General features: G+C 52.6%; 81 protein-coding genes (1 of these 81 running past the window's edge). 65 read left to right on the top strand and 16 right to left on the bottom strand.

The features are described from left to right. Positions 1-76 precede the first annotated feature (76 nt). From IM700_RS23455 to IM700_RS14580, 3 genes are all read right to left on the bottom strand, one after another. Complete coding sequence (locus IM700_RS23455; RefSeq protein ID WP_193417660.1) at positions 77-988, bottom strand: SRPBCC domain-containing protein; 912 nt, start codon at positions 986-988, stop codon at positions 77-79. 4 nt (positions 989-992) lie between these two features. Next, positions 993-1,502: a MerR family transcriptional regulator gene (locus IM700_RS14585; RefSeq protein ID WP_193417661.1), complete on the bottom strand. Its 510-nt coding sequence runs from the start codon at positions 1,500-1,502 to the stop codon at positions 993-995. Between the two features lie 205 nt (positions 1,503-1,707). Further along, a complete protein-coding gene (locus IM700_RS14580; protein ID WP_193417662.1) occupies positions 1,708-2,490 on the bottom strand; it encodes an SDR family NAD(P)-dependent oxidoreductase in 783 nt (260 codons plus the stop codon). A gap of 252 nt (positions 2,491-2,742) precedes the next feature. Between IM700_RS14580 and IM700_RS14575 the strand changes: the two genes are divergently transcribed. Further along, positions 2,743-3,354 carry a TetR/AcrR family transcriptional regulator gene (locus IM700_RS14575; RefSeq protein ID WP_155608445.1) on the top strand — a complete coding sequence of 204 codons (612 nt, stop codon included), beginning with the start codon at positions 2,743-2,745 and terminating at the stop codon, positions 3,352-3,354. 78 nt (positions 3,355-3,432) lie between these two features. Here IM700_RS14575 and IM700_RS14570 read toward each other — a convergent pair whose 3' ends face one another. After that, positions 3,433-3,846: a MerR family transcriptional regulator gene (locus tag IM700_RS14570; protein ID WP_155608444.1), complete on the bottom strand. Its 414-nt coding sequence runs from the start codon at positions 3,844-3,846 to the stop codon at positions 3,433-3,435. 96 nt (positions 3,847-3,942) lie between these two features. Between IM700_RS14570 and IM700_RS14565 the strand changes: the two genes are divergently transcribed. The 6 genes from IM700_RS14565 (at position 3,943) to IM700_RS14540 (ending at position 8,434) form a co-directional block, all read left to right on the top strand. Further along, on the top strand, positions 3,943-4,773 hold the full coding sequence (locus IM700_RS14565) for an SDR family oxidoreductase (RefSeq protein ID WP_193417663.1): 831 nt from the start codon (positions 3,943-3,945) through the stop codon (positions 4,771-4,773). A gap of 194 nt (positions 4,774-4,967) precedes the next feature. Continuing rightward, positions 4,968-5,429 carry a MerR family transcriptional regulator gene (locus IM700_RS14560; RefSeq protein ID WP_193417664.1) on the top strand — a complete coding sequence of 154 codons (462 nt, stop codon included), beginning with the start codon at positions 4,968-4,970 and terminating at the stop codon, positions 5,427-5,429. A 126-nt stretch (positions 5,430-5,555) separates the two neighbouring features. Continuing rightward, complete coding sequence (locus tag IM700_RS14555) at positions 5,556-5,951, top strand: VOC family protein (RefSeq protein WP_193417667.1); 396 nt, start codon at positions 5,556-5,558, stop codon at positions 5,949-5,951. Positions 5,952-6,089: 138 nt separating this feature from the next. Beyond that, positions 6,090-6,719, top strand: a complete 630-nt coding sequence (locus IM700_RS14550) for a TetR/AcrR family transcriptional regulator (protein ID WP_193417668.1) — start codon at positions 6,090-6,092, stop codon at positions 6,717-6,719. Positions 6,720-6,797: 78 nt separating this feature from the next. Then, a complete protein-coding gene (locus tag IM700_RS14545; protein ID WP_193417669.1) occupies positions 6,798-7,727 on the top strand; it encodes an ABC transporter ATP-binding protein in 930 nt (309 codons plus the stop codon). After that, complete coding sequence (locus IM700_RS14540; protein WP_193417670.1) at positions 7,724-8,434, top strand: ABC transporter permease; 711 nt, start codon at positions 7,724-7,726, stop codon at positions 8,432-8,434. Before IM700_RS14545 ends, IM700_RS14540 begins: the two co-directional genes overlap by 4 nt. A 93-nt stretch (positions 8,435-8,527) precedes the next feature. Here IM700_RS14540 and IM700_RS14535 read toward each other — a convergent pair whose 3' ends face one another. Beyond that, complete coding sequence (locus IM700_RS14535; RefSeq protein ID WP_193417672.1) at positions 8,528-10,564, bottom strand: methyl-accepting chemotaxis protein; 2,037 nt, start codon at positions 10,562-10,564, stop codon at positions 8,528-8,530. Positions 10,565-10,811: 247 nt separating this feature from the next. On the opposite strand from IM700_RS14535, the gene IM700_RS14530 reads away from it, so the two are divergent. From IM700_RS14530 to IM700_RS14500, 7 genes are all read left to right on the top strand, one after another. Further along, on the top strand, positions 10,812-13,028 hold the full coding sequence (locus tag IM700_RS14530) for a helix-turn-helix domain-containing protein (protein WP_193417674.1): 2,217 nt from the start codon (positions 10,812-10,814) through the stop codon (positions 13,026-13,028). A gap of 35 nt (positions 13,029-13,063) precedes the next feature. Then, on the top strand, positions 13,064-14,674 hold the full coding sequence (locus tag IM700_RS14525) for an extracellular solute-binding protein (protein WP_193417676.1): 1,611 nt from the start codon (positions 13,064-13,066) through the stop codon (positions 14,672-14,674). Positions 14,675-14,929: 255 nt separating this feature from the next. Continuing rightward, entirely contained in the window at positions 14,930-15,877 is a 948-nt protein-coding gene (locus IM700_RS14520; RefSeq protein WP_193417678.1) for an ABC transporter permease, read from the top strand. A gap of 17 nt (positions 15,878-15,894) precedes the next feature. After that, the gene (locus tag IM700_RS14515; protein WP_193417679.1) at positions 15,895-16,767 is read left to right on the top strand and encodes an ABC transporter permease subunit; all 873 of its coding nucleotides are present in this window, start codon (positions 15,895-15,897) and stop codon (positions 16,765-16,767) included. A 110-nt stretch (positions 16,768-16,877) separates the two neighbouring features. Continuing rightward, a complete protein-coding gene (locus IM700_RS14510; protein WP_193417680.1) occupies positions 16,878-18,500 on the top strand; it encodes an extracellular solute-binding protein in 1,623 nt (540 codons plus the stop codon). A gap of 93 nt (positions 18,501-18,593) precedes the next feature. Further along, positions 18,594-19,745 carry a Gfo/Idh/MocA family protein gene (locus IM700_RS14505; protein ID WP_193417681.1) on the top strand — a complete coding sequence of 384 codons (1,152 nt, stop codon included), beginning with the start codon at positions 18,594-18,596 and terminating at the stop codon, positions 19,743-19,745. A gap of 22 nt (positions 19,746-19,767) precedes the next feature. After that, positions 19,768-20,850, top strand: coding sequence for a Gfo/Idh/MocA family protein (locus tag IM700_RS14500; protein ID WP_193417682.1), 1,083 nt, complete (start codon positions 19,768-19,770; stop codon positions 20,848-20,850). A 66-nt stretch (positions 20,851-20,916) separates the two neighbouring features. On the opposite strand, the gene IM700_RS14495 is transcribed toward IM700_RS14500, so the two are convergent. Then, complete coding sequence (locus IM700_RS14495) at positions 20,917-21,495, bottom strand: TetR/AcrR family transcriptional regulator (protein WP_193417683.1); 579 nt, start codon at positions 21,493-21,495, stop codon at positions 20,917-20,919. Positions 21,496-21,679: 184 nt separating this feature from the next. Between IM700_RS14495 and IM700_RS14490 the strand changes: the two genes are divergently transcribed. Further along, positions 21,680-22,171, top strand: coding sequence for a quercetin 2,3-dioxygenase (locus IM700_RS14490; RefSeq protein WP_193417685.1), 492 nt, complete (start codon positions 21,680-21,682; stop codon positions 22,169-22,171). A 24-nt stretch (positions 22,172-22,195) separates the two neighbouring features. Continuing rightward, on the top strand, positions 22,196-23,065 hold the full coding sequence (locus IM700_RS14485; protein ID WP_193417687.1) for an alpha/beta fold hydrolase: 870 nt from the start codon (positions 22,196-22,198) through the stop codon (positions 23,063-23,065). 75 nt (positions 23,066-23,140) lie between these two features. On the opposite strand, the gene pdxR is transcribed toward IM700_RS14485, so the two are convergent. Further along, on the bottom strand, positions 23,141-24,568 hold the full coding sequence (gene pdxR, locus IM700_RS14480) for a MocR-like pyridoxine biosynthesis transcription factor PdxR (RefSeq protein ID WP_193417689.1): 1,428 nt from the start codon (positions 24,566-24,568) through the stop codon (positions 23,141-23,143). Positions 24,569-24,688: 120 nt separating this feature from the next. On the opposite strand from pdxR, the gene IM700_RS14475 reads away from it, so the two are divergent. Then, positions 24,689-25,675, top strand: coding sequence for an aldo/keto reductase (locus IM700_RS14475; RefSeq protein ID WP_193417690.1), 987 nt, complete (start codon positions 24,689-24,691; stop codon positions 25,673-25,675). Between the two features lie 81 nt (positions 25,676-25,756). Here the strand turns inward: IM700_RS14475 and IM700_RS14470 are convergent, their stop codons facing one another. From IM700_RS14470 to IM700_RS14460, 3 genes are all read right to left on the bottom strand, one after another. Further along, positions 25,757-26,500, bottom strand: coding sequence for an SDR family oxidoreductase (locus IM700_RS14470; protein WP_193417691.1), 744 nt, complete (start codon positions 26,498-26,500; stop codon positions 25,757-25,759). A 157-nt stretch (positions 26,501-26,657) separates the two neighbouring features. Then, positions 26,658-27,770 carry an NADH:flavin oxidoreductase gene (locus tag IM700_RS14465; protein WP_193417692.1) on the bottom strand — a complete coding sequence of 371 codons (1,113 nt, stop codon included), beginning with the start codon at positions 27,768-27,770 and terminating at the stop codon, positions 26,658-26,660. Positions 27,771-27,863: 93 nt separating this feature from the next. Further along, complete coding sequence (locus tag IM700_RS14460; protein WP_193417693.1) at positions 27,864-28,202, bottom strand: ArsR/SmtB family transcription factor; 339 nt, start codon at positions 28,200-28,202, stop codon at positions 27,864-27,866. A 474-nt stretch (positions 28,203-28,676) separates the two neighbouring features. Here IM700_RS14460 and IM700_RS14455 point away from each other — a divergent pair, with 474 nt between their 5' ends. The 9 genes from IM700_RS14455 (at position 28,677) to IM700_RS14415 (ending at position 42,111) form a co-directional block, all read left to right on the top strand. Next, positions 28,677-29,555, top strand: a complete 879-nt coding sequence (locus IM700_RS14455; RefSeq protein WP_193417694.1) for a putative RNA methyltransferase — start codon at positions 28,677-28,679, stop codon at positions 29,553-29,555. A gap of 73 nt (positions 29,556-29,628) precedes the next feature. Beyond that, positions 29,629-30,312, top strand: a complete 684-nt coding sequence (locus tag IM700_RS14450) for a DUF554 domain-containing protein (protein WP_193417695.1) — start codon at positions 29,629-29,631, stop codon at positions 30,310-30,312. 77 nt (positions 30,313-30,389) lie between these two features. Next, a complete protein-coding gene (locus IM700_RS14445; protein WP_193417696.1) occupies positions 30,390-32,114 on the top strand; it encodes a sensor histidine kinase in 1,725 nt (574 codons plus the stop codon). After that, positions 32,107-33,726: a response regulator gene (locus IM700_RS14440; protein WP_193417697.1), complete on the top strand. Its 1,620-nt coding sequence runs from the start codon at positions 32,107-32,109 to the stop codon at positions 33,724-33,726. Before IM700_RS14445 ends, IM700_RS14440 begins: the two co-directional genes overlap by 8 nt. A gap of 136 nt (positions 33,727-33,862) precedes the next feature. Next, positions 33,863-35,494, top strand: coding sequence for an extracellular solute-binding protein (locus IM700_RS14435; RefSeq protein ID WP_204801158.1), 1,632 nt, complete (start codon positions 33,863-33,865; stop codon positions 35,492-35,494). 111 nt (positions 35,495-35,605) lie between these two features. Next, entirely contained in the window at positions 35,606-36,508 is a 903-nt protein-coding gene (locus IM700_RS14430; RefSeq protein ID WP_193417699.1) for an ABC transporter permease, read from the top strand. Positions 36,509-36,521: 13 nt separating this feature from the next. Further along, positions 36,522-37,388 carry a carbohydrate ABC transporter permease gene (locus IM700_RS14425; protein ID WP_193417701.1) on the top strand — a complete coding sequence of 289 codons (867 nt, stop codon included), beginning with the start codon at positions 36,522-36,524 and terminating at the stop codon, positions 37,386-37,388. Between the two features lie 36 nt (positions 37,389-37,424). Then, positions 37,425-40,013 carry a glycoside hydrolase family 97 N-terminal domain-containing protein gene (locus IM700_RS14420; protein WP_193417703.1) on the top strand — a complete coding sequence of 863 codons (2,589 nt, stop codon included), beginning with the start codon at positions 37,425-37,427 and terminating at the stop codon, positions 40,011-40,013. Between the two features lies 1 nt (position 40,014). Further along, positions 40,015-42,111: an alpha-galactosidase gene (locus IM700_RS14415; RefSeq protein ID WP_193417705.1), complete on the top strand. Its 2,097-nt coding sequence runs from the start codon at positions 40,015-40,017 to the stop codon at positions 42,109-42,111. A gap of 222 nt (positions 42,112-42,333) precedes the next feature. Here IM700_RS14415 and IM700_RS14410 read toward each other — a convergent pair whose 3' ends face one another. After that, positions 42,334-48,750 (bottom strand): polysaccharide lyase family 8 super-sandwich domain-containing protein, encoded by a 6,417-nt coding sequence (locus IM700_RS14410; RefSeq protein ID WP_193417707.1) that lies wholly within the window; start codon positions 48,748-48,750, stop codon positions 42,334-42,336. 328 nt (positions 48,751-49,078) lie between these two features. Then, positions 49,079-51,400, bottom strand: a complete 2,322-nt coding sequence (locus IM700_RS14405) for a helix-turn-helix domain-containing protein (RefSeq protein ID WP_193417709.1) — start codon at positions 51,398-51,400, stop codon at positions 49,079-49,081. Between the two features lie 438 nt (positions 51,401-51,838). On the opposite strand from IM700_RS14405, the gene IM700_RS14400 reads away from it, so the two are divergent. From IM700_RS14400 to IM700_RS14385, 4 genes are all read left to right on the top strand, one after another. Beyond that, on the top strand, positions 51,839-52,777 hold the full coding sequence (locus IM700_RS14400; RefSeq protein WP_193417711.1) for an ABC transporter permease: 939 nt from the start codon (positions 51,839-51,841) through the stop codon (positions 52,775-52,777). A 137-nt stretch (positions 52,778-52,914) separates the two neighbouring features. Further along, positions 52,915-53,793, top strand: a complete 879-nt coding sequence (locus IM700_RS14395) for a carbohydrate ABC transporter permease (protein ID WP_193417713.1) — start codon at positions 52,915-52,917, stop codon at positions 53,791-53,793. A 256-nt stretch (positions 53,794-54,049) separates the two neighbouring features. After that, entirely contained in the window at positions 54,050-55,579 is a 1,530-nt protein-coding gene (locus IM700_RS14390) for a DUF3502 domain-containing protein (RefSeq protein ID WP_193417715.1), read from the top strand. A gap of 25 nt (positions 55,580-55,604) precedes the next feature. Continuing rightward, positions 55,605-56,651 carry a glycoside hydrolase family 130 protein gene (locus tag IM700_RS14385; RefSeq protein ID WP_193417717.1) on the top strand — a complete coding sequence of 349 codons (1,047 nt, stop codon included), beginning with the start codon at positions 55,605-55,607 and terminating at the stop codon, positions 56,649-56,651. A 73-nt stretch (positions 56,652-56,724) separates the two neighbouring features. Here IM700_RS14385 and IM700_RS14380 read toward each other — a convergent pair whose 3' ends face one another. Further along, positions 56,725-57,210 carry a DUF6803 family protein gene (locus tag IM700_RS14380; RefSeq protein ID WP_193417719.1) on the bottom strand — a complete coding sequence of 162 codons (486 nt, stop codon included), beginning with the start codon at positions 57,208-57,210 and terminating at the stop codon, positions 56,725-56,727. 237 nt (positions 57,211-57,447) lie between these two features. Between IM700_RS14380 and IM700_RS14375 the strand changes: the two genes are divergently transcribed. The 11 genes from IM700_RS14375 to IM700_RS14325 all read left to right on the top strand — a co-directional run bounded on the left by IM700_RS14375 (position 57,448) and on the right by IM700_RS14325 (position 71,738). Next, entirely contained in the window at positions 57,448-58,542 is a 1,095-nt protein-coding gene (locus IM700_RS14375) for a glycosyltransferase (protein WP_193417721.1), read from the top strand. Continuing rightward, entirely contained in the window at positions 58,539-59,180 is a 642-nt protein-coding gene (locus IM700_RS14370) for a glycerol-3-phosphate acyltransferase (protein ID WP_193417723.1), read from the top strand. The genes IM700_RS14375 and IM700_RS14370 overlap by 4 nt, the downstream gene beginning before the upstream one ends. 104 nt (positions 59,181-59,284) lie before the next feature. Then, entirely contained in the window at positions 59,285-59,458 is a 174-nt protein-coding gene (locus tag IM700_RS14365; protein WP_167521272.1) for a hypothetical protein, read from the top strand. Positions 59,459-59,611: 153 nt separating this feature from the next. After that, complete coding sequence (locus tag IM700_RS14360; RefSeq protein ID WP_193417725.1) at positions 59,612-61,327, top strand: sensor histidine kinase; 1,716 nt, start codon at positions 59,612-59,614, stop codon at positions 61,325-61,327. Positions 61,328-61,463: 136 nt separating this feature from the next. Further along, positions 61,464-63,038, top strand: a complete 1,575-nt coding sequence (locus IM700_RS14355) for a response regulator (protein WP_193417727.1) — start codon at positions 61,464-61,466, stop codon at positions 63,036-63,038. 185 nt (positions 63,039-63,223) lie between these two features. Next, positions 63,224-64,144: an ABC transporter permease gene (locus IM700_RS14350; protein ID WP_193417729.1), complete on the top strand. Its 921-nt coding sequence runs from the start codon at positions 63,224-63,226 to the stop codon at positions 64,142-64,144. A gap of 57 nt (positions 64,145-64,201) precedes the next feature. Continuing rightward, the gene (locus IM700_RS14345; RefSeq protein ID WP_418888786.1) at positions 64,202-65,137 is read left to right on the top strand and encodes a carbohydrate ABC transporter permease; all 936 of its coding nucleotides are present in this window, start codon (positions 64,202-64,204) and stop codon (positions 65,135-65,137) included. Positions 65,138-65,257: 120 nt separating this feature from the next. Continuing rightward, positions 65,258-66,844, top strand: coding sequence for an ABC transporter substrate-binding protein (locus IM700_RS14340; RefSeq protein ID WP_193417731.1), 1,587 nt, complete (start codon positions 65,258-65,260; stop codon positions 66,842-66,844). A 90-nt stretch (positions 66,845-66,934) separates the two neighbouring features. Next, the gene (locus tag IM700_RS14335) at positions 66,935-69,007 is read left to right on the top strand and encodes a beta-galactosidase (RefSeq protein ID WP_193417733.1); all 2,073 of its coding nucleotides are present in this window, start codon (positions 66,935-66,937) and stop codon (positions 69,005-69,007) included. A gap of 4 nt (positions 69,008-69,011) precedes the next feature. After that, on the top strand, positions 69,012-70,052 hold the full coding sequence (locus IM700_RS14330) for a glycoside hydrolase family 53 protein (RefSeq protein ID WP_193417735.1): 1,041 nt from the start codon (positions 69,012-69,014) through the stop codon (positions 70,050-70,052). A 216-nt stretch (positions 70,053-70,268) separates the two neighbouring features. After that, positions 70,269-71,738 (top strand): sensor histidine kinase, encoded by a 1,470-nt coding sequence (locus IM700_RS14325; RefSeq protein WP_193417737.1) that lies wholly within the window; start codon positions 70,269-70,271, stop codon positions 71,736-71,738. On the opposite strand, the gene IM700_RS14320 is transcribed toward IM700_RS14325, so the two are convergent. Next, a complete protein-coding gene (locus IM700_RS14320; RefSeq protein WP_193417739.1) occupies positions 71,725-72,312 on the bottom strand; it encodes a response regulator transcription factor in 588 nt (195 codons plus the stop codon). The two genes, IM700_RS14325 and IM700_RS14320, sit on opposite strands and share 14 nt — an antisense overlap. 255 nt (positions 72,313-72,567) lie before the next feature. On the opposite strand from IM700_RS14320, the gene IM700_RS14315 reads away from it, so the two are divergent. From IM700_RS14315 to IM700_RS14205, 23 genes are all read left to right on the top strand, one after another. Continuing rightward, entirely contained in the window at positions 72,568-73,023 is a 456-nt protein-coding gene (locus IM700_RS14315; RefSeq protein WP_193417741.1) for a hypothetical protein, read from the top strand. A gap of 16 nt (positions 73,024-73,039) precedes the next feature. Further along, a complete protein-coding gene (locus IM700_RS14310) occupies positions 73,040-74,098 on the top strand; it encodes a phage tail sheath subtilisin-like domain-containing protein (protein WP_193417743.1) in 1,059 nt (352 codons plus the stop codon). 39 nt (positions 74,099-74,137) lie between these two features. Beyond that, positions 74,138-74,572: a phage tail tube protein gene (locus tag IM700_RS14305; protein WP_059040798.1), complete on the top strand. Its 435-nt coding sequence runs from the start codon at positions 74,138-74,140 to the stop codon at positions 74,570-74,572. A gap of 112 nt (positions 74,573-74,684) precedes the next feature. Continuing rightward, positions 74,685-75,083, top strand: coding sequence for a phage tail assembly chaperone (locus IM700_RS14300; protein ID WP_193417745.1), 399 nt, complete (start codon positions 74,685-74,687; stop codon positions 75,081-75,083). A gap of 23 nt (positions 75,084-75,106) precedes the next feature. Continuing rightward, complete coding sequence (locus tag IM700_RS14295) at positions 75,107-75,271, top strand: hypothetical protein (protein WP_204801157.1); 165 nt, start codon at positions 75,107-75,109, stop codon at positions 75,269-75,271. Positions 75,272-75,296: 25 nt separating this feature from the next. Then, positions 75,297-77,291 carry a phage tail tape measure protein gene (locus tag IM700_RS14290; RefSeq protein ID WP_193417747.1) on the top strand — a complete coding sequence of 665 codons (1,995 nt, stop codon included), beginning with the start codon at positions 75,297-75,299 and terminating at the stop codon, positions 77,289-77,291. Continuing rightward, positions 77,291-77,950 carry a LysM peptidoglycan-binding domain-containing protein gene (locus IM700_RS14285; RefSeq protein ID WP_193417749.1) on the top strand — a complete coding sequence of 220 codons (660 nt, stop codon included), beginning with the start codon at positions 77,291-77,293 and terminating at the stop codon, positions 77,948-77,950. Before IM700_RS14290 ends, IM700_RS14285 begins: the two co-directional genes overlap by 1 nt. Next, positions 77,947-78,957 (top strand): XkdQ/YqbQ family protein, encoded by a 1,011-nt coding sequence (locus tag IM700_RS14280; RefSeq protein WP_193417751.1) that lies wholly within the window; start codon positions 77,947-77,949, stop codon positions 78,955-78,957. Before IM700_RS14285 ends, IM700_RS14280 begins: the two co-directional genes overlap by 4 nt. Further along, complete coding sequence (locus IM700_RS14275; RefSeq protein ID WP_193417754.1) at positions 78,957-79,409, top strand: DUF2577 family protein; 453 nt, start codon at positions 78,957-78,959, stop codon at positions 79,407-79,409. The genes IM700_RS14280 and IM700_RS14275 overlap by 1 nt, the downstream gene beginning before the upstream one ends. Next, on the top strand, positions 79,409-79,822 hold the full coding sequence (locus tag IM700_RS14270) for a DUF2634 domain-containing protein (RefSeq protein ID WP_193417757.1): 414 nt from the start codon (positions 79,409-79,411) through the stop codon (positions 79,820-79,822). Before IM700_RS14275 ends, IM700_RS14270 begins: the two co-directional genes overlap by 1 nt. Before the next feature lie 2 nt (positions 79,823-79,824). Continuing rightward, a complete protein-coding gene (locus IM700_RS14265) occupies positions 79,825-80,886 on the top strand; it encodes a baseplate J/gp47 family protein (protein ID WP_193417759.1) in 1,062 nt (353 codons plus the stop codon). A gap of 16 nt (positions 80,887-80,902) precedes the next feature. Beyond that, a complete protein-coding gene (locus IM700_RS14260; RefSeq protein ID WP_193417761.1) occupies positions 80,903-81,499 on the top strand; it encodes a putative phage tail protein in 597 nt (198 codons plus the stop codon). A gap of 25 nt (positions 81,500-81,524) precedes the next feature. Next, on the top strand, positions 81,525-82,571 hold the full coding sequence (locus tag IM700_RS14255) for a discoidin domain-containing protein (RefSeq protein ID WP_193417763.1): 1,047 nt from the start codon (positions 81,525-81,527) through the stop codon (positions 82,569-82,571). Next, a complete protein-coding gene (locus IM700_RS14250) occupies positions 82,564-83,004 on the top strand; it encodes a hypothetical protein (RefSeq protein ID WP_193417765.1) in 441 nt (146 codons plus the stop codon). The genes IM700_RS14255 and IM700_RS14250 overlap by 8 nt, the downstream gene beginning before the upstream one ends. Further along, positions 82,994-83,209, top strand: coding sequence for a hypothetical protein (locus IM700_RS14245; RefSeq protein ID WP_193417767.1), 216 nt, complete (start codon positions 82,994-82,996; stop codon positions 83,207-83,209). The genes IM700_RS14250 and IM700_RS14245 overlap by 11 nt, the downstream gene beginning before the upstream one ends. A gap of 182 nt (positions 83,210-83,391) precedes the next feature. Next, complete coding sequence (locus IM700_RS14240) at positions 83,392-84,357, top strand: glycoside hydrolase family 43 protein (RefSeq protein WP_193417768.1); 966 nt, start codon at positions 83,392-83,394, stop codon at positions 84,355-84,357. Positions 84,358-84,644: 287 nt separating this feature from the next. Further along, on the top strand, positions 84,645-86,387 hold the full coding sequence (locus tag IM700_RS14235; RefSeq protein ID WP_193417770.1) for an extracellular solute-binding protein: 1,743 nt from the start codon (positions 84,645-84,647) through the stop codon (positions 86,385-86,387). 113 nt (positions 86,388-86,500) lie between these two features. After that, positions 86,501-87,469, top strand: coding sequence for an ABC transporter permease (locus IM700_RS14230; RefSeq protein WP_193417772.1), 969 nt, complete (start codon positions 86,501-86,503; stop codon positions 87,467-87,469). Between the two features lie 8 nt (positions 87,470-87,477). Next, on the top strand, positions 87,478-88,416 hold the full coding sequence (locus IM700_RS14225) for a carbohydrate ABC transporter permease (protein ID WP_418888787.1): 939 nt from the start codon (positions 87,478-87,480) through the stop codon (positions 88,414-88,416). 2 nt (positions 88,417-88,418) lie between these two features. Next, entirely contained in the window at positions 88,419-89,840 is a 1,422-nt protein-coding gene (locus IM700_RS14220; RefSeq protein ID WP_193417867.1) for a family 43 glycosylhydrolase, read from the top strand. Between the two features lie 91 nt (positions 89,841-89,931). Further along, a complete protein-coding gene (locus IM700_RS14215) occupies positions 89,932-90,870 on the top strand; it encodes an ArsR/SmtB family transcription factor (protein WP_193417774.1) in 939 nt (312 codons plus the stop codon). A gap of 234 nt (positions 90,871-91,104) precedes the next feature. Continuing rightward, the gene (locus tag IM700_RS14210; protein ID WP_193417776.1) at positions 91,105-92,856 is read left to right on the top strand and encodes a glycoside hydrolase family 2 protein; all 1,752 of its coding nucleotides are present in this window, start codon (positions 91,105-91,107) and stop codon (positions 92,854-92,856) included. 23 nt (positions 92,857-92,879) lie between these two features. Beyond that, entirely contained in the window at positions 92,880-93,740 is an 861-nt protein-coding gene (locus IM700_RS14205; protein ID WP_193417778.1) for an MBL fold metallo-hydrolase, read from the top strand. A 164-nt stretch (positions 93,741-93,904) separates the two neighbouring features. Here IM700_RS14205 and IM700_RS14200 read toward each other — a convergent pair whose 3' ends face one another. Beyond that, positions 93,905-94,876 (bottom strand): helix-turn-helix transcriptional regulator, encoded by a 972-nt coding sequence (locus IM700_RS14200; protein ID WP_193417780.1) that lies wholly within the window; start codon positions 94,874-94,876, stop codon positions 93,905-93,907. A gap of 136 nt (positions 94,877-95,012) precedes the next feature. On the opposite strand from IM700_RS14200, the gene IM700_RS14195 reads away from it, so the two are divergent. Beyond that, complete coding sequence (locus IM700_RS14195) at positions 95,013-95,897, top strand: SDR family oxidoreductase (protein WP_193417781.1); 885 nt, start codon at positions 95,013-95,015, stop codon at positions 95,895-95,897. Positions 95,898-95,961: 64 nt separating this feature from the next. Here IM700_RS14195 and IM700_RS14190 read toward each other — a convergent pair whose 3' ends face one another. Then, on the bottom strand, positions 95,962-96,163 hold the 3' portion of the coding sequence (locus IM700_RS14190) for a beta-galactosidase (RefSeq protein WP_193417783.1). It continues 2,141 nt past the right edge of the window; the window shows 202 of its 2,343 coding nt (coding positions 2,142-2,343); its start codon lies beyond the right edge, outside the window; its stop codon occupies positions 95,962-95,964.

Below are 96,163 nucleotides of genomic sequence, written 5' to 3'. Positions count from 1 at the left end.
ATGACCCAAAATCGGCCTAAGAACGCTCCAACGTTCTTAGGCCGATGCTGTTGAAGCAGGTGCTTCTCAATAGCTACTATACGTGCTGTCCCCCTAGAACAGCCTGAAGACGGTCCAGGTTCTGCTCGTTGCTGTCCGGGCAATATGATTTTACTTGCTCAAATAGGTTCTCGTCTTTAAACTGTTGACGGAATGTCACACGCGTTCGCGCCCCCTCATCGGTAAATGTCGCCGTCAATCGGAACTCAGGAGCGCCTTGATGCTCCAGAACGATACGCTTTCCCGCCTCGATCTCGATGAACTTATTCTCGTTCGGATATTCCTTGCCGTCTGGTCCGTGAAAGGTAAAACGCCAGAAGCCACCTTCGCGAAAGTCGAATTCGTGGAACGTGCTCGTGAAGCCGTTAGGACCCCACCACCGCGTCAGAAGCTCCGGTTGCGCCCACGCCCGGTAGACCTCTTCCCTTGGGGAGTCGTATAAACGCGTGTGGGCAAACTCCAAGTCATTGGCAACCAGATCAAAGTTGTCCTTCGCGGCTAAGGACCCTTCGGTTTGAACAAGCGATTTGCCAAGGAGCTCAAGTAGCTCCCTCGACCCGTGTTCCCGATTCTCCATCGCATCAAGCCCATCGAAGAAGGTTCCTTGCTCCGTAAAGGTCAGCTTCGTGCCGCCATCCGTGTCTGTAAGCTCAATCGTCGTGATGGACACCGAGAACCGCACGCCGTTAAAGTCCATTGCGTACGTATAAACAATCCGTTCGAGCGGAACGATGTCCTGATAGATTGCGTCGAATGTGAACAACCCGCCTCCTGGCGCCTCGCCGCTGCTGAATTCCCGTCCGCCTACCCGGAACTCGAACACTTCCGGCTTCGTGAACCAACGCGCTTTGGCTTCAGCGTCAGCCATTGCGTTGTACACTAGCTCCCTGGATGTCGGATACGTCTTTTCTATTACGAATGTGCCATGGTTTACGAATTTTTCTTTCATGATTTTATTCCTCCTCGTCATCTGCTTGTACTGTTTCCTCATCCCCGCTCGCCAAAAACATCCCCAGTAGGCCAAAACGTTTCTCCCAACTTTGTTGACGATTAAGGATCGGCTTCTCATAGTCGTTCTTCATTGCTTGCAGCAGTGTGGTGAAATCTTCTACCGTTACTTGAGCTTTTCCTTTCATCCGCTTTGACACATGCCTCAGTTGATCCAGTAGCTTTTGCTGACGCCGTATTTGCTCTTGTACCCGCTCGATTTGCAGGTTGACGACTTCAAGCGGGTCAATTTCGCGGCCCGTTAGCGCCGCCTTCACTTCGTCGAGCGATAGGCCTAACTCCTTCAGCGAAACAATTCGAAAGAGCCGCGATAAGTCTTCGTCGTCATAGAGCCGATGTCCCGATTCCGTGGCTGCCGACGGCGAGAGTAGCCCAATCTGGTCGTAGAAGCGCAATGTACGCACCGTTAGCCCCGTCAATTTGGCCAGATCCCCGACCTTCCAATATCGTTTCATTGATCATCTCCGTTCTTTGTCGCTAGCTCGATTTCCGGTAGCCTTATTATAAAACCTGACGTTACGTAAGGTGCAAGTGATTTATTAAAATTTTAATTTTCTTTGGACAAAAAGAAGAGCCTAAGAAAAACTTAGGCTCTCTATTTATGATTTGAATGACATCCTTTTTGGGATGAACGACTACCGTCGTGTCGTTTAGCTCCCCTTAAAGTCGGGTTCCCCCAGTGGCGTCAATAAACTGCCCCGTAACCCATCGTGCTTCCTCAGAAGCTAAAAACGCAACGATATCCGCAACATCCTTGGTAGTTCCCACTCTTCCGAAAGCAGACATTGAAGCAGCTTCAGCATGAGATTCCGGGATGGCTAGCCAATCCTTGTTCATATCCGTAGCCGTTACTCCCGGCCTTACTGCATTCACCGTAATACCTTTTGCTGCAAAATGTGGCGCCAAGGCCAAAGTCAGGGTCTCAACGCCGCCTTTAGAAGCCGAATAAATCGTTTGCATTGGACCGGCAACCCGAGTAAAACCTGTAGATATGTTAATGATCCGCCCGCCATTCCGCATAAAGGGGCTGACTGTCTGGGTAAGAAAGTAGGGAGCTTTCAGGTTGACATTAATGACTTCTTCAAACGTTTCAATTGATGTTTCTTCAAAAGGAATGGCCGGCGCAATCCCCGCGTTATTGATTAAAATGTCCAAGTGCACGGTTCCAAGTTCCGAGCGAATCGCATCTTCAAATGCGCTCCAAAGCCGTTTTACACCGGAAAGGCCATCGCTTAATTCCGCCTGTAGAGCTACTGCCTTTGAGCCCAATGCTTGAATTTCATCAACCACTTTTAAAGCCGCATCCCGATTACTAGCATAATGCACGCCGATCCATTCCGCTCCACCCGCAGCTAATTGCTTGGCGATTTCAGCGCCGATCCCACGACTTGCTCCTGTAACCAAGGCTACTTTACCACTGAATTTTCCTGCTTTCGTCGACATCTGATCCTTGCTCCTTTATTGAGAATTTTAGGCCATGTCCTCGTCCCGAGGGGATTGGCGAAATAGCATAACGTTCGTTACGATATTGAATATACCCATTTTGGCGAGAACTGTCAATTATTTAATTACAGAATTTAATATTGATTTTGTCGGCGTACGTTGCACGGGCCCTTGTCCGATCGATCGACTAGCTGCAAACCGTAACGTATGTTATGATAACGTACAGTAAAATAATTGAGGTGATCTGACGGGATGGGACGTCATCGCGAATTCAATGTGGATCAAGCACTGGACGCGGCACTTTGCGTGTTCTGGCAAAAGGGTTATGAGGGCACGTCGTACACCGACCTGACGCAGGCCACGGGTGTCGAACGCCCCGCACTCTATTCGGCATTCGGCAACAAGGAAGCGTTGTTCCGCCGAGTTCTGGAGCGCTATTACGAGCATTACCACGATTTCTTCCCGACGGCGATGGAATTGCCAACCTCGCGAGAGGTGGTTGCCCACATCTTTCGAAGTGCCGCCGATTTACAAACTCGTTACCCAGATCATAAGGGGTGTCTATATGTGCACGGCGACTTGGCAGGCTCGGATGAAGCCGAACCTATTCGCCTTTCTCTGATTGATGCGCGTGCCGAGGGAGAGACGATGCTGCGTGATCGCTTGGAGCGGGCAAAACAGGAGGGAGATCTGCCGGAGACTGCGAATTGTGCTGTGCTAGCTGCATTTGTGATGGCCGTGCTCCACGGGATGGCGGTCCAAGCCAAAGCCGGCTTCAGCCGCGACATGCTGGAAGCTGTTGCGGAGCAGGCGCTCTCCACCTGGCCTACCGGCGGCACCACACTTACGAACAAGTCATCTTAAATCGGTCTCGGTACTTTAGCTCAACACAAAAGCCACTCCTTCATCAGGAGTGGCTTTTGTTTACCGCAATTCCATAGATTAGATGTTTATTTTCTGACGCAGTTCGTCCATCATCGCTTCAGCTTGTGATGGATCCTCATCCAACAGCTTCCTGTAGGTCAACATCCAATTTAGGGTTACAAGCATATGATCGTATTCGTCTTTCTTGCGCTCGATCTCTTGGATCTTCTGAAGAATCCATGAGATTACTTCTTGGTTCGTACGTGCGCTAGTATCTTGTTCCTGCAAGATCGTCTTCAGCTCAGCTAACGTGCAGCCGATGCCTTGGAATTTCTTAATTAGCTTCAGCCGCCCAATAGCTTCGTCTGAGTAGTTGCGGTAATTATTCTGCTCTCGCTGAATATGCCTGCCATCAAGCAAGCCTTCCTTCTCATAAAAACGAATGGTATGCGGTGTTAGTCCCATCAAGTCTGCTAATTCTTGAATTTTCATAGGATCGCCTACCTCCAAACGCTTGCCTTAGAGTGTACTTTATAGTTTAGACTGATGTCAGATCTTCGTCAAATTCAAAGGAGGCGTTAAACGATTATGCGTATCTTCGTTACAGGTGCATCAGGTTATATTGGAACAGCCGTCGTTCGTGAACTCATCGATGCGGGCCATCAGGTGGTTGGGTTGACCCGTTCAGAGAGCGGTGCACACCTATTAGAGAGCTTAGGGGCTGAGGTGGCTCGCGGTGTTGTTGAGGACTTGGAGTTTTTGCGCCAGAAGGCAGCCGCTTCAGACGGTGTGATTCATCTTGCGTTTAACCACGATTTCTCTAATTTCGCAGCATCGCTATCAGAGGATCTTCGCGCTATCGAAGCATTGGGAGGGGGACTTGCGGGCTCCGGTAAACCACTGGTGATCACAGCCCACGCGAATGGCAAAGCATCGGAGGATGCAGCACTTTCGTTTATTGAACAAGGCGTGAGAGCCTCGATTGTCTCGCTTGCTCCTTCCGTTCATGGAGAAGGGGATAAAGGCTTCGTGCCTCAATTCATTCGAATTGCCTGGGAAAGAGGGGCTTCAGCATACGTTGGAGACGGCACCAACCGTTGGCCGGCGATACATCGCTTGGATGCGGCTGTTTTGTTCCGACTCGCCGTCGAATCAGCGCCTGCAGGCTCACGATTGGATGGCGTCGGCGATGAAGGCATTCCGTTCAAAGACATTGCCGGCGTCATCGGTCGTCACTTAGATGTGCCGGTAGTCAGCATTCCGCATGAAGAAGCCCAAGCCGTTTTCGGTTTTTTAGGCATGGTCGCATCGCTTGACTTAGCAAGATCAAGTGAGGGGACGAAGGAGCTGCTCGGTTGGAAGCCTCTCCAACAGGGTCTTCTTGCAGATCTGGAGCAAGGGCATTACTTCCTAAAATAGCTCAGGACTTGCAAGGTATCCTCACCTATGCTTTATCCCAATACAAAAGCCACTCCTTCCCAGGAGTGGCTTTTGTACGCTCGCGCAGAAATGGGGTTTTCGCGGACGGCCGCAATGCCTTACAATATGCTTATGGACTTCGTGTTACACGAAGCTATGCGAGCTTCATCCACTTTTCCCAAGGAGGATCACATATGTATACGGTCAAAGAAGCCGCCCAGATCACGGGGCTCACCGAGCACGCCATACGCTTTTACACGGATAAAGGGTTGGTCCCTAGCTTGCAGCGGAATCAGAACAACATTCGGATGTTCGACGAAGAATCGATCAATTGGCTGCACGGCATCAAATGTCTCAAGCAATCCGGGATGCCGATTGAAGGGATCAAAACGTACGTCGATCTCTGTCTCGAAGGAGATTCGACGATCCCTCAACGTTTTGCTCTTATGATGGAGCATAAAGAAGCGGCGATTGCCAAGCTCGAAGAAGCCAAACGGCATATCGCTCATCTAGAAGAGAAAACCGTTCTTTATCAGGCCATTCTGGAGCATCGCTCTCCGGATACGATGAATCCCGGCAATTGGGACAAAATTCGGCATATGCATCGTGACGTATTTTATTCGCCTTCTGCTGTGCTTACAAATCGACCTCTTTGATAATCCCAAAGTGCTAGTAAATTATATTCGAAAAGATAATAAACCCACCGATGAATTCAACTCCATTCCCACGTCTACATTTACAGAAGGACCAAATCAATTACTGAGAAAGGTTGTTGGTGTAGAATGGGAGCACAAATTTACGCTTATCTGATGTCGGAGGATGCAAGAAGCCAGGCCAGCTTCTACATAGCGGCTTTAGGCGGAGAAATTCAATTTCTGGCTACCTACGGGGAAGCGCCGGGAACACCTGAGGCGATGAAGGAGAAGGTCATGCATCTGGCTTTGACCGTAGCCGGGACGAACACCTTAATGTTTGCGGACTCTCTTGAGCCGGTTTCGTACAATCGCAGCACCAGCATCTCGGTCGTTTATGATGATTTGGCGGAAGCCACGGCGGCCTATGCCAACTTAAGTCAGGGCGGGGAGAGTAAGTATCCGTTCGCCCTTCAACCATGGGGGGCTCATTACGGAGAAGTGATCGATAAATTTGGCGTCACGTGGATGATTACCAAACAGTAAGTTTAAGCTGTCGAGGTCCAGACCTCGACAGCTTTTTTCTTTGCGGCGTTGCTTGAGATTAGCACAACTTGACTCCAATACCTCCAGCGGTTATGATTTACTCAACGATCGTTTAGTGAAAAGAAAGAAGGTCTACGAATGCCAACCGAGCGGAGAACCAACCGAATAACCAGTCGGGATCTGCAAGCGGCTGAACGCAGGCAGCAAATCCTTGATATCGCGAAACGGCTGTTTGCGGAGAAGGGGTATCATGCGACCTCCATGCGCGAATTAAATAAAGAGATCGGCATGGCGGAGGCGTTAACCTATCATTATTTTCCCGGAGGTAAGCTGGAGATTCTGAAATCGGTGCTGCAAACTGCTCAGGAGGAGCGAATCTCCAATTTTGTGGCCTTTTTCAAGGAGCTGTTCCAAGGCGGGGCGGAGTTAGAAAAGGTTCTGCTTCAGCTCACCAACGGAATTGCCCGGCGCATCCAGGAGGATCAACAATACTTTCAGATTTTAATGCGGGAACGTAAATTGCTTGGACAAGAGCAGCAAGATGCTTTGGATGAGCTGACCAAACAACCGTTTGCGGCCCTTGCCGATTTCCTATCGAAGCAATCCGCTCAGGGAAGTGTCCGGGAGATGGATTATGAGATGGCTGCCTCGCAATTTCTATCCCATGTAGTCGTCTTTGTTGTCCGGGAAATCCTGAATGGCCGGGAGCTGTCCCAGAAAGAGATGCAGCGGATCGCCAGTTTTTACGTACAAATGTGGGCGAAGTAAATTTTTTACCTATTTTACTCAACGAACGTTCAATCAAATAAAGACTTGTTTCAAATCATAATGAGGAGGGCATCTACGATGGAAGAAATCATCCGCACCGAGCGTCTGACAAAACGTTATAGCAGCCGAACCGTCGTTAATGAGGTTACGATGACGGTCAAGAGAGGGGAAATCTACGGCTTCCTCGGTCTGAACGGAGCCGGCAAGACGACGACGATCCGCTGCTTACTTGGGATGAACAAGCCAACCTCGGGAGAGGTCTATTTGTTCGGAAGAAAGCTTGCCCAGGGGGGAGAAGCGCTTTGGAAACGAGTTGGTTATCTGGTGGAGACACCGGCAGCCTATCCCGGATTTACGGTAAGGGAGAACTTAAAGTTGTTCGCGAGGCTGCACGGAGTCCGGGAGCGGAGTGCCGTGGAGGCGGTGATGGAGAAGCTGAGCATGAGCGAATATGCCGAGACGCAAGCCAAGCATTTATCGCTGGGCAATGCGCAAAAGCTGGGATTAGCCAAAGCGCTGCTGCATCATCCGGAGATTCTGATTCTTGATGAACCTACCAACGCGCTCGATCCGGCCGGAATCGTTGAAGTCCGTGAATTACTCCGAAATTTAGCTGAACGGCATGGGGTGACCGTGTTTATTTCCAGCCATATTTTAGAGGAGATTTCGAAGATTGCCACCCGAATCGGAATCATTCATCGCGGGGTACTTCTGCAGGAGCTATCGGCGAGCGAATTCGAACAACTCCGGCAAAAGCGGCTCTATATCGGAGTCAACGATCAGGCGGAGGCTGCGCGAACCGTTCTGATCAATGGCGGTTATCATGTCCGGGTTACCGATAACGGGGGGGTAGAGGTATCCGATGAACACGCCATCCGGCAACCGGAGACCGTGGCGAAGCTGCTAACGGACGCGCGTCTCCCGCTTGCTTTATTGAAGGTGGAGGAAGAGGATTTGGAGGCTTATTTTCTGAAAACGATTGGAGCCAAAGGGGGGACGGAAGAATGAGATCTTTGCTTGCAGCCATTCGGACCGAAAATACGAAGCTATACCGTTCCTATGTCTTGTGGGGAACCCTGGTATTCTTCCTGTTTGTTACGGCCATTCGCGTTGGCGAGGGGGATTGGAACACATACCTTACTAATGTCGTGTTTATGTTCGCTAGCGTATTTGGTATTGTCGGTTTTGGCGTGGTAGCGGGTTGGACGTTTGGACGAGAATATGCGGACCGTACCATGAAGGATTTGCTGGCACTTCCCGTATCACGGGGGAGAATCGTTGCCGCGAAATCGATGTCGGCCATTGTCGGGTGCCTGGTGGTCGTGCTAATCACGCTCGGCTTTGCGATATTGCTAGGTTTTGTCGTAGGTGTGCCTGGTTTTTCGATGGATAAGATGCTGCATCTCGTGCTCCAATTGCTGATTATTTCCGGCATTCATCTATTCATGTGCGGTCCGGTCATTTGGATTGCTTGCGTATCACGGGGTTATTTGGCTCCGATGGCTTTCGCCTTTTGTACGCTGATGGTGGCCTTGATTGGGGGACCGACGCGTCTAGGTGCATATCTTCCTTGGTCGATCCCGGCTCTCCAACTGGCGCAGAGCGGCGGGGCCGTGTTTCCGTTGGGGCCGGCAAGCTATATTATCCCTATCGTTGTGGGCTTTGCGGGTTATCTCGGGACATGGGCCTGGTGGCGTTGGGCGGACCAGAAGTAAAGCTTGATAAAGCTGCCTAGAAGTAGTTAACCCGAACCACCCTGCAGCATTGCAGGATGATTCGGGTTCGTTGGGTTTCGAGGCCTTGGTGGACTAAGCTTTCGGTTTCAGTTGGAACTGCTTGATCTGGCTGTTCAATGATACCGAAATGTCGTTGAGTTGACCCGCATGGCTGGAGACTTCCTGGGCGCTTGCCAGCATCTCTTCGGACGAGGCGGAGATTTCTTCCGAAGAGGCGGACATTTCTTGGGCAAAGGCCGAAACGGCCGATACTTTATCGACGACGATGTCTTTGGTTTGAAGCGTGTTTTGGATGTTAAGGTAAGTTTCTTCGATCAATGGAGCAATCGCCGATACCGCTTCAAGAATATCCCGGAAGGAATCGGTCGTGAGCTCAACCGATTGCACCTGGTTACCCATGAGGTCTTCCACCTCGTGAGACGTCTGAAGGACTTCCTTCGTTTCGACGGCAATGGATTCGATCAACGCTTGGATCTGTTCCGTAGCGATTTTGGATTGCTCCGCCAATTTGCGAACCTCTCCGGCGACGACAGCGAAACCTGCCCCTGCCTCCCCGGCTCTGGACGCCTCAATCGCGGCATTTAAGGCTAGCAGATTCGTTTGATTGGAGATTCCGTTAATCGTCTGGGTAATCATGCCGATTTGCGAGACGCTGTCTTCGAGCGCCGTCAGTTTGACGTGGACCTCTTGGACGGCTGTCGTCAAGCTTCCGCTGGAGGACGAGACGAGTTCGATGTTTTCTTTGCCTACGCCGGCTTTGTCCTCTGCTCCGTCTACATGATGTTTCACCATAGCCATCTTATCTTGAATTCCATCGAGATGTTCCGCCAATTCCGACATCAACTCGACGATTTGCGTCAGCTCGTCCGCTTGCGAAGCCGTTCCTTCCGCCACGTGCTGAATTGCGGTCGCGACCTCGCTGGAAGCAGAGCTTAGCTGGGTGGAGGCCGTAGCCAACTGTGCGGACATATCGTCCGTTTGATCGGCTTTGCCCTGAATGCCGGATACGACGTCTCGCAAATGGATGACCATGTCTCTGAAGCTAAAGGCTAAGGCACCCACTTCGTCTTTGCCTTTCGCCGTAATCTCGTGATATAGTTCACCGTCAGCTACTTGCTTGGAGGCTTTGGCCAACTGTTGAATCGGCTTGATCACCCGATTGGTAACAAAGAACAAAATGAGCGAGATCAGAACATAAGCAGCCGCACTGACCACCGTGGTGAGCAGGATAATCTGGTTTATAGTTCGTTCTGTATTTTTCATCGAAAGTCCGATGTCGATTGCGCCAAGAACTTTGCCGTCCATTTTGATAGGGAGAATGATATCGTAGACCTTCGTTTTCTCTTTCTCGTAATAATACGTTGAAGTATACGTCTTGCCTTGTTGTATCGCCGTCTTACTTCCCTCATCATCCAGAGAAATGCCGATTCTTTCCGGATCCGAATGGGCGGCCGCCTTCAGGTTCGGATCGATGAAGAGGGCATATACGATTTCTTCGTTTTTGCTTAGATTATTGATTAAATACTGGTACCCTACACTGTCCGTAAACGTCTGGATTTTATTGGCCAAAATGCCGATCTGGATAACTCCGCCATCGCTTCGTTTCACGTATCCGTATTTATAATAGTCCCCCGTCTCCTTGCTTTTTCTGATGTCTTCCACATAGAAAGCGGCTCCGCCGCCAAGAACCTGCTGGGCCTTATGTTCTTTGCCGAAGACGGTGCCTATGCTGGTGGGCAGATTGGAGTACTCGATCGTACCGGACGCGTCTGCCAAATTGATTTCGTCGACTTCAAATTGCTTGGCGATCGCAGTCAAATATTCATTATTGGTGGCCGACTGAATGTTTGCATTCAGGTAACCGCCTAACGTTCGGATATCGGCTTCTGTAGAGGAATTGATGATTTCGAGTGCTGAGGAGCTCATTTCAAGTTGCGAGACCGCTTGATTTGCGATCAGGAGCCCGTCACTTTTCATTTGGTTTAGTAGACTTCGTTCTGTTATGTTGGTCACGCTAAAGGCAATAACCAGAATCGCAATCAATACGCTTGCGAGGGGAATACCTAACAGTTTCAGCCGAATGGAATGCAGGTTAAGCAATTTCTTCATGTTTTGCGCCGTCCTTTTTGTAGTCATTTTTTGGGTAATAGGGCCCAACCATTATACCTACCTTTGGCATATCAATCTGTGTCATTTGTACTATTTTTTTGGTTTTTGCACCGGTGGCCCTGCAACTGCGCAGTGCAATAAATATCTAAAAACTTAAATAAAAAAGGAGAGTCTCGAATAAATTGTTAATTAACAACACGAATGGGATCATTTATAATGAACGAAACGGTTTGGGAGAGTTGGCTTTATGCGAATGAACTGGTATTACCGTACGATTCTTTCCTATGCTCCGATTCTCTTCGTCATCATTTCCTCGATGATCTTCATGATTTTCCTGGCTCTTAACAATGCTTCCGAGCGTAAATACCTGGAGACCAATAAAGCGATCCTGGATCGAATCGTATTTAATGCAGATGCGAATCTGATGCTGATCGAGCGAAACGTCGTCAGCAAATTGTTGATGGATGGCGAGATCCAGGACTACTTCACGAACGGCCCTAAGGATGCTCTGGATGATTTCCTGCTTCAGAAGAAGATGATCGAATTAAGCTTGACTTTGCCGTTTGCCAACACCATCTACATTTATAATGAAACCGAACAGCGGGTTATCTCGGATTTGGGATCGTATTCGCTAGATGCGTTTGGTGACGCAGACTTTTTGACGGCCAACTACGGGAATAAGGAATCCGCAGGTTGGTTTAATCCGCGATCCTTTGCCTATCTGCCCCGTGAGGAAGAGGAGCAGTCCGTCGTCTCCCTGATGAAATTTGCCTTTATTGGGGACGACATGCATGGAGCCCTCGTCGTAAACGTGTATCAGCGCTCTTTTCTGGAATATCTCAACTCGTTAAGTGAAAGCGGTTACAATCAGGTTCGTCTGATCGATGCGGCGACCAATGTATCCCCGGATTCGGAGCCAGCTGTGAGTCCAATTCAAGTTCAATCCGATTATACCGGCTTTACTTATGTCTCGGAGGGGGTGCATGACCAAGGTTATAATTGGCTCTCCCTCTTCTCGAACGCATGGATGGTCATTTGGGTTGTCCTGATAATGCTAGCCTTGCTGGGGTTCACGATCGTGACGCACATCCATTACAAGCCCATTCAATCGATCATGGAAAAGGTTAGCCAGTTTTCGAATCGAAAAAGCGAGGAGCTTGGCATCAAAGGGGCAAACAATGAGTTCACCTTTATCGAGACGGCGCTGGACCATCTGCTAAAGCGTTCGTTGGATTATGACAACCTGCATAAGGAAGACAGTTTGCTGCGGCAACAGCGGCTTTTTCACGATTTGTTGGCGGGGCATCTCGTGTTGACGGATGCAGAATTCCAGCGACGGCTGGCCGAGTTTAATCTGTCCGCCCCCTATGACCGCTTAGGCGTGATTGTGGCAGAGCTGGACCGGTATGCTTGGTTTACGGACAAATATAGGATCAAAGACCAGTACCTGCTTAAGTTTATTATCGAAAGCGCCTTCCGCGACCTGGGACAGAGCCATCATTCCTTTGTATGGCATGCGTGGATGGAGCCGCATCGCATCGCTTTCGTCGTGCATCATACGGCGTCTGAACCGCGCAGCAATCAAGCAGCGGCGGAATATGCGGAGGAATTTAAGAAGTGGATCCATCAGCATTTGGAGCTGACGATTTCGATCGGAATCGGGGCGGACTCCAAGTCGATCGAAACCATCGCGGATTCCTATCGAAACGCACATGAGAACGTGGAGCTCAAAACCATCTTCGGCATCCATTCGATCATCGATAATCGGAAAAGCGCCGCCATTCTAAATCTGGACCGGTACGCTTACCTGCAAGCTTTGGATTATGCCGCACAGTCTTTCCGCATGAACGAAAGCGAATGGCGAGAGAAATTAACGCAGATTTTCGGCGAACTTGGAAAAATGCGGTTTCGCAAGCGGGACATGGCGGAGTTTGCCCAGGCGTTCCTCAAACGAATGGATCAGGCCGTTCTGGCTTTATCCTCCTCGATCCAGGCCCGTTGGAAGGAAGATTTTCAGGATCGATTCGCGGGGATGACGGAGACGACGGAAACGCTAGGTGAATTTCAGGAACAGTTCATGAGCCTCATGAATCAGTTCGAGGCGAGCGTGGAAGAGGATCGCCAAGCTCGCAGGCATCATAGTTTAGCGTTGCAGGCTAAACATTTCATCGATGCGCATTTCACCGATCCGGGCCTCTCTCTGGTCCAAGTCAGCGACTATCTGAACCTCCAGCCCAGCGCGCTAAGTCTGATTTTCAAAGAAGAAATAGGCGAGAAATTCGTGGATTACGTCTTAAAGGTTCGGATGCAGCACGCCAAACAGCTCCTGGTGGAAACCGAGGATTCGATTCAGTCGGTTGCGGAGAACATCGGTTACCAGAATGTGAACTCGTTTTACCGCGCCTTCAAGAAATTTCAGGACATCCCGCCGGGAGAATACCGCAATATGTACCGTATGATTTAGAGCTTAGTCAATCCAACGTGGGAGGAGGAGTCGCGATGTTGCTTGCGAGGTCGTGGTTATCGAAGCTGGCGGTCATCGTCATCTTGAGCTTATTGGCGGCAGGTTGCGGCGGATTTGAGGACACGGATCGGCTAGGCCTGGCGTCGGACTCGATCCGGTCCTTCGAAGCGGATGGATTCGCGGCGGCCGATGACGGCTGGGCCACACTTCGAATCGAACTGTTTGAACGAAGCAACAAGCCGATTGGCGCGCCGACCATTACCGATAATGCGATGACGCAGTACATTCAGGAGCATTTCGGAGATCCGGAACGGATCAAGATCGAATTTGTTACGGTTCCCCGCGCGGAGGAAGTCAGGCGTTTGCAGGTATTGATGGCGGCGAATCAGGCGCCGGATATCGTGTTCACTTACGACCTGCCTACCGTCTACAATTTCTTCACGCAGGGGAAATTAACCGATCTGTCGCCATTGTTGGATCAATACGGCTCACGGTTGAAGCAGCTTCTGGGGGAGGAAATCTTGAGTTACGGGCGGCTTGAGGGAACCCAGTTTGCGATCCCGGCGAAACGGGTACTGACGGCTCGAAGCACCACTTTGATCCGGGAGGATTGGCTTCGGGAAGCCGGCTTGCCTTTGCCGGAGACAACGGAGGACTTCTACAGGGCGCTTCAGGCATTTAAAGAAAAGCGGCTGCGGAAGGACGGAGAAACCATCTATCCCTTCGGTCAAATCGATTATTATCATACGGCTCCGCTGCAGTACTCGTTTTGGGATTGGGATCGGATCACCATGGAGGACTTGTACGCCGAGCCGGGCTGGACGATGCCCGGAAACAAAGAAGCGTTCCGGTTTCTGAATCGTTTGTATCATGAAGGGCTGATCGATCCGGATTTTCACTTGGACCGGTTCGCCCAGCAATCTCAGAAAGACCTGGTAAACGGCCGAGTCGGAGCTGCAACACCAAATACGAATGAGCCGGTATATATGGGATATCTCGCTGAATTGATAAGGAACGATCCGGACGCCATCTTGACGCCAATCGATCCATTTACGAACGTAAAAGGCAAAAAGCCCAAGCCGATCCTGGAGGATACGGGCATGTACATCATGGTTCCGAAAACGAGTAAAAACGCGGAGGCTGCCATTAAATACTTGAACTGGATGGCGCAGCCGGAGAACATCATCACGCTGCAGAACGGCATACAGGGGGTGACGTACCGGATGGAGGATGGCGTGCCGGTTACCCTGGAGAACGACGATGCGGGCCGTTTACTATTTAATTATTTTGACTATTGCATCATCCTGAATGGGAAATATGTCAGCAGCAAGGACGAACGGTTGAATCTGAAAGCCAATGCGTCCAACGCGCGATTCGAGGAGTTTACGCGTAAGAGCGTAGAATACGGCATGAACGACGGCATCGAGCCCCCGCGCCTACATGCGATCTTATCCTCCGAAATTCGGTATGCCGCCATTTTGAACGAGAAGAATGACGAGATCTTCGTGAAGGTTATTACGGCGTCGCCGGAGGAATTCGATGCCGTTTACGATCAGGAAGTAGCGGAGTATTTATCCATGGGCGGACAGCAGGTCCGTGAGGAAAAGCACCAGGCCTACCAAGCGCAGAGCAGCGAATCACCCTAAATTGAATCAGCCAAATGAACGCGTTGAAATCAGGTCGTCCCAAGGAGGGAGTTATTCCTTCTTGGGGCGATTTTCTTTTGACCGAAACGTCCTTCCAGCCCGCTATCTCAACAAAGGGTAGGCATATAAAAAAGGTGAAACACCCGTTTTAAAAAGAGAAGAGGTCCTCAAAAAAGGAGAATTTCCCATCGATCGCTCATGCGTTATAGTAAGCAGCAACCAAGCCATGGACATACACCCGAAAGGAGGATGCTGATGCAAACTGAAGTCAGGCGGGGGCGTTCGCCGCTTCCCATCAAACGGAATAACGGTATGGCTGCTTTTAAGCGGCAATGGCCTTTGTATCTCCTGATGTTCGCACCGATGACGTTCTTTATCGTATTTAAGTACATTCCCATGGCGGGCGTCGTGGTTGCGTTTAAGGACTACAACATTTTTAAGGGGGTCTGGGCCAGCGAGTGGGTTGGATGGGATGTATTTCGGGAGATCTTTGGAATGCCGCAGTTTTATAAGGCGCTGCGCAACACCTTAATGCTGAATGTCATCTCCTTACTTACGTTCCCGATTCCGATCATTCTGGCGATTATGCTGAACGAGCTGCGCGTCAAATGGTACAAACGCGTAAGCCAAACGCTGCTCTATTTGCCCCACTTTATCTCCTGGGTCATTGTCGGCGGGATGGCCATTCAATTGCTGGCAACCCACACCGGCAGCGTAAATGAGTTCATCAAGAGTGTCGGCGGTCAACCGGTTCCGTTCCTGGAAGATACGGTGCTGTGGATTCTTACTTACACGGGGGCCGGGGTATGGCACTATGCCGGTTGGGGAACGATTCTATACTTGGCAGCGCTTACAGGGATCAACAAGGAGCTGTATGAAGCCGCCGAAGTCGATGGGGCAAGCCGGATGCGAAGAATCTGGCATATTACGCTACCTGGAATCAAGCCGACTATCGTCGTGTTGTTTATTATTCAGATCGGCCATATGGCGGATATCAGCTTCGAACAACCGTATGCCTTGCAGAACGGGTACGTTATGGATGTCGCTCAGGTCATCAGCACCTATGTGTACACGGTTGGGATTCAGTCTGCGCAATTCGCGCTGGCGACGGCCGTTGGATTGTTCCAGTCCGTTATCGGACTGATCTTGCTGCTTACCGCCGAACTCATTTCCAGAAAAGTAAACCAGCAAGGCATCTTCTAGCAAAGGAGGGAGCTCTCGTGATTCGGAATCCGGTTGATAAAGTGATCGATAGCCTCGTCATCGTGTTCATCGGTTTGTTTGCTTTATTTTGCGTCGTGCCGATGATCCATATCTTTGCCTTATCCTTCAGCGGCAACCGGGCCATTATGTCGGGAGAAGTGTTCCTGTGGCCGGTTGAGTGGAACTTCCATGCGTATTCCGCAGTATTTGGGGACGTCTCCATGATGCGTTCCCTGGCGCTGACGGTGATTCTGGTGGTCGTCTATACCGCAGTCGCCTTGGTCATGACCATCATGGCCGCGTATGCGTTAAGCCGCAGAAACTTCAAAGGCCGTAACGTGATGTTCGGCCTGATCGTGGTTACGATGTTTTTTAATCCCGGGATCATCCCCAATTACATGCTCGTTAAAGAGCTGGGTTTGCTAAATACGCCGCTATCGCTCATTTTGCCTCTAATGATTAATGCCTTTCTGCTGATCATTATGAGAACGTCTTTCTCTGGCGTGCCTCATGAACTGGAGGACTCAGCCTGGATGGACGGTTGCGGGCATTTCCGGTTTCTGCTCCAAGTCGTCCTCCCGCTTCAATTGCCGATCCTCGCAACCATTGGGTTGTATTCGGCCGTGGACCGCTGGAATATGTTTCAGGACGCTTTGTTTTACATCAATGATAAAAATTTGTACCCGCTCCAGCTCAAGCTTTATCAGATGGTCATCAACAGCCAGGTGAATGATGCCACGGCGCAAGAGGGCTTTAACGCCGCGACTCCGATTCCTCAGAGCATTCAATCGGCCAGCATCATGTTTGCCACCGTGCCGATATTGCTGGTTTATCCTTGGCTGCAGAAATATTTCATTTCCGGCATGCTGCAGGGAGCCGTCAAAGGGTAGGACGGCGGGTATCACTTCGATAGCTGTCTTTCGGCGGGGCGCAACCTTCCATATCGACGGCAACGCCGAAGGTCACTATATACAAACAAATTGAAAAGGGAGGCAACACCATGCGCAAACCCATTCGTTCCTCGATGTTCGCTCTAGTTGCTTTGGTCCTGGCTGCCAGCTTGACCTTGGCGGGCTGCGGCGGCGGAGGGAACAACGGCAAATCCAGCGGAGAGGGGAACAGCGGCGGGAATACCGCGGCTACGAACAATGCCAAGGAATCCGAACCGAAGGGGGAACGGATTACGTTAAAAGTGGAGCTGTTCGACCGAAACAATACGCCGGCGGGGGAACCGCCAATTACAGACAACTTCATGACCCAGTATGTTCAGAAAAATTTCGGCGACCCGAATAATATCGACGTCGAATTCGTCACGGTGCCGCGCGCCGAAGAGGTAGATAAGCTGAACGTCCTGATGGCCTCCGGTTCCGCTCCGGACATTGTCTTTACGTACAACAAGCCGACCGTACAAAACTACGTAAAAAGCGGAGGTTTGACCGACCTCGGACCGCTCATTGACCAGCATGGGCCGAACTTGAAGAAGGTGCTGGAGCCTTCTCTGCCTTACGGCGTGTTTGATGGGAAACAATACACCCTTCCAGCGCTCCGCGTGATTCAAGCTCAAACCACTACCTTTATCCGCAAGGACTGGCTGGATCAATTAAATCTTCCGCTTCCTGAAACGACAGAGCAATTCGTGGATGCCATGCGCGCCTTTAAAGAGAAGGATCCCGGCAAGACGGGAGGCAAGGTCATCCCTTACAGCTACATCGACGTGTTTCATATGATGCCTTTGGTCAACTCTTTCTGGAAATGGGACGAAATTACGGATAAGGATCTGTATTCGGTTCCCCGCTGGCTGCAGCCGGGAAGCAAAGAAGGCTACCGATTGCTGAATCAGATGTACAATGAAGGACTGATCGACCCGGATTTTGCGTTGAGCGATGACTTTAGCCAAGCGTTCGCCCAGCAGGTCGTGAACAGTGTTGCTGGGGCAGGCACGCCGAACACGAATGAACCGGTGTATAACGGTTACTATGGCAATCTGAAGACGAACAATCCGGACGCGGTCCTGGAGGCCATTGATCCGTTCTCCACTCCGGACGGGAAACATCCGAAGCCGGTCTATGATCCGACCGGCGCGTACATCATGATCCCGGCCACGAGCAAGAACGCGGAGGCCGCGGTGAAATATTTGAACTGGATGGCCGATCCGAACAACATTCTGGTGCTACAGAATGGCGAGGAAGGCGTATCGTACGAGATGAGCGCAGACGGCCTACCATTGCAGCTGAATACGCCGGAAGCCCAGAATTTGCTCTACAACTACTATGATTACTGCATTATTCTGAACGGCAAATACATTTCCACGGAGGATCCGAACAAGAACATTGCGGCCAACGCCTTTGACCCTGACTTCAAGGATTTCACCGTCAAGAGCATTCAGGTGGGGACCAACGATGGGTATACCTTGCCACGGGTGGATATCGCGGTGGACGCCGAGATCAAATACGCGAAGATCCTGGAGGATTTCGAGAAAGAAATGCTGGCCAAGATCGTGACGGCCAAAGCGGATCAGTTCGATAAGGTCTATGACCAGAAGGTCGAGGAATATATGGCCATGGGCGGTACCGCGGTTATGGAAGGAAAGCAGGCGGCCTACGACGAGTTTTACAAGAAGTAACGGGTAGCGGATAGGAGATCGGGCCTTTCGGGAAAGTATCGCCGGAGAAGCCCGATTCACATCCAAGCCCAACGAGCCAAGGAGGGAACCCGAATGATTCATGTAGCGATCATTGGCGCCGGAGCTATATCCCCGGCCCATATTCAAGCGTATCTGCAGTTTCCCGAGCAGTGCCGTATCGTAGCGCTCTGTGATATTTACCCGGAGAAGGCGCGGCAAAAAGCGGATCAATTCCAGTTGGATGCGGAGGTATTCGCCGACTACACGGAACTGCTCCAACGGAGCGACATTGACCTGGTATCCGTGTGTACTCCTCCGTATACCCACGCAGACACGGCGATCGCCTTTTTGGATGCGGGCAAACACGTGATTGTCGAGAAGCCGATGGCTTCCTCGCTGGAGGAATGCGACCGGATGAACGAAGCGGCGGAGCGTAACGGCAAAATTTTGTCTGTCGTAGCCCAAAACCGGTTTACAAGCCCCATGATGAAGCTGAAGCATGTCTTGGATACGAAGCTAATGGGGCCAATCGTGCACGCGCAAATTGATTCTTACTGGTGGAGGGGCCATAGCTACTATGATCTATGGTGGAGAGGAACCTGGGAGAAGGAAGGCGGCGGCTGCACGCTCAACCATGCGGTGCACCATATCGATCTCTTTCAGTGGATGAACGGCATGCCCGCCGAAATCACCGCGGTGATGAGCAACACTTCCCATGACAATGCCGAGGTGGAGGACATCTCCATTGCCATCGCCCGCTACGAGAACGGGGCGCTAGCCCAACTCACCAGCTCCGTCGTGCATCACGGTCAGGAGCAGCAATTAATCTTCCAAGGGAAGCACGCGCGCGTGTCCGCGCCTTGGAAAGTGGCGGCCTCTTCGTCGAAAGCCAACGGATTCCCGGAGCAGGACGAGGAGCTGGAAGCCAAGATCCAGAAAGTCTACGATGAGCAGCCTGAGCTTTCCCATGAAGGCCATCGCGGTCAAATTCAGGACGTCCTGAACGCGATCGAACAGGGCTCGTCCGCACTGGTAGATGGCATTCAAGGACGAAGAACGCTGGAACTCATTACGGCGATTTATCAATCCGCCAGCACCGGTCAATCGGTGAAGCTGCCTCTAGGTCCGGAGAGTCCATTCTATACGCGGCAGGGGATTTTGCAGAACGCGACTTCTTTTTACGAGAAGAAGACCAGCGTGGAGAACTTCAGCGACAATACGATCACCTCGGGAGGCAACAGCTGAGGATGGGAAAGGGGCTGACGTTATGACGAAGAAACAGGACGGCATGAATTACGCGCCAAAAGGGAAACCCCACCCGGTGGTGGGCGAAGGCGAATTTCACTTCGCAGCTATCGGTTTGGACCATGGACATATCTACGGGATGTGTAACGGGTTAATCGAGGCTGGAGCCGAGCTGACGGCGGTGTATGATCCGGATCCGGAGAAAGTGAAGCGATTCGTCGAAACCTTTCCGCAAGCGAAAGTGGCCACGTCCGAGGAGGAGATAATGGGGGATCCGCAGATTAAGCTGATCGCCGCGGCCTGCATTCCTTCCGAGCGCTGTGCGTTGGGGCTTCGGACGATGGAACACGGCAAGCATTATTTTGCGGATAAACCGGCGTTTACCACGTTAGAGCAGGTTGATCAGGCGCGCCAGAAAACGGAAGAGACCGGGCAGAAATGGGGAATCTACTACGGTGAACGCCTGCACGTGGAGAGTGCCGTGTTTGCCGGCCAATTGATCGAGGAGGGGGCTATCGGCCGCGTTGTACAGGTGATCGGTACGGGACCCCATCGCGCCAATCCCAAGTCCCGGCCGGATTGGTTCTTCGACCCCGACTGTTATGGCGGAATCTTATGCGATATCGGGTCCCACCAGATCGAGCAATTCCTGCATTACGCGGGCGCTAAAGACGCGAAGGTGCTGCATAGCAAGGTGGCCAATTACAAGTTCAAGGACTACCCCAGGTTTGAGGACTTTGGCGATGCTACGCTGGTAGCAGACAACGGGGCCACCTTCTACTTCCGGGTGGATTGGCTGACTCCGGACGGATTGGGCACGTGGGGCGACGGCCGAACCCTGATCCTGGGGACGGAAGGATATATCGAAATCCGCAAATATATCGACATCGCCCGGGAGCCGTCCGGCAATCATCTTTATTTGGTCAATCATGAAGGCGAATTCCATTATGACTGCTCCGGGAAAGTGGGATACCCTTATTTCGGCGCATTGATTTTAGATATCCTAAACGGAACGGAAACTGCGATGACGCAGGAGCATGCTTTTAAAGCGGCGGCTTTGTGTATCGAAGCCCAGATGCAAGCGATTCGAATCGAAATGGCCTGATTCGGCCTGCTAATAGCCAAGCCCGCAAGCGATTCGTTTGCGGGCTTAACACTTTGCTTATACGTCTTACTTATCGAGCATGGCCATCGAGACTTCTGCGATTTGATGCAATTTCTTTTTATCGGCGGATGTACGTTTTAGGACTCGGAGACCAATCATTGTCGTATACAAGCTTGATGCAAGCTGGTACGGATCCAGATCAGCCGAAATTTCCCCTTTTTGCCGCCCCTGTTGAAGAAGCTCTACGAGCAATTGCTCTCCCTTGTTAAATCCCTCGCTCGTCAATTCGTTTACAGCCGGATCTCTGTAAGCCAGCTCGGTCGCAGAGTTCACAAAGAAACAACCAAGAGGCTGCTCACCGTTGGTTTCAATTAGATAGTCAAAGATGAGACGGATGGATTCTTTCGCCGTGCGACCGCGTTGGGCTTCGGCCTTTATCGTAGCGTTCGCATACTTTGCATATTGTTCCATCGTTTTGATAAAGAGCGTGTGTTTGTCGCCGAAGGTGTCGTACAAGCTTCTGCGATGTATCCCCATATGCTCAACCAGATCCTGAAGCGAAGTCTTCTCATATCCCTGTTCCCAGAATAGATACATGGCCTTCAGGAGGACTTCACTTTCCTCAAATTCCTTACTACGCGCCATAACATGTCACCCTTTCAAACTCATTTTATCATATGAGAACGAACGGTAAAAGAATCTTTCGGAATTGTAAATTTTACGTTAAAAGTGTTGACAAATGGGAGATTGGTTTTTAATATGAGAACGAACGATCTAAAATACCTGCGCAGGTACTTAGCATTCAATCCAACTAAGAGGTGACTAGCACATGAGGAGTAACCGTAGCAAGGCAGGTATGATGCAGCGGAATATCAACAAGGAGAATACGTTCTTGTTCTTTACCGACATCAATTCCATATTGGTTAGCGGGGAAGACACCAACGGAGAATTTTGCGTGGTGCATTGTGCAGCGAAGGAAAATGAGGGTCCGCCCCTTCATATCCATGGGGATGAGGATGAATCTTTCTACGTGTTGGAGGGAGAGCTGGAGATGATCCTTGGCGATCAAACGCTTCGGGTTCAAAGCGGGGATTATGTTTTTGCTCCTCGCGGGGTTCCTCATACTTTTAAGGCGAAGTCTACCCAAACTCGTTTTCTAGTCACCGCTTATCCTGCGGGATTTGATTCCTTTGTGAAGGAATTGGGCGTTCCTTACGAGGAGGGAATGGAGGTTCGCATAGAACCACCTACTCCCGAGAGTATTCAACAGCTGATCCAGGTTTCGAAGAAATACAATATATCCTTTCCTGGTTTAGGATAAACCCAGAAAAGAGGGATTCTCGCGATGACAATACCTTTAAGCAAGCACAGAATCTTGATCAACGGGGTGGAGCAAAGCTTCCACGTTGCCGGCCGTGGGCCGTTCTGTTTGGTTCATTCCGGAGGACCGGGTTTTCATTGGAGTTATATGCGCATGCCGCAGCTTGAACAAATGATGACCATGGTTTATATCGAGCCGGTAGGCACGGGGAATTCCGGCGCATTGCCGGACGGTGATTACAGCATGCCGCGGTATGCTTATTATGCTCATCAAGTGGCGCAGCACCTTGGAGCCCAGAACCCTTATTTCTTGGGACATTCGCATGGAGGGTTTGTGGGACTTCAATATGCGCTCGATTATCCGAAGGAGCTGGGAGGGTTAATCCTTTATAGCAGTGCTCCGTGTATGGGACCCGAGCTCGGGATGGAGCAGGTTCGGCAAATCGAGCTTTATGCCGAGCGCTGGACGGATCGATCCGAAGCGCAGGAAGCAAAGCGAGCTTGGATGGACCTGATCACTGGAGCTGCCCAAGACAGAGAATCGACGCTGACCGTGCTGCAGCGGTTGTTACCGGCATTCTTCGGCGATTACTGGAACCTTCCGCAAGAAGCAGAGGAGTGGAAGGCGGCTATTGATTTTAGCGTTGATCCAAATCGGAAGCCGTATACGTGGGACGTTAGGAACCTTCTAGATACGGTGCGTATCCCAACGCTGATCCTGGTTGGCGAATACGACTTTAACTGCGGCCCACGCTGGGCAGCGGAACTGGCGGAGAAGATTCCTGGATCACAGCTCTATACGTTTAAGCAGGGTGGGCATATGAACCATGTGGAGACGCCACGGGAGTTTAGCCAGGTAGTGAGCGATTTTGTACAGCTACATCCATGCGACTAAACAATAAACAGGGGATGGGTCGGGCGGCGGATTAAAACCTGCTGTCCGGCCTCTTTGCATGATTATCCCGTATGATCAGGGCGCTCCGGCTGCCGTTTCTTCTATAAACCTTCTTAACCGCGCGATCCCCGGTTCGATATTCTCTTCGGGGAGGTTGCCATAGCCGAGCAGGATATGCCGCGTGTAATTTCCTTTGACCAGGCAGTAGTCCTCGACACTGTAAACGCGTATGCCGTGAGCTTGGGCTTTGGACCAATCGATTCCGGCGGGAAGCCCGGCGATCTGGACTTGCAGATGCATTCCGGCTTCGTCATCTTGGACAAGCACATGATCGCCGAAATGTTGTTTCAAGGTCTCGATCAACAGTTGCCGCCGCTGGCGGTAGAGTTTCTTCATTTTGTGGATATGTCGGTCCAACCGGCCATCCTGCATGAACCTCGCCAAGGCAACTTGGGGAATCGAGGGGGTGCGAAGATTCAGGCTTTCCCGCAAATCGGCCACAGGCTTCACGAGATGACGTGGGAGGACCAGAAAGCCAAGACGCAACCCTGGGGCCAACGTTTTGCTGAATGTTCCCACGTAGATCACGCGATCTGGGCTTAAGGCTTGCAGAGGCGGGATGGGGACACCTTTCAGACGGAAATCCCCGTCATAGTCATCCTCGATGAGATAAGCTCCGGCTTCCTCTGCGAGCCGGACCGCTTGTTGCCGTCGTTGAATCGACAAGATGCCGCCGCCCGGGAACTGGTGGGAGGGCGTCAGCAGCATGAGATGTCCCGGTTCCCATGCGGGAAGTTCGTGCAGCTTCATCCCGGTGCCGTCAACGGCGACCGGCGAGATCCGATAGCCGGCCCTCCGAAAAATATGCTGTGTGAACTCAATTGTCGGATCTTCCAGATACACGCCGTCAAATGAATCCCGCAGCGCTTGGGCGATTAGGGCAAATCCTTCGGAGGAGCCCGATACGATCATGATTTGGGCCGGATGGCAGCGAATGCCTCTCGTTCGGTGAAGGTAGGCGGAAATCTCTAGGCGTAGGGTTTTCTCTCCACGGATATCACCGTAATCGAAGGAAGCGGACGGCATTATTTCCGCCGCTTCCTTCAGATATTTCGCCCAAAGCTGCCGGGGAAACTGGCGTAAATCCGGCGTTCCGATCTCGAAATCGATGAGACCTTCAGGAAGCGGGGGAGTGGAATCCTCCGTCAGCCCTTCCACATCCAACTGTTTTTCATCGGCAGCGCCCGCAGGGCTTTGCTGAATTCCCCCGGCCACATAGGTTCCGGAGCCCGCTTGGCCGATAAGGTATCCCTCTGCGATTAATTGTTCATAAGCATCGATGACCACGTTCCGGGCTATACCGAATTCCGCGGCCAGCTTTCGGGTGGGCGGAAGCCGCAGTCCTTCGCTGAACTCGCCCTTTTCGATGTTTTGCCGGACCTGCTGGCAGAGTTGAGCCGTAATCGACATGTACGAGGCGGGGTCTAACCGAATTCCAAACATGACGTTATTCTCCCTTTTCTAAATTGGTTCCTCAAATTAGATGAGAAATGGCTCTAAAAAGAACCGATTACCTTTATTATACTGAGAATGTAAATAACAAGGAATATGGAGGAATGGAATATGGAGAAGAAAACTTTAGGTTCCACGCCGCTACAAGTCAGTCCGCTAGGTTTTGGGGGTTGGGCGATCGGGGGGCCGTTTTGGCTGGACGGCTTGCCGGATGGTTGGGGTGAGGTTGATGATACGGAGTCGATGCGGGCAATTGAAACGGCATTAGAACTAGGGATTAATTTCCTCGATACGGCGGATGTATACGGAACCGGCCATAGCGAGGAGATCATCGGACAAGTGCTGCGCGGACGGCGCCAGGATGCGGTGATCGCCACGAAATTCGGCTTTACGTATGATTCTGCAAGCGGCAATGTGTATACGAAAATCGACGTATCCCCGGAGTATATCCGTACTGCTTGCCAAGCCTCCTTACAGCGCCTTGCCACCGACTATATCGATCTGTACCAGATTCACCCCGGCGAGTTCTCCACCGAGCAGCTTGACTCGGCCATCGATGCGCTGGAGCGGTTAAAGCAGGAGGGTCTTATTCGCGAATACGGATGGAGTACCGGAAACACGGCATGCGCGGAGCAGTTTGCCTTGCGATCCTCCGGCGCCGCCATTCAGCACCCTTTCAATGTGCTATCCGATGACAGTGCCATGGTAGATTTGTGCGAGCGGCATGGTCTGAGCAGCATCAATAATTCTCCGCTGGCGATGGGGCTACTAAGCGGCAAGTTTACGGCTTCGTCAAGCTTGCCGGCCGAGGATGTGCGCGGCAGCAGCCATGAGTGGGTCCTGTACTTTAAGGACGGCAAACCCAGAGCCGAATACTTGGCAAAGCTGGACGCGGTTCGCGAGATCCTAACGTCCGGCGGTCGAAGTCTCGTGCAGGGGGCACTGGCCTGGATTTGGGGAAAAAGTGCGCGCACGCTCCCGATCCCGGGGCTGAAGAACGTCAAACAGGTTGAGGAAGCGGCGAAGGCAATCTCATTTGGTCCGCTGACCTCGGCGCAAATGAACGAGATCGAGGGGATTTTGCGGGGATCGAAATGAGAATAAGCTGCGCAAGCCAAAAGGCCTTTTCAGAGAAAACCGAAAAGGCCTTGATGCGAAACCCGGAATGGACAATCTCGATTATGACGGTTGTACGGTCGGGCGGATAAGGATCTCGTTGACTCCTGTGTCCTCGGGCTCGTTGACCGCAAAAGCGATTGCTCGTGCAATGCTATCCGGCGAGATGGCTACCTGGTTCATCTGTCCGACCATCGCTTTGATTTCGGGGGTCGTGATGCCTTCTGTCAGCTCCGTATCCGTAAGGCCCGGAGAAATGAGGGTCGAACGGATGCGGGAAGCCGGAGATTCTTCCTGGCGTAGTCCTTCGGCGATGGCTCTTACCGCCATTTTCGTCGCGCTGTAAACGGAAGAAGTCGGCGAAACCTGATATCCGGCGACGGAAGACACATGTACGATATGGCCGGACTGCTGCTGCCGCATCACGGGAAGCACCGCGGCGATGCCATATAGTCCCCCTTTGATGTTGACATCGATCATTTGGTCCCATTCGTCGACCTTCAGCTCATTCAACATCGAGAGCGGCATGATCCCGGCGTTATTTACCAGCACGTCAATTCGTCCGTATCGATTCATCGTGAATCGAGCCAGTTCCTGCATCGAGGCATAAGAGGCGACATCGGTTTTCAAAAAAACGGCTTCTCCTCCGGTTTCGGCAATTTCGGCCGCCAAAGCCTGCAGACGCTCCTCCCGACGGGCGGCTAGCACGATCTTGTTTCCTTGATCAGCCAGTAATTGAGCGGTGGCTTTGCCGATGCCGCTGGAAGCTCCGGTTATGATGACGACTTTTGAATTCAAACTTTGCATGAGTATCTCTCCTCCATGGTTGATCTTGATTGGGTTTGCAGGATCAACTATACGGGAGTGAATATGACAACTAAGTGTCATATTTAATAATAATTAAGCCCTCTTCGAACGTTTCGAAGAGGGCTTCCTATTGTCAAGAAGATTTTATATCAGTCCCTCAGCTCAATGTGGCGAGGGATTCCTTCGTGAACGGCTGCAGTTCTTCCATACGGCCGTCGCGAATCTTAGCTGCCCAAGCCGGGTCGGTTAACAGCGCACGACCGACGGCAACGAGGTCGAACTCGCCGCGTTCAAGGCGCTCGATCAGCTGCTCAATCCCGGTTGTTTCTCCGCCTTTGCCTGACTCGAACAAGCTGGTGAATTCGGAGTTCAAGCCGACGGAACCGACAGTGATGGTAGGTTTACCAGTTAGTTTGCGCGTCCAGCCGGCCAAGTTCAGCTCCGAACCCGCGAACTCCGGTTCCCAGAAACGACGTGTGGAGGCGTGGAAAATATCGACGCCGGCGGCGCTAAGTGGAGCCAAGAAGCGCTCCAGCTCCTCGGAGCTAGCGGCCAGCTTGGCGTTGTAGTCAGCAGGCTTCCATTGCGAGAAACGGAAAATAATCGGGAATTCCGGCCCAACTGCAGCCCGGACCGCTTCGATAACCTCAACACCAAAGCGGGTGCGTCCTACAAGGTCGCCGCCGTACTCATCGGTCCGTTTATTGGTGACCTCCCAGAAGAATTGGTCAATCAAATAGCCGTGGGCTCCGTGGATTTCGACGGCGTCAAAGCCAAGACGTTTCGCGTCTGCAGCGGATTGAGCATAGGCCTGAACCAGCTCGCGGATCTCCTGCTTCGTCAACGGTTCGGAGACCGGCTCGCCAGTCAAGCTGAGACCGGATGGGCCGATGGGATCGACATTCGATTCGGGGAACGTCTCCCGTTGGCGAGCCGTACCGGTATGCCAGATTTGCGGAGCGATTTTGCCACCAGCTTCATGCACTTCGCGGACAACTCGTTCCCATCCGGCTAACGCTTCTTCTCCATAGAAGTGCGGCACGTTCCGATCGGCAGGAGCCGCCGGGTGGTTAATCACTGTGCCTTCTGTAATGATCAGTCCGACGCCGTTCTCCGCTCTGCGGCGGTAATAGCCGGCCACGTCGGGTCCGGGTACACCGTCAGGCGAGAAGGTTCGGGTCATGGGAGCCATGACAACCCGATTGGCAAGCTTTAGTCCGCCGCCTTCAAAGGGTTTAAATAGGGAAGCAGCCGTTTTGGAAATGGACATGGTATTCTCTCCTCTTCACGATTATTTATTTTATACATATATCTAAATATATAGATTAACTTATGAATAAGCAAGGGAGATTGAAAAATTTTCCTAATTCCTTTTTGATTTCAGCTTGCCGGCGAACTGCTCCAAAAAGGCGTCTATTCTCGCATCATTAAGACGATAATACGTATATTGCCCATATCGGCGGGATTCTAACAACCCGCTTTTTTGCATGCTGGCTAGGTACGAAGAAATTACAGATTGCGCTAACCCTGACTTTGCTTGAATGGAGCCTACGCATGCGCTGCCTGGGAACTCCTCTTTGAGGACATCCGGCAGTTCGTATTCCCATTTCTCCGACTCTCGAAGCCAGCATAGGATGTTGAGCCTAGTCTCGTTCGAGAGGGCCTTCAGCACGGCCAGCATATCTTGATCTTGATCGTTCATGGCTAGACCCCCGTTCATCGTTGATTTGTTATCAGTATAACAAAACAATCGCCGATCGATAAAGAGAGGATCTGCCAAGGATGCTTGATCTTTTATTTGAACGGGAGTTCGATTATAATTAGAGTGCATTCACGGACAAACTTTGGGAGGGTTAGGTAAAAATGGTGCATTATATCAGACTGCGTTATTCCGCTTTGAACAAGTAACTTCATATGTTCAAAGACTCTGTTCGCCGGAACAGGGTAAACGGGATCAGTCTGCCCATTTTTCATGACTCTTCATGGGATATATCGCGAAAAGTTGCATGAAGGAAGGTGGCCCTGCCGCCTTTCTTTTTTTACGCTCATTTGGGCTTATTTAGGCATGCTCATCAGACTCTCCATGGTTATGTATGGTGCAACCTTCCCTTTTACTCTGATCCGCGAGGCAGCTGTCTGGCTGTTTCGGTTTTGGTAGAGGAAAGGAAGCGATGAGATGAATCAACCATTTAACAGCGCGAGTTCCGTGCGAAAATATATCTCCATCTTAAAATGCCCGGTATGCGGGGGGCAAATGGATGCGGTTGACCCGCAAAGTCTGGCCTGTTCTCTAGGACACACCTTTGATATGGCGAAACAAGGCTATTTGAATTTGAATCGGACGACGCGTCCAACCCCAGGCCATTACGACAAGAAGCTCTTCGCCGCTAGGCGGAGCATCATTACGGGGAGCCGCTTATACGCGCCTTTGCATGAGGCGATCGTCCGAATCTTGGCTGGCCGCGTGGGTGACCATGCATCTGCCGACCTGATGGTCGACATGGGGTGTGGAGAAGGCTCGCATTTACAGGAAATTTTACGTCGGTTCGAACCATCGAATTGGGTTGGCGTCGGGATCGATTTGTCCAAAGAAGGTATCCGGATGGCTGCCCGGCATTATGCGGATGGACTCTGGCTTGTCTCGGATTTGGCCCAAGCGCCTCTACGGGATCAATCGGCCCAAGTGGTATTAAACCTGCTATCTCCAGCCAATTATCAGGAATTCAGACGAATTCTTGTACCCGAAGGCGTTGTCATGAAAGTCGTTCCGGGCACCGGATACTTGCGTGAACTGCGGGAGGCACTGTACAGCGGCAGCAAAATAACGAACTATTCCAACGCCAAAATCGTGACGTTGTTCCGCCAGCATTTCCCTGAGATGGAGGTGGTGCATCTGCAGTATCGGCAGCGGCTTGAGACCGAGCAACTCCGCGACTTGGTGCGCATGAGTCCACTCGCCTGGTCCGCGGAGCAAGCGCATATCGCGGCGTTCACGAACCGGGACGCACTGGAAATCACCGTGGACGTGGATCTGCTGCTGGGCGTGAACCACTGACTTTGCTAGACGGGTAATCAGCATTGCGCTATCATTACCTTGACTAAGAACATGTACGGATGGGAGCAGAAAAATGATCGGGACATTGGTGAACACCGCGGCGATTTTGGCGGGCAGCGTGCTAGGAAGCATTTTTAAGAAAGGCCTGAAGGAAAAGTACCAGACCGTGCTATTTACTGCGATCGGCTTGGCCGCAACATTGCTGGGGATTAACGCCGCGGTAACCCATATGAAGGACAGCTCATTTCCCGTGCTGTTTATTATCAGCCTGGCGGTGGGGAGCTTGATCGGAACGGCGCTGGATATCGACGGCCGTTTCCAAAGGTTGGTCGGGCGCTTCTCTACGTCAAATCTCGGACAAGGGTTGTCCACGGGCATTCTACTATTCTGCATCGGCACCTTGTCGATCTTAGGTCCGATCGAAAGTGCGATTCACGGGAATCACACCTACCTGTACATGAACGCTACCTTGGATCTTGTGACCTCTATGGTGTTGGCTTCCACTTACGGCATCGGGATCGCGCTGACCGCCGTGGTCCTGTTCGTTTGGCAGGGAGCGATTTACCTGAGTGCGGATTACCTGGCACCCTTCCTGACAGCCCCTCTGCTAACCGAAATTTCGATTGTCGGCGGCGTATTGATTGCGAGCTCGGGATTATCGATTTTGAAGATCATCGAAGCGAAGACCTTAAACATGCTGCCGGCGTTATTGGTGCCGGTGGTGTGGTTTTTGCTGAAGGGGTTATTCGGTTATTGAAATAGCGCTCCTTTCGGGTACATCCGCCTGGATGGAGCGTTTTCATATTGAATAGCAAACCGGGAAAGGGATGGGTTATGAGACGCTTAATAAGGCTTCAAGGCTCGGTGTTTACGCGGTTCGTGGCTGCATTTTTGCTTGCGATCATGCCGATTTGCACAATCGGTGTGACGCTCTACAACTGGCAAATCCGTTTGCTGGACAATACGACGGTAGAGGCTTTTGGAACGGCTGCCAAACACGGCTTCAACAAAGTGGAAAACGAATTGGATAAGGTGAAGACGCTTTCATATGCGGTTTTGGCAGACGAGGATTTGTTGGCACTGGCGAATTCCGGGATGATCATGGACAATTTTCAGAAGACCGTCTCGATGAACCGTTATATCCGCCGCATGGAAAATTTGCAGGACAGCAGCAGTTATATCCTAAGGATCGTTACTTATATTCCGGGCCTGAATCGCGTTTTAGATTCGTCCGGCGATCTGTCCTCGGATGCGGGGATTCCGTTGCAAATTTACGCGGCGTCGCAGAGGCAAAACGGATGGCACTTTACCGTATGGGAGGACCGCTTGTTTTATGTTCTGCCGAATCCCGGCGCCGCGGCGGGAAAACCCAATTTCACCTATCTGTTGATCGTTGAGCTGTCCTCAAGCCGGATCCGGAACGAACTGGCCGGGATTGCGGGTGCCGAGCAGGCGATTGTATACGACGCCTATCATACTTATGCGACTTACGCAAGGGAGTCCGATCCAGACCATCACATCGATTTGAAAAGCCTGGTGCGGCAAAAGGCGAACGCCGATCCGCTCATAGTAAACGCCGGCGGGCGGACGGCCTGGATCGTGAACCAGGATTCGGAATACCAGGGGTTAAGCCTAGCGGCCTATCTGCCCGAGGGAGAAATTAACCCTCAACTGAGGGAACTGCGTCGTTATTTTATTTTTTTCAGCTTGGCGGTGATTTTGACCGTGTTTATTCTGACATACCTGACCGCCAATCTGATCAAGCGGCCGCTGGGCAAGCTGGTGTCGGCCTTCAATGAGGTGGAGCGGGGCAATTTGAGCTTGCGGTTAGAGCATCGGAAAAACGATGAGTTCCGCTATATCTACCGTTCCTTTAACGCGATGGTCGCTAAAATCAAGGGGCTTCTGGAGCAGGTTTACGAGCAGAAGATACTGGCGCAAAGCGCGGAACTGAAGCAGCTGCAGTCGCAGATCAATCCGCATTTCCTGTACAACAGCTTTTTCGTGATCCGCAATATGGCGAGATTAAACGATACCGAAAGCGTTAAACGCTTTACGGAGTATTTGGCCAAATATTATCAATTCATGACCCAGCGGGAGTCCGACGATGTCCGCTTGGCCGAAGAGGTAGGGCATTCCCGCGTGTATGCCGACATCCAAAAAATGCGGTTCGGCGAGAGAATCCGGATCCGTTTTGGCGAAGTTCCGCCTTCCGCCGCGAATAAGCTTGTACCACGCCTGATTCTACAGCCGCTGGTCGAGAACGTGTTTGAGCACGGAATCAGCAGTCTGGCGGAGGAAGGGATTATCCAGGTGGACTTTGCCGACGAGAACGGAAAGTTGACCGTATCCGTAGAGGACAACGGGGATATTTCCGAAGCGGAGATCGAAGCGATCCGGCACAGCTTGAAGCAGCCTTTCGGCGAGGTGAGTGGCATCGTCAACATCCACAAACGGCTGCGGCTTCTCTTCGGCGAAACTAGCGGTATAAGCGTGGAGCGGAGTGGGTTAGGCGGTTTGAAAATCACGTTAACGATAGGTGGGACCGAACATGTATAAATTGCTGGTCGTCGACGACGAACCGTTTATTCTGGACGGCTTAGTTGATCTTTTTCAGGAAAATGAAGAGCTTGATGTCTACAGCGCTGCTTCGGGAGACAAGGCTCTGGATCTGCTAAGCCGGACCCGCATGGACATCGTGTTGAGCGATATACGCATGCCGGGCACAAGCGGCCTGGAACTGCAGAAGGAAATCCAGCGGCAATGGCCTTATTGCAAGCTGGTTTTTCTTACAGCGCACAGCGAATTTACGTATGCTTACCAGGCGATTCAAAACCATGCGGTAGGGTACGTACTCAAAAGCGAAGGCGAGGAGGCAATCGTCGAAGCCGTAAACCGCTGCCTTCGGGAGATCCGACGGGAGCGGCAGGCCCAGGAATTTATCAAGGAGAACGAGGATTACATCGCTTCGGCGCTTCCCATGCTGCAGAGCGCATGCCTGCTGAAGCTGCTGGAGGGCGAGCCGGCGGAAGAGTATCTGCGCGACTTCGGCAAATACCGGATCCACCTGAACCCGGACGAGCAGGCCATACTAGTCGCGCTGCGCCTCGATAGAATATCGTTGCGCGGCACGTCGCACGGCCAGCTTCATCTTTTTTTGCAGATCAAGGCAGTGTTTCAAAAGTATCTTGCGGACGTATTTACCGGCTACGAGGCGACCTTCGAAGGCAAGCACATGATCTGGGTGCTCCAACCGAACGGGGAGGGGCAAAACCTGCTGTATCTGAAAGAAACCTTGGAAATCGTGCAGGCGCATTGCCTGGAGGCATTGGGCGCTTCCGTCTCCGTCATCTACGACGATTATGTCGAATGGCGAGACCTCCCCGGGCGATTCGGCGCCATCAAACTGATCCTGAACCAAATCACCGTTAACGAAGACGAACTCGTTCTGGCAAATTCCCGCTTCTATTTGGAACGGAAAGGCGAAGAGCCCGAGCGGCCGGAGCGGGAGGCGGGGCGGAAGAAACGGTTGTCCTTGCTGCGGAGCTGCCTTGAAGAAGAGGAGGACACGCTGTTTTACCGAACCTTGAGCGAGCTGCTGAACGAGGACGAAGGCCCGAGGGATGCGCTGCTGAACAACCTGGAACTGTACCACGCTCTCACCGGCATGCTGATGTCCTATATCAGCGCCTACAAGCTGTCCAAAGAGCTGCTGGCCGACCAGGACCTGTTCGAGCTGTTTACCCGTTTCCGCGACAAAAGCTCCATGGAGAACAGCATCGTCAAGCTGGCGGGGCGGATCTTCGAACTCCGCCAAAAGAAGCAGGCGACGCACAGCAAAAACTTCGTCGCCAAGGTCAAGCATTATATCTCCGGGCATTTGGCTGAGGACCTTTCGTTGGCAGCGCTCGCCGAACGGTTTTACATCAACCCCGTGTACATGTCGCGGTTATACAAACAGACGACCGGCAGCAATTTAGCCGACGATATCACCCGCCAAAGGATCGAATATGCCGAACGCCTGCTGCGGGATACCGAATTCAAGATCCATCAGATCGCCAAAGAATCGGGATACGATTCGGCGGCTTATTTTACCCGGGTATTCAAAAAGCAAAAAGGGGTAACGCCCAATGAATACCGCGCTCGATTTGCTCCGAATCTTACGGACTAATTCCATGAATGCAAGCGGATTCATTTTGGTTGAGAGAAGACAAGAAAGGTAGAGATCTTATTATATTCAGCGTGCCGCAGGCTGAACTACACTTAAAGCGAAGGATAGGCATAACAAAAAAGGGTGGTGTAGGGCAATGAAAAAGATGAAATCTCTTCTTTCGCTGTTCGCGGCGGCGGCGGTGCTTCTCTCTTTGCTTGCCGGTTGCGCAAAAAGCGAGACGAACAACTCGCCGCAAGCGACGGAAGAAGCGGGACAAAATTCCGATGAAATGATTATGGTTACAGCGGTGAGGCCGGTCCCGGACGATTTGAAGTTCGAGGGCTCCGATACTCTGGACAATAACGTGTGGACCCGGTTATACGAGTCGGATCTCGGCATCAAGCTGAATTACGAGTGGATGGTTCCGATCGCCCAATACGAGCAAAAGCTGAACATTTCGATCGCCTCCAACGATTTGCCGGACATTTTCCAGGTGAACGCCTCGCAGCTTAAGCAGCTTGCGACCGACGGCCAATTGGCCGATCTCACGGCCATTTTCGACGAGCAGGCGAGCGACTACACGAAAGACGTCCTGAGCCAGGATGGCGGGAACGCGTTGGCGTCGGCGAAGTTTGACGGAAAGCTGCTGGCGATTCCGAAGATGGCTTCCGGACTTGGGCAGGCCAACGTGCTGTGGATCCGCACCGATTGGCTTAAGAAGCTGAACCTGGAGGCGCCCAAAACGATCGAGGACGTCAATAAAATCGCCGAAGCATTTACCAAGAACGATCCTGACGGCAACCAAGCCAACGATACGTTCGGGCTTGGCCTGAACAAGGATTTATGGGGGATGTTCGCTTCCCTGGAGGGGTATTTCAACGGATATGGCGCATACCCGAACATTTGGGTCAAAAATGAAGCCGGCCAGTTGGAATCGGGCAATATTCAACCCGAAGTCAAAGAGGGGCTGTTAAATTTACAGAAATTGTTTGCCAGCGGCTACATCGATCCTGAATTCGGCGTGAAGGATTCCTTCAAGGTGAGCGCGGATGCCAGCGCCAATAAAATCGGCATGTTTTATGGCCTGTTCTGGAACATGGGCTGGTTGTCCGAAGCTAAAACGGCCCATCCGGAGATGGAATGGACGCCGTACGCTTTGGTCGGCAAAGAGGACGGCGGCACCTTGGTTCAGGTACCGTTCCCGATTAACACGTATTACGTGGTAAGCAAAAACGCCAAAAACCCCGAAGCGATCATTCAAATGCTTAACCTGCAATTGGAAAAATGCTTCGGCGCGACGGCAGAACCGGAGGTTTACAACGTGGACGCCGCCGGAAATCCGATTTTTGAATACCCGTTGGTTTATTCCGAGCCGCCGATGAAAAATCCGGACGCCCAAGTGAAGGTGACCGCCGCGCTGGAACAGGACGACACGAGCGCATTGAACGCGGAAGAACTCAGTTATTACAACAGCATCAAGGCGTTCCGCGGAGGCGACCTGGCCGGTTGGGGAACGGAGATGATGTACGGTCCCGAGGGATCGCTGGCCGTCATTAACCAATATGCCGAAAACGGCAGAGTGATGGACGACGCTTACTACGGGCCGCCGACGGAGGCGATGACGCAGAAGGGAGCCATCTTGTCCCAAACCCAATTGCAGACGTTCACCGAAATCATCATGGGCGGGGACATCGGCAAATTCGACAAATACGTTGACGATTGGAAGACGCTGGGCGGCGACCAGATTACGCAAGAGGTTAACGCCTGGTACGTCGATCGCCAATAGGCACGCTAACGGTCCAGGCATTCGAACGGAGGGGCTTCGCCGGATGCGGCTCGAAAGTGCCGTATCCGGTAAGAGCCCTTCCCGGATCGCCTGAGGAGAGGAGGATTCATCATGGCGCGTTTCAAAAGGAACATCCCCCTGCATCTCATGATGCTGCCGGGCGTCATTCTCGTGCTGGTGTATGCTTACGGTCCCATGTTCGGGCTTGTGATGGCGTTTCAAAATTTTTCTCCGAGCAAAGGTTTTCTCCATTCCGATTGGGTAGGGCTCGACAATTTCCGTTACATCTTGAGCATCCCGACCATTTCCGAAGTCATCCGCAATACGCTGGTGATCTCGATTCTGAAAATCGTGCTCGGGATCGTGATGCCGGTCGTCGTCACGCTGATGTTGAACGAACTGCGGTTGCGCCGGCTGAAAAGGGGGATTCAAACGATCATTTACTTCCCCCATTTTCTTTCGTGGATCATTCTCGCGGGCATCTTCATCGACATCCTTTCCCCTTCGGAAGGAGTCGTCAACAAACTCATTGCGGCTTTCGGATTTAAACCCGTGTATTTCCTCGGGGACCAAACCTGGTTTCCGGTCAGCATGATCCTGACCGATACGTGGAAGGAATTCGGCTACGGCACCATCGTTTATCTGGCCGCTTTGTCAGGCATCAATCCGACGCTTTACGAGGCTGCCCAAATGGACGGCGCGGGACGCTGGAAGCAAATGTGGAACATTACGCTTCCCGGACTGATGCCGATGATCATGTTGATGTCCGTGCTCGCTCTCGGAAACATCCTCAATGCCGGCACGAACGGATTTGAACAAATTTTCAACCTGTACAGCTCCCAGGTATACAAGACGGGCGATATCCTCGATACGCTGGTGTTCCGGGTCGGCATGCAAAACGCCCAGTTCAGCGTGGCGACCGCAATTGGCCTCTTTAAGGCGGTAATTTCCTTTATCTTTATTACCACGGGATACTTTGTCGCGAACAAGGCGCTGGGCTATAAAATACTGTAGAAGAAGGGATAACGTGGGGAGAAAAATTTTCAATGCCGTCAACGTGCTGATCTTGGCCCTGTTGGCGTTGTCCTGCCTGTTTCCGTTCATCAACGTGCTGGCCGTGTCGCTCAGCTCCAGCGCGGCGGTGTCCACGGGCAAGGTGTTTCTGCTGCCGGTCGACTTTACGCTCGAATCCTACAAATTCGTGATCGAGAAGCCGGAGTTTTTCCGGGCGTTTACGATCTCGGTCCTTAAAGTTCTCATCGGGGTACCGGTCAACATGATTCTGACGATCATGCTGGCTTACCCGCTTTCCAAGACGAAAAACGAATTCAAGTCCCGCAACCTGTATATGTGGTTCTTCGTGGTAACGATGGTGTTCAGCGGCGGGCTCGTCCCTTGGTACATGATCATCAACGCCACTGGTTTGATCAACAGTTTCTGGGCGCTGATCATTCCTTCCGCGGTGCAGGTGTTCAACCTGGTTATTTTGACCAACTTTTTTCAGGCGCTGCCCAAAGGGATCGAAGAGGCGGCCTATATCGACGGAGCGTCCCACTGGAAAATCCTGTGGAAGGTGTTCGTCCCGCTCTCGCTGCCGGCGATGGCTACGCTCATCTTGTTTTGCGTGGTGACGCACTGGAATTCCTGGTTCGAGGGGTTGATTCTGATGAATACCCCTAATAAATATCCGCTGCAAAGCTATTTGCAGACGGTTATCGTCAACCGCGACGTGAAGCTGATGACGATGCAGGACGTGCGCCTGCTGAGCATGGTGTCCGAGCGGACCTCGCGCGCCGCCCAGGTGTTCGTGGCCACGCTGCCGGTGTTGTGCGTCTATCCGTTTTTGCAGAAGTATTTTACGTCCGGCATCGTGCTTGGCGGAGTCAAAGAGTAGACAGACTATCATCTCAATTGGAATGGAGCATGCCATATGTGGAAACTTGCCTCACCTAATAACGCACTTAAACTATCTGTTTACCAGGATAATAAGCGAGGCCTTTTTTATGCTTTGGCGGCGGGCGAGCAGCCGATTGTTGCCGAATCCAGGTTAGGGATCGCCACCGGTTTGGGGGATTGGCTCGAGGGTTTTCAATTCGTAAAAGCGGAAGAAAACGCGATTTCCGAGAGCTACTCCTTACCCGTCGGCAAAAAGGCCGTTTATGATAACCGGGCCCACGAGCTCACGCTGCATTTTAGCATTGACGACTTGGCTTTGTCCGTCATTTTCCGTCTGTTTGACGATGGACTGGCATTCCGGTACGGGCTTGATTTTGAACGGGAGCAGCCGCTTCGCGTTTATCGGGAATATACCGATTTTGTGATGGCCGAAGGCTTTGACGATCTGTGGCTGCAGGATTGGGTGAATACGTATGAAGGCCCCTATAACCGCTGCGATTGGCAGGCGGCCGGGGAGCGGGATTACGGCATGCCCGCGCTGCTTCGCGGCGCAAGCGGGCATTGGGTCATGCTGACCGAAGCGGGCATTTTGAACACGGGCGGCGCCTATTGCTCAAGCCACTTGCAAAGCGCCGCCGGCCGGCGGATGAAGCTGGCGTTTGCTCCCGAGCAAATGGGGCCGCTGGAGCTTGTGCTTCCCGCCGCTACCCCGTGGCGGGTCGTCATGGTTTGCGATACGCTGGACGCTTTGGTGCGCAGCAACCTGAATTATAATCTCAACCCCGCCTGCGATTGGGAGGATCTTTCCTGGATCAAGCCAGGCCGCAGCGTCTGGTCGTGGTGGTCGTTCGAAAACGGCGCCCAATTGTACAGCGAGCAGAAAAAGTACGTGGATTTTGCCGCAGCGATGGGGTTCGAAGCCGTTACGGTGGATGCCGGCTGGGATGACAGCTGGGTGAAGGACTTATGCGACTATGCCCGCGAACGGGGCGTGGACGTCTGGCTGTGGTCGGACATGCAGGCCGTGGATACGCTCGAGAAAGCGATGGAGAAAATCCCCCGTTGGGCCGAGTGGGGCGTCGTGGGCCTCAAGGTCGATTTCTTCATGAACGATTCCCAGCACACGATGTGGCAATACCAAATGATCGCCGACATCATGACCGAACACAAGCTGATGATCAATTTCCACGGCAGCACCAAGCCGGCCGGCGAAGCCCGGACGTATCCGAACCTTATGACGGCGGAGGGCATCATGGGCCTGGAGCATTACAAATGGAGCGGCCTGCCGCATGCCGTCCATAATTGCACCGTTCCGTTTACCCGCAACGTGGTCGGGCCGATGGATTATACCGTCACCGGCTTCTCCAACCCGAACCGAAACACGACGCAAGCCCACCAACTGGCCCTAGCGGTGGTGTTCGAGTCCGGGGTCCAGCATATCGCCGAGTCGATTTACAATCTGGAGCCGTGGATCGGCCTGGAGTTCTTGCGCAGGCTGCCGGCTCGGTTCGACGGGCTCAAGCTGCTCTCCGGATTTCCTGGCGACCACGCGGTGATGATGCGCCATGCGGAAGGGCAATGGTTCATCGGCGGGATCGCGACGTCGTCCCGGGCGATGACAATTCCGCTCGACTTCCTGCCGGAAGGGCACTATGCCGTTGATCTATACAGGGACGGCGCCAACGGCGACATCGTGCATAAAGAAACGCGGATCATGACCAACAAGGACAACGTGCTTGTCCCCCTGCTTGAAAACGGCGGTTTCGCGATGTACATCAGCGACGGCAAAGCCCCGCTTAAAACGGGCGTATGCGGCAGCTATATGGACGACCGTTGCCGGGTCTACTCCTCCCGTGAGGCTTTGCTGCGCGGCAGCGCGGACCGGATCGCCTGCGAGAATGCAGCGGACGGCAGCGTTGTAAGCCTGGGCGGTTCGGGGGAACTGAGCTTTGAGCGTGTCACCGCCGAACGGGATGGGCGGCACACGTTGCGCTTATTCTACTTGTCGGAGCTGCCGAGCCGATTGCAAGTTGCCGTTAACGGGGAAGAGCCGAAGCACCTTGCGCTCGAATCTTCCGGTGGCCATCGAGTGGTGCGGACGGCGGATCTCGCGATAACGCTGAAGCAGGGCGAGAACACGATCGTTCTGCGCAAAGTCGGCGCGCAAGAGGTTGCGCCTGCGATCGACCGCATGAAGGTGATCGATTACGCGCCCAATGAAGAAGCGTATTATCCGGCAGAGGCGGGCGTATTGTCCGGCGGGGCAGTGTTGTCCCGCGCCGATTTGCCGGACGGCCCTATGAAAGCGGTAGGCATCGGCAATGGCGGTGCGATCGCATTCGAGCGCGTGCTGGCAGAGAAGGACGGCGATTATATGTTGAGTATTGATTATTATTCGGGCGAGAACCGTGCCCTGCTCATTGCGGTCAACGGTGCGGCACCGCTGCGGTCGGTGTTGTTCAACAGCGGCGGCTGGGGTCCTTCCCGTTGGGACATCGTCGGCACCAAAGAGGTGAAAATCCGACTCCGGCAGGGTGAAAATACGATCAAGCTGTATCATGACGAAGAGCCGGCTCCCGAAATTGGCCGAATCGGCATCCGTCTTGAAAAGGCAGGCGCGTAACATGATCTCCCACGACCCGGCGACTCGGTTGTTTCATATTCGCACCGCTAGCATGTCTTACGTCTTCCGCGCGGGGGATTACCTGCAAAACCTGTATTGGGGCAAAGCCCTCGCCGCCGAGGATTTGGCCGATCTTCCGGAGGCTTCGTTCCACAGCTCTTTCGATTACGATACGCTGCTGGAACGAGAAGAGTACGGCTGTTGGACCGGCCGAAGCTACAGCGAACCTTGTCTTGCCATCGCTTCGGAGCGCGGCCGCCATCTGGCGATGAGATTCGCCGGCCATGAAATATCCGAGGAGCGAGAGGGCATCCAAACGCTGAAGATCTTCTTGTCCGGTAACGAAGGGGCGATATCAGTCACCCTGGGATATGAAGTCCACGCGGCCTACGACATCGTGTCGCGTTCCGCGACGGTCACGAATCAGGGCGTTCCGGTGACGCTGGAAAACGTGAACTCGGCGGCGCTTCATCTGCCGGAGCTCTCGCATTATTCGCTGCGCTACCTGACCGGCAAGTGGGCGGGAGAGTTTCAGATGACGGATATGCCGGTCGAAACCGGCGCGTTCACGATGCAGTCCAAGCGAGGAATAACGGGGCCGCATTTCAATCCTTGCTTTGCGCTGTCGGAAGCGGCGACCGAACGGGAAGGAGAGGTTTGGTTCGGCCTGCTCGCGTACAGCGGCAATTGGAAAATTACCGTAGAAAAAACGATTTTCAACAACGTGAAAGTCGTCGGCGGCGTGAACGACTTCGACTTTGCTTACCCGCTGGGGCAAGGCGAGAGCTTTACGACGCCCGCCTTCCTGTTCGGGTATGCGGAAGCGGGATTCGGCAGCATGAGTCGCAAGCTTCATCGCTTTGAACGCGATCGCGTCTTGGCCGCCTCCGCGAAGCCGCGGCGGATACTGTACAATTCATGGGAAGCGACCGCTTTTTCCGTGGACGTACGGGAGCAAAAGAAGCTGGCCGACAAGGCGGCGAAAATGGGCGTCGAGCTGTTCGTGGTCGATGACGGCTGGTTTGGCGAACGGCATAGCGACAAGGCGGGGCTTGGCGATTGGCATGCGAACCGGGAGAAGTTTCCGAACGGGCTCGGGGAGCTCATCGCACACGTCAACGGGCTGGGGATGGACTTCGGCATCTGGGTCGAGCCCGAAGCGGTGAACCCGGATAGCGAGCTGTACCGCAAGCACCCGGATTGGATATACCGTTTCGACGGCAGCGAACCGCTGCAATTGAGGAACCAGTATGTGCTGAATATCACGAAACCGCCCGTGCGCCGCTACATCCTTGAGATGCTGCACAGCCTGCTTCGCTCCGGCAACATCCGCTTCCTGAAGTGGGACATGAACCGCTCGATCAGCGATTTGGGAGAAGGCGGCGGTACGAAGGACCGCCGGCTGTGGGTAGAGCACGTCCATGCCTTGTACGAAATTTGGAGCGAACTGCGGCGGGATCACCCGGACGTCGAGCTGGAAACGTGCGCCGGAGGAGGCGGGCGCATCGATTTGGGCATTCTCCGCTATGCGGCGCAATGCTGGCCCAGCGATAATACGGACCCGTTTGACCGTTTGTTCATCCAGCACGGTTTCACGCAGTTTTACGCTCCTCAGATCATGATGTGCTGGGTAACGGACACGCCGTCCGGCGCGGGCAAGGCGAATCGAAGCATCGCCTACAAGTTTCACAGCGCCATGTGCGGAGGACTCGGCATCGGCGCCGACATCAACCGCCTATCTCCGGAGGAAGCGGCAGAATATAAGCGGCATATCCTTCAGTACAAGGAAATCCGCGAAACGATTTTACACGGGGATCTCTTCCGTCTTCGGCCACCGGGCGAGTCCGGTTTGACGGCGGTAGAGTACGTCGGCCCGTCCGGGGACGAGATCGTCGTGTTGGCCTTTTTGCACGCGCAGCAGTACGGGGATTCCTGTCCAAGGCTCAAGCTGCAAGGCCTATCGGAGAACGCCCGGTATGAACTGGCGGGGGACGGCAAGCGGTATCACGGCAGTACGCTGATGCATTACGGATTGCCGATCGAATTGAAGGGCGATTTCGACAGCGCCTTGTTTGTATTGCGGCGTACTGAACGATAGCTTACCCGCGTAAAAGCGGAAGGCCCCCTTTCCGTCAGGGAAGGGAGCCGTACGTCGCAGCTGTTAATGCCTGGCGCTTTATTAGCTCCGATCGGGAAGGCATATCGCCCGAATTGGAGTTCAGCGGCAGGGGATAACGGGTTGGAGATGGCTACAAAAAGCGCAGGCACAGCATGAGGAACAGATCTGTTCCTGTGCTGTGCCTGCTGTTATTTATGTTTATTATTGTTCCAAAATCCGAACCAATAGGCTTACCGCTTCCGCCCGGGTCGCAGTACCGTTCGGAACGAACTCATTATCGCCGCGGCCGCTCACGATGTCCAGCTTGCGAACCGCCTCAATTGCGCCTTTCGCCCAATTCGGGATGTCCTTATCGTCCGCGAAGCCGGTCGTTGCGCCTGCTTCAGCAGACAATTGAAGCGCCCTAGCGATCATTGCTGCCATTTCCGCCCGGGTAATCCGCCCATTCGGTTGGAAGCTACCGTCCGCGTACCCGCTCACAATGCCTGCTTCAACAGCATTCGCGATCTCTTGCTTCGCCCATCCACCGATTTTGGCCTCGTCCGTAAACGCAGTCGCTGAACCTGCTCCTTCCAGCTTAAGTGCCTTGGCCAGCATAACCGTAAACTCGGCGCGTGTAATAGTGGCATTCGGCTTGAACGTTCCGTCCGGATAGCCGCTGACAAGCTTCATCCCCGCCGCGCTCAGGATGGCGTTCTGTGCCCAATGTCCCACGATGTCTGTGAATGATGGTACCGGCGCGTTCGTTTCGCCGTTTTCATCCTTCTTCTCATCTACAGCCATGACCGCAAACTTGGTGAAGTGATCCACCTCGGCCGTAATTCGATCGCCGTTCACGATGCCGCCTATTTCATTCCATGCTTTCTTTGCTTCGTCATAGTAGAAGACAGCGACCCTCTGATTGTCTCCTACGAGAGACGGATCGAACTTCATCGAGATAGTGATCGGCTTCTTGAAGTTGCCGGTTGTATTTTTGGTCAATTCAAAGATGTTGCTGACAAGTGTCTCCTTATCAAAAACGAGATTTGCCGTACTGATCAGCTTCTCGATCTTGATGCGGATCTCTTGCTCTGCCACGCCTACGCCTACCGTAAGGATCACTTCTTTATCGAGGCTGACCTCTCCGGCCCGACCGCTCGGAATAAGAATGATGCCGTTCGTCGATTCGATGACGGAGGTAGTATGGCTTCCATTACCTGTGCCGCTGACTGGCGTTTCCGGTTGGGGATCCCTCGGCGTCTCCGGACCCGGAACCTTCGGTGTCGCCGTCACGACATTGGAGAAGTCACTCTCGCCTCGCGCATCTACGGCTTTCACCGCGAACGCATAGCTCTTTCCGTTCGTCAATCCAGTTACCCCATACGTGGCTGCCGTTACGCTGGCTTGAACTAACTGCCAGTTGCCCGGATCGGCCGGCGCCGCCGTGCCTTCATATTGGTACACGGAATAAGTAACGCTTTCCGCTGAAGCATCCCATCTCAAGGTTGCGGATCGATCTCCGGGCGCTGCCGTCAAATTCCTAGGCGAAGCTGGGACAGATACATCATCCGGCGACGGGATCACCTCATTCGACGGCGCGGACGAGGCCGATTCCCATTTGGCGTTCCTTGCTATCACCGTAAAGGTATATGCCGTACCGTTCATCAGACCGGTGACGGTGATCGGGCTGCCCGAGCCTTCCGCCGTCGAGACAGCTTCTCCGTTTGCCCAGGCGGTTACTTCATAGCCTGTAATTTCGCTTCCGCCGTTACGGTTCGGCTCGGTAAAGCTCACCTCGGCGGACCCGTTATGGCCGACGGCATGCACATCGGCGGGGGCGTCCGGAGCGGTAATTAGGGAAGGATACACCTTGAATTCCCAGAGTGAGTAGCCGTATGTGCTTCCTCTTTTCGTGCCATACATCTGAACGTATCGTGCATTCACCGGCTCGAAGGAGATTTTATCGATTCCGCCGGTGCCGGTAGTGGTGCTGTAAACGGTAGTCCAATTCGATGCGTCGTCGGAAACCCGAATTTGGTACTCCTTGCCGTACGCGCTTTCCCAATGCAGATCGACCTTCTCGATGGTTTGGCTGGACCCTAGATCGACGTAGATCCACTCCGAGTCGGAATAGTTAGATCCCCAACGGGTAGTTAATACGCCATCGACTGCATTGCCGGGAGCCACGTCAGCCGCTCTGTACGAGCTTGCCACTACCGACTTGCCTTCTGCAAGATTGAGGGGCAAATCTTCGTATACTTTAAATTCATAAAGCGAGTAGCCGTTTCCGGTGCCCTGTTGAACGCCCTGCATCCGAACGTACCTGGCACTGACCGGATTGAAAGAAATATCTTCGATTCCGCCGTTACCCATCGTTGTAGAGTAAACATCCATCCAGGTATGGGCATCGTTCGATACTTGAATCTTATAGCTTTTTCCGTACGCTTTTTCCCAATTCAGCCTAACTTTATGGATCACATATTGATCTTGCAAATCTACATAAATCCATTCATTATCCGAATGGTCTGAGCTCCAGTACGATGTTCTGTATATATCCGTAGCATTCGAGGCAGCTCGAATATTTTTACTGGATGAAGCAAATGCGCCTTTATCGTAAGCGAGGTCGAATCCTCTGTCGTCAATGGAGGCTTTCTCATCCGAAGTGATGCTTCGGCCTGTGAACGTATCCTTGCCGAGCTTGTAGCTGGTCGTGGTTTTTTCTCCGTTTCGATCCAGCGTCACGTTCACAGTAATTCCTGGAGTTTCGGGATTGGAGACGGAAATACGGACAGGAGCTGCGGATTCGTCAACGATAACCAATGCGGGTTGATCTACGGTGACGGTCAAGCCGTCTCTCAAATTCACCGTTCCGGGTTTATAAAACAGCAATTCCGCTATTTGCAGAGTGTTATGCCGGACAGCCTGAATAGAAGATGTATTCGAGAGAATCGTTAGCGGGATGTTGCTCGCGTAGTTGCTGACCTCGTCAGAATTTTTGTTTGGCAATACAATGTACTGGTAGGAGGCGTTTGTGGGCTTTACGCCATGATCCAGCCAAATCGAAAAAATCGATTTCGTGATCTGATCCGTGGAACTTCCCGTAACCACGTCACTCCAACTGCCGGTTTTCGTTTCCCGTTTGATTTGAAAATCCGTCGGATTCGGGAATACATAGCCGATGTTATCGTTATAGGCCCAGCGTCCGGTAGTTTGCATCGTTCCGTCCGCTATCGGATTGCCATCTACGAAAACTTCGCCTATCGCTTGGCTTTGGTTCAAGGTCGTGTGGATCGGCGCGGCATTCGTCGAAGCGATTCCTGCGCCAAGCGCTACCATTTCATCATCGAAGAAAAAGTAACCTTTCTTTCCGCTTGTACTCAACTTGTTGAAATCAAACGCGGTGGCTCCATAACGTTCATTTGTTACGCCGCCTACAAAGGTTCTCGGATTATTGAAATTGCCGTCTTTCGTGAGCGCGTACGGAGCCGTCGTGCCGGGAACGTGGGCCCAATCCATCAACGGGTAAACGGGTCTGTATTCGTCTCCGGTTCTTTGAATGGCTGTGGCTCCTTGCGGCGTCCAGTACAACAGGTTATATCCGCTGGGATTAATCGTTCTCCATTCGCCGCCCTTGACCGTGCTTGAAGACATTTTGACCGTAATCCCGTAGTCGGATCGCATATGAGAGGAGACAAGCGTCTGCCATTGCGTCATATTGTTGTTGTCCAGTCCGTTGCTCGTGTTCGTACCGACCTTGCGAATATTATCAAGGAAACTCGCAAACTCCGCGGCCCTCTCCGGATTGGCCGGTTGCATCCACTGTAACGGATCTTCATAGAAGGTCAAAGCCGCGCTCGCATAATCCGGCCAATCGGGTCCATTCATCCCCATGCCCAAATCCGCAACATCGCCTCTTACGAGATACCTGGTGCCGTCCAACAAATAGGACGATAACGAATCAATCGCCGCTTTGCTGTAGTGGAATACGGTATCGGAGGTGATGTACGCCCAGAATGACATATCTCGGGCAAAGCTTCTTCCGTAACCTGTCGTATAGTTCGTTTTGCCATGCATGAAAAAGGACATGTCCGACTGGATTCCCGTCACCGTCGTCGTTACATTCGACAGTACGTTAAACGCATTTACGGCGTTCCGAACGATTTGGGCATCCTCCAGCAATAAACCGCGGTACATATAATTTTGATTGTACCAGGAGGAATTGGCTCCATCGACCGTGTGAGGGCTGCTGTCTAACGTGCCGATAATATTGGAGACTTGCGATTCCGTTAAATAGCCTTCACATAGAAGCGCAATTTTTTCCAGCCTTAATTGTTTGCCGATTCCCGTCTCCCACCAGTTGGTTGAAGTCGGCTTTACCGTAAACCAATAGTCTAGCGCCTTTTGAATACCGTCTAGCAGCGCTTCACTATGATAGTTTGGATCATTCGGGTCAGCGAAAGCCTGCGCCATCGATTGCATCCGATCTAAGGCAAGATAGGGCGACCAACCTCTCCCGTTGGCGGCGGAAGTTGTACTCGCGTAATCGACATCCCCCCAGCTCCCATCCGGGTTTTGACTGGATAAGTAAGTGGCAGCCTTTGATTTGAAGGTCCATTCGACCCGACCGTTCGTTCCGTCGTTTATGATGTCTCTAGAGATGTAGTAATCAACCATACGCTTTTTCATTAATTTCATATCCGCGATCTCTTGAGGAGTACTGGCCTTGTCAACAATTTGGAAATAGAATCGATGAGCATTTTCCGTATAACCGTCATTTAGCAAATAGGCGATGTAATACTCGCCCGGCGCCAAGTCTTTGAGACTTGGATACTCTTTTCGCCCCTCACTTTTGTCTGTAAGTGTTATCGTGCCATTGGGAAGGTCGTTCACATAACCCCATTTCCAGGCATTCGTCCCTTTCTTGGGGGTTTCGCTTTTGAGGTAAATACCGATCCAATCTTTATTGCCTTGCGCCCCTGTGTAATGGATGGTTAACGGCTGCCCGCGCTCTACAACTGTTTGATCCATGCTCAACGTGCTGCTGAATTCGGGCTCGGGAGCTGACGGCAGGCTCAGGTCCGCGTAACTGCGCGGCTTCACATTGAACTTGGATACGACAGCGCGGTGGTCGGACAAATAAGTATCCAACTGGATGTCCGCATAAGATGTCGGCCCGCCTTTCACCGTCTTTTCTCCGATCAATTTGCTTTCCACTGTTGTTGCGGGACCACCGGCATACACGTAATCAATCCGATCATATACTTCCGGATTTCTCCACTCGGTGCCTTCGACCGCCCAAGTGATCCCTGGCGCTGCGGCCGGATCAGGATGCATGGACCGATAGGAATCGACCATGCCCAATTCATCGAGTTTCTTCGATACCGGCCATTCCACCACCTTACCGAAATAACGGTCTTTCGTTGCCTCCGTCCAATCCAGGTGCGACGGCACATTGAAGTCTCCTGTCAGAAAGACGGGCATCCCTTGTCCGGCGAGGGCAGGGAGCTTGCTGAACGGGTTGCGCATCTCGGCCATATGCTTGAGGTTTTCATCGGCAAGGACACTCTCTACTGTCTTGCCATCTGCGATGCTGTAAGGGCCGTAAGGGGTGGATGACAAATGCACATTGCTGATCGCCACAGCTCTGCCCGAATCTACTTCAATCAGGTAGTAATCTTGTTCCTTATCGACATCGAGTATCGGATATTTGCTCATGAGACTAACATTTGGGCTTGCCTTCATGCTGACATAGTATCCTAACGATGCAGCCACCTGAGTTACGATGGTATTGTTGGATTCTTGAATGCCTATCACATCTGGGTCTGCCGTCCGGATCAAGTTCTCGAGGAAGTTGACGACACGATCTATGCCGTTCTTTTTGATCGCATCCCCCGACCAAAGGTTCAAGCTCATCACGGTGAGTTCGATTTCCGGTTTCGGTTCGGGGCCCGGCGTCGTCGAAGTTACCGTGACTTCAATCGTTGTCGATTTCCCTTCGAGCGTAATGTTGATCTCAGCGTTCCCCTCTGACACGGCCTTCACCAGTCCGGTTGAGGTCACCGTTGCCACTTGCGGCATGCTGCTGACATACTGGATGCCATTTGCCGTTGTAACATCTTGGGTTTCATTCGTACTATAGGTAGCTTCAACTTGCAGTTGCTCACTGTCTTCTTGTTGATTCAGCGTTAGCGCCACTGATTCGGGAGTCGCCTTCAATTGTGTGATTTCCTTGCCAACAATCTGGAAGTAAAAGCGGTCAGCGTTCTCCGTATAACCGTCATTAAGTAAATACGCGAGATAATATTCGCCTGGTGCCAAATCCTTTAAGCTTGGATATTCTTTTCGACCCTCACTGTTGTCTGTAAGTGTTATCGTGCCGTCGGGTAGGTCATTCACATAATCCCATCTCCAAGCGTTAGTTCCCTGCTCGGGCGTTTCGTTTTTGAGGTAAATGCCGATCCAATCTTTATTGCTTTGCGCCCCCGTGTAATGGATAGTTAATGGCTGCCCGAGTTCTACTACCGTTTGATCCATACTCAGCGTGCTGCGTTCCGAAGCACGCACAACATTCGTAGACATACTGCCCCATGTTCCTACCAAGAGGATGAATGCCATCAACGATTTCAACAGTTTACTCATGAGCCGCTGCCCCCTTGAGTAGCAAGACAGATTAATCCCTTTAAGCATCTTTGCATTTGGTTAGCCATCCACATGACCTCCTTGGTTTAACTAATCATCGAAAGTTGATGACAGCGCTTTCCAAATTGTTTTGTTCTCCTTTCCTCGAGACCGCCATCGTCAGCGGCGGTGTCCCGTTATTTGTGTCGTAACCTTACCAAACCCCTGCAGCAACGACAATTCCAGCAAGCTCCAATTTTTCCTGCAAGCGCAGATTTACGAACTTCCCAAAAACAACACGATTTCGATAATGAACGATTTTTGTGGATGGACAACCTGTATTTCACGTTTATTTCATGTTCTTATGCGATCTCCGATACTGAGCCGGAGTCATTCCGTACACCTTTTTAAAGACGGAGTAGAAGGTATTCAAAGAGGAAAACCCATAGTTTTGGATGATCGGTTCGATCGGCGAATCGGAAGCCAGTAACTCGCGGCAAATCAAATCCAACCTTCTTTCCGAAATCGTGTCCGTGATCGATCGGTTCGTCTCCGCTTTGTATAAGCTACGCAGATAGTTCACGGACAACCCCAGCTCATCGGCCAGCATTTTAGAGGAAAGGTTAGGATCGTTTAGCCGTTCTCCAATCAGACGCTTCACTTGCTCGATCAGCACCGCGTTCCTGGACAGGCTGCGAGCAGCCGCGATATCCTCCAGCGTCTTGTCCAGCAGCTTTTCCATCCAGAGGGCTACGCTTTCAAGCGTCTCTAGCCGAATGATCTGATTTTCGAGCGAAGTCAATCCCCATGAGCTAGGCAACGGCTGATGCAGCTGATCCTGCATCAATCGGCGCATATCGTTAAACAAAGCGATCAGCGACATTTTACACTCAAAATAAGGCAACTCCCTCAGCGTTTCTACGGCAAAAGCCATAATCTGCAGTACCGTATCCCGGTTTCCTTTCTGGATCGCTTGCGTCATTTGACGCTCCTTTTCCAGCGGAAGATGAAACAGGAGGCCGGGGGCGCCGGACAATTGGCTCACAAGAATCATCGCGCCGTGACCAAACCGGAATCGTTCCTGCGTTAATTCGTAGGTTTCCAAATATACCTCGTGCATGTCGGTCAGGCTATGGAGCGTTCTGCCCCAGGCCACGGTCGTTCCGATCGACAAGTACTGTTGCAGCAATTCCTGTGATCCGCGCAGCTTGTCCGCGAAATCGGGGGATAGTGCTGCTGCAGACAGGACGACGGCGATATGATCGTTCCCCATATCGACCGTTTGCAGCCGGTGATCCGAGGCTTGCAGCGACTCCTGGATAATATTCGCCATCGCGAAGCGGAGCAACCGGCGGTCTTTCTCCGAATAGATCCCCGTAAATTCCGCAAAGCGGTCTATCCGAAAAATCGCAACAGACAAATGGGTTTCCGGCAGATCGATCTCCCACTCTTTGAAATGCCTGCGGATTTCAGCAGGGGAGCCGGCTTCGTCGCCTAAAAATTCGCGTAGAAACCGTTCCTTGCCAAGAATCTTGTTATGTCGCCAATGTTCGGTCAATTCATCGATCTGTTCTTTTTGGGCTGTAAAGACACTAGATAGATAATCCAGCTCAGTTCCCGACTTACGATCCTCTAGCCGCTCGGCCCGATACTGCCGCATGACACTGCTGACCAATTCCTGAATGGGTGAGTATACCCGTTTGGAGATCAGGATGATGACGGTCAGCGAAGCAACGAACAGGCCTAGAAACAAGAATAGGCTGATGTTGCGGAGCACGGCAATCCGGCCCAGAATGACCGCCTTCGGAATGCTCTCAATGAAGGTCCAATCTTGAATGCCTTTAATCGAAGTTGTCGAGTAAACCAGAAGCTGCTCTTCCTGATCATGGGGCTTAAACAACTCCCAGCCGCTTTTTCTTAATTCCCCCTGATGGCTAAGCTCCAAAATTTGCTCGCCGCTAAGGCGGGCGGTGCTGAACACCTCTTCATTCCGGTCATTCAACACGGTCACTTGTCGGTTGGGATAGTTCGAATTGTTCTGAAGCAAGTTCATTAGTTTATCGGTATCTATATTCATGACGAAGGCGGAAATGGAACTGCCTTTTTCGTACAGTCTGACGATGGTGATCACCTCTTTGGTGGCCTTACCGCTAAGGGGAAGCGTCAGAGTCCTGGGTAAGGGAACGGCCCCGTCCGCCAATCTCGAATCGCGCAGCCGTTCCAAAATATCCTGGTCATAAAAAGTGACGGCGTCATTGATACCCAACCGGGAATCGACCACCGTGTCGGTGTAGTCGTTGATCAAGTAGACCGAATCGATCGCGGGGTTGGCGTTCTTAATCTCCCCCAGCCGGCTCCATACGTTATAAGTCTCAAAATCCGTGTAATGGTCGGAGAGCGCGTACACTTTCAGGTCGCTGTCATTGCTTGAGGCGTAGCTGTAATCCAAGGACCATTCCATGAGTCCGGCTGTATTTCGAGCGCTATTCAGCAGAAGCGATTCGGAATGATCGCCGATTTCCTTCAGCAGCGTTCTTGACGACTGCCAGTATAACAGCAGGAAGGAGATGGCCAAGACGAGTACGTTCGCGCTGACAAAATAAAAAATGATTTTCATGTAGGTCGGATGCTTCTTGAATGAAGCGAGGAGTGGAAAGTTGAAATTCGACATGCCAAAACCCCCGTTACTTCTCTCTCTTTTTGAAGAGGTAGTTCAAAAAGTCGTCTTTTGATCACGAAGTGATTCAAGAGGTAACACGGCATCGAATCTTGAATTCGGCCGGGCCTTCCGGTGCTCACGTACCCAAAAAGTACGCTCCGCTCCTCAGGCCCTAGCTTCATCCAACCTTCTCGGTGCTGAAAAGCCGACTTTTTGAACACGTATTAAAGTGCAGACTTATTGTAGCATATTGCGGGTTTCCGTCAGCAAAATCGTTCCTTTTTGGAAAAGTGATGCTTTTGGGAAAAGGCGAAATCCGCGCTTGCGGGAAGAATCCGAGTTTGCCGGAATTGTCCTCCCGACCTGGGGCTTGATATGGTGACGACATCGGACCGCAGACAACACAGCACCGGAACCCGATTTTAGACACATAAGGGAGGACTTGAAACCATGCAGTACGATCGAAACAAAGGGAGAGGATCCAAACTAAAACATATCGCTCGAAATCCTTTCCTTTACGTGATGGCTGTTCCTGGCCTGCTATTTTTCCTCGTCTTCAGTTATCTTCCCATCTACGGGATCACGATTGCATTCAAGGATTATGACTTCTCCAAAGGGATAACGGGAAGCGAATGGGTCGGCTTCAAAAACTTCGATTATTTCTTCACCTCGGACGATTTTTGGACCGTCCTGCGCAACACTTTGGTGCTGAACGCGCTGTTTATCTTCTTTACGACAGTCGCTGCCGTGCTTATCGCGCTAATGTTCAATGAAATTCGCAACAAATATTTTAAGAGGATCTCGCAATCTCTCATTTTCCTGCCTTATTTCATGTCCTGGATCGTGGTCGGGATGATTGTTCAGTCCATGTTCGGCGGGGAAGAGCCGATGCTTAACACTTGGCTGCAAAATATCGGCATGGAACCGGTCAACTGGATGTTTGAGTCGAGGTTGTGGCCCGCCATTCTTACCGTGATTCGGGTCTGGCAAGGGGCGGGGTATCTATCGATTATCTTCCTGGCGGCAATTACCGGAATTCCGGAGGATTTATATGAGGCAGCCCGTATCGACGGAGCCTCCAAGCTGCAGATTATGTACCGCATCACCTTGCCGTTGCTGGTGCCAACCATCATGATCATGACGCTGCTCTCCGTAGGCAAGATCTTCAATGGGGATTTTGCGATGATCTACGCCATTATCGGGGACAACTCCCTGCTGTATCCAACAACCGACGTCATCGATACCTTCGTGTTCCGCTCGATGAGACAATTGCACGATTTCGGGATGTCCTCGGCGGTCGGGCTGTTCCAATCGGTGATGGGCCTGATTTTCGTGCTCGTCGCCAATGGGGTAACCCGCAAGGTATCCAAAGAATCCGCACTATTTTAGAGGTTGTTCGAAAAGTCGTCTTCTCAGGACGAAGGAGTTCGGGGAGTGGATTCGACGTCGAATCTTGAATTTAGCCGGGCCTTCTTGGTCCTGAAACCCCGACTTTTTGAACTCACACATTTTTAGGAGGCAAAACGATGAGACAGAGTGTTCCGGACCGGATTTTTTCGGTGACCGCCTATACGATCATTCTATTGTTCACCTTATTCTGCCTGTTCCCCTTTCTGCTGATGGTCATCGGTTCTTTTACCGATGAGGGCGAACTGATCGCGCATGGATATACCTTATTCCCGCAAAAGTTTTCTTTGGCCGCGTATAAGGCGGTACTCCAGTCGGATGTATTGTTCAGCGGCTATCGAGTGACGGTTCTGGTCACAGCCGTCGGGGCGATCAGCGCGCTTTGCATTTCGGCCATGCTGGCCTACTCTTTGGCGAATAAGCGGAATGTCCTGCGGACGCCTTTCCTGCTCTTCTGCTATCTGCCGATGTTGTTCTCGGGAGGCATTATTCCATTCTATATCGTAGTCAGCCAGTGGCTGCATTTGCAAAATACCGTATGGGTGCTTATTCTTACAATGTTATGCCAGCCTTTTCTCGTCTTTCTGCTGGTCAGCTTCTTCCGCACCGTTCCCGAGGAACTGGAGGAAGCCGCCCGGATCGACGGGGCCAACGAAGTGCGGATTTTCTTCCAGATCATCCTGCCGATCTCGAAGCCGATCCTGGCCTCCGTCGGTCTGTTCTATGCCCTGAACTATTGGAATGACTGGTTTATGGGACTCATGTTCGTAGATAATGAGAAATTGTTTCCGCTGCAGTTGATTCTGCGCCGAATGGTATCCAATATGGAGGCCGCCAAAAACCTGATTCCTTCGGGCGCGGCCATCGCGATCACGCCGCCGACTTACGGCGTGCGCATGGCAACGACCGTTCTGACGATCGGCCCCATTATCCTGCTGTACCCGATGCTGCAGAAATACTTTGTCAAAGGCCTCACGGTAGGGGCCGTGAAAGGGTAACCGAAGATTCCGGCATTAACCGGAATCTTCCGGTTAAGCATAGATGCTTGATTTAAAAGGTTGTTCAATAAGTCATCTTTTGATCACGAAGCGGGTCAGGAAGTGGCGTCGACATCGAATCTTGAATTCAGTCGGGACTTCCGTTGCTCACGTACCCAAAACGTACGCTCCGCTACTCAGTCCCTAGCTTCATCCAACCTTCTCGGTGCTAAAAACCTGACTTTTTGAACACACAATTAACAGGGAGGTTAACAAAATGAAATTCAAAAAAATGTTTGGCACGGCGATGGCTACGATACTGGCTTCAGCGCTGCTGCTGGCCGGTTGCGGAGGCAACGGCGGGAATGCGGAGCCGGGCAGCACGAATTCGGGCGCCGGTTCCGCTTCCAACGCAGCGAAAGAAATCGTGGAGTTGAAGGCTTATCTTCCGGGGGATAAACCGGCCGGTTTTGATGAGGTGCTGCAGGCCGTCAATGACAAATTAAAGACGGACAACGTCGGCGCCTCGCTGAATATCAACTTTCTCCCGTGGTCGGATTACGGCAACACGGTAGCGGTTAAAATGTCCGCCGGCGAGGATTTCGACATGTACCTGGATGCACCATGGCTGTCCATGAACCAGATGATCGCCAGCAATTCGCTCCAAGCGTTGGACGCTATGGTAGAGGAGCGGCCTGAGCTGAAGGCATCCATTCCCGACGAAATGTGGGAATACAACAAGTTCGGAGGCAAAATTATGGGCATCCCGCTCGGAACGACGCAAGGATCGGTATACGGCCTGCTGATCCGCAAGGATTTGCGCGAAAAATACGGGTTGCCCGAGCTGAAAACGCTGGCCGACCTGGAGAAATTTTTGTATGCGGTCAAGGAAAACGAGAAGGACATCAAACCGTTTGTCATCAACGGGATCAAAGCGGACAAGTTGCCGTTTATCCTGAGCGACTCCGCCAATATGGCGCAGGATGAAGTGCTCGAAATCGGCGTCAACATGTTCGCCTATTCCACCAAAGACAAGAAAGTCGTCGGACAATGGGAAAGCCCGATGATCGCGGACGCTTTTGAACGCGTCACGAAGTTCTATAAAGACGGCATCTTGTCCAAAAACATCGCCCAGGAGCAAAATGCCGAAACGTTGTTCAAACAAGGCAAGTACGCCGCTACTTATTATGCGGCAGACGGCGTAGAAGGGCTGAAATATGCGGAAATGCTGAAGGACGGAAGCGACAAGCTGGAGGTTTTCGTGCCGAACGGCGATAAAGCTAAACCGTATACCGCCTTCCAACAATGGAATTTCCTTTGCATTCCCGCCTCCTCGAAGCATGCCGATCTGGCTATGGATGTAGCCAATTGGCTGTCGATCAAGGAAAACCACGATTTGATGGAATACGGTATCCAAGGGAAGGATTGGGAACCTGTCGGCGATACGAGTTATAAGGTGCTTTCGAGCTATGTTTTCCCGGGCTATACACTGACTTGGCGTCCGACGCTCAACCGCACGCCGGATACGATGATGGCGGACGACAAGAAGTGGTTCGATTTCTCCGCCGACCCGGCTAACTTTACGCTCAGCCCAACGGCAGGGTTCACCTTTGATGCTGAAAAAGTCAAAACCGAATACGCCAAAATCACGCCGTTCCACGACTCTTTATTCCTGCCGCTAGCCCAAGGCGTGCTGCCCGCGGATAAAGGCAAAGCGATGTTGGAGGAGAAAATCATGGGCGTAGGCGGGCAAAAAGTCATCGATGAAATTCAAGCGCAAATCGATGCCGTGGCATCCGGCAAATAACATAACAGAAAGAGGTACTTCATCTATGAATGTGAAACGCTGCGCGCAAAATCCTGTGATCCGAGCGGAGGATGTTAAGCCCTCGCGCCCTGATTTTAAAGTGTTGGGGGCATTTAACGCCGGTGTTGCCCAATACGAAGACGAAACGATTCTGCTTCTTCGCGTCGCGGAAGCGCCGATTTCGGTCCGGGCCGGCGAAGTGCTTGTTCCCCGGTTAAACGAAGCGGGTACCGAGGTGATCGTGGAGCGTTATGAAGATACCGATCCGCGTTACGATTTCTCCGATTCGCGCTTTGTCGCGATGGACGGACGGGTGGTCATGCTTACGTCCCTCTCCCATCTCCGTGTCGCAAGAAGCAGGGACGGCGTTCATTTCGACATCGATCCGCAGCCGGCCCTGTTCCCGGAGAATGCCCTGGAAGCTTGGGGGATGGAAGATCCGCGAGTAACCCAAATCGGGGATACGTATTACATCACCTACAGTTCCGCGTCCGTTCGCGGCGTTGGCGCAGGCTTAGTGGAAACGAAGGACTTCCGCACGTTCAAACGGCACGGGCTAATGCTGGCTCCCGAGAATAAAGACGTCATGTTGTTCCCGGAAAAAATAGGCGGGAAATATTATGCGCTGCACCGTCCGGTTCCGAAATCGTTCGGCGCCCCCGAAATGTGGATCGCCGAATCTCCGGACCTCTTGCATTGGGGCAATCACCGCTTTCTGATGGGCCTAAGCGAGCAAGGCTGGGATTCGGCGCGAATGGGCGGCGGCGCGGTTCCGATCCGCACGGAGCGCGGTTGGCTGGCGCTGTACCACGGGGCGGATACCAACCATCGTTATTGTATGGGGGCGGTACTGCTTGATTTGGAAGATCCGGGAAAAGTCATCGGGCGATCGGTTCGGCCGTTTATCGAGCCGGAAGCGGATTATGAGGTGAACGGATTTTTCGGCGGGGTCGTGTTCTCCTGCGGTGCGCTGCTGGTCGGGGATACCGTCCGCATGTACTATGGGGCGGCGGACGAAGTGATGGCGGTGGCGGATATTCCGCTGGACGACATCTTTAGCACGTTATCATAAAATCATAGGGTTAGGAAATTCAACATCAGATGCAAATAAAAAGCCCCTTCCATCCGGAAGGGGCTTCGCTTGCTTAATGGGACATCCCAGCCATCCCGCCGACGATTTCCGGATTGACCATCCCGAAGATCATGGCGATATGGGCCACGATCAGGAATCCGCTGACGAGGATAAAGTGCATCTTTAGCTTCTCGTCCTCGGATCGCTTGCGGCCAATGACGCCAAGTTCTAGCAGCGCCAACGGCAACAGGAAGAACGCCCCGCTCAGGTAGAACCCGACAGCCACGACGTCTACCCAGGTGTGCCATTCGCCGTTAACGGTCAAAGGAATGAACGCCGTAGGGAACAAATAGAGGAAAATGCCGGTAAAATAAAGCCCTGCCAAGATGCTGCAGATTTTATTGAAGGTGTTGAGGCCGCCCTGCCGCCCCCGGTTAAACAAGATGATAAATTCGGTGACGGTGATCGTCTCTGCAAAGATAACGGGGATCGCCATGAATAAAATCAAGTTCCACGGCTGGTTATCCGCCAGCAAAGACATGTAGTGCGTCATGCTCATGTTTCGTTTCCTCCAAGTAAGTTATTTGATTCACAACCCATTCTACAGAGCAATTGTGTGGAAAGTATGGAGAACCCATGTAGAATTTATTGCCCGGATTCGTTGAAAAAACTGGGAATGTCGACTACACTAGCGGTAGTCTCTCATACTTTTTCGGACATCTATGCTATTACGGACATAGAATACTCATATACGTGATTTCACTTTATTTCCGGTAAACGGAGAGGTGGGGCAGCGATGGGAGTTTGGATCGTATTGGCAATCGGGTGGATTGCGGGATGGATGCTGTTTCGGAGAGTCGTGCTTCCCAGACAGGAAGCGTCGTATTGCGGCGGTGAAAAGGTGTCGGTCATCATCCCGGCGCGGAACGAAGCCGGGAATTTGCCGCAGTTGCTAGGTTCGTTACAGCAGCAGACCTGTCCGCCCCATGAGATTATCGTGGTGGACGATTTTTCTGAGGATGAAACCTATGACATTGCCACGAGTTACGGGGTACACGTGATCCAGAACGAGCCTCTGCCTCCCGGCTGGACGGGGAAGACCTGGGCGGTTTGGAACGGGTATCGGCAATCGACTGGCGACGTGATCGCCTTCTTGGACGCCGACGTCCGCCTGGCACCCCGAGGCCTAGAGTCGTTGCTGCGGGCACGGGCCGAGGCGGGAGGCGTCATTTCCGCGGTGCCGTTTCATGTGACGGAGAAGTTTTACGAACGCCTGGCGTTAATCACTAACGTCCTGGGCGTATTTGCATTTACTTCGCCGTTTGAACGAAACAGCCCGAACAAGGGGCTGTATGGCTCCTGTATCGTGACGACGCGCCGCGATTACGAGACGATCCAGGGCCATGACAGCATCCGTTCGGAGCTGTTGGACGATTTGAACCTCGGCGCCAAATTCCGGGCGGCGGGGATCCCCGTGTCCAATTTTCTCGGCGGCGGCCTCGTCTCCTTCCGCATGTACCCGAACGGGATTCGCAGCGAGTTGGAGGGGTTTGGCAAAGGTGCTGTGTTGAGCACCGCCAAGCTGCGGCCCGCTACCACGCTGCTGGTTGCCGCGTGGCTAATCGGGTTGATCGCTTCCGAAGGCGCGTTATTCCTTTGGAATACGTCATGGCTTTATCCAGTGCTGATCGGATATTTGCTGTATGCAGCGCAGCTTTATTTCCTGGTGCGTGATGTCGGGAAATTCGGCAAATTCATGCCCCTGATACATGTGTTGTCCACGTTATTTTTCCTGGTGGTGCTCATCTATTCAGCTTATCAGGTGACGTTTCGCGGATCGGTCACCTGGAAAGGCCGGGACGTGCAGGTCGGAAGCAGGGGAGACCGATGATCCTCTGGCTGGCTGTCGCCGAGTTCTTGTGTGGGGCGTTGATGTTCTCTTATTGGCTAGGAAAGTTGGTCCGGAAGGATTTGAAGCATGTTGGGGACGGCAATCCGGGGGCGTTTAATTTATGGCGAGCCGCCGGTTACCGCTGGGGTTTGGCGGGAATTCTGCTGGATTTCCTAAAGGGGTATGTGCCTCTGGTGTTTCTGGTGGAATCGGGAATGCTGGGGCTGGATTATGGGATGACCATCGTCGCCGCCGCGCCGATTCTGGGCCACGCCTTTTCTCCGTTCCTCAAATTCAAGGGAGGTAAGGCGATCGCGGTAACCTTCGGCGTTTGGAGCGCGTTAACCCGATTTGAGGCGGCGTTGGCCTACGCGGTCATTCTGGCGGTGTTGCTCGCGGCATTTTTCTTCTATAAAAAGGGCAAATATGCATCGCGGGAAGCCGACGGGCTCCAGGTTGTGGCGGGGATGGCGTTATTGTCGATCTATCTTTTGGCTGCGGGCTACCCTCTAGCCATTTGGGGCGTATGGCTGGTGAACCTGTTGGTGATGGCTTACGCCAATCGGCAGGCGATTCGGGCCTTCCTAACCGGAAAGGGCGGAAATCTCCCCCGTTCCGGTAACGGAGTCACGTTGTGATCGGTGGATACGGCCAACTATGGAAATAAAATAGAAAACGAGGTATATATTGGGTGTTAACTAGAAAACCTATAAACAACTTGATACGGAAGGAGCAAAGCTGTATGGATGCTACTCTAGGAGCGGATGAAGTTGTCCGCCGAATCAAAAGGTTGCAGAGTGATGGGGTTTCGCTAAGCAAAAAGCAGGTCAAGCAAAACGATCCGGAGTTAATGCGCAACGCTTTGTTTTATTTTCCCAGCTGGGAACATGCCGTAAAGAACGCCGAGGTTTTATAAGGAACACCCTATAAACCAATTTGGGTTGGCCAAGAGTAGGCCATCGACCCAGATTGGTTATTTTTTTGCTGTTTATTTTCCGGACAAGGGCCGATATGATGAGTATGTGGTTTAGTGTAAGCGATTAAAAAGATGAGGAAGCCTGGCGATCCGATGAAAAAATACATTCCTTTCACTTACAAAATGTTGATTCCCTACTTGCTGCTTGTACTGTTGACGGACGCCATCATCGGCTACGTATCGTACACGATGCTGATCCAGTCCCGGACGGAGATGGCCGAGACGAACATCCGTACCGGCATGGAGCAGGCTCGGAACAACATCCGTTACCAGATGGACGAAATCCAGCGGATGTCGGACACTTTATTCAGCGATTTGGCTTTTCAGCGAGCGCTGCAGGCTAAAGGCGAACCCTATGACATTTATCTCGTGATGCTCGACGAGATTGTTCCGGAAATCACCGCTCCACTTAAGTTGTTTGGGAACGATATCCGGCTGATGCTCTATACGCTGAACAGCGAGCTCAACATCGTGTCGGGCGATAATTTGGAAGAGCCGATCAAGGACAGCGATTATTACATCCTGCCGTTTGAGGATATCAAGGATAGCGCCTGGTATAAAGAGTTCAAGGATTCCGAACGAGACAACATCTGGTTACAGATCGACACCGATCAGCGGCTCGGGAACATTTCCCACATCCGCCGGCTGGTTTCGTACAGCGGCAACATGACCGTGATCGGTTACGTTCGAATCACCGCTTCCCTAGATGACTTATTTGGCGACTTCTCTACCTTTCCCGTCGAGCAGGGAATCACCGTGCGGTTAATTGACGTTGCGTCGGACGGCACCCTGCTCTACCAACGGGGCAACGCTGAAATGGGGGCTCAGCATGACGACTATTTAAGCCTGCACGAACCGATTCCAGGCTCTGATTTTGTCATTGAAGCGCTGGTTCCAAAAGCGTACCTGACCAAAGATGCCGGCAGGCTGCAGCGCGTGATTATAACCGTATGCGGGATCAGCTTCATCGGCATGGCGTTTATCGGGTATATTGTGGCCCGGTTGTCCGGCCGGAAGATGAAGCGGATTGTTTGGCTCGTCCGCTCGTTTCAGGAAGGCAACTTTCAGAAGCGGATTCGCTTCTCGGGGAATGACGAATTCGTGCATATCGCCGACGCGTTTAACGTCATGGCCGCCAATATCCAGGGGCTGATCAACAGCGTGTACGTGCAGGGAATCCAGAAGAAACAGGCCGAGCTGGAGGCGCTTCAGGCTCAAATCAATCCGCATTTTCTGTATAATACGCTGTCGACGATCAGCAGCCTGGCCAACCTGGGCGAAACAGCCAAAGTGACGGACATGGTTCAGGGCCTATCGCGGTTTTACCGGCTGACTTTGAATCAAGGAAACGTATTTACGCCGCTGGAGAATGAATTGATGCAGGTGGAGACCTATCTGGACATTCAGCGGGTGAAATACGCCGGCGCTTTTTCCGTCTACATGGACGTAGATCCGGAGGTTCTGCAGGTGCAGGTGATGAAGCTCATCCTGCAGCCGTTCGTGGAAAATACGTTTAAACACGCCTGGTTTGGCGAATCCATCGCGATCGTCATTACGGGGAGACGGCAAGGCGATAACCTGGAACTGAAAGTGATCGACAACGGTATCGGCATGAAACCGGAAACGGTGCAGCGACTGCTTATCGGTCCGAGCCAATCCGGCGGATACGGGGTGAAGAACGTCAACGAACGGATCAAGCTCCGCTACGGCGACAAGTACGGGATTCGCATCGCCAGCATCTACGGCGGCGGGACGACGGTTCAAATCGTTCTTCCGGCGAACCCCGGAGAGCCTCCATCCATGGAATAACTTTGTAGAATCGGGCGATTCCAGACAGGAAATCGGTGAATTTGTATAGGTTTTCATTGCAAACCGCTATGTTCAGGGCAAAGAACGACAAGTATGCTCGAGTTAAGGAGCAAAAATACCAGAAGGAATGACGGCCATGAATATCAACGTATTACTTGTCGACGACGAGGCAGTGGATCTTGAGTGGCTGCGCCGCAGGGTGCTGGGCAGCGGATTGAATCTGCATGTGGCGGCTACAGCGAATAACGGCTTTAATGCGCTCAAAGCAATGGAGCAGGAGCGGATCGATCTGATTCTGTCCGATATCCGCATGCCGATTATGTCGGGAATCGAGTTCGCCCGAAAAGCCAAGGAGATTCACCCGGGGGTTAAAATTGTGTTCATCAGCGGCCATGAGGATTTTGAATACGCCAAAGAGGCGATCAAGATCAGCGCGTCGGGGTATTTGCTTAAGCCTGTAGAAGATCAGGAGCTCTATAAAATGCTTGGCGAGCTGTGCGCCGCGATCGAACTTGAACGGGATCAGGACCGCACGTTTACGGAGGCGCTTACGCTCGTGAATGAGGAGTTGCTGCTACGCTGGTTGAATGAAATTTCTCCCGAGCAGGTGGAGGGACATATTCGCGGATTTCTGCAAACGCTTTTCCAAACCGGTACGGCGGCGGCTCTCGTGGAGATCGACGATCTGGAGTGGAAGACCGGCGATTTGCCGGAGGAGGAACGGCGTAAGCAAATACAGAAGGTCATGGCGTTCATCCAGCATTTTACCAAGGAAATGAAGTTGGGCACGTTCATCGTCAGCCAACCGACACGGTTTGTCCTGCTCGCGTCCGTACCGGAAACGGCGTTTCTAGAACTGCTGGAGGAGTTAATTCGTGCGGTTCGGGGGATCTCCCCGTTCTCCGTGACGGTTGGGGTCGGAGGTTTCGCATGGGACGAAGAGGGGCTGCGAGCCTCCTATCGTCAGGCTCAGGCGGCGCTCAGCGCCAAATGGCTGGTCGGCAAGGATCGGCTGATTCGCGAAAGCCGGGTGCACCCGGGCGAAAGCCGCTTTGCCGGGGCTCGGACGGACGAGATCCTTGAACGGATGCTGAAGGCGATTTTGCAATATGACCTCGTCACGATCGACGACTGCTTGCTGGAGCTGTTCTACCAAGGTTCTCCGCTGGCCCAGAAGAACGATGTTTACGATTTGATCATCCGGATCACGACTCAGCTGCATGCCGATCTGCGCGAAATCAATGAGAACTTGTATGAGCTCTTGAAATGGGATTCGCACCAGCCGGTGCTGCTGTTCCAGTTCGAGACGATCCATGATATTACGTCCTGGCTGCGAAAGCGGTTCTTCGAATTGTCCGAGCTGTTGTACGTGAAGAAGCAGAAGCAGAAACGCAAGTTGATCCAGGAGATCATGGTGTATGTCGAAAATAATCTCGAGCAAAAAATGACGTTAAAGGATGTCGCTGCCCATTTCGATTTCACGCCCAACTATCTGGGATACTTGTTTAAGGAAGAAACCGGCCGTCATTTCACGGACTATCTCAACGAGCTCAAAACGAAACGCGTCTGCGAGTTGCTGACCGATCCGACGTTGAAAATTTACGAAATCGCCGAGCGGATGGGCTACAAGAACATCATTTACTTTAACCGGCAGTTTAAGCAGGCGACCGGGATGACGCCCGGGGAGTACCGGAAAACGAACAAAATATAAACATGTTCATCAAACTTCACCGACCTCGCCCTCGCCGGTATTTTGCGGAGGCAGGTTTTTTCTATTTCGGCAAACTTCGTCATCGTGGAATTTGTATTGGTTTTTGTTGTTTCGCTGAATCCCGGTCGAAAGCGCTCTCCACTATACTGAAGAATATAGAGACAACCAAGAGGGGAGTTCGAAACATGAAGCAAAGCGGATTTTGGAACGACGTAAAGAAATATAAAGTTCTGCTGCTCATGCTGACGCCGGCCGTCCTGTTCTTCCTGCTATTTGCCTATGTGCCGATGGCGGGGATCGTCCTGGCATTCAAACAATACAACTATACGGGCGGGGTGTTCGGAAGCCCGTGGAACGGGCTCGATAACTTCCGGTTTTTCTTCGATTCCGGAGATGCTTGGCGGGTAACTCGCAATACGGCTTTATATAATATCGCGTTTATCGTGGTTAATAACGTGGTTCAAATTTTTGCGGCGATTCTGCTGTTCGAGGTGGCCGGGAAATGGTTCCGCAAAATTACGCAGACGGTGATGTTCCTGCCGTACTTCATCTCCTGGGTTGTCGTTGGCGCGATCGCCTATAACCTGTTTAACTTCGATTACGGTACGATTAATGTCCTGCTGAACGCGATCGGGCTGGAATCGATCGACATTTACAACACGGCCGCCTATTGGCCGGTGATCCTCGTCGTGGTATCGGCATGGAAAACGCTTGGCTACGGGACGATCATGTACTTGGCAGCCATCACGAGCATTGATACCGAGATGTATGAAGCCGCCGAAATCGACGGCGCCAATGTATTCCAACGGATTCGCAAAATCACGATTCCGAACCTCTATCCGACGGTGATCATTTTAGTGCTGCTGGCCATCGGGAATATTTTCCGCGGGGATTTCGGAATGTTCTATAACATGGTTGGCAACAACGGCTTATTGTTCTCCTCGACCGATGTCATCGACACCTTCGTGTTCCGGATGCTCACGACCTCGAACGAGATCGGGATGTCCGCCGCGGCGGGATTTTACCAGTCCATTCTGGGCTTCGCGACCATTATGCTGGCGAACTATGCCGTACGCAAATACGACAAGGACCGCGCTTTGTTCTAGGTGTGTAAGAGCAATCGGATGAATCGACACGATTGAAACGAGTGGAGGTTAACGCTTATGAGTATTATGGCACCAAACTTGCAACCGGCCGCTAAGCCGGAGGCCCGTAAACGCAAATCGATGGACCGACTGCTGCTGCAGATAATTGGATATGTTGCACTCACTTTGCTGGCGGTTTTCTGTCTCTTTCCTTTCATCTTGGTCATTTCCTCTTCCCTGACGGAGGAGAGCAAAATCATCGAGAATGGGTTCCAACTCATCCCAACCGCGTTCTCGCTGGAAGCTTACGGCATCCTGTTCAAGTATCCGCAGGAAATGCTGAAGGCGTACGGCATCACGATTTCCGTCACTTTGCTGGGTACGCTGTTCGGGTTGTTCCTCACCTCGATGACGGCTTATGTACTGGCACGCAAGGATTTTAAATGGCGCAGCCACTTCTCGTTTTTCTTCTTCTTCACCACGCTGTTCAGTGGCGGGCTCGTGCCGTGGTACCTGCTGATTGTCAATTATCTCGATCTGAAGGATACGCTGATCGTGCTGATTCTGCCGATGCTGATGAACGTCTTCTACATTATCGTGATGAAATCGTTCATGAGCAGTATCCCGGAGGCGATCATTGAGTCGGCCAAAATCGACGGGGCGGGCGACTTCCAGATCTTCCTGCGATTTGTGATTCCCCTGTCGAAGCCGGCGCTGGCCACCATCGGGTTGTTTATCGCCTTGGGATACTGGAACGACTGGTATAATGCGCTCTTGTTTATCTCCAAATCCGACCTGATGCCGCTGCAGTACTACCTGTACCGCTTGCTGGGCAACATGGACGGGATGCGCAAGGCCATGATGGCGGCAGGGGCTGTCGTCTCCTCGGATATCCCGACGGAGAGCCTGAAGATGGCCATGACGATCGTAGCGACCGGCCCGATCATGATCGTGTATCCGTTCATCCAACGTTATTTCGTGCAAGGCTTAACGATTGGCGCCGTGAAAGGATGACCTCGGGGCAACCCGGTTATCACATAGAGGAGGCTCAAAAGAATCATACAAACCTGAATCTTTTGAACTCTCATTCATTCAAAGCTTTCATCTATCACAATTTTAGGGGGAACATCGGTCATGAAACTGAAAAAGAAAGCAACGTTTCTTGTGGCTATGGTACTGGCGTTGACGACCTTGCTGTCCGCTTGCGGCGGCGGGAACAATAACGCGGGTAGCGGCAACACCCCGGACGCAGCGGCTCCGAACAACGCGGCGACCAATACGGCAACAACGGAAGGCGCGGTCGACACGTCTCAGGAAGTCACGCTGAAGCTGTTGATGGTAGGCAGTAAGCCGACGGATTATGACGTCGTTTACGGCGAGCTCAACAAGCTGTTGAAAGAGAAAATCAACGCAACCGTCGAAACCGAGTTTCTCGATTGGGCCGACTGGACCCAGAAATATCCGTTGAAATTCGCAGCTAATGAGGATTTTGACATCGCTTACACCGCGAACTGGGCTTTCTATAACGACCAGGTGCTAAAGGGCGGTTTCCTGGAGTTGACGGACGAGATGCTGCAGAAGTACGCTCCTAAGACTTGGGAAGCGATGCCGCAAGCCTCTTGGGATCAATCCAAGGTGAACGGCAAGCAATATATGGTGCCGAACAACAACCAGGAAGTGACCGACAAGGTCGTATTGGTTCGCGAAGACCTGCGCAAGAAGTACAATCTGGATCCGGTCAATAGCCCGGAATCCTACGCAGCTTACCTGAAAGCGATTGGCGCGGGCGAGAAAGGAATCAGTCCTTTTGGCGCCAAACCGGCTGACGGATGGAAATGGCATGAGCTGGATCAGATTTTGCTGGAGCAGCAAAATGAATGGAACCTGGTAGACTATAACTTCCCGCTGGCTTACAAATTGGACGATGCAACGGGGAAAGTCTTCAACGTATACGATACGCCGGAATTCACTGAACTGGTTAAGTATTATAAGGATTTGGCCGATAACAACGGCTGGTCCAAGAACATCGTGAGCAACAAAAACGACGTCTTCCAAGACATCAAAGCAGGCAAAACTTCCTCTTATGCGCAAAACCTGGGGACCATTTCGAGCAACGTCGGCGAAATCCGCCGCGATAAGCCGGAAATGGAAGTTACCGTAGCGGACTTGACGCCGGACAAGAAGAAAATCGGGGCTATTTCCACGCAAAACGGGATGGCATTCCATGCGACTTCCAAAAATGTAGAACGTTCGCTGATGCTCATCGATTTGCTGCAAAACGATAAGGAAATCCACGACCTGACGATGTACGGCATCGCCGGCAAGCATTACGAGCCGATTGGCGATGACAAGTACAGCCCGGGACCAAGCTTCAACAACTACAACCTGTCGGGCTACTCCGTATGGGGCTGGAACTCGCTGCTGAACCGTACGGACTCTTCCTATCCGGAAGAAGGCAATCAAATGTTGGCCGACTGGCAGTCCAAAGTGTACCACTTCCCGCTGGAAACCTTCGTCTTTGACGATTCCAAAGTGAAGAATGAAGTGGCCAACGTAGGTAATGTCATGTTGCGTTACGCAATTCCGCTGGAGTACGGCCTGATCAAAGATCTGGAGAAGGGCCAAGCGGATCTGAACAAACAATTGCAAGCGGCTGGTTTGGATAAAATTCAACAAGAACTGCAAAGCCAAATCGACGCATTCCTTGCGACTCAAAAATAAGCAAGCCAGGGTGAAAGGAGGGGACGCCCGTCCCCTCCTTTTCCTTCATGATTACGCCGAATATAGATATGAAACGGAGAGGACGATTCCATGAGCACAAAACCGATGAAATTTCCGCCGATTAGCGACAAATTGCCGGTCTTCATGCACGGTGCCGACTACAACCCTGACCAATGGCAACACGATCCGCAGGTGCTGGCAGAGGATATCCGCTTGATGAAGCTGGCCCATTGCAATGTAATGGCCATCGGGATCTTCTCCTGGGCTTCGCTGGAGCCGGAAGAGGGCGTCTACCGGTTTGAGTGGCTGGACCGCGTACTGGACACGTTTGCCGAGAACGGCATTTACGCTTGGTTAGCTACGCCAAGCGGTGCCCGCCCGGCCTGGATGTCGGAGAAGTATCCGGAAGTGCTGCGTATCGAGAAGAACCGGGTTCGCAACCTCCACGGCATGCGTCATAACCACTGCTTTACCTCCCCGGTCTATCGGGAAAAAGTCACGAAAATGAATACCCGCTTGGCGGAGCGTTATTCCAATCATCCGGCGGTGGTCGGCTGGCATGTGTCCAACGAATACGGCGGGGAGTGCCACTGTGACTATTGCCAGGACGCCTTCCGCGATTGGCTTAAGCGGAAATACGGCTCGCTGGACGCGCTCAACCGTGCCTGGTGGACGAACTTCTGGAGTCACACGTACACGTCCTGGTCGCAAGTGGAGTCCCCGGCCCCGCATGGCGAAATGATGGTGCACGGTCAGAACCTCGACTGGCGCCGGTTCGTATCCGACCAGACGATCGATTTCTACAAGCATGAAATTGAACCGCTGAAGCGGATCAGTCCGGAACTGCCGTGCACCGTGAATATGATGGATCTGTTCTACGGGCTGGATTACCGAGAGTTCGCGAAAGCGGTGGACGTCATTTCCTGGGACGCCTACCCGATGTGGCATGAGGCCGATTCCGACGCCGGCGTGGGTTCCTGGTTTGCCTTTAACCATGACTTGTTCCGTTCGCTGAAGCAAAAGCCGTTTATGCTGATGGAGAGCACCCCGTCTCTCACGAACTGGCAGCCTGTCAGCAAGCTGAAGCGTCCGGGCATGCATAAGCTGTCCTCCCTGCAGGCGGTGGCACACGGTTCCGATACGGTGCAATATTTCCAATGGCGCAAAAGCCGCGGTTCCAGCGAGAAATTCCACGGCGCCGTGATCGACCATGTCGGCCATGAGCATACGCGCGTATTTGAGGATGTCGCATCGCTGGGCCAAACGCTTGCTGGCTTAACAGAGGTGCTGAGTACCACCGTTCCGGCGGAAGCGGCCATCCTGTTCGATTGGGATAACCGCTGGGCGATTAATGATTCGCAGGGACCTCGGAACAAGGGCCTCCATTATGAAGAGACCGTCATGCAGCAGTATCGCGCCTTGTGGGAGCTAGGCGTGCCGACGGACATCATCGGTTCATTTGACGACTTCAGCGGCTATAAGCTGTTGGTCGTACCGATGGCTTATCTGCTGCGGGAAGAAACCGGAGCCAAGATGGAGCAGTTCGTGAAGGACGGAGGAACCTTGTTTGTCACGTATTGGTCGGGCATCGTTGACGAGAACGACCTCTGTCATCTGACCGGATTCCCGGGGCCGCTGCGCAAGACGTTAGGCGTATGGGCGGAGGAAATCGACGGGCTGCATGACCATGACCGCAACGCCCTGATTCTGGGAGACGGGAATCCGCTAGGCCTCAGCGGTACGTATGAAATCCATGAGCTTTGCGAGCATATCCACGCGGAAGGCGCCAAGGTACTTGGCGTATATCGTGACGATTTCTACGCAGGGAAACCGGTCTTGACGGTCAACGAGCTGGGCCAAGGCAAAGCGTATTATTTGGCCGCCCGCGTTAGCGACCTGGCCTTCTACGAGGCGCTTTACGGCAAGCTCGTTCAGGATGCCGGCGTTCGCCGGGCACTGGATGCCGAATTGCCGGCGGGCGTGACCGCACAGCTGCGGACGGACGGTACGCACGAGTACGTCTTCGTGCAGAACTTCTCCGGCCGCGCCGCCCGCATAGAGCTGGATGGAAGAAGCTATACCGATGCCGAAACCGGCGTGACAGTTGGTAACGCAATCGAGCTGCCGGTCAACGGGATCGCGATTTTGAAGCGCGAGGTTTAAGGTGATGAAAAGGCCATTTATCAACGGGATGGATGTGTCGTTTCTGGACGAAATCGAAGTTGCCGGGGGGACGTTCGCAGAGGACGGAGCGAAGGAGGATTTGCTCGTCCTCCTAAAGCGCAGCGGAGTCAACTCGATCCGGCTGCGGATCTGGAACGAACCGCCCGGCGGGTTCTGCAATCTGGAACGGACGCTGCTCATGGCGAAACGGATCAAGGCGTTAGGGCTGCATTTTCTCCTGGATTTCCACTATTCCGACGGGTGGGCGGACCCTGCCAAGCAGTTCAAGCCGAAGGCGTGGGAGAAGCTTTCGTTTGACGAACTGGCTCATGCGGTGGGCGATTACACTACGCAGGTGCTGATTGCACTGCAAACGCAAGGAACGCTGCCGGACATGGTACAAATCGGCAATGAAATTACCCCCGGGATGCTGTGGGATGACGGCAAGGTGGACGGGGAATTCAATACGCCGGAGCAATGGGAGAAGTTTACCCGGTTGGTCAAAGCCGGCACCGCCGCTGCCAAAGCAGTCGATCCATCGATCAACGTCATGATTCATATTGACCGGGGCGGGGATTTGCCTGCCAGCGTGGCTTTCTATGAACGGTTCCAGGAGTACGGCGTTGCGTTCGATACAATCGGACTGTCATTTTACCCTTGGTGGCACGGGACGCTTGACGACCTGCGCGCCAATCTCGCCAAGCTGGCGACCGCGTTTGGCAAGGAGATCAACGTGGTCGAAACGGCGTATCCCTGGACATTACAGAAAGGGCCGATCCCCGAACCCATCGTCAACAGCAAAGAGCAGACCCATGCCGGTTATCCGGCTTCGCCGGAGGGCCAAGCCGCCTATCTGCGCGATTTTCTCCAGATTATTCGGGACATGCCGGGCGGATTGGGAACCGGATTCTACTGGTGGGAGCCGGCCTGGATTCCAGCCAAATCGGAGTGGTCCGTCGGGCACGACAATAACTGGGCCAACCTGACGTTGTTTGATTACGAGGGGCGTAGGCTGCCGGCGCTGGATGCGCTATTACCCGTCTAGCTTACAGTCCTAAGCGTTCCGGACTATAGGAGAGACTCATTCCTACTTGACTTGATGAGTAGAAATGAGTCTCTTTTTGCTATGCCGACAGGCCTAGTCGCTCATAAAAAAATAGCCAAAAGGATAGCAGGAATTATTTAATTTCATAGGGAATCCATTCAAGAATATAAAAATAATAGTAAATTTGTAACGTCAAGGCGAAGGAGTTTGCGGTTCATGAAAATCTTCTATATTCTGATGTTTTTATCCCTTTGGTCATTGGGCCTCGTCTTTTTGTTTCACCGCAGGAGAAGCCAACTATGGATTGCTTTAACGCTGCTGCTTGGCGGGGCCGCCAGCTACGCCTTCGCGATGCATCTGACCATTATGCCGGTCGTTCAAGGAGCCGAATGGCTGCCCGAAACGGTAAGTCGATGGCTTTATTTCTCCACCGTGGTGGCCATGAACATTCATTTCTATCTCCTTCCCTTTACGTTCTTCATGGGCGGAATATGGTTAAACGAATCGATGCGCCTTCGGTTGAAGCAGGGGCTGTCGATCATCGGTTTTGTTGGCGCGCTGGCCTTACTCCTCGCTCATCTGCGATTTGAACCCTGGAATACGTTTGAGGTGGAGCGATTTCGTTATTGGGACGGGATCTACGTGGTTCTGGGCTGCTACTTCTATTACCGCGCTTATGGCCGTGAAAAAGATGTGCAACTGCGGCGCGTCCGGAGAAGAATCCTGCTGTTTCCAGTCATTATGATCTGGGCGTATACCAGCGATTATCTTGGCTTCGAATCGTTAAAGCTGGGGTGGTGGAGCCTTGAATTGGAAAGCAACGGCATGTGGCATGGCAATGTGATCGTTATCTTGGGCGCCGTATCGCTCATCCTGTTCTATACGGTGCGTTACGGGTTTCTGGGCATTAAACTGCGCATCGAACGGGAACGTCTGGATTATTCCATTCGCACGCTGACGATGGGGGTATCGATTCTGAACCATACGATTAAGAACGAGATCCAGAAGATCGACTATTTGGCGGAAAAATGCGGTGTACTCCTCCAATCGGGACAGACCGGCAAAGCCGTCCATACGATTGAGCAGGTTCATGGGTTAACCCGCCATCTGCTGCATATGGTGAATCGGATAAAAGATAAAGCCGAAGATATCGTCCTTGATGAGGGGGAATACGAAGTTGTTTCGTTGATGGATTCCGTGATCCAGTCGGCGGCAACGCTGGTGGAGAATCGTCCGGTATCCTTGTCCGCCGAATACGGGGCTGAGGGTCGGTTGGTTTGCGATGCCGTTCATCTCAGCGAAACGCTGTCCAATCTGATTCGTAACGCTCTGGATGCCATGCCGTCCGGTGGGACGATCACCCTGCGTTCGACGGCCTCACGCCGAGATTTTCGGATCGAGGTCAGCGATACGGGGAACGGCATTCCCCAGGAGTATATGTCCAAGATTTTTGAACCTTTCTTTACGACGAAAAAAAACGCCTTGAACTACGGTCTGGGCTTATCCTATTGCTCAAGCGTTCTAAGCAAGCATGGAGGCAAGTTAACCGTCTCGAGCGAACCGGGAAAGGGGACAACGTTCATCCTGCACTTTCCGGCGATCCGCTATCGGCCGAGCAATCCATCCCGCAGGCTGAAGGCAACCAGCAAGCTGCGCGCTTGGGCCGATCGGGCTAATCCATCTTGAAATGAGTCAGTTTATTCTTAATGCTGCGCAGCTGGGATTTAATCGTATTGGTCGATTTGTGTAATCGTTCGGAAATTTCCCGTTTACTAAGGCCGTTCTGGCGCAGGTCGAACACCTCGCGTTCCGTTGCCGATAACTCCATCAGCTGCATCTCGCTGCGCATAATCCCTGCGGCGTCCGAATGGATGGAGGCGCGTCCGATCTGGGCTTCGCGGATCGCTTGCAGGATATCTTGATAACTCGCCTTATTGATGTAATTGATGGCGCCGAGGCGGAACGATTTCATGATGACTTCCGCTTCCGTGATGGAGGTCAACATAATGATCTTTACCGAATCCTGCAAGGGAAGCCGCAATATCCGCTCCGCTGCTTCAAGGCCGTCCAGCTGGTTACCCGTCAAATTGATGTCCATCAGCACCACGTCGATCTTCCGTCGACCTGCGGCTTCAAGCGCTTCTTCCTTTGTGGCCGCCACGGCAACCACCTCAATGTCTGGCTCATCGCTTAAATCCGCACTGATATGATCCCTCCAGAAGGGATCGTCTTCCACCAGCATGACACGGATCGGCTCCATTTCCCAGCCTCCTCTTACAGAAGTTTACAAGTAAGTCCAGTATAACAAACGATCGTTTCCCCGCAACAGGATGATTTATCTTCACCCCCAGGTGAAGAAATTTCATCCTATTCGGCGTGTCGAGGAACCCCCTATAATCCGTAATGCGGCCGAATGGTCAGCTGAAGTGATCACAAAGCGAAGAAACGGGGGATGAGTTTATAAAAGTAATCTGGAAGCGGCAGAAGGGTTTCGGCCCAAGGGAGGGATCGTGACGTGCTATTGGCCGAGGAGGTCGGCGGTTTAACGGAGTTGATCACGAGAAGGTTCCCAGACTCCGCGGTTCATTGGTTCCAGGAGCCTGCCGAACCTGTAGCCGGGGAATTTGTAGTATTGCTGAAGCAGGAAGTCCGCAGAAGCGATTCGAGAAGCCATACGCTGCTCGAACGCCAATATGCGATCGGGTATTATGCGAGCACGGCGGAAACGGCGTTATATGAGATGGAGTCGCTCAGTCGATACGTGATGAACGAAAGTACGAATTCAGACGAAGGAGCAAGTGCCGGGACGAAACCGATCCGGGTGGACTCATTTACGATAACCTCCGCCGAATCGCTAGAGAATGGCTTGCGGAAATGCCAGGGTACGCTGCTGGTTCAATCGCGTGAACCCATTCGTTTCCGGTCGCAAGACAAAATCAAACATATGGAATTTCGCACGACAAACAACTGAAAGGTGGCATGAGGTCATGGGTGGAACATGGGATACAACCAGCTTGCCGGTACGGCCTGGCTTGTACATCAATTTCGTGGAGGCGGCCGCGGCACAAATCAAAGGGGGCGCCCGGGGAACGGTGGCATTGCCGTTGTTCCAGTATGAGGGAGCTGGCGCAGGCCAATTTTTTACAGTGGAAAAAGAATCCGAAGCAGCCCAATGGTTCGGCGATGCGTTTGTGGAACCGATTCGCCTAGCCCTCTTGGGAGGGGCGAAAGAGGTGCTCGTTTATACGGTGCCTGTATCGAGCGGCGGAGGGGATCCGGCCGCTGCCGATTTCACCGCGATTCGCGACGTATTTAGCACCCGGCATTTTAACGTATTTGTTTTTCCAGGCGAAGTTCCTGCCAGTGAGCAGAAGGCGACGCTGAAATGGTGCGCGGACAGCCGCGACGATGAAGGCAAACACTTCCTGACGGTGTTCGGCGGAAAAGCCGAAGACGATCTGGATCCTGCGAAAGGCAATCAACGCAGCGTGGACTTGGCAGACGATTATGCCGTGAATTTAATCAGCGGCGTCAATATCGAAGGAACGGTATACAGTTCTGCCCGTTACGCCCCTTATATTGCCGGATTAATCGCCGGGACCGGAATCAACAAATCGATTACGTATGCTCCGGTGTATGCCAACGACGTGGCCAAACGGCTGCGGAATACGGAGATCAACGCCGCCTTGCAGAAAGGGTCGCTTGTGCTGGTTCATGACGGTGAGAAGGTTAAGGTGGAACAAGGCTTGGTCACGAGCCGGAAGAAGGTTCGCGCCATGCGGGCGCGTCAAGCGATCTCCACCGATATAACGAAGGCGGCCGCCGATGCCTATATCGGTAAGCTGGATAACAACGCCGATGGGCAGGCTGCGCTGATCTCGGCCGTGAAGGCTTATTTGGAACGGCTGGAGCTAAACAACGTGCTGACGGATATCGCGGTAACTCTGGATCCGGACCGGCAATCGGAAGGCGACACCGTGTATTTGCTGATCGCCTTTACGGAGATCGACAGCATGGAGCGGATTTTCCTGACGATTAAGGTGTAGGAAGAAGAGGAATTCAATATCTCATTAGGAGGGGTATCAGTGCTGGATTCAACCCGAGTGATCAATGGAACTTTCGGATATGTGTATTACGATGGCCGCTGGTTGACCAACGTCAAATCGGCCGAAGCCAACGTGGAAATCACCAAGGAGGAAATTAAACGATCCGGTACGCGCTGGACGGCGCATAAAGTGACCGGACTCAGCGGATCTGGGACGATTACCGGATATAAAGTAACCTCCGAATTCGTCGAGCTCATCGGACAAATCGCCGATGACAAACAAGGTGCATTTACGACGGAGCTGATCTTGAAGCTGGAGGATCCGGAGTCCTACGGAGCTTACCGGGTCCGTCTGAAAGGGGTTACATTTGATAAAATCCCGCTGATGCACTTTGAAGTCGGCTCCATCGTGGAGGAAGAGCTGCCTTTTAATTTTACCGGCTACGAATTGTTGGATAAACTCGTCGCGGAATAACGGGCGAAGGGCAGGAAGGCGGGAACCCGGTAAATGCGAACCTGACTCCGGGTTCTCAGCTTACCTTCTCCGTTGCGAAGTGTACACCATTTATTAAGGGAGATGAAGATCGATGGCGATTACGGATAACCGACAAAACAATGTGCTTCAAGCTTTGCTTGGGGCGGACAGTAAACCGAAAAAGGACGTTCCGATGAAACGGCTGGGCGTGGATTTTCAAATTCAGGCACTGGACGGCAAAACGATTCATAGAATCCAGGAGCAGTGCACCCACTTCACCGGAAAAGGGCCCAAGCGGGAAAAAGTGCTCGACGATGAGCAGTTCGGTGCCCTGGTCATTCAGAAAGCGTGCCTGATCCCGGATTGGTCCGCCAAGGAGTTGGTTGAGAAATACGGGACGCCAACCGAGGCAATCCTCGGGTTGCTGCTGGCCGGTGAGATCGCCAAGCTGTCCGCAGAAATTTTGGAGATTAGCGGTTTTGACAGCGATGAAGATGAAATAAAAAACTGATCAAAGCGGGCGGAGAAGCCTTCTTGCTGCATCTGATCTTCCAACGCCATCACCTGCCGCCGGATGAGGTGTACAACAAAGATGAGAATGTGAAACGGTTTATGTACGCCTCGATGATGCTGCAATTGGAAGAGGAGGAGAAGGCGCGCAAGGAGCAGGAGAGAGCCGCCCGCAGGCTGAAGCCGTAAAGGCTGAACAGGGGAGGCGAGGAGGTTGAGCTCATCGGCAGGCGGGGGCATTCCCGACTTTTCGAAAGCAACGTTAAACGATTTGAATAAGCTCAACAAAATGATGAGCCAGCTGCAAAGAACGACATCCCAGCTTGAGCAGGTCAGCGGATTTGCCCGCATTGGGAAAGAGTTGGAAGCGACGCAGAGCACTAGTGCCAAAGTAGCCAAACAATTCGTTTCGCTGCAGCTGGCAACGGGTGCTACCGCTGGGGTCATGCGGAAGAAGCTGGCCGCGATGAAACCGGCCGTCGACAACTTTATGTTGGATTTGTCTTGGGCAGTTAAGGCCAAAGCAGAAAGTGTATCCAAAGGGGCGAAGGCGCTCGGCAAGCCTTTTGCCGGGATGTGGCAGAAGGTTCAGGACAAAAGGGCTGCGGCGGCCAAGAAGAAGGCGGACGATGCTCTGGCTGCGCAGCTCGGGTTCCTGGTTGGACCGAAAGCTCCACCGAAGTTAAAAGGAATCAAACGGCTGCAAAATATCGCAGGCAACACCGCGATTCAGAACCTGCCGGAAGACCGGAAGAAGATGCTCTCGTCCGCGGCTAGCACGGCAGGCAGCCTTCTCGGTCAACTGCAGGATCGGTCGCTTGCGGCAGCCAAGGAATTCAGCACGGCGGTTGGTACGCTGCGGGGGGCTTCGATGGCCGGCCCTGGCCAAATGAAAGGGATGGTCGGGTCGCTGCGAGAGCTAGGCGGGCAGGTGCCGCAAAATCTGAACGAGATCGCCAGCGTGATGGGGACGTTGAGCGGCAAAGCCAAACTTACGGGGACAACGTTGACCGCAATGTCCAAAACGGTGTTGGACGCCTCACGGTTAAGTGGAGCAAACAGCGCCGAAGCGGCCAACGCAGCCGCTTCGGTCATGAGCGTTTGGGGCAAGAAGGCCGGCGAAGGGACCTTGATGATGGATCAGTTCTTCGCTGCGAGCCGCGTCAGCGGTGCAGGGATGGGCGATTTGCTCAAAAATATGGGTTCGCTCGGCCTGCCTTTACAGCAGATGGGGCTTAGTTTCGAACAGTCAATGGCCTTAATGGCCAAGTGGCAGTCCGCTGGATTAACCCCGATTCAGGATGCGCTCCGGAAGGATGTGAAGGGCGAAGGCCTTGCTGCTATTACCGCTAAGATCAAAGCGGCGGGAACTGAGTCGGAGGCTGCGGCTTTGGCTGCTCAGTACTTTGGTCACAGCGTCAGCGGCGATCTGGTGGCCGCCCTGAAGAACGGGCAGGTTGAATTCGGCGGTGTGGTTGCGGCGATGAGTACGGCCGGTAATGCGATTCGGAACCAAGCCGGCGAGGTCCAAACCTTCGGGGATAAATGGGATATGCTCCAGAACCGGATTACGGTTGCTTTGGCGCCGTTAGGGGAAGCGATGTTGCCCCTCGGCGAAGCCCTGGCCTCCATCGTTGAAGTGTTAACCCGGGACGGGGATATCGTGCTAGCTACGATCGGCTCTATAGCCGCGTTGCTGCTTGGCGTCTTTGCACCGGCCTTATGGGCTTCTGCGGTAGCGGGATGGGCGGCCGTTGCGCCGTTTCTTCCAATAATCGCTGCGGTCCTGTTGGTGGGGGTGGCCGTCGCGGGGTTGGCATACGTGTTCAAGTACCACATGGATTGGATCGTGGAGCAGGTTAACAAAGTGAAGGATAAAATCAGCTCCTTCCTTAGCGTCTTCGATATGTTCAGCGGTGACGAGAATGGGGGAGCCGGCGGAAATACAGCGACATCGAACGGCGGTCCGCCGACGAGCCGTTATCACGGCATGTCTTATGTGCCGTACGACGGAATGATGGCCCGGCTGCACAAGGGTGAGCGCATTATGACAGCCGCCGAGAACCGGGAATTCTCAAACGGAGCGAGCGGGGGAGCCGCCATATCGATTACGGGCAATACGTTTCATGTCCGCCAGGAATCCGATATCGATGCGATCGCTAGAGCGCTGGCCCGCGAAATCAAAGCGGCGGGAGGATTGATGGCGTAATGGCATCGCTGGAATTTTGGCTGAAGACGATCGATGAGAAGGAGTGGCTATGGCTGCCGGTGAATCCGGAGCAAGTGTCGGTCAAAAGCTCGCACGGCTACGAGGATATCCAGGTTACGCAGCTGGGAGAATACACGGTCATCGGGGAAGCGGTCCTGAAGGAATACTCGTTTGCTTCCTTTTTTCCGCGCGACTACCACCCCGGATATTGCGAATACGAGTCCTTGCCTGATCCTTGGGCCACCGTGGAGAAAATCGAGGGATGGATGAGAAGCCGGCGTCCGGTCCGCCTCGACATTACGGGAACCAAGCTCAAAGGCTTGGTGACCATCCGCTCCTTCCAGTACAGCGAACGCGCGGGGAACCCGGGCGACGTTTTTTTCGAACTGGAGTTGAAGGAGTACAAGGAAGTGCAGTTCCGTCAGGTGGAGACGTCCGGGTCAGGGAAAGCGATGGTGATTACGGGTGAATATCGCCCCGACACAAAGACGCCTCCGGCCTCCTATGTTGTTATCCCTGGGGATACGTTGTGGAAAATCGCGCAGCGGACGCTTGGCAACGGCGATCGTTGGAGGGAAGTTTACGCGGCGAACAAAGCCGTGATCGGTAAAGATCCGAACCGGATCGTTCCCGGCCAGAAGCTGGTGATCCCGTCATGAGCTGGAGCGTGACCTACAAGGATCAGGAGCAAGACGTCTTATTGGATCCAATCGTCAAATCCGTGAATTGGTCCGGCGATATCAAACAGGCCGCTCGCAAGCTGGTGGTCGAATCGTCCAATACCGGAGATCTTCGCGAACTGTACATGAAGCTCCAGAAAGGCGGGGAACTGCGTCTTCTCCTTGATGATCAAGAGCTGTTTCGCGGCGTCCTGTTTGCCGATGAGATCGACTCCAAAGGCCAGATGTCCCTAACGGCTTACGACGAAAACATCTACCTGACCAAGAGCAAGGATACGAAAATCTTTCGCGGACAAACGGCCTCTGCGGTGGTGAAGCGATTGTGCAACGAGTTCTCCATCCCGATGGGGGAAGTTCAGGACACGGGTTATGTCATCCCGAAGCTGGTTTTACGCGACAAGACGCTGTTTGAAATGATGGTGACAGCCTTGACCGAATCCGAAAAGCAAAACGGTCAGCGATTCTGGATCACGTCGAGGGAAGGGAAGCTGCAGGTATTGGCACGCAAGGAACAGAAGGGGAAGTGGGTGCTGGAAAACGGAGTTAATCTGCTGGGAGCCAGTTACTCGCAATCCATGGAAGAAACGCGCACCCAAATCAAAGTCATCGGTGAGGACGGGAAAAAGAAGGAGCTGTCTGCCAGCGCCAAGGATTCGGAACTCATCCGGAAGTTTGGCGTCATGCAGCATTTGGAGAAACCGGATCAAGCGATGACCTCTTCGCAGATGGAGCAGCGAGCCAAGCAACTGCTTAAGGATTTGGCGACCATCGAGGATCAAGCCCGCATCGATTGCTTGGGGATCTCCGACGTGGTTTCCGGATCGTGCGTGTACGTCAAGGAATCCGTAACGGGCATTCTCGGGGGCTATTACGTTTCGGCCGACGAACATCGCTTCGAGCATGGCAAACACACGATGTCGTTAACCTTGTCGGCAACGGACGATATTCCCAAATTAGAATACAAGGAAGAGAAGGGGGCGGGTTAATGGAACGCATCGAAGGCTCGGGGGCGAGCCAGCTTGTGCAATTAATCCGAGCCATCGGCTACAATTCGGACATTACCTTGGAATTGGCGACGGTGACGGCGCCGCCGCCTGAGCTGAAGATTAAGGTGGATCATATGAACGTGGAGCTGGAGAAGGATGATCTGATCGTGGCCCAATCATTAACGAGCTATAAGCGGAAGGTGAACGTGAAGAGCGAAGGGAAGACGGAGGTCTCGTCCACATCCATCACTCAGGCATCCGTGTTGGTCGTATCAAGCGGGAGTGGTGAGATCACAAAATTCACTTCCTTTGGCATGTCCTCCGCAAATTTGACAGTACAAGAAGCCGAGCTCCAATTCACGGATGAACTGAAGAAGGATGATCGCGTGATCGTGGCCGGCATTCATCAAGGGCAAACCTATCTTATTTTGGATCGGGCGGTGATGTACTGATGGCGTTGTCTCCGTTACAAAGAAGGGAGGAGCGTTATGAGGAAGCTAAGCCGACAACGCTCCCTTCCCGGACCTACGCTCTCGATTTTGAAACGGGCCAGGTGATCGAACGGATCATTGACGGAACGGAAGCCGTTCGCCAGTTTATTCGCAAGGCGATTCAAACGGCGCGTTACCGATATTTGATCTACAACAGCCAGTACGGCTGCGAAATCGAAAGCCTGCTGGGCCAGGACATTTCCCAGCAGTTGCTTAAAAGCGAAATCACGAGGGTCATCACCGAAGCGCTGCGGGAAGACGATCGCGTCGCCTCAGTGGACCAATTTCAAATCGTTAGGGAGAACGATAAGCTGTTCGTGACCTTTACGGTTCATACAACAGAAGGGGCCGTTCAACAGGAGGTGAGGATATAAACGTGTTTGAACATCAGACGAAAGAAGCGATTTTGCAGCGGATGCGGGATGCTTCGCCGAAGGAAATCGATACCCGGCAAGGATCCATCACCTTCGATTTGCTGTCCCCTGCGGCCATTGAATTGGCGCATGCCTATATCGAGCTGGACCAGGTATTGAAATTCGGCTTTGTCGGCCCGGATCAGCCTTCCGAGTATTTGGATCTCCGGGCCGGAGAGCTTGGACTAACCCGGCGTCCGAGTGTGAAGGCGGAAGGGAAGCTAGAGTTTTCCGGTGATGATGATACGATCATCCCGGAAGGAACCGCCGTGTCGACGGATGAAGAGGAGGCGGTCGTTTTTGTTACGGCCGAACCTGGGATCATCAAGCAAAAGAAGGCGACGGTAAAAGCCGCGGCTGCCGCTGGCGGGAATAGGGGCAACGTGGATAAGGGCCGAATCAAGCTGGTGCTGGGGAATTTGTCCGGTATCGTAACGGTGACCAACCCGGAAGAATTCGTAAACGGTGCGGAGACGGAATCGGATGAATCGCTGCTGGTTCGTTATTTCGACCGGGTACGCCGGCCGGCCACCAGCGGCAATGCCTGGCATTACCGCCAATGGGCGCTGGAAGTGCGCGGGGTGGGCGACGTTAAGGTGTTCCCTGTATGGAACGGCGGCGGAACCGTGAAGTTGTGCGTGTTGTCGGAGGATAAAATCGCCCCTAATCCGGCCATTGTGCAGGATGTAAGGGAGGCAGTGGATGCTCGGCGGCCGGTAGGAGCTTCAGTCACCGTAGTTCCAGCCCAAGAAGTGAAAATCAATGTGACGGCGAATGTGACGTTGGCTTCAGGGGCGGTATTGGCGAACGTCAACGCGTTGTTCAGCGAGAAATTAAAAGCGTTTCTGGCCGACTTGGCCTTCCAAAGCCAGGTTGTCCCTTATAACCGGATATTTGGTCTGCTTCTCGATATCGAAGTCGTTACGGACTTCAAGAACCTAACCATTAATGGGGCGGCCAATCAGAACTTGAATATCGGCGATGAGCAGGTTGCCGTGGCCGGGACGGTGAATTTTGTTGTCTAGTCCAAGCAAAGCCGTCATGGCACGTAATATCCAAAATGAGATGATGGATGATTTACCTGATTACTATATGCCGAAGGAAACCGGCGGAAAGTTGGGCATCGTCGGTAATTTGATCACGCGCGAAGCCCGAGAGTTGATTGATCTCAATGCCGAGATTCGGGAGGTGTTGGATCAGTTCTTTATCGATCGGGCGACTTGGGGGTTATCCGCTTGGGAAGCCATCTGCGGCATTCCAAGCAACGAAGACAAACCTCTGGAGCAGCGGCGTTCGGTGATCAAGTCGAAGATTCGGGGAGCCGGAACCGTAACGCTGGCCGTGATCAAAGAGGTGGCGGATTCGTTTGAGAACGGGGAAATCCAGGTACAAGAAAATTTCAACCATTACGAAGTGGTGATCACGTTTATCGGTAAACGCGGGGTTCCACCAAATTTGCCGGATATGCAAAACGCGTTGCGTGAGATCGTTCCAGCCCATCTCCAATTGGTGTTCCAATTTACCTATTTGCGTTGGGAGGAGCTGGATTCCGCTGACTTAACCTGGGAGAAGCTCGATGCGCTTGATATGTCTTGGGACGAGTTGGAAGTATGGAAGCCGGGCGCAAAACGATCATGAGGTTACCTAAGAAAGGAGAGTACTTATGCCAAAACTGCCTAGCGGTTTAACTACATTTGAGCCGTCCGATACGGTCAGGAGAACGGCTCAGAACGAAAATATCGAAGCGATCGATGCTTTATTTCGTGCGACGGGAGGCCATCGACATACCGGGAAAGCCGGCGATGCGCCGCAAATCGGCACCGAAGGGATCGCTGTCGGGGCGGTGACGTCGGATCGGATCGCTTTATCCGCCGTAACCGGGGATCGGGTCGCGCGGGAAACGCTATGCCGTAGGCATTTAAAATCCGGGCGACTCAGCGGCAACGTAGCGAAATACAAAAAGGTGACCGTGACCGCGGGTTCGGTCAGCGGCAGTCCGACAACGCCATACTATCAATACGGAGATCATTATTGGGCTTTATTCTCGGCTTATTCAACCTTTCCGCAATCGATGACAGTGGAGCTTGGGGCCGAATTTTCGGAAATCGAAGGAATCTGTTTCGACAATAACTGGGGCACTCCTCCCAAAAGCTTCTATGTCGAAATCAGCAGCGACAAAACGACATGGAGAAGAGCCTATGCCTATACCCGGCCTGCTGCCGAAGCATTGCCTAGATACCATCCGTTTGATCAGTTGTTCGGCGGCTCGTATGTGCGGCTAACGGTTACGGAACCGGATGAAACATCAGGGAACTCGTTTGTTTCGGGATTTGGCGTGTTAAGCCGAGGGGCTCAGGAAAGCAGTCCGGATTTCCGGATCTATCAAGGATTATTGCAATTTCATAATGGATCGGAGTGGAAAGGCGTGGGGATCAAAAATGTTCAGCGAGGTTCGGCAAGCATTGCTTATTTTTCCCCGAACGGAACGGGATCCACAGTGAGAGAGGTGACGATCTCCGCGGTCAACCCGCAGAAGACGTTCGTTAACATCACCACGTCCGGGTTGTCTCATTGGTTCCAAACTTCTCCTATGATGGACGGTTCGGTTTGCGCAAGGTTGATCGATAACAACAAATTACGATTTAACTTCTATGAGGGATTTTACGAGGCCTATGCGGAGATTTCCTGGGAGGTGATTGAGTTTGCCTAATTACTATGCGCAGATTGATGAAGACGGCCGGGTGTACGCGGTGAGCGAATTGGCCGGGGAAGTCGAAGCGCCGAACCTGATCCCGGTCAGTGAGCAGCAGTACCGGAGTGGAAACCTGCTGTTTACGCGGTACGCCGAAGGCAGCTTCACGGGGAATTTTGCCCGCATGGAGGCGGATAAGACGCAAATTCAAGGGAACGGCGAAGATACGGTAACGGTGAAAATCACCGTCGTCGATTGGCAGGGACAGGTGCAGAAGGAGTTTAACGGGGAGGTGGCCGTTGAACTAAACGGGATACGGCAATCCGTGAAGGCGGCGAAAGGTGTTGCGGAGGTCACGATCAGCAGCGACGAACCCGGGGCTTATGCCTTAAAAACAGTGGATCTCGACCGCAACGGTGACATAAAGGTGGTGGTCGTAGATGGCAACTAAGAAGCCGGCCGCCAAGGTGCATTTTCATATTCCAGCCGATCCGCTACGCGTGAAGGTGGAGGAGCTCCAGCATAAATCCACTTATCGCAAGCAACAAAACCTCAAATCAACCGAGGTCACCCTGGACACTTTGTACGAAATGCTAAACGATGTCCTGGAACAGCAGGCGCTGCTGCTAACGGCAATCCAGCGGTCCCAAAAGTAAAATGAAGCCATCTGCCCCTGAGGGGGGCAGATGGTTTTTCTGTCTTCGCAAGATGAACTAGAAATGAAAACGTTGACAATCTCCTAAGATGGGATTATGGTGATGAAAACAAAATAAAATGTTTGTAATAAAGCAAATATTTATTAGTCTTTCAGACGTAGTTCGAACTTAGGAGGGATAACATGGAGCAAAAAACATTTTCAAACCCGATTTTGTCAAACGGTGCCGACCCCTGGATCGTTCGGGATCCCGATGGAAGTTACTATATGTCGGTCACTTTAGGAGACCGCATCGCCCTATGGCACAGCCAAACGCTGAGCGGACTCGGTCAGGTTCAACCGAAGACGGTATGGGTTCCTGAGCCGGACGGATCTTGTTCCCGCAACCTATGGGCGCCGGAACTGCACCGCATCGATGGACGCTGGTACATCTACTATACAGCTAACGACGGCGGTGGGGACGACACAAGACGCATCTGCGTGCTTGAACTTACGGGTGATGATCCGATAAACGGTGAGTGGCGTTTTAAAGGTGCGGTAAACACGGAAGTTCCGGGCCTCGACGGAACCGTGCTCCAACATCAGGGGGAACTGTATTTCTTTTATTCCGGATACGGCCGTTTCCCCGATTACGGTTCGGCGATCTACGCCGCACGGATGATCAATCCGTGGACCTTAGCAGGTCCCAATGTGCTGATCACGGCTCCAACAGCGTCGTGGGAGAAGCAAGGCGGAATGGCGATTAACGAAGGGCCCGTCTTTTTGCGGCGCAACGGGTGGATTTTTCTCGTCTTTTCGGCGAGTGCGACGTGGTCGGACGATTACTGCCTTGGGATGACGAGGATTCCGGAATCCGCAGACCTGCTTGACGCAAAGTCTTGGATCAAAGAGGAGGGACCCGTCTTCGCTAAGCATCCATCTGCCGGAGTCTACGCGCCGGGACACAACAGTTTTACCGTATCCCCGGACGGATCCGAGGATTGGATTGTTTATCACGCTTATGATTATTCCGAGGCGAGCCAACAACGTTCAGCGGGTACTCCCCGTAGTACAAGAATCCAAAGCTTTGGCTGGAAAGCCAACGGGATGCCGGATTTCGGGATACCGAGCGGCGTTGGCGTCCCCATTTCCCGGCCTGCTGGCGAATGAAACACGCCAATATCGTTACAACTTTTTTGGAACTAATATTATGTATTGAGATATGAGATGATTTCTTTAAATAAATCGATAACTATCCGTATGAAAGCGTTGACATTGAATCGTTCGGGGATTATAATCAACGCAAAGATACAAAATTATTGTAATAAAACAATAATATTACTTCATGGTGATCGATGTAGTTGTGGAGGGGTTCGAGTTCATGTGAAAGGGGCGATGAGAAGAAGCGGTGGTCGCGGGGGTTCGTTGAGTTCGAGATTAATATATGGGAGGATCCTATGAATAACAAATCGAAACGTATTATTGGTTTTCTTTTCGTTCTTATTCTAGCTATCTCTATGGTTACAGCGTGCAGCGGGGGCGGTTCAAACAAAGCTTCCGAGAACAATAACGCCGAGAATGTCTCTGAGGAACAACCAAACAACGAAACGTCGTTTACGGACATCAGTCAGGACATCCGGGGGAATACGGCACCTACTCAGGATCAAATCAATGAGATCAATACGACGCTGAACGATACCTATCTGGGCGACATCTTTGATGAGAAAATTCCGAACGACTACTCCGCTTATCCTTTCAAAGGGGATGTCACGCTGGATGTATGGATGCCTGCCAACCGCAACATCCCGGATATGAACAACCACGCCATTCAGAAGCAAGTGGAGAAATTGACGGGGATTAAAGTCAACTTCATCACTCCGCCGGTAGGACAGGAGGCGGATGCGTTTACCTTGATGATCTCTTCCGGCGACTTGCCGGACATCATCATCGAGCCTGGTCGGTATCCGGGAGGCTTCGAGGCGGGCGTCAATGATGGAGCCTATTTGGATCTTACCGACCTAATGGAGAAGAACGCACCGAACTATAGCGCTTGGCGCAATTCTGACGAGACAAGAAGAAAAACGACGGTCACGGATAGCGGGAAACTGCTTGGTTTCTATGGCATTGCTCCTTATTCGGAATGGATGTGGTTCGGCATGCTGATCAAGCAGGAAGCGCTGGATAAAACGGGGCTTCCGGTACCTGAAACGATTGATGAATGGCACGCCTTCCTGACTAAAGCCAAGGAAGTGGGTTACAGCGAGCCGTTGAACTATGGATCCAACTACGGTCAGATCTTTACCGGGATTCTGAACGGCGCTTATGGCGTGTGGGATTGGACCTTCTTGGACAGCAACGGCAAGGTAGCCTGGGGTCCGGCTCAACCTAAAGCGAAAGAATATTTGGCGATGATGCAGCAATGGAACAAAGAAGGGCTGCTGAACAAAGACTGGGCGACGGCCGACTTCAACCAAAGAATGTCCAGCGCCATTTCGGGCAAGACCGCCGTCATGATGGATTCACCCGATACGATGTGGAGTTATTGGAAAGAACAGAACAATATCGACTTCGTTGGGGCGCTGAACCCGGTACTGAACAAAGGGGATAAAGCCGGAACGACGTACAAGAACTTCAAACGGACGGGGACTGAAGCCGCGATTACGACCCAAGCCGAAAACGTGGAAGCCGCGATGGCTTGGCTGGATTTCGCCTATACGAAGAAGGGCTGGGAGATCTATAACTACGGCGAATACGGCACGGTTCATCTCATTGACGAGAGCGGGAAGCCATATTACCCGGAAAACAGCTATATGTACAACGACCCGGATGGCCAACCGGTCGCGGTTGCTCTGGATAAATATCGCAGACATGTCTGGCCGGACATTCGCGATGAGCATAACTCCAACCCGCTGATCGTAGCCAAAGGCAGCTACTCCGGGGAGATCCGGAAAGATTGGACTGAGAATATGGATACGAGCGCGGCCATGCCTCCGATTTCGTTTACGAAAGAAGAGGCCTCACGGGAAGCGGAACTGGGTAACCAATTGTCCACTCTACGAGGTGAATATTTCGCCAAAATCATCAAAGGTGAGCTTGCGGTGGATGCTTACGACAAATTCCTGGACGAAGCCAAAAAGATGGGGCTGGACGAATTCCTGAGCATTCATCAGGCCGCATTGGACCGTTATAACAACAGATAATTGCCGCACAGCCTGAAAGACGTGAAAGATAACGAGGGTGACCGAGCTTAAGTGAGCTTGGGCCCCTCGTTATTGTTTCAGAGAATTCGGAAAGAAGAGTAGGTGATTCGTTCATGGAGATCGTCCGTAAATCAAGAAAAATCGCTCCCGCCGGGGCTCCGAAGCTCAATAACACGAGAAAGACGATCAAAAAGGATCTGAGGAAGAACTGGTTCGTCTACGTGCTGGCCATTCCGGTAGTCGCTTGGTTCCTTGTTTTCTGTTACGGTCCGATGTGGGGCGTTCTCATTGCCTTTAAGGATTATAAGCCGCTGCTTGGATTTGCCGAAAGCGACTGGGTCGGTTTCAAGCATTTCATTGATTTCTTTCAGGGGCCTTACTTTTGGAGGGTCATCAAAAATACGCTTCTCCTTAATGTGTGGGGAATCGTGTTTGGGTTTACGGCCCCGATCATTTTGGCGCTGATGCTTAATGAAATCCGCGACGGAAAATTCAAGAAATCCGTACAAACGATCACGTATATGCCGCACTTTATTTCCTTGGTGGTCGTTTGCGGGATTATTCATATCTTCACGGCAGATGAAGGTGTCGTGACGCAAGCTCTGCAGTGGATTACGGGTAAGGATTACACTTCGCTTCTCGGGTACTCGTCCTTCTTTAGGCCGATTTACACGTTCTCCGGCATCTGGCAGAACATCGGCTGGGACAGCATCATTTATCTGGCCGCGATGAGTTCGATCGATCCTGCCTTGTACGAGGCGGCAGAGATCGACGGGATCGGTAGAATCAAAAAGATGTGGTACATTACGCTGCCGCAAATCACTCCGATTATCGTCATCCTGTTTATTTTTGCAATTGGCGGGCTGATGGCTTCCGGATACGAGAAAATTATTTTGCTCTACAACCCTCTCACTTACGATACCGCGGACGTGATTGCCTCATACGTCTATCGCAGGGGCTTGCGAGAGGCCAGTCTCAGCTTTTCTACCGCAGTCGGCTTGTTTAGTGCCATAATCAACTTTGCGCTGCTGTGGGCGACGAACCGAATCGCCAGACGCACTTCGGAGGTGAGCTTATGGTAGAGAAGGGGATGGCCTTGTCCGGTCGAAAAAAGCTGAAGTCCCGGCATTGGAAGCCGAGAACGACCGGGGATCGCGTCTTTGACGCGATGAACTATACCTTACTGACGGCCATAACGTTGATTTGTTTCTATCCATTACTTCATATATTGCTTGCCTCCGTCAGCAACCCAACGGCGCTTATGGCGCATAGCGGAATCTTATTAAAGCCGCTCGGATTCACGCTGGATGGGTATAAGCTTGTTTTTAAAGATAACAGCCTGCTGGTCGGATACAAAAATACGATCATTTACGTAGGTCTAGGAACGCTGGTCAACATGGTCATGACGATTATGGGCGCCTTCGTCTTATCGAGAAAAGACCTCTATTTCAAAAATTTCATCATGATTCTGATTACGATTACGATGTTTTTTGGCGGCGGGTTAATTCCCTGGTTTCTATTAATGAAAGATATCCATTTGTATAACAATCTGTGGGCAATGATATTACCGACGGCGCTAAGCACTTGGAATATCATCATTTTAAGAACGAGCTTCCAAGCGCTGCCTGCTGAGCTGGAGGAAGCGGCAACCATCGACGGCGCGAGCCAGGCGGCCATTTTGATTCGCGTGATTCTGCCGCTGTCCAAGGCTACTTTAGCGGTTATTTTCCTGTACTATTTGGTGGGGAACTGGAACTCCTGGTTTAATGCGATGGTGCTGTTGAAGGATCGGGAGTTGTTCCCGTTGCAATTATTAATGAAGGAAATTTTAGTCGCCAACGACTCCACGGCAACAACGATCGGCAGCGCGGGCGGCGTTGTCATCGATAGTGCCCAAAGCTCGACCGCTTTCCGTGAACTGGTGAAATACTGTGCGATCGTCGTATCCACGGTGCCGATCCTGGTCGTGTATCCTTTCTTGCAGAAATATTTTGTCAAAGGCGTCTACGTCGGGTCGATTAAAGGATGAGCATGAGGATGGAAAAAGGAAGATTCGGAAAAGCGCTGTTGCCTGCCATTTGTTTATTTCTCATTTCACAGGTAGGGTGTACGGTTTCCGGCACCGGTGGTGCGAAACAGGGCGATTTCAATAATGTCTTGATGCAGGACGGGGCAGACCCATGGGTTTATAAGCATACAGACGGTTATTATTACTTCACGAAAACGACCGGCAGCGATGTCACGGTTTGGAAAAGCGCCAGCTTGACCGGCGTGGACGCGGCTCCTCGGAGGGTGATCCCGACGGGCGGCCACGGCATCTGGGCTCCCGAGCTTCATTATATTGAGGGAGCTTGGTATATCTACTACGCGATGGATGACGGGGATAACGTGAACCATCGCATGTACGTGATGGAGAATCCCTCCCCTGACCCTACCCAAGGCGTTTGGAAACAAAAAGGGCAAATCACCGACTCGACCAACCGATGGGCGATCGACGGCACGGTGTTGCAGTTGGATGGACAGCTATATCTCATATGGTCCGGTTGGGAAGGAGACGTCAATGTCAGTCAAAATCTATACATCGCCCATATGAGCAACCCCTGGACGATCGATTCCGAACGTGTTGAAATCGCTCGTCCGACCTACGCTTGGGAAACAAACCATTCCCCACGGGTAAATGAAGGTCCGCAAGTGGCGGTTCGGAACGGAACCCTTAATCTTGTCTATTCGGCGAGCGGAAGCTGGACGAACGATTATTGTTTAGGGTTGATCACGGCTGAGGTTGGCAGTGATTTGCTGAATCCAGACTCATGGCACAAGAGGGATGAGCCGATTTTCGTCTCCGGCAATGGGCTGTACGGCCCGGGTCACCATTCCTTCACCACGTCGCCTGACGGTACGGAGGATTGGATCGTTTATCATGTAGCCAAATATAAGGATGCCGGCTGGAATCGGGAAGTGCGGGCGCAGTCTTTTACCTGGAATGAGGATAACACGCCGAATCTCGGCGTTCCCGTTGATCCGAACGTTCCGTTGACCTTGCCTTCCGGCGAGGTGGATCGTACTCGCTATGAAGGTGAGACGGGGATGTTTGGAGCTGGCGTGTCCGCGCTGACGAGCCCTTCGAGCTCCGGCGGGAAAGCCGTGGGGCGGTTCGAGTCGGAGGATGGCTATGCCGAGTACTCTGTTCAAGCAACGGCGGGAGAATATATCCTGTTGGCAAGAACGGCCAACGGGAGCGCTGCCGGAGAAGTATCTTACGTAGAATTAACCGTCAATTCGGAATCGCCCGTCACGCTTGCCGTCCTGCCGAAAGGCTGGGAAAATTGGGGGTTGTCTACCGCGAGAATTCAGCTGAAGGACGGGGTGAACAAACTGCGGTTCACCAAGGATCGAGGGGAGTTTGAGCTGGACTCCTTCGACATTATGCCGTTGATGGTTCCGAAACAATGATAAAATTTATGAATATTGATTTATTACAGCTTTTTGTAGTAAAGTCAAGAAAGTAAGATCATTTATTGGGAATACGGATACGGAGGTTCCTATGCTGGAAGTCGGTATACACGAACCGGATAAGCTGGTTCAGGTGGCTCACGCTCTTTCCACGCGTTCCCGCGTGGACATTCTTCGCTTGCTCAACACGCGGAGCATGAATATCATTGAACTTGCCGAGACGTTAGAGCTGCCTGTGTCAACGGTAGCGAATAACGTCAAGGTGCTTGAAGCGGCCAAGCTGATCAATACGGAATTGCTTCCAGCTGTACGCGGAGCGATGAAGGTGTGCAGCCGAAATTATGATGATATTCTCATCTCCTTGAATACGAGCATCCGGACGTCGAAAGACGGGATGAAGTTTTATGAGGTCGAAATGCCGATTGGTCATTACAGCGATTGCGAGGTTCATCCAACATGCGGCATGGCGTCCAGCGAAGGGATGTTGGTTCGGGAAGATGAACCGGCCAGCTTCTACCACCCGAAGCATGTAGCGGCGCAGATTTTGTGGTTTCGCAAAGGGTATGTGGAGTACCAATTTCCGCTGGAGGTTCCGCAAAATGCACGAATACAATCGCTGGAACTGTCGATGGAAATGTGCTCGGAAGCGCCGAACTACGACAATGACTGGCCTTCGGATATCTCCGTTTGGATCAATGGCGTCGAGATCGGCATGTGGACGAGTCCAGGCGACTTTGGGGATCGGCGGGGCACATTAAATCCGTCATGGTGGGAAGACTGGACGACCCAATACGGCTTGTTGAAAACATGGCGAGTGGACCACGAGCGTACGACATTGGACATGCAAAAGATCTCCGATGTCGCTATTCATGATTTACAGCTCAATCAACGGCCGAGTTTGCGGGTGCGAATCGGCGTCAAGCCAGATGCGATCCATAAAGGCGGCGTTAATCTATTTGGGAAGCAGTTCGGCGATTACGATCAGGATTTAGTTCTTCAGGTCGCTTACACCCTTAATGATGAAACGTAAATCCATTTCCTGATATCATTCAAACCATCGTTTCTTTCTGGAACGATGGTTTTTTATGTTTGCCGGACAATTAGTTACAAAAATACGGTAAAATAAAAATGCCTAATTTTACTGACAAAATACGTTGTAAGCGTTGACAAGAGTGAGTTTCGGGGATATATTTAGCTTAAATAATACAAGAAATATGTATTAAAACAAAAATTAATAAATATAGTTAGAGGGAGTGGGAAAATAATGAATCCAAATTTGCGCAATGAATACCCCCGTCCTCAGTTTATCCGCGACACATGGATGAGCTTAAACGGAGAATGGGAGTTTGATTTTGACGATCAAGGAATCGGTGAGCGGGAAGCCTGGTACGAGGGGCATGATTATAGCCGAAAAATCAACGTTCCGTTCTGTTATCAGAGCAAGCTTAGCGGCATCGGCGATCCAGCCGTACATGACCAGGTTTGGTACCGGAGAACGTTTGCCGTCCCGGAGGCTTACAAGGCCGGGCGCCTGTTGCTGCATTTTGGAGCCGTTGATTACGAGGCCAAAGTTTGGGTGAACGGCCAGTTGGTGGCGCTGCATGAAGGCGGACATACGCCGTTTACGGCCGACATCACCGATGTGCTCACCGAAGGGGAGAATATCCTTGTCGTGAAGGCGACGGACTACAGCCGCGATGTTTCTCTTCCGCGAGGCAAGCAATACTGGGAGGACCAGTCGGCGAGCATCTTCTATACGCGGACAACCGGGATCTGGCAAAGCGTGTGGCTCGAGCCGGTTCCGGAGACGCGAATTGAGCGGATTCGGCTGATCCCCGATATCGACAAGAACGACATCGGTCTCGAGGTATTCTTGTCGGGTTACAGCGCGCTGGTCAAGCTGAGTATGAAAGCCGTCATCACTTTTAACGGGGAATTCGTTGCCGAGGATTGCTTCTCCTTGAGTCACGAGTCGGGACGACGGGATATTCACTTGGACGATTTTAATGACCATGGCCTCGGGCGTTGGTGGACGCCGGAACGGCCGAATTTATACGATTTGGAACTCACACTGCTGGTTGACGGAACGGCGGTGGATACGGTTCAAAGTTACTTCGGAATGCGCAAAATTTCCGTGGAAGCGGGCAAACTGCACTTAAATAATCGTTCTTATTATATGAAGCTGGTGCTGGATCAAGGATATTTTCCGGACGGCCTGCTTACCGCGCCAAGCGACGATGATTTACGCAAGGATGTGGAGCTGGTGAAGGAAATGGGGCTCAACGGGGTCCGAAAGCACCAAAAAATCGAAGATCCCCGTTATCTATACTGGGCCGACAAGCTGGGGCTGCTGGTATGGGGGGAGATGGCCAATGCCTACCGATTTACAGAACCCTATGTTGCCCGGGTAACGCGCGAGTGGATGCAGGCCGTCGAGCGGGATTTCAACCATCCCTGCATCGTGGCTTGGGTTCCCCTTAATGAGAGCTGGGGCGTGACTAACATCCTGATCGATAAGCAGCAGCAAAACCACGCATTATCGCTGTACCACCTGACCAAATCGCTGGATCCGACCCGGCCGGTCATTTCCAATGACGGATGGGAACTGGTCGCCACTGATCTCGTGACGATCCACGATTATGAATGGCGCAAGGAGGTACTTGCCGAGCGGTATGCTGACGTCGAGACGGCTTTGGCCGCGCAGCCCGGTAACCGGATGATCCTGGTCCCCGGATTTCCTTACGAGGGGCAGCCGATTCTGGTCACGGAGTTCGGCGGGATTTCCTTTAAGGTAAATGAATGGGAAGGTTGGGGGTACTCGGGAGCGGCAAATGAGGAGGATTTTGCGCTGCGGCTGCAGAATGTTATCGTACCGATGCTGCAATCTCCGGTGGTTCAAGGCTTTTGCTATACCCAGTTTACGGACGTAGAGCAGGAAATCAACGGCCTGCTGACCTACGACCGCAAGCCAAAGCTGCCGCTCGAAACCATTCGTTCGATTGTAGCGGGATCCTAAAGATCAAGGAGTAGCTTAACGAAATGATGGAACAGAAGCGAAAAGGAGCCGCATTGATCCGCGAGATTGCCCGGACTGAACCCCCTCACGGAGTTTTGGCCATTTGGTATCTCGGTCAGGAGAGCGTGATCGTAAAAGGGGACGGGATCACCATTTATGTAGATCCCTATTTCTCGGGCGATCTGGATGACGGCGATTGGCGGCGCACATTTCCCGCACCGATAACGCCGGAAGAGATTCAAGGCGTTGATCTTTGCTTGATTACGCATGAACATGATGATCATATGGATGCCAAGACGTTGCCTTGGCTGCATCGGAGTAGCCCGAAAGCGCCGATTGTAGCTCCGGCGTGCTGTAAGCCGGCATTGCTGGAGATGGGCATTTCCGCCCCCGGGCTCTTGACCGCGGACGACCGACAGCCGATGGAGCTGTTTTCCAAGCTGCGATTGACGCCGATTGCAGCGGCGCACGAGCAATTGGAACGGGATACGGACGGCGGCCCCCGGTATGTCGGGTACGTCCTGGAGTTAAACGGCGTGACGCTCTTCCATGCGGGGGATACGCTGGTTTATCCTGAATTGATCGAGCGTGTCGGCGCCCTGAAGCCGGACATCGCCCTGCTGCCGATCAACGGGCGGGACTACTTCCGACGGCAGCGCGGGATCGTCGGCAATATGGATTACCGGGAGGCGGCACATTTCGCCCGGGAAATCGGGGCGGACACGGTCATCCCGCTTCATTACGACCTGTTTGCGGTGAATGCGGAGAAACCGGGGCACTTCGTAGATTATATGTATGAGCAGTTTCCCGAGCAGAAATGTCATGTCATGGCCCGGGGCGAGCGATTCGTATACGTTACGCCGCGCGCATTCCTACAGCCGTAAACGTTTGAAATGAAATAGCCGACCAGGAGTTTTAGAGTTTTCATCCTGGCGGCTGTTTTATTTTAGCAGGTTGATATGCTGGGGCTCTGGATGGCCGCTTTACACCATTACGGATAATCATGTAAAGCTTCCGGACAGCGAGCGTTGACCTAACGCCCCTCATGTCAACCGTCAGCGTACCTTTCATACAAGGCGACAATCGCCTGGGCCTCGGCCCTCACTCGCTCTCGCAGTTCCGGCGGGTCCAGCACCTCGATGTCCGGGCCGCCTGCCAGGACCACGCCGCAAGCCCAGTCCAGCGTCTGGAAATCGACTTCCGTCTGCAACCAACCTTGATCGTCTGGCCCTTCTGTATGGTTCACCTTGATAAATCGTTCTCTGCGCAGTCGGTTCAGCCCGGACTCGGTCGTCCGTACCCGGGCGAGATATCGGGGCAGCTCCGATTTGAAGCGAGTGGTCGATTGCTCCCAGTACGCTGCGAGATCAAATCCGTCCGGGCGAATGAACGTTTCCTCGAGGATGCGGGCTTCCTCCAGCCGGGAGATGCGGAATGTCCGAAGCTCGCCGTCCGGGTCCTGTTCGGCTGCCAAGTACCATACGTTTCGCTTGGCGATGAGCCCCAAGGGGAGCACGATACGCTGGACGACGTCCTCCTCTTTGCGGTAGCGAATCTGCAGCTTCCGCTGGGTCCATACCGCCTCCTGCACGGCGGACAACCAGGGGAAAGCCTCCTTCGAGGCGTGCCAACCGGCCCCATCGATATGGATGCGTTCGCGGATGAGCTCGGCATCCTGTCGAATCGGTGCGGGGGCAGCAGCCAGCAGCTTTTGGTAAGCGGCCTGAAAATCCCCCTGAATCCCGAGATCCTTCAACAGTTCGTTATGGTTCGTCAACAGCAGAGAGATGATTTCCTCCGGCCGCATGCCGGTCAGGTTCGTTCGGTAACTTTCCGCTAGCACCCAGCCGCCGCGGGAGCCACGCTCTGCGTAGACGGGGATGCCCGCCGCGCTCAAGGCCTCGATGTCCCGGGCGATTGTCCGCTCCGATACCTCCAGGCGCTCCGCTAGCTGGCGAGAGCTCATCTTTCCACGGTTCTGGAGTAGCAGCAGTAGATTTATCAAGCGATCCGCGCGCATGAAACTTCCTCCTTTGGCTGTAACATGGAATTTGGAATGATTATATCACAGATATAGGACAATAGATGTCATATATACTTTGTTATCCTACAAAGGCACGTGTGAATTTCAAGCTGGAAAGGGAGCGAATGTGACCATGGACAAGAAACCATTAGAAGGAAAAGTGGCCGTTGTTGCCGGGGCAACGCGAGGAGCAGGCCGAGGGATTGCGGTTATGTTGGGAGCGGCCGGAGCGACCGTTTATTGCACTGGACGGAGCGTGCGGGGAGCGGCATCAGACATCGGTCGGACGGAGACCATCGACGAAACGGCGGATATGGTGACCGCACGTGGCGGCGTCGGGATTGCCGTACGCACGGACCATACGTCGCCGGAGCAGGTTAAGGCTTTGTTCGAGCGAGTGGAGAAGGAGCAGGACGGACGCTTAGATCTTCTGGTCAACGATATTTGGGGCGGCGAAAGCCTCACCCATTGGAACACGCCGTTCTGGGAGCAGCCGCTGGCCGACGGGTTGTTGATGCAGGAGCGGGCCGTCCGAACCCATCTCATTACGAGCTACTACGGGGTGCCGATGATGATCAAGCGGAAGGAAGGGCTGGTCATCGAAATCACCGACGGCTCAACCTACAATTATCGTGGCAACGTGTACTACAGTTTGGCAAAAATCTCACCCATCCACCTAGCCGCTGCCATGGCCGAGGAATTGAAGCCGCATAACGTGACCGCATTGGCGGTGACCCCCGGATTTCTGCGCTCAGAGCAGATGCTGGATTACTTTGGCGTCCAGGAAGCCAACTGGCGGGACGCCATTGAGAAAGAACCGCTATACGCCGAATCCGAAACCCCTTATTTCGTCGGGCAAGCGGTGGCTGCTCTAGCCGGAGATCCGAACGTGCGCGACAAAGCCGGTCGAGCGCTGACCAGCTGGGACCTGTCCGATGAATACGGATTCAGCGACATCGACGGACGGAAGCCGCATTGGGGCAATTTTGCACGCGAGCGGGGATTACCGGTGAACTGAGGACACACGAAATGCGCGGGTGCAAGAGAGATTTCTCCTGCACCCGCGCTTGTTGTGTTTCACACTACTCGCCCCGCGGCCAGAGACGTGCGGAATAATGGGGGATGATCTGGATATCGTGGATTTTAGCAATTTCGATCCCTTCGAACCGTTCCACATAGGCTTGATTCACGAAGCTGTGCACTATGCCTTGGCGCAGCGGCGTAACCGAAAGCTGCAGCGGATGGTTCTCCAACTCGTGACGGGCCTGCTTCAGTCCAATCTCC

Source organism: Paenibacillus rhizolycopersici (assembly GCF_014947195.2).
In the GTDB taxonomy this organism is placed as follows: domain Bacteria; phylum Bacillota; class Bacilli; order Paenibacillales; family Paenibacillaceae; genus Fontibacillus; species Fontibacillus rhizolycopersici.
The sequence above is the reverse complement of the archived record's forward strand: the minus strand, read 5'-3'. Positions and strand labels throughout refer to the sequence as shown.

Excerpts from the sequence above, each read along its gene's own strand:
- IM700_RS23455 (WP_193417660.1), bottom strand. The coding sequence starts at position 988 with ATGAAAGAAAAATTCGTAAACCATGGCACATTCGTAATAGAAAAGACG.
- IM700_RS14585 (WP_193417661.1), bottom strand. The coding sequence starts at position 1,502 with ATGAAACGATATTGGAAGGTCGGGGATCTGGCCAAATTGACGGGGCTA.
- IM700_RS14580 (WP_193417662.1), bottom strand. The coding sequence starts at position 2,490 with ATGTCGACGAAAGCAGGAAAATTCAGTGGTAAAGTAGCCTTGGTTACA.
- IM700_RS14575 (WP_155608445.1), top strand. The coding sequence starts at position 2,743 with ATGGGACGTCATCGCGAATTCAATGTGGATCAAGCACTGGACGCGGCA.
- IM700_RS14570 (WP_155608444.1), bottom strand. The coding sequence starts at position 3,846 with ATGAAAATTCAAGAATTAGCAGACTTGATGGGACTAACACCGCATACC.
- IM700_RS14565 (WP_193417663.1), top strand. The coding sequence starts at position 3,943 with ATGCGTATCTTCGTTACAGGTGCATCAGGTTATATTGGAACAGCCGTC.
- IM700_RS14560 (WP_193417664.1), top strand. The coding sequence starts at position 4,968 with ATGTATACGGTCAAAGAAGCCGCCCAGATCACGGGGCTCACCGAGCAC.
- IM700_RS14555 (WP_193417667.1), top strand. The coding sequence starts at position 5,556 with ATGGGAGCACAAATTTACGCTTATCTGATGTCGGAGGATGCAAGAAGC.
- IM700_RS14550 (WP_193417668.1), top strand. The coding sequence starts at position 6,090 with ATGCCAACCGAGCGGAGAACCAACCGAATAACCAGTCGGGATCTGCAA.
- IM700_RS14545 (WP_193417669.1), top strand. The coding sequence starts at position 6,798 with ATGGAAGAAATCATCCGCACCGAGCGTCTGACAAAACGTTATAGCAGC.
- IM700_RS14540 (WP_193417670.1), top strand. The coding sequence starts at position 7,724 with ATGAGATCTTTGCTTGCAGCCATTCGGACCGAAAATACGAAGCTATAC.
- IM700_RS14535 (WP_193417672.1), bottom strand. The coding sequence starts at position 10,564 with ATGAAGAAATTGCTTAACCTGCATTCCATTCGGCTGAAACTGTTAGGT.
- IM700_RS14530 (WP_193417674.1), top strand. The coding sequence starts at position 10,812 with ATGCGAATGAACTGGTATTACCGTACGATTCTTTCCTATGCTCCGATT.
- IM700_RS14525 (WP_193417676.1), top strand. The coding sequence starts at position 13,064 with ATGTTGCTTGCGAGGTCGTGGTTATCGAAGCTGGCGGTCATCGTCATC.
- IM700_RS14520 (WP_193417678.1), top strand. The coding sequence starts at position 14,930 with ATGCAAACTGAAGTCAGGCGGGGGCGTTCGCCGCTTCCCATCAAACGG.
- IM700_RS14510 (WP_193417680.1), top strand. The coding sequence starts at position 16,878 with ATGCGCAAACCCATTCGTTCCTCGATGTTCGCTCTAGTTGCTTTGGTC.
- IM700_RS14505 (WP_193417681.1), top strand. The coding sequence starts at position 18,594 with ATGATTCATGTAGCGATCATTGGCGCCGGAGCTATATCCCCGGCCCAT.
- IM700_RS14500 (WP_193417682.1), top strand. The coding sequence starts at position 19,768 with ATGACGAAGAAACAGGACGGCATGAATTACGCGCCAAAAGGGAAACCC.
- IM700_RS14495 (WP_193417683.1), bottom strand. The coding sequence starts at position 21,495 with ATGGCGCGTAGTAAGGAATTTGAGGAAAGTGAAGTCCTCCTGAAGGCC.
- IM700_RS14490 (WP_193417685.1), top strand. The coding sequence starts at position 21,680 with ATGAGGAGTAACCGTAGCAAGGCAGGTATGATGCAGCGGAATATCAAC.
- IM700_RS14485 (WP_193417687.1), top strand. The coding sequence starts at position 22,196 with ATGACAATACCTTTAAGCAAGCACAGAATCTTGATCAACGGGGTGGAG.
- pdxR (WP_193417689.1), bottom strand. The coding sequence starts at position 24,568 with ATGTTTGGAATTCGGTTAGACCCCGCCTCGTACATGTCGATTACGGCT.
- IM700_RS14475 (WP_193417690.1), top strand. The coding sequence starts at position 24,689 with ATGGAGAAGAAAACTTTAGGTTCCACGCCGCTACAAGTCAGTCCGCTA.
- IM700_RS14470 (WP_193417691.1), bottom strand. The coding sequence starts at position 26,500 with ATGCAAAGTTTGAATTCAAAAGTCGTCATCATAACCGGAGCTTCCAGC.
- IM700_RS14465 (WP_193417692.1), bottom strand. The coding sequence starts at position 27,770 with ATGTCCATTTCCAAAACGGCTGCTTCCCTATTTAAACCCTTTGAAGGC.
- IM700_RS14460 (WP_193417693.1), bottom strand. The coding sequence starts at position 28,202 with ATGAACGATCAAGATCAAGATATGCTGGCCGTGCTGAAGGCCCTCTCG.
- IM700_RS14455 (WP_193417694.1), top strand. The coding sequence starts at position 28,677 with ATGAATCAACCATTTAACAGCGCGAGTTCCGTGCGAAAATATATCTCC.
- IM700_RS14450 (WP_193417695.1), top strand. The coding sequence starts at position 29,629 with ATGATCGGGACATTGGTGAACACCGCGGCGATTTTGGCGGGCAGCGTG.
- IM700_RS14445 (WP_193417696.1), top strand. The coding sequence starts at position 30,390 with ATGAGACGCTTAATAAGGCTTCAAGGCTCGGTGTTTACGCGGTTCGTG.
- IM700_RS14440 (WP_193417697.1), top strand. The coding sequence starts at position 32,107 with ATGTATAAATTGCTGGTCGTCGACGACGAACCGTTTATTCTGGACGGC.
- IM700_RS14435 (WP_204801158.1), top strand. The coding sequence starts at position 33,863 with ATGAAAAAGATGAAATCTCTTCTTTCGCTGTTCGCGGCGGCGGCGGTG.
- IM700_RS14430 (WP_193417699.1), top strand. The coding sequence starts at position 35,606 with ATGGCGCGTTTCAAAAGGAACATCCCCCTGCATCTCATGATGCTGCCG.
- IM700_RS14420 (WP_193417703.1), top strand. The coding sequence starts at position 37,425 with ATGTGGAAACTTGCCTCACCTAATAACGCACTTAAACTATCTGTTTAC.
- IM700_RS14415 (WP_193417705.1), top strand. The coding sequence starts at position 40,015 with ATGATCTCCCACGACCCGGCGACTCGGTTGTTTCATATTCGCACCGCT.
- IM700_RS14410 (WP_193417707.1), bottom strand. The coding sequence starts at position 48,750 with ATGAGTAAACTGTTGAAATCGTTGATGGCATTCATCCTCTTGGTAGGA.
- IM700_RS14405 (WP_193417709.1), bottom strand. The coding sequence starts at position 51,400 with ATGTCGAATTTCAACTTTCCACTCCTCGCTTCATTCAAGAAGCATCCG.
- IM700_RS14400 (WP_193417711.1), top strand. The coding sequence starts at position 51,839 with ATGCAGTACGATCGAAACAAAGGGAGAGGATCCAAACTAAAACATATC.
- IM700_RS14395 (WP_193417713.1), top strand. The coding sequence starts at position 52,915 with ATGAGACAGAGTGTTCCGGACCGGATTTTTTCGGTGACCGCCTATACG.
- IM700_RS14390 (WP_193417715.1), top strand. The coding sequence starts at position 54,050 with ATGAAATTCAAAAAAATGTTTGGCACGGCGATGGCTACGATACTGGCT.
- IM700_RS14385 (WP_193417717.1), top strand. The coding sequence starts at position 55,605 with ATGAATGTGAAACGCTGCGCGCAAAATCCTGTGATCCGAGCGGAGGAT.
- IM700_RS14380 (WP_193417719.1), bottom strand. The coding sequence starts at position 57,210 with ATGAGCATGACGCACTACATGTCTTTGCTGGCGGATAACCAGCCGTGG.
- IM700_RS14375 (WP_193417721.1), top strand. The coding sequence starts at position 57,448 with ATGGGAGTTTGGATCGTATTGGCAATCGGGTGGATTGCGGGATGGATG.
- IM700_RS14370 (WP_193417723.1), top strand. The coding sequence starts at position 58,539 with ATGATCCTCTGGCTGGCTGTCGCCGAGTTCTTGTGTGGGGCGTTGATG.
- IM700_RS14365 (WP_167521272.1), top strand. The coding sequence starts at position 59,285 with ATGGATGCTACTCTAGGAGCGGATGAAGTTGTCCGCCGAATCAAAAGG.
- IM700_RS14360 (WP_193417725.1), top strand. The coding sequence starts at position 59,612 with ATGAAAAAATACATTCCTTTCACTTACAAAATGTTGATTCCCTACTTG.
- IM700_RS14355 (WP_193417727.1), top strand. The coding sequence starts at position 61,464 with ATGAATATCAACGTATTACTTGTCGACGACGAGGCAGTGGATCTTGAG.
- IM700_RS14350 (WP_193417729.1), top strand. The coding sequence starts at position 63,224 with ATGAAGCAAAGCGGATTTTGGAACGACGTAAAGAAATATAAAGTTCTG.
- IM700_RS14345 (WP_418888786.1), top strand. The coding sequence starts at position 64,202 with ATGAGTATTATGGCACCAAACTTGCAACCGGCCGCTAAGCCGGAGGCC.
- IM700_RS14340 (WP_193417731.1), top strand. The coding sequence starts at position 65,258 with ATGAAACTGAAAAAGAAAGCAACGTTTCTTGTGGCTATGGTACTGGCG.
- IM700_RS14335 (WP_193417733.1), top strand. The coding sequence starts at position 66,935 with ATGAGCACAAAACCGATGAAATTTCCGCCGATTAGCGACAAATTGCCG.
- IM700_RS14330 (WP_193417735.1), top strand. The coding sequence starts at position 69,012 with ATGAAAAGGCCATTTATCAACGGGATGGATGTGTCGTTTCTGGACGAA.
- IM700_RS14325 (WP_193417737.1), top strand. The coding sequence starts at position 70,269 with ATGAAAATCTTCTATATTCTGATGTTTTTATCCCTTTGGTCATTGGGC.
- IM700_RS14320 (WP_193417739.1), bottom strand. The coding sequence starts at position 72,312 with ATGGAGCCGATCCGTGTCATGCTGGTGGAAGACGATCCCTTCTGGAGG.
- IM700_RS14310 (WP_193417743.1), top strand. The coding sequence starts at position 73,040 with ATGGGTGGAACATGGGATACAACCAGCTTGCCGGTACGGCCTGGCTTG.
- IM700_RS14300 (WP_193417745.1), top strand. The coding sequence starts at position 74,685 with ATGGCGATTACGGATAACCGACAAAACAATGTGCTTCAAGCTTTGCTT.
- IM700_RS14285 (WP_193417749.1), top strand. The coding sequence starts at position 77,291 with ATGGCATCGCTGGAATTTTGGCTGAAGACGATCGATGAGAAGGAGTGG.
- IM700_RS14280 (WP_193417751.1), top strand. The coding sequence starts at position 77,947 with ATGAGCTGGAGCGTGACCTACAAGGATCAGGAGCAAGACGTCTTATTG.
- IM700_RS14275 (WP_193417754.1), top strand. The coding sequence starts at position 78,957 with ATGGAACGCATCGAAGGCTCGGGGGCGAGCCAGCTTGTGCAATTAATC.
- IM700_RS14270 (WP_193417757.1), top strand. The coding sequence starts at position 79,409 with ATGGCGTTGTCTCCGTTACAAAGAAGGGAGGAGCGTTATGAGGAAGCT.
- IM700_RS14260 (WP_193417761.1), top strand. The coding sequence starts at position 80,903 with ATGGCACGTAATATCCAAAATGAGATGATGGATGATTTACCTGATTAC.
- IM700_RS14255 (WP_193417763.1), top strand. The coding sequence starts at position 81,525 with ATGCCAAAACTGCCTAGCGGTTTAACTACATTTGAGCCGTCCGATACG.
- IM700_RS14245 (WP_193417767.1), top strand. The coding sequence starts at position 82,994 with ATGGCAACTAAGAAGCCGGCCGCCAAGGTGCATTTTCATATTCCAGCC.
- IM700_RS14240 (WP_193417768.1), top strand. The coding sequence starts at position 83,392 with ATGGAGCAAAAAACATTTTCAAACCCGATTTTGTCAAACGGTGCCGAC.
- IM700_RS14235 (WP_193417770.1), top strand. The coding sequence starts at position 84,645 with ATGAATAACAAATCGAAACGTATTATTGGTTTTCTTTTCGTTCTTATT.
- IM700_RS14230 (WP_193417772.1), top strand. The coding sequence starts at position 86,501 with ATGGAGATCGTCCGTAAATCAAGAAAAATCGCTCCCGCCGGGGCTCCG.
- IM700_RS14225 (WP_418888787.1), top strand. The coding sequence starts at position 87,478 with ATGGCCTTGTCCGGTCGAAAAAAGCTGAAGTCCCGGCATTGGAAGCCG.
- IM700_RS14220 (WP_193417867.1), top strand. The coding sequence starts at position 88,419 with ATGAGGATGGAAAAAGGAAGATTCGGAAAAGCGCTGTTGCCTGCCATT.
- IM700_RS14215 (WP_193417774.1), top strand. The coding sequence starts at position 89,932 with ATGCTGGAAGTCGGTATACACGAACCGGATAAGCTGGTTCAGGTGGCT.
- IM700_RS14210 (WP_193417776.1), top strand. The coding sequence starts at position 91,105 with ATGAATCCAAATTTGCGCAATGAATACCCCCGTCCTCAGTTTATCCGC.
- IM700_RS14205 (WP_193417778.1), top strand. The coding sequence starts at position 92,880 with ATGATGGAACAGAAGCGAAAAGGAGCCGCATTGATCCGCGAGATTGCC.
- IM700_RS14200 (WP_193417780.1), bottom strand. The coding sequence starts at position 94,876 with ATGCGCGCGGATCGCTTGATAAATCTACTGCTGCTACTCCAGAACCGT.
- IM700_RS14195 (WP_193417781.1), top strand. The coding sequence starts at position 95,013 with ATGGACAAGAAACCATTAGAAGGAAAAGTGGCCGTTGTTGCCGGGGCA.